110 protein-coding genes (2 of these 110 only partly in view) are annotated in these 110,795 nt (G+C 71.3%); 53 read left to right on the top strand and 57 right to left on the bottom strand.

The genetic code is table 11. From position 1 onward, the window contains the following. A protein-coding gene (locus ACFVFH_RS25585; protein WP_383772686.1) for a GNAT family N-acetyltransferase crosses the window boundary here: on the top strand, window positions 1–288 show its 3' portion. Its footprint begins 273 nt before the window's first position; the window shows 288 of its 561 coding nt (coding positions 274–561); the start codon falls outside the window, past its left edge; its stop codon occupies window positions 286–288. A gap of 197 nt (window positions 289–485) precedes the next feature. On the opposite strand, the gene ACFVFH_RS25580 is transcribed toward ACFVFH_RS25585, so the two are convergent. From ACFVFH_RS25580 to ACFVFH_RS25545, 8 genes are all read right to left on the bottom strand, one after another. Continuing rightward, entirely contained in the window at window positions 486–2,201 is a 1,716-nt protein-coding gene (locus tag ACFVFH_RS25580) for a type IV secretory system conjugative DNA transfer family protein (protein WP_383772684.1), read from the bottom strand. Between the two features lies 1 nt (window position 2,202). Next, window positions 2,203–3,621 carry an ATP-binding protein gene (locus ACFVFH_RS25575; protein ID WP_383772682.1) on the bottom strand — a complete coding sequence of 473 codons (1,419 nt, stop codon included), beginning with the start codon at window positions 3,619–3,621 and terminating at the stop codon, window positions 2,203–2,205. A 67-nt stretch (window positions 3,622–3,688) separates the two neighbouring features. After that, window positions 3,689–5,239: an SCO6880 family protein gene (locus ACFVFH_RS25570; protein WP_383772680.1), complete on the bottom strand. Its 1,551-nt coding sequence runs from the start codon at window positions 5,237–5,239 to the stop codon at window positions 3,689–3,691. Beyond that, a complete protein-coding gene (locus tag ACFVFH_RS25565; RefSeq protein ID WP_383772678.1) occupies window positions 5,236–6,588 on the bottom strand; it encodes a hypothetical protein in 1,353 nt (450 codons plus the stop codon). Before ACFVFH_RS25565 ends, ACFVFH_RS25570 begins: the two co-directional genes overlap by 4 nt. After that, entirely contained in the window at window positions 6,578–7,456 is an 879-nt protein-coding gene (locus tag ACFVFH_RS25560; RefSeq protein ID WP_383772676.1) for a hypothetical protein, read from the bottom strand. The genes ACFVFH_RS25565 and ACFVFH_RS25560 overlap by 11 nt, the downstream gene beginning before the upstream one ends. A gap of 183 nt (window positions 7,457–7,639) precedes the next feature. Continuing rightward, complete coding sequence (locus ACFVFH_RS25555) at window positions 7,640–7,948, bottom strand: hypothetical protein (RefSeq protein WP_018101695.1); 309 nt, start codon at window positions 7,946–7,948, stop codon at window positions 7,640–7,642. Between the two features lie 303 nt (window positions 7,949–8,251). Next, a complete protein-coding gene (locus ACFVFH_RS25550; RefSeq protein WP_383772674.1) occupies window positions 8,252–8,878 on the bottom strand; it encodes a DUF402 domain-containing protein in 627 nt (208 codons plus the stop codon). A 92-nt stretch (window positions 8,879–8,970) separates the two neighbouring features. Next, on the bottom strand, window positions 8,971–9,405 hold the full coding sequence (locus tag ACFVFH_RS25545; protein ID WP_383772672.1) for a DUF6892 domain-containing protein: 435 nt from the start codon (window positions 9,403–9,405) through the stop codon (window positions 8,971–8,973). A gap of 174 nt (window positions 9,406–9,579) precedes the next feature. Between ACFVFH_RS25545 and ACFVFH_RS25540 the strand changes: the two genes are divergently transcribed. Continuing rightward, the gene (locus ACFVFH_RS25540; RefSeq protein WP_383772670.1) at window positions 9,580–13,866 is read left to right on the top strand and encodes a hypothetical protein; all 4,287 of its coding nucleotides are present in this window, start codon (window positions 9,580–9,582) and stop codon (window positions 13,864–13,866) included. Window positions 13,867–14,205: 339 nt separating this feature from the next. On the opposite strand, the gene ACFVFH_RS25535 is transcribed toward ACFVFH_RS25540, so the two are convergent. Genes ACFVFH_RS25535 through ACFVFH_RS25525 form a run of 3 tightly spaced genes read right to left on the bottom strand, consistent with a single transcriptional unit; the run spans window position 14,206 to window position 15,570 of the window. After that, on the bottom strand, window positions 14,206–14,493 hold the full coding sequence (locus ACFVFH_RS25535) for a DUF397 domain-containing protein (RefSeq protein WP_383772668.1): 288 nt from the start codon (window positions 14,491–14,493) through the stop codon (window positions 14,206–14,208). After that, on the bottom strand, window positions 14,486–14,677 hold the full coding sequence (locus ACFVFH_RS25530; RefSeq protein ID WP_383772666.1) for a DUF397 domain-containing protein: 192 nt from the start codon (window positions 14,675–14,677) through the stop codon (window positions 14,486–14,488). Before ACFVFH_RS25530 ends, ACFVFH_RS25535 begins: the two co-directional genes overlap by 8 nt. A gap of 11 nt (window positions 14,678–14,688) precedes the next feature. Further along, complete coding sequence (locus ACFVFH_RS25525) at window positions 14,689–15,570, bottom strand: helix-turn-helix domain-containing protein (RefSeq protein WP_383772664.1); 882 nt, start codon at window positions 15,568–15,570, stop codon at window positions 14,689–14,691. Window positions 15,571–15,738: 168 nt separating this feature from the next. On the opposite strand from ACFVFH_RS25525, the gene ACFVFH_RS25520 reads away from it, so the two are divergent. Together ACFVFH_RS25520 and ACFVFH_RS25515 are read left to right on the top strand one after the other, a co-directional pair. Then, window positions 15,739–16,173: an ATP-binding protein gene (locus ACFVFH_RS25520; protein ID WP_383772662.1), complete on the top strand. Its 435-nt coding sequence runs from the start codon at window positions 15,739–15,741 to the stop codon at window positions 16,171–16,173. Between the two features lie 75 nt (window positions 16,174–16,248). Further along, on the top strand, window positions 16,249–17,700 hold the full coding sequence (locus tag ACFVFH_RS25515; RefSeq protein WP_383772660.1) for an endonuclease/exonuclease/phosphatase family protein: 1,452 nt from the start codon (window positions 16,249–16,251) through the stop codon (window positions 17,698–17,700). Between the two features lie 70 nt (window positions 17,701–17,770). On the opposite strand, the gene ACFVFH_RS25510 is transcribed toward ACFVFH_RS25515, so the two are convergent. After that, window positions 17,771–18,217 carry a hypothetical protein gene (locus ACFVFH_RS25510; RefSeq protein ID WP_383772658.1) on the bottom strand — a complete coding sequence of 149 codons (447 nt, stop codon included), beginning with the start codon at window positions 18,215–18,217 and terminating at the stop codon, window positions 17,771–17,773. Window positions 18,218–18,366: 149 nt separating this feature from the next. Beyond that, window positions 18,367–20,529: a polymorphic toxin-type HINT domain-containing protein gene (locus ACFVFH_RS25505; protein ID WP_383772656.1), complete on the bottom strand. Its 2,163-nt coding sequence runs from the start codon at window positions 20,527–20,529 to the stop codon at window positions 18,367–18,369. Between the two features lie 193 nt (window positions 20,530–20,722). Here ACFVFH_RS25505 and ACFVFH_RS25500 point away from each other — a divergent pair, with 193 nt between their 5' ends. Next, window positions 20,723–21,313 carry a TetR/AcrR family transcriptional regulator gene (locus ACFVFH_RS25500; RefSeq protein ID WP_383772654.1) on the top strand — a complete coding sequence of 197 codons (591 nt, stop codon included), beginning with the start codon at window positions 20,723–20,725 and terminating at the stop codon, window positions 21,311–21,313. Between the two features lie 44 nt (window positions 21,314–21,357). On the opposite strand, the gene ACFVFH_RS25495 is transcribed toward ACFVFH_RS25500, so the two are convergent. The 8 genes from ACFVFH_RS25495 to ACFVFH_RS25460 form a co-directional block, all read right to left on the bottom strand. After that, window positions 21,358–22,581 carry a DUF4185 domain-containing protein gene (locus ACFVFH_RS25495; protein ID WP_383772652.1) on the bottom strand — a complete coding sequence of 408 codons (1,224 nt, stop codon included), beginning with the start codon at window positions 22,579–22,581 and terminating at the stop codon, window positions 21,358–21,360. Between the two features lie 63 nt (window positions 22,582–22,644). Then, complete coding sequence (locus ACFVFH_RS25490) at window positions 22,645–23,637, bottom strand: alpha/beta hydrolase (RefSeq protein ID WP_383772735.1); 993 nt, start codon at window positions 23,635–23,637, stop codon at window positions 22,645–22,647. Window positions 23,638–23,696: 59 nt separating this feature from the next. Further along, window positions 23,697–24,683, bottom strand: coding sequence for a hypothetical protein (locus ACFVFH_RS25485; protein ID WP_383772733.1), 987 nt, complete (start codon window positions 24,681–24,683; stop codon window positions 23,697–23,699). Between the two features lie 58 nt (window positions 24,684–24,741). Continuing rightward, a complete protein-coding gene (locus tag ACFVFH_RS25480) occupies window positions 24,742–25,821 on the bottom strand; it encodes an LGFP repeat-containing protein (protein WP_383772650.1) in 1,080 nt (359 codons plus the stop codon). A 1-nt stretch (window position 25,822) separates the two neighbouring features. After that, a complete protein-coding gene (locus ACFVFH_RS25475) occupies window positions 25,823–26,296 on the bottom strand; it encodes an RICIN domain-containing protein (protein ID WP_383772648.1) in 474 nt (157 codons plus the stop codon). A gap of 113 nt (window positions 26,297–26,409) precedes the next feature. Next, window positions 26,410–27,939, bottom strand: a complete 1,530-nt coding sequence (locus ACFVFH_RS25470; RefSeq protein WP_383772646.1) for a protein kinase — start codon at window positions 27,937–27,939, stop codon at window positions 26,410–26,412. Window positions 27,940–27,984: 45 nt separating this feature from the next. Then, on the bottom strand, window positions 27,985–28,818 hold the full coding sequence (locus ACFVFH_RS25465; RefSeq protein ID WP_383772731.1) for a serine/threonine protein kinase: 834 nt from the start codon (window positions 28,816–28,818) through the stop codon (window positions 27,985–27,987). A 423-nt stretch (window positions 28,819–29,241) separates the two neighbouring features. Further along, window positions 29,242–30,015 carry a DUF4232 domain-containing protein gene (locus tag ACFVFH_RS25460; protein ID WP_383772644.1) on the bottom strand — a complete coding sequence of 258 codons (774 nt, stop codon included), beginning with the start codon at window positions 30,013–30,015 and terminating at the stop codon, window positions 29,242–29,244. A 488-nt stretch (window positions 30,016–30,503) separates the two neighbouring features. Between ACFVFH_RS25460 and ACFVFH_RS25455 the strand changes: the two genes are divergently transcribed. From ACFVFH_RS25455 to ACFVFH_RS25440, 4 genes are all read left to right on the top strand, one after another. Further along, window positions 30,504–32,828 carry an alpha/beta hydrolase gene (locus ACFVFH_RS25455; RefSeq protein ID WP_383772642.1) on the top strand — a complete coding sequence of 775 codons (2,325 nt, stop codon included), beginning with the start codon at window positions 30,504–30,506 and terminating at the stop codon, window positions 32,826–32,828. Next, window positions 32,825–33,430, top strand: a complete 606-nt coding sequence (locus tag ACFVFH_RS25450; RefSeq protein ID WP_383772640.1) for a hypothetical protein — start codon at window positions 32,825–32,827, stop codon at window positions 33,428–33,430. Before ACFVFH_RS25455 ends, ACFVFH_RS25450 begins: the two co-directional genes overlap by 4 nt. A 244-nt stretch (window positions 33,431–33,674) precedes the next feature. Beyond that, entirely contained in the window at window positions 33,675–34,637 is a 963-nt protein-coding gene (locus ACFVFH_RS25445) for an NlpC/P60 family protein (RefSeq protein ID WP_383772729.1), read from the top strand. A gap of 335 nt (window positions 34,638–34,972) precedes the next feature. Continuing rightward, entirely contained in the window at window positions 34,973–35,704 is a 732-nt protein-coding gene (locus ACFVFH_RS25440) for a phosphatase PAP2 family protein (protein WP_383772638.1), read from the top strand. A 32-nt stretch (window positions 35,705–35,736) separates the two neighbouring features. Here the strand turns inward: ACFVFH_RS25440 and ACFVFH_RS25435 are convergent, their stop codons facing one another. Both ACFVFH_RS25435 and ACFVFH_RS25430 read right to left on the bottom strand, forming a co-directional pair. Next, window positions 35,737–37,356 (bottom strand): FAD-binding oxidoreductase, encoded by a 1,620-nt coding sequence (locus ACFVFH_RS25435; protein WP_383772636.1) that lies wholly within the window; start codon window positions 37,354–37,356, stop codon window positions 35,737–35,739. Window positions 37,357–37,440: 84 nt separating this feature from the next. Further along, window positions 37,441–37,632: a hypothetical protein gene (locus ACFVFH_RS25430; RefSeq protein ID WP_383772634.1), complete on the bottom strand. Its 192-nt coding sequence runs from the start codon at window positions 37,630–37,632 to the stop codon at window positions 37,441–37,443. A 132-nt stretch (window positions 37,633–37,764) separates the two neighbouring features. Here ACFVFH_RS25430 and ACFVFH_RS25425 point away from each other — a divergent pair, with 132 nt between their 5' ends. Together ACFVFH_RS25425 and ACFVFH_RS25420 are read left to right on the top strand one after the other, a co-directional pair. Further along, window positions 37,765–38,670: a hypothetical protein gene (locus ACFVFH_RS25425; protein ID WP_383772632.1), complete on the top strand. Its 906-nt coding sequence runs from the start codon at window positions 37,765–37,767 to the stop codon at window positions 38,668–38,670. Between the two features lie 137 nt (window positions 38,671–38,807). After that, entirely contained in the window at window positions 38,808–39,002 is a 195-nt protein-coding gene (locus tag ACFVFH_RS25420; RefSeq protein ID WP_383772630.1) for a hypothetical protein, read from the top strand. A gap of 30 nt (window positions 39,003–39,032) precedes the next feature. Here the strand turns inward: ACFVFH_RS25420 and ACFVFH_RS25415 are convergent, their stop codons facing one another. Then, window positions 39,033–39,383, bottom strand: a complete 351-nt coding sequence (locus ACFVFH_RS25415; RefSeq protein WP_329814405.1) for a metal-sensitive transcriptional regulator — start codon at window positions 39,381–39,383, stop codon at window positions 39,033–39,035. Window positions 39,384–39,583: 200 nt separating this feature from the next. On the opposite strand from ACFVFH_RS25415, the gene ACFVFH_RS25410 reads away from it, so the two are divergent. Together ACFVFH_RS25410 and ACFVFH_RS25405 are read left to right on the top strand one after the other, a co-directional pair. Continuing rightward, a complete protein-coding gene (locus tag ACFVFH_RS25410) occupies window positions 39,584–40,204 on the top strand; it encodes a DUF47 domain-containing protein (RefSeq protein ID WP_072488031.1) in 621 nt (206 codons plus the stop codon). A 5-nt stretch (window positions 40,205–40,209) separates the two neighbouring features. Beyond that, window positions 40,210–41,208 carry an anion permease gene (locus tag ACFVFH_RS25405; protein ID WP_383772628.1) on the top strand — a complete coding sequence of 333 codons (999 nt, stop codon included), beginning with the start codon at window positions 40,210–40,212 and terminating at the stop codon, window positions 41,206–41,208. Window positions 41,209–41,383: 175 nt separating this feature from the next. Here ACFVFH_RS25405 and pstB read toward each other — a convergent pair whose 3' ends face one another. From pstB to ACFVFH_RS25345, 12 genes are all read right to left on the bottom strand, one after another. Next, window positions 41,384–42,160, bottom strand: coding sequence for a phosphate ABC transporter ATP-binding protein PstB (pstB, locus tag ACFVFH_RS25400; protein WP_344507432.1), 777 nt, complete (start codon window positions 42,158–42,160; stop codon window positions 41,384–41,386). Window positions 42,161–42,188: 28 nt separating this feature from the next. Beyond that, window positions 42,189–43,274, bottom strand: coding sequence for a phosphate ABC transporter permease PstA (gene pstA / locus ACFVFH_RS25395; RefSeq protein ID WP_383772626.1), 1,086 nt, complete (start codon window positions 43,272–43,274; stop codon window positions 42,189–42,191). Continuing rightward, entirely contained in the window at window positions 43,271–44,266 is a 996-nt protein-coding gene (pstC, locus tag ACFVFH_RS25390) for a phosphate ABC transporter permease subunit PstC (RefSeq protein ID WP_383772624.1), read from the bottom strand. Before pstC ends, pstA begins: the two co-directional genes overlap by 4 nt. Before the next feature lie 156 nt (window positions 44,267–44,422). Then, complete coding sequence (pstS, locus tag ACFVFH_RS25385) at window positions 44,423–45,559, bottom strand: phosphate ABC transporter substrate-binding protein PstS (protein ID WP_383772622.1); 1,137 nt, start codon at window positions 45,557–45,559, stop codon at window positions 44,423–44,425. Between the two features lie 376 nt (window positions 45,560–45,935). Continuing rightward, window positions 45,936–46,403 carry an NUDIX hydrolase gene (locus tag ACFVFH_RS25380; protein ID WP_383772620.1) on the bottom strand — a complete coding sequence of 156 codons (468 nt, stop codon included), beginning with the start codon at window positions 46,401–46,403 and terminating at the stop codon, window positions 45,936–45,938. Continuing rightward, entirely contained in the window at window positions 46,400–47,401 is a 1,002-nt protein-coding gene (locus ACFVFH_RS25375; protein WP_383772618.1) for a CHAD domain-containing protein, read from the bottom strand. The genes ACFVFH_RS25380 and ACFVFH_RS25375 overlap by 4 nt, the downstream gene beginning before the upstream one ends. Continuing rightward, window positions 47,388–49,637: an RNA degradosome polyphosphate kinase gene (locus ACFVFH_RS25370; protein ID WP_383772616.1), complete on the bottom strand. Its 2,250-nt coding sequence runs from the start codon at window positions 49,635–49,637 to the stop codon at window positions 47,388–47,390. Before ACFVFH_RS25370 ends, ACFVFH_RS25375 begins: the two co-directional genes overlap by 14 nt. A gap of 268 nt (window positions 49,638–49,905) precedes the next feature. Continuing rightward, on the bottom strand, window positions 49,906–50,871 hold the full coding sequence (locus tag ACFVFH_RS25365; RefSeq protein WP_383772614.1) for an ABC transporter permease: 966 nt from the start codon (window positions 50,869–50,871) through the stop codon (window positions 49,906–49,908). Beyond that, entirely contained in the window at window positions 50,868–51,773 is a 906-nt protein-coding gene (locus tag ACFVFH_RS25360) for an ABC transporter ATP-binding protein (protein ID WP_383772613.1), read from the bottom strand. The genes ACFVFH_RS25365 and ACFVFH_RS25360 overlap by 4 nt, the downstream gene beginning before the upstream one ends. Continuing rightward, the gene (locus ACFVFH_RS25355) at window positions 51,770–52,180 is read right to left on the bottom strand and encodes a GntR family transcriptional regulator (RefSeq protein ID WP_383772611.1); all 411 of its coding nucleotides are present in this window, start codon (window positions 52,178–52,180) and stop codon (window positions 51,770–51,772) included. Before ACFVFH_RS25355 ends, ACFVFH_RS25360 begins: the two co-directional genes overlap by 4 nt. A 105-nt stretch (window positions 52,181–52,285) precedes the next feature. Further along, complete coding sequence (mshD, locus tag ACFVFH_RS25350) at window positions 52,286–53,209, bottom strand: mycothiol synthase (protein ID WP_329923055.1); 924 nt, start codon at window positions 53,207–53,209, stop codon at window positions 52,286–52,288. A gap of 2 nt (window positions 53,210–53,211) precedes the next feature. Continuing rightward, on the bottom strand, window positions 53,212–54,366 hold the full coding sequence (locus tag ACFVFH_RS25345) for a YhcG family protein (RefSeq protein ID WP_383772608.1): 1,155 nt from the start codon (window positions 54,364–54,366) through the stop codon (window positions 53,212–53,214). Window positions 54,367–54,586: 220 nt separating this feature from the next. On the opposite strand from ACFVFH_RS25345, the gene ACFVFH_RS25340 reads away from it, so the two are divergent. After that, window positions 54,587–56,440 (top strand): bifunctional metallophosphatase/5'-nucleotidase, encoded by a 1,854-nt coding sequence (locus ACFVFH_RS25340; protein WP_383772606.1) that lies wholly within the window; start codon window positions 54,587–54,589, stop codon window positions 56,438–56,440. 106 nt (window positions 56,441–56,546) lie between these two features. Here ACFVFH_RS25340 and ACFVFH_RS25335 read toward each other — a convergent pair whose 3' ends face one another. Next, entirely contained in the window at window positions 56,547–57,008 is a 462-nt protein-coding gene (locus tag ACFVFH_RS25335; RefSeq protein WP_383772604.1) for an ATP-binding protein, read from the bottom strand. Between the two features lie 249 nt (window positions 57,009–57,257). On the opposite strand from ACFVFH_RS25335, the gene ACFVFH_RS25330 reads away from it, so the two are divergent. The 8 genes from ACFVFH_RS25330 to ACFVFH_RS25295 all read left to right on the top strand — a co-directional run bounded on the left by ACFVFH_RS25330 (window position 57,258) and on the right by ACFVFH_RS25295 (window position 65,376). Next, window positions 57,258–58,109: a helix-turn-helix domain-containing protein gene (locus ACFVFH_RS25330; protein WP_383772602.1), complete on the top strand. Its 852-nt coding sequence runs from the start codon at window positions 57,258–57,260 to the stop codon at window positions 58,107–58,109. A gap of 13 nt (window positions 58,110–58,122) precedes the next feature. Continuing rightward, complete coding sequence (locus ACFVFH_RS25325; protein ID WP_189545603.1) at window positions 58,123–58,317, top strand: DUF397 domain-containing protein; 195 nt, start codon at window positions 58,123–58,125, stop codon at window positions 58,315–58,317. Between the two features lie 309 nt (window positions 58,318–58,626). Beyond that, on the top strand, window positions 58,627–58,965 hold the full coding sequence (locus tag ACFVFH_RS25320) for a hypothetical protein (RefSeq protein WP_383772599.1): 339 nt from the start codon (window positions 58,627–58,629) through the stop codon (window positions 58,963–58,965). Between the two features lie 424 nt (window positions 58,966–59,389). After that, window positions 59,390–62,176 carry a hypothetical protein gene (locus ACFVFH_RS25315; RefSeq protein WP_383772597.1) on the top strand — a complete coding sequence of 929 codons (2,787 nt, stop codon included), beginning with the start codon at window positions 59,390–59,392 and terminating at the stop codon, window positions 62,174–62,176. A gap of 11 nt (window positions 62,177–62,187) precedes the next feature. Then, window positions 62,188–63,039 carry an immunity 49 family protein gene (locus ACFVFH_RS25310; RefSeq protein WP_383772596.1) on the top strand — a complete coding sequence of 284 codons (852 nt, stop codon included), beginning with the start codon at window positions 62,188–62,190 and terminating at the stop codon, window positions 63,037–63,039. A gap of 340 nt (window positions 63,040–63,379) precedes the next feature. After that, window positions 63,380–64,273, top strand: a complete 894-nt coding sequence (locus ACFVFH_RS25305; RefSeq protein ID WP_383772594.1) for a phosphatidylinositol-specific phospholipase C — start codon at window positions 63,380–63,382, stop codon at window positions 64,271–64,273. 80 nt (window positions 64,274–64,353) lie between these two features. After that, window positions 64,354–64,800 (top strand): helix-turn-helix domain-containing protein, encoded by a 447-nt coding sequence (locus ACFVFH_RS25300; RefSeq protein WP_383772592.1) that lies wholly within the window; start codon window positions 64,354–64,356, stop codon window positions 64,798–64,800. 33 nt (window positions 64,801–64,833) lie between these two features. Beyond that, window positions 64,834–65,376: a putative toxin-antitoxin system toxin component, PIN family gene (locus ACFVFH_RS25295; RefSeq protein ID WP_383772590.1), complete on the top strand. Its 543-nt coding sequence runs from the start codon at window positions 64,834–64,836 to the stop codon at window positions 65,374–65,376. 47 nt (window positions 65,377–65,423) lie between these two features. Here the strand turns inward: ACFVFH_RS25295 and ACFVFH_RS25290 are convergent, their stop codons facing one another. From ACFVFH_RS25290 to ACFVFH_RS25260, 7 genes are all read right to left on the bottom strand, one after another. Then, window positions 65,424–67,331: a serine/threonine-protein kinase gene (locus tag ACFVFH_RS25290; RefSeq protein ID WP_383772588.1), complete on the bottom strand. Its 1,908-nt coding sequence runs from the start codon at window positions 67,329–67,331 to the stop codon at window positions 65,424–65,426. A 244-nt stretch (window positions 67,332–67,575) separates the two neighbouring features. Then, window positions 67,576–69,015: a sensor histidine kinase gene (locus ACFVFH_RS25285; RefSeq protein WP_383772586.1), complete on the bottom strand. Its 1,440-nt coding sequence runs from the start codon at window positions 69,013–69,015 to the stop codon at window positions 67,576–67,578. Continuing rightward, complete coding sequence (locus tag ACFVFH_RS25280; protein ID WP_383772584.1) at window positions 69,012–69,743, bottom strand: response regulator transcription factor; 732 nt, start codon at window positions 69,741–69,743, stop codon at window positions 69,012–69,014. Before ACFVFH_RS25280 ends, ACFVFH_RS25285 begins: the two co-directional genes overlap by 4 nt. A 46-nt stretch (window positions 69,744–69,789) precedes the next feature. Continuing rightward, window positions 69,790–69,969, bottom strand: coding sequence for a hypothetical protein (locus tag ACFVFH_RS25275; protein ID WP_383772582.1), 180 nt, complete (start codon window positions 69,967–69,969; stop codon window positions 69,790–69,792). A gap of 10 nt (window positions 69,970–69,979) precedes the next feature. Further along, complete coding sequence (locus ACFVFH_RS25270) at window positions 69,980–71,137, bottom strand: S1C family serine protease (RefSeq protein WP_383772580.1); 1,158 nt, start codon at window positions 71,135–71,137, stop codon at window positions 69,980–69,982. Between the two features lie 184 nt (window positions 71,138–71,321). Beyond that, a complete protein-coding gene (locus ACFVFH_RS25265; protein ID WP_383772578.1) occupies window positions 71,322–72,368 on the bottom strand; it encodes a LacI family DNA-binding transcriptional regulator in 1,047 nt (348 codons plus the stop codon). Between the two features lie 24 nt (window positions 72,369–72,392). Next, the gene (locus ACFVFH_RS25260) at window positions 72,393–73,196 is read right to left on the bottom strand and encodes a winged-helix domain-containing protein (RefSeq protein ID WP_383772576.1); all 804 of its coding nucleotides are present in this window, start codon (window positions 73,194–73,196) and stop codon (window positions 72,393–72,395) included. A 276-nt stretch (window positions 73,197–73,472) separates the two neighbouring features. On the opposite strand from ACFVFH_RS25260, the gene ACFVFH_RS25255 reads away from it, so the two are divergent. The 8 genes from ACFVFH_RS25255 to ACFVFH_RS25220 all read left to right on the top strand — a co-directional run bounded on the left by ACFVFH_RS25255 (window position 73,473) and on the right by ACFVFH_RS25220 (window position 79,141). After that, window positions 73,473–74,399, top strand: coding sequence for an alpha/beta hydrolase family protein (locus ACFVFH_RS25255; RefSeq protein WP_383772574.1), 927 nt, complete (start codon window positions 73,473–73,475; stop codon window positions 74,397–74,399). A 41-nt stretch (window positions 74,400–74,440) separates the two neighbouring features. Beyond that, window positions 74,441–74,695 carry a MoaD/ThiS family protein gene (locus ACFVFH_RS25250; RefSeq protein ID WP_383772572.1) on the top strand — a complete coding sequence of 85 codons (255 nt, stop codon included), beginning with the start codon at window positions 74,441–74,443 and terminating at the stop codon, window positions 74,693–74,695. A gap of 10 nt (window positions 74,696–74,705) precedes the next feature. Beyond that, window positions 74,706–76,151 (top strand): hypothetical protein, encoded by a 1,446-nt coding sequence (locus ACFVFH_RS25245; protein ID WP_383772570.1) that lies wholly within the window; start codon window positions 74,706–74,708, stop codon window positions 76,149–76,151. A 132-nt stretch (window positions 76,152–76,283) separates the two neighbouring features. After that, window positions 76,284–76,973 (top strand): DUF2993 domain-containing protein, encoded by a 690-nt coding sequence (locus ACFVFH_RS25240; protein ID WP_383772568.1) that lies wholly within the window; start codon window positions 76,284–76,286, stop codon window positions 76,971–76,973. A gap of 215 nt (window positions 76,974–77,188) precedes the next feature. Continuing rightward, window positions 77,189–77,296, top strand: coding sequence for a putative leader peptide (locus ACFVFH_RS25235; RefSeq protein ID WP_353962123.1), 108 nt, complete (start codon window positions 77,189–77,191; stop codon window positions 77,294–77,296). Between the two features lie 160 nt (window positions 77,297–77,456). Further along, the gene (locus ACFVFH_RS25230; RefSeq protein WP_383772566.1) at window positions 77,457–78,302 is read left to right on the top strand and encodes a sulfurtransferase; all 846 of its coding nucleotides are present in this window, start codon (window positions 77,457–77,459) and stop codon (window positions 78,300–78,302) included. 50 nt (window positions 78,303–78,352) lie between these two features. Then, the gene (locus ACFVFH_RS25225) at window positions 78,353–78,640 is read left to right on the top strand and encodes a DUF1416 domain-containing protein (RefSeq protein ID WP_018490348.1); all 288 of its coding nucleotides are present in this window, start codon (window positions 78,353–78,355) and stop codon (window positions 78,638–78,640) included. Window positions 78,641–78,883: 243 nt separating this feature from the next. Next, entirely contained in the window at window positions 78,884–79,141 is a 258-nt protein-coding gene (locus tag ACFVFH_RS25220; RefSeq protein ID WP_383772564.1) for a DUF3099 domain-containing protein, read from the top strand. A 37-nt stretch (window positions 79,142–79,178) separates the two neighbouring features. Here the strand turns inward: ACFVFH_RS25220 and ACFVFH_RS25215 are convergent, their stop codons facing one another. Next, complete coding sequence (locus ACFVFH_RS25215) at window positions 79,179–79,541, bottom strand: DsrE family protein (protein ID WP_362206411.1); 363 nt, start codon at window positions 79,539–79,541, stop codon at window positions 79,179–79,181. Window positions 79,542–79,699: 158 nt separating this feature from the next. Between ACFVFH_RS25215 and ACFVFH_RS25210 the strand changes: the two genes are divergently transcribed. The 6 genes from ACFVFH_RS25210 (at window position 79,700) to ACFVFH_RS25185 (ending at window position 84,937) form a co-directional block, all read left to right on the top strand. Further along, window positions 79,700–80,659 (top strand): hypothetical protein, encoded by a 960-nt coding sequence (locus ACFVFH_RS25210; protein ID WP_383772561.1) that lies wholly within the window; start codon window positions 79,700–79,702, stop codon window positions 80,657–80,659. Further along, the gene (locus ACFVFH_RS25205; protein ID WP_383772559.1) at window positions 80,656–81,561 is read left to right on the top strand and encodes a hypothetical protein; all 906 of its coding nucleotides are present in this window, start codon (window positions 80,656–80,658) and stop codon (window positions 81,559–81,561) included. The genes ACFVFH_RS25210 and ACFVFH_RS25205 overlap by 4 nt, the downstream gene beginning before the upstream one ends. Next, window positions 81,558–82,406, top strand: coding sequence for a hypothetical protein (locus tag ACFVFH_RS25200; RefSeq protein ID WP_383772557.1), 849 nt, complete (start codon window positions 81,558–81,560; stop codon window positions 82,404–82,406). Before ACFVFH_RS25205 ends, ACFVFH_RS25200 begins: the two co-directional genes overlap by 4 nt. 274 nt (window positions 82,407–82,680) lie before the next feature. Then, window positions 82,681–83,253 (top strand): FABP family protein, encoded by a 573-nt coding sequence (locus ACFVFH_RS25195; RefSeq protein ID WP_383772555.1) that lies wholly within the window; start codon window positions 82,681–82,683, stop codon window positions 83,251–83,253. An 84-nt stretch (window positions 83,254–83,337) separates the two neighbouring features. Beyond that, window positions 83,338–83,850: a Fur family transcriptional regulator gene (locus tag ACFVFH_RS25190; protein WP_383772553.1), complete on the top strand. Its 513-nt coding sequence runs from the start codon at window positions 83,338–83,340 to the stop codon at window positions 83,848–83,850. Window positions 83,851–83,971: 121 nt separating this feature from the next. Then, entirely contained in the window at window positions 83,972–84,937 is a 966-nt protein-coding gene (locus tag ACFVFH_RS25185; RefSeq protein WP_383772551.1) for a YgfZ/GcvT domain-containing protein, read from the top strand. A gap of 31 nt (window positions 84,938–84,968) precedes the next feature. On the opposite strand, the gene dtd is transcribed toward ACFVFH_RS25185, so the two are convergent. Next, a complete protein-coding gene (gene dtd, locus ACFVFH_RS25180) occupies window positions 84,969–85,418 on the bottom strand; it encodes a D-aminoacyl-tRNA deacylase (RefSeq protein WP_383772549.1) in 450 nt (149 codons plus the stop codon). Between the two features lie 117 nt (window positions 85,419–85,535). Here dtd and ACFVFH_RS25175 point away from each other — a divergent pair, with 117 nt between their 5' ends. The 5 genes from ACFVFH_RS25175 (at window position 85,536) to ACFVFH_RS25155 (ending at window position 90,129) form a co-directional block, all read left to right on the top strand. Beyond that, a complete protein-coding gene (locus ACFVFH_RS25175; RefSeq protein WP_383772547.1) occupies window positions 85,536–86,147 on the top strand; it encodes an ABC transporter substrate-binding protein in 612 nt (203 codons plus the stop codon). 46 nt (window positions 86,148–86,193) lie between these two features. Then, a complete protein-coding gene (locus ACFVFH_RS25170; protein ID WP_383772545.1) occupies window positions 86,194–87,186 on the top strand; it encodes an asparaginase in 993 nt (330 codons plus the stop codon). 67 nt (window positions 87,187–87,253) lie between these two features. Then, entirely contained in the window at window positions 87,254–88,504 is a 1,251-nt protein-coding gene (locus tag ACFVFH_RS25165) for a GNAT family N-acetyltransferase (RefSeq protein ID WP_383772543.1), read from the top strand. A gap of 109 nt (window positions 88,505–88,613) precedes the next feature. Then, on the top strand, window positions 88,614–89,411 hold the full coding sequence (locus ACFVFH_RS25160; protein ID WP_383772541.1) for a TetR/AcrR family transcriptional regulator: 798 nt from the start codon (window positions 88,614–88,616) through the stop codon (window positions 89,409–89,411). A 76-nt stretch (window positions 89,412–89,487) separates the two neighbouring features. Then, the gene (locus ACFVFH_RS25155) at window positions 89,488–90,129 is read left to right on the top strand and encodes a TetR family transcriptional regulator (protein WP_383772539.1); all 642 of its coding nucleotides are present in this window, start codon (window positions 89,488–89,490) and stop codon (window positions 90,127–90,129) included. 296 nt (window positions 90,130–90,425) lie between these two features. On the opposite strand, the gene ACFVFH_RS25150 is transcribed toward ACFVFH_RS25155, so the two are convergent. The 4 genes from ACFVFH_RS25150 to ACFVFH_RS25135 form a co-directional block, all read right to left on the bottom strand. Then, window positions 90,426–91,064: a DUF6518 family protein gene (locus ACFVFH_RS25150; RefSeq protein ID WP_383772537.1), complete on the bottom strand. Its 639-nt coding sequence runs from the start codon at window positions 91,062–91,064 to the stop codon at window positions 90,426–90,428. 275 nt (window positions 91,065–91,339) lie between these two features. Continuing rightward, window positions 91,340–91,861: a DUF2199 domain-containing protein gene (locus ACFVFH_RS25145; RefSeq protein ID WP_383772535.1), complete on the bottom strand. Its 522-nt coding sequence runs from the start codon at window positions 91,859–91,861 to the stop codon at window positions 91,340–91,342. Window positions 91,862–92,121: 260 nt separating this feature from the next. Then, window positions 92,122–93,174 (bottom strand): NAD-dependent epimerase/dehydratase family protein, encoded by a 1,053-nt coding sequence (locus ACFVFH_RS25140; RefSeq protein ID WP_383772533.1) that lies wholly within the window; start codon window positions 93,172–93,174, stop codon window positions 92,122–92,124. Between the two features lie 229 nt (window positions 93,175–93,403). Beyond that, a complete protein-coding gene (locus tag ACFVFH_RS25135; protein WP_383772531.1) occupies window positions 93,404–94,027 on the bottom strand; it encodes a histidine phosphatase family protein in 624 nt (207 codons plus the stop codon). Between the two features lie 766 nt (window positions 94,028–94,793). Here ACFVFH_RS25135 and ACFVFH_RS25130 point away from each other — a divergent pair. Continuing rightward, window positions 94,794–95,246, top strand: coding sequence for a hypothetical protein (locus ACFVFH_RS25130; RefSeq protein WP_383772529.1), 453 nt, complete (start codon window positions 94,794–94,796; stop codon window positions 95,244–95,246). Window positions 95,247–95,337: 91 nt separating this feature from the next. On the opposite strand, the gene ACFVFH_RS25125 is transcribed toward ACFVFH_RS25130, so the two are convergent. Next, window positions 95,338–95,739: a DUF6461 domain-containing protein gene (locus tag ACFVFH_RS25125; protein ID WP_383772527.1), complete on the bottom strand. Its 402-nt coding sequence runs from the start codon at window positions 95,737–95,739 to the stop codon at window positions 95,338–95,340. Between ACFVFH_RS25125 and ACFVFH_RS25120 the strand changes: the two genes are divergently transcribed. The 3 genes from ACFVFH_RS25120 to ACFVFH_RS25110 all read left to right on the top strand — a co-directional run bounded on the left by ACFVFH_RS25120 (window position 95,733) and on the right by ACFVFH_RS25110 (window position 97,462). Then, window positions 95,733–96,311 carry a helix-turn-helix domain-containing protein gene (locus ACFVFH_RS25120; protein WP_383772525.1) on the top strand — a complete coding sequence of 193 codons (579 nt, stop codon included), beginning with the start codon at window positions 95,733–95,735 and terminating at the stop codon, window positions 96,309–96,311. The genes ACFVFH_RS25125 and ACFVFH_RS25120 overlap by 7 nt on opposite strands. Window positions 96,312–96,338: 27 nt before the next feature. Beyond that, a complete protein-coding gene (locus ACFVFH_RS25115; protein ID WP_383772523.1) occupies window positions 96,339–96,983 on the top strand; it encodes a hypothetical protein in 645 nt (214 codons plus the stop codon). Between the two features lie 146 nt (window positions 96,984–97,129). Further along, window positions 97,130–97,462 carry a DUF2516 family protein gene (locus ACFVFH_RS25110; RefSeq protein WP_383772521.1) on the top strand — a complete coding sequence of 111 codons (333 nt, stop codon included), beginning with the start codon at window positions 97,130–97,132 and terminating at the stop codon, window positions 97,460–97,462. Here ACFVFH_RS25110 and ACFVFH_RS25105 read toward each other — a convergent pair. The 3 genes from ACFVFH_RS25105 to ACFVFH_RS25095 form a co-directional block, all read right to left on the bottom strand. Beyond that, the gene (locus tag ACFVFH_RS25105) at window positions 97,444–98,868 is read right to left on the bottom strand and encodes a PP2C family protein-serine/threonine phosphatase (RefSeq protein ID WP_383772519.1); all 1,425 of its coding nucleotides are present in this window, start codon (window positions 98,866–98,868) and stop codon (window positions 97,444–97,446) included. The two genes, ACFVFH_RS25110 and ACFVFH_RS25105, sit on opposite strands and share 19 nt — an antisense overlap. A 793-nt stretch (window positions 98,869–99,661) precedes the next feature. Beyond that, a complete protein-coding gene (locus ACFVFH_RS25100) occupies window positions 99,662–100,735 on the bottom strand; it encodes a C40 family peptidase (RefSeq protein WP_383772517.1) in 1,074 nt (357 codons plus the stop codon). Between the two features lie 226 nt (window positions 100,736–100,961). Further along, entirely contained in the window at window positions 100,962–101,738 is a 777-nt protein-coding gene (locus tag ACFVFH_RS25095; protein ID WP_383772515.1) for a class I SAM-dependent methyltransferase, read from the bottom strand. 184 nt (window positions 101,739–101,922) lie between these two features. Between ACFVFH_RS25095 and mshA the strand changes: the two genes are divergently transcribed. The 5 genes from mshA to ACFVFH_RS25070 all read left to right on the top strand — a co-directional run bounded on the left by mshA (window position 101,923) and on the right by ACFVFH_RS25070 (window position 107,251). Then, window positions 101,923–103,275, top strand: coding sequence for a D-inositol-3-phosphate glycosyltransferase (mshA, locus tag ACFVFH_RS25090; protein ID WP_383772513.1), 1,353 nt, complete (start codon window positions 101,923–101,925; stop codon window positions 103,273–103,275). Then, window positions 103,268–103,801, top strand: a complete 534-nt coding sequence (locus ACFVFH_RS25085; protein WP_383772510.1) for a YbjN domain-containing protein — start codon at window positions 103,268–103,270, stop codon at window positions 103,799–103,801. The genes mshA and ACFVFH_RS25085 overlap by 8 nt, the downstream gene beginning before the upstream one ends. A 229-nt stretch (window positions 103,802–104,030) precedes the next feature. Beyond that, window positions 104,031–105,752, top strand: coding sequence for a glycosyl hydrolase family 28-related protein (locus tag ACFVFH_RS25080; RefSeq protein WP_383772727.1), 1,722 nt, complete (start codon window positions 104,031–104,033; stop codon window positions 105,750–105,752). A gap of 242 nt (window positions 105,753–105,994) precedes the next feature. Next, on the top strand, window positions 105,995–106,783 hold the full coding sequence (locus tag ACFVFH_RS25075) for a hypothetical protein (protein ID WP_383772508.1): 789 nt from the start codon (window positions 105,995–105,997) through the stop codon (window positions 106,781–106,783). Between the two features lie 117 nt (window positions 106,784–106,900). Next, window positions 106,901–107,251 (top strand): SCO0607 family lipoprotein, encoded by a 351-nt coding sequence (locus tag ACFVFH_RS25070; protein WP_383772506.1) that lies wholly within the window; start codon window positions 106,901–106,903, stop codon window positions 107,249–107,251. A 54-nt stretch (window positions 107,252–107,305) separates the two neighbouring features. On the opposite strand, the gene ACFVFH_RS25065 is transcribed toward ACFVFH_RS25070, so the two are convergent. Then, on the bottom strand, window positions 107,306–107,548 hold the full coding sequence (locus tag ACFVFH_RS25065) for a hypothetical protein (protein WP_093540259.1): 243 nt from the start codon (window positions 107,546–107,548) through the stop codon (window positions 107,306–107,308). Next, window positions 107,545–107,793, bottom strand: a complete 249-nt coding sequence (locus ACFVFH_RS25060; protein WP_383772504.1) for a hypothetical protein — start codon at window positions 107,791–107,793, stop codon at window positions 107,545–107,547. Before ACFVFH_RS25060 ends, ACFVFH_RS25065 begins: the two co-directional genes overlap by 4 nt. A gap of 135 nt (window positions 107,794–107,928) precedes the next feature. On the opposite strand from ACFVFH_RS25060, the gene ACFVFH_RS25055 reads away from it, so the two are divergent. Further along, the gene (locus ACFVFH_RS25055) at window positions 107,929–108,585 is read left to right on the top strand and encodes an AAA family ATPase (RefSeq protein WP_383772503.1); all 657 of its coding nucleotides are present in this window, start codon (window positions 107,929–107,931) and stop codon (window positions 108,583–108,585) included. Further along, window positions 108,582–108,983, top strand: a complete 402-nt coding sequence (locus ACFVFH_RS25050; protein ID WP_383772501.1) for a hypothetical protein — start codon at window positions 108,582–108,584, stop codon at window positions 108,981–108,983. Before ACFVFH_RS25055 ends, ACFVFH_RS25050 begins: the two co-directional genes overlap by 4 nt. Window positions 108,984–109,338: 355 nt before the next feature. On the opposite strand, the gene ACFVFH_RS25045 is transcribed toward ACFVFH_RS25050, so the two are convergent. Beyond that, entirely contained in the window at window positions 109,339–110,100 is a 762-nt protein-coding gene (locus ACFVFH_RS25045; RefSeq protein WP_383772499.1) for a phosphoglyceromutase, read from the bottom strand. 225 nt (window positions 110,101–110,325) lie between these two features. Here ACFVFH_RS25045 and ACFVFH_RS25040 point away from each other — a divergent pair, with 225 nt between their 5' ends. Further along, window positions 110,326–110,795 carry the 5' end (the start) of an MDR family MFS transporter gene (locus tag ACFVFH_RS25040; protein ID WP_383772497.1) on the top strand. It continues 994 nt past the right edge of the window, so 470 of the gene's 1,464 nt are visible here — the first part of the coding sequence; the start codon lies at window positions 110,326–110,328; the stop codon falls past the right edge of the window.

Genomic DNA, 110,795 nt, shown 5'->3' with positions numbered 1-110,795 from the left:
TTCGGGGAGGCGGTCGACGTCCACCAGGCGCATGTGGTCGGCGTGTTCGTCCGGCCCGGGGCGCGGGGCGCGGGCCTGGCCGAGGGGCTGTTCCGGGCCGGGACGGAGTGGGCGTGGTCGCTTACGGAGCCGCGGATCGAGCGGGTGCGGCTGTATGTGCACGAGGACAACGCGCGGGCGGCGGCGTTCTACCGGCGGATCGGGTTCACCGCGACCGGGCGATCGGTGCCGATGCCGGGCGATCCGTCCGCGCGGGAGATCGAGTACGCGGTGGAGCGGAAGGGGTAGGAGGGGGCGGTGGGGCTTCGGTGGTGGAGTTTCGTGGGTGGTGGGGCTTCGGAGGCGGTGGGGCTTCGGTGGTGCCTGGGGTGCGGTGTCTCGGGGGTGCTTCGGGGCGTCTCGCGGTGCCTCTGGTTCGGAGGGGGCTCGGGTCGCGGGTGCCTCGGGTTCGCGCGGTGTCCCGGGGCTTCCCGGGCCGTTCCCCGTCAGGGTGATGTGGTGAGCTCCTGGGCCCAGCGGGCGCGGGCCTGCTCCTGGGAGCGGAGGAGCACCAGGGCCGGGAGCCCCATCGCCTCGCCGGTCGCCAGGAGCTCCGGGAGCCGGGGGAGGGGGGCCACCGCGGCGACATCGTCGAGCACCAGGGTCATTGGTGGGTCGAGCCGACCGTCGGTTGACCGTGCGGCCAAGCGGCGGCCGTGCTCGACCACGTGTGAGGCGAGGGCCGTGAGCAGGGGCATTGCTCCCGGTCCCGAGCGGGGATCCTCGATCGGCTCACCCACCACATAGAGAGTGCCCCCCTCGGCCGCGAAAGATTCCAGCACGAGTGAATCGGCACGGTTCGGTGTGCACGCGTCACGGATATGGACCGACGAGAGCGCGCCGAAGGCCCGTACCGTCAGTTCCTGGGCCATTTCCCGGCGTTCGGGATGGGCGGTCAGCGCCGACTCCAGCAGGCCGGCGACCCCGGAGGCCGCCTTGGGGTGGGTACGGAGCAGGCGTACCGGTTCGTGGGCGCTGCCGCCGAGTGCCCAGCGGTGGACCTGGCGGAAGGGGCGGCCGTCGACGGCGGCGGCGTGCAGCCAGCACTGGAGGAGCGTTTCGGCGGTGTCGGCGGTCGCCGCGTCGATACGGGCCTGGGGCCGGACCGGGGCCAGCAGCGCGGCGGAGCGGGCGGCGGCCGTCTCTAGCTGCTCGCAGCCTGCGGTGGGGGACCAGTGCAGACGGGCGGGGGTGTCGCAGAGGTGGCCCGGGTCGTAGACGAGCACCGGGCCGAGCTTGGCGCGGGCGTCCTTCGTCTCGGCCCAGACGGTGGGGTCGGAGGTGACGACCAGCGCGGGGCCGTTGGCCTCCAGGATGGCCTGGACGACGGCGGGGCGACGCGTCGCGGCCGGTCCGTAGACGACGAGCGGCGCGCGGGGGGAGGGGAGCGGGGCGAGGACGGGGGGTGCCGTTCCGGGCCCTGCTCCGGTCCCGGCCTCTGTTTCTGCTCCGGTCCCGGTGCCGGCCTCTGTTCCTGCTCCGATTTCGGTACTGGTTCCGGTTCCGGTTCCGGTGAGAAGAGTGGTCTCGGCCGGGGTGTGCTCGATGGGGGCGGCGGGGGCCGGAGTGGGGATCGGTGCGAGGGTCGGTGAGGGCGACGGGGCGGGCGCGGGGGGTGGTGTCCGGTGGCGGTGAGGTTTCTGCCGTCGCCGGGGCGGTACGGAATCGCCCCTGGACCGGCTCTCGTCCCCGTATCCGCTCTCGTCCCCGTATCCGTCCTTGTCCCCGTATCCGTTCCTGTGCCGCTGTCCGTCCCCGTGCCCGTCCCCGTAGCGTCGCTCGTCCCGCTGGCGTGCCCGTACGGCCCGCCAGCGGGCCACCGAGCCCAGCACGAACACCACCAGCACCATCAGCACCATCAGTTCACCGATGAACAGGCCCCAGAAGAGCCCGTACCCGGAGAGCTCGCCCGGCGGGGTGTTCGGCCAGGCGGCCGGGAGGTCGTGCGGTGCGGTGACGAGTCGGCGCAACGACAGGGGCGTCTCGGCGAGCGTGACCCCTTCCGGCCAGGCGCCGTGCGCGAACAGCCCGGCCAGGCCGGTGGCCGTCCACGCCAGCAGCGCCAGCCCGAGCAGGAAGGCGAGCAGTCCGATCAGCAGGCCGTCCGGGATGCCTCCGCCGCTTCCGCTGCCGCCGGTACGTTCCTCAGGGCGCCCCGCCATGTCATGCCACCGTTGACTCGGACGACTCGTTCAGCCGTTGTTGGTTCTCGATCCGGGCGGCGCGCTGCTCCGCCTCCAGGTCCGCGGCGCGTACGTCCTCGGGAAGGAGCTCGGTGGCGGAGGACTCGGTCATCGCGCGGTCGGTGAAGACCAGGGGGCGCTCCGCCTCGGTGATCAGGTGCTTGACCACCTGGACATTGCCGTTGACGTCCCAGACGGCGATGCCGGGGGTGAGGGTCGGGATGATCTCGACCGCCCAGCGGGGCAGGCCGAGCACCCGCCCCGTCGCTCTCGCCTCGTCCGCCTTCTGGGCGTAGATCGTGCGGGTCGACGCCATCTTCAGGATCGCCGCCGCCTCGCGGGCCGCCGCTCCGTCGACGACGTCGCTGAGGTGGTGGACGACGGCCACGAACGACAGGCCGAGGCGGCGTCCGAACTTCAGCAGCCGCTGGAAGAGCTGGGCGACGAAGGGGGAGTTGATGATGTGCCAGGCCTCCTCGACCAGGAAGATGCGCTTCTTCCGGTCGGGCCTGATCCAGGTGTGCTCCAGCCAGACGCCGACGATCGCCATCAGGATCGGCATCGCGATCGAGTTGCGGTCGATGTGCGAGAGGTCGAAGACGATCAGCGGGGCGTCGAGGTCGATGCCCGCGCTGGTCGGTCCGTCGAACATGCCGCGCAGGTCGCCGTCGACCAGCCGGTCCAGGACGAGGGCGACGTCCAGGCCCCAGGCGCGTACGTCGTCTATGTCGACGTTCATCGCCTCGGCGGACTCGGGCTCCGGGTGGCGGAGCTGTTCGACGATGTCGGTCAGGACCGGCTGCCGGTCGGTGATCGTCTCGTTGACGTAGGCGTGGGCGACCTTCAGCGCGAAGCCGGACCGCTCGTCCAGGCCGTGCCCCATCGCGACCTCGATGATCGTACGGAGCAGGGCGAGCTGGCCGGTGGTGGTGATGGAGGGGTCGAGCGGGTTGAGCCGGATGCCGCCGTTGAGGGCGGCGGTCGGGTCGAGACGGATCGGGGTGAGGCCGAGTTCCTGGGCGATGAGGTTCCACTCGCCGACGCCGTCCTCGCCCTGAGCGTCCAGGACGACGACCTGGCGGTCGCGGAAGCGGAGCTGGCGGAGCACGTACGTCTTCTCCAGCGCGGACTTGCCGTTGCCGGACTCGCCGAGCACCAGCCAGTGCGGGGCCGGCAGCTGCTGGCCGTACAGCTGGAAGGGGTCGTAGATGTAGCCCTTGCCGGAGTAGACCTCACGGCCGATGATCACACCGGAGTCGCCGAGGCCGGGGGCCGCGGTGGGCAGATAGACGGCCTGGGCCTGTCCCGTCGATGTGCGGACGGGCAGCCTGGTCGTCTCCACCTTCCCGAAGAGGAAGGCGGTGAAGGCGTCCGACAGCGCGGACAGCGGATCTCGCATGGCGTGACCGACCTCCCTTTCGTTTCTCTCGGTTTCGTTTCTCTCGGTTCTCCGGGGCGCCGGGTCCTCAGCGGCGGATGCCGGTGGCGAACGGCAGGGTGTTCACGAAGGCGCGGTGGTGCTCGCGGTCGCACCACTCCAGCTTGAGGTACGACTTTCCGGCCGAGGCCCGGATCGTCCGCTTGTCACGGGCGAGGGCCTCCGGCGAGCGCGACGACACGGTGATGTACCCGACCAGGTTCACCCCGGCGGCGCCGCTCGCGAGGTCTTCGCCCCGCTGGTCGAGGCGGCCGTGTGCGGCGATGTCGCGCGGGTCGACGGTGCGGTTCATCTTGGCCTGACGGCTGGCTTCCGCCTCGTCGTTGGTCTTCTCGGTGAGCATCCGCTCGATGGCGATCTCGGTCGGTTCGAGGTCCATGCAGACCGCGACCGTACGGATCACGTCGGGGGTGTGGACGAGGAGCGGGGCCAGGAAGTTGACGCCGACGGGGGTCATCGGCCATTCCTTCACCCAGGCCGTGGAGTGGCACCAGGGCGCGCGGGTGACCGATTCGCGGGTCTTGGCCTTGAGGAACGTCGGCTCGACCGCGTCCAGTTCGGCCGGCCAGGCGTTGCGCTTGGTCATGGCCTGGATGTGATCGATGGGATGGTCGGGGTCGTACATCGAGTGCACCAGGGAGGCGAGCCGGCTCTGGCCCAGCGGCTGGCGGACCCGGATGTCGGCCTCGGCGAGGCGGGCGCAGATGTCGGTGAGCTCGCGGGCCATGACGACGGCGAGGCCCGCGTCCCGGTCGAGCCTGCGGCCGGCCTGGGGGCGGGCGGCGCGGGCCATGGCGTTGGCCTCGGCGGCCAGTTCGCGGGTGTAGTGCATGCAGGCCACGAGGTAGGCGCGGTGCTGCTCGCTGGAGGTGGAGACCATGGACTGGAGCTGGTCGTACGAGTCCTGAAGCCAGCCCGGGGCGGTCCGGTCGCCGCGCTGGGCGACGTCCTTGGCGTGTGCGTCGGGGTCGGCGGGCAGGGTGCGGGCGAGCATCTGGATGCGGGTCACGAAGCCGTCGCCGTTGGCGACGTGCTTCAGCAGCGTGCCGAACCGGTCGACGAGGGCTTCCTGGTCCTCGCTGTCGCGCAGGCCGACGCCGGGGCCCTCGATCTCGATCGCGGCGGTGACGGTACGGCGGTCGGCGTGCAGCAGCACGGCGATCTCGTCCGGTCCGAAGGGGGCCGCGAGCCAGTTGATCCGGCCGATGCCGGGGGGCGGTCCGATCTCGACCTCGCGCCCGTCGGCGCTGACGCCCGCCTCCATGGCGGCGGAGCGGTAGGTCGTGCCGCGGCGCAGGGTGCGCTTGTAGCTGCGGTTGATCTCGAACCATTTGTAGAAGGTGCGGTGCTTGTACGGGAGGTACACGATCGCCAGGGCGAGGATGGGGAAGCCCACGAGCAGCATGATCCGCGGGCCGAGGTAGGGGACGGCCAGTCCGCTCACCATGCCGAGGAACGCGCCGACGATGATCAGGGCGATCTCGCCGGTCTCGCGGTTCTTGCCGACGATCGCGTTCGGCCGGGCCCGGCCGATGAGATACGTACGGCGGGGCGCGATCGTGTGGGACGGGGTCGTCAACGCCCTCCACCTCCCGTGCTGTTGTTACCTGAACTGCCTGGTCCGCCACCTCGGTGGGAGCGGCTGCCGTGCGGGGTGCCGGAGGTCGGTCCGGATCCCCTGCGTGGGGGAGGGGCCGCGGAGGAGCCGGATCCGCTTCCGCCGGGGTTGCGGGAGCTGTGCGCGGCGACACCGCCGCTGACCGGGTTGGCGGGCCGTCCTCCGCCGCTGCCGCTGTCGCCGCTGTTCTGGCCGCCGCGGCTGCTGTGGGTCTTGATGCCCTGGGAGACCAGAGCGGCGGGGGAGCTGATCATCGCGGCGGCCTGGGAGCCGTCGGTGGCCTGCTTGCGGTTGGTGCGGGCGCCCTGGATCTCGTCGCCGAAGCCGGGGACGAAGCGGTAGATCATCGCGGAGGCGAAGATCGCCAGCAGGATGATGGAGAGACCGGAGACGACGGCGGAGAACGCGTTCGGCCCGTCGTTCTGGGAGAGCGCGCCGGCCAGCCCGAGCACGACGGCGATCACCGGCTTCACCATGATCACCGCGACCATGATGCCCGCCCAGCGCCGTACGTGGCCCCACATGTTCTTGTCGACGAGCCCCGCGTAGACGACGGTGCCGAGCAGGGCGCCCACGTAGAGCAGGGCGGCCCGGATCACGAGCTCCAGCCAGAGGACGCCGGCGGCGAGGATCGAGACGAGCGAGACGACGATCAGCATGATCGGCCCGCCGCCGATGTCGGAGCCCTTCTTGAGGGCTTCGGCGAACGACCCGAAGAAGACGTCGGTCTGCCCGCCCGAGGACGTGGCGACGACCTGGGTGACGCCGTCGGTCGCGGAGACGACGGTGTAGAGGATCAGCGGGGTGAACGCGGAGGCGAGGACCGTCAGCCAGAGGAACCCGACGGCCTCGGAGATCGCGGTGGTCAGCGGGACGCCGCGGATCGCCCGTTTGGCCACGGCGAGCAGCCAGAGGACGAGCGTGAGGACGGTGGAGGCGGCGAAGACGACCGCGTACTGCTGGAGGAACTTGGTGTTCGTGAAGTCGACGTTGGCGGTGCTCTTCACTGCCTCGCTGAGCTTGCCGACGATCCAGGCGGCGGCGTCGGCGCAGCCGCGGGCGAGGGAGGAGAGGGGGTCCTGGGAGCTGTCGAGGGTGGAGGGGCCGATCTTGGAGGTACCGGCTTCGCCTCGTTCGCAGTAGTCCTTGGCGGGGCCGCGGATCAGGTCGCATGCGTTGTTGCTGGCACCGGGAGACGGGCTCGGAGAGGGGGCGGCGAATGCCCGGCCCGCCAGCAGTACGAGAGTGACCTCTAGGCCGGCTGCCACTGCCGTGAACGAAAGAGCTCGACTGGATCGTTTACCGGGCATAGGTGAACCCTCCGAACTGTTCCACGGCGTTGGCCATTTCCTCGGCAGGAGAAGCAGCCTGGTCACGGCCGACGGGAGTGGGGCCGTCCTTCTGCGTGAAGTCGGTGATCTTCCAGTCCCCGCCGATCCAGGTCAGTTCGAAGGTGTTGGTGAACCAACTCTCGGAGACCGGGTTCTTGGAACCTTCGCCTGCCAGCCCGAACAGGGCTGAGTACCAGACGGCGACGCTTGCGGAGTCGCCATTGAACTTCACGATCTTGGTGCCGGCCGGGTTGGAGCGCGAGATGAACGTCAGCCCTGACGGCGCGGTGCCATCAGGATTGAGCCCGATGTTGGTGAGGAAATCCTGACCGGAGTACACCTTGTCGAGATCGCCCTGGCGAGCTGCGGCGACCTCGGGGGCGTAGACGGCGGTAACGACCGCGCGACGACGGCTCTTGTCGAACATGTCGGCTGAGCCGAGCGCCACCGCGTAATTCGCCGCCGCGCTCTGCGCCCCCTGCTCGTCATGGGCGAACCCCGACGGGATCGTGCCGTTCTTCCCCGTCACCGGCTTCGTCCCCGTGGCCGCCGTGGACGCCGACTCCGGCTTGTTCCCCCCGCCCCCGTGGCCGCCGTCCCCGTCGCCGTTCCCGCCGCCCCCGCCCATGTTCGCGAACGCGATAGCCGCGATCAGGACGACGACCACGCCGACCATCATGACCAGGGAACGGGACTTGCGGGCGGGTCGGCGGGGCGCGCCGTAGCCGTCGCCGCCCTCGCCGTCGGGGAGGCGGGTACGGGTCTGGCGGGTGCCGCCGATGGTGCTGTATCCATCGTCCGTACGGCCTGAGTCGTTGCCGTAGCCGTTGTCGTCGCCGAGACTCATGCCGCGTACGCCCCCTCAACCGTTGCCTGGACCGGGTAGTACGACGGTAGCCCTGCGGGTGTCCGCGCGGGCGCGGTGTGGTGACTCGACATCAGGGAGACGCAACCTCTGCCGGTGGGCGCGACGGGCGGATGGTGGGGGTGGGGCGGGACGGGCGGACGGATGGTGGGGGACGACTGTCGGTCAGACAGCCATTCCATAGACGATGGTGAACAGGGTTCCGAGGGATCCGATGATGAACACACCGGTCAGACCGGCAACGATCAGCCCCTTGCCCTGCTCCGCGCTGAATGTGTCGCGCAGTGCCGTCGCGCCGATGCGCTGCTTCGCCGCGCCCCAGACCGCGATGCCGAGGCAGAGCAGGATGGCGATGGCCATCACGACCTCGATCATTACGCGGGCCTCGTTGCCCAAGGTCCCGAACGGCCCCCAGTTCGGGGCGATTCCGCCGATGATGGTGGTGATGTCGCCCTTCTCAGCTGCCAGGATCATGTAAGTCACCGCCCCTGTTGGGTAGTTCGTTGCCCCTGCCGGACGACACGGGTCGCTCTCTATCTTCGCTGATGAAACTGCTCTCGTACGACGGCTTGACAGCTCTCTTTACCCGGATCTCGCACATATGGCCGGTGCGGCCGCCCTGGCCTGTTGGATCGAAATAGTGTGTGACTGAATATGTATGGTTACTCTGTGTATCACGGGGTGTGACCCCGGGCAATGATTGTCGTCTCGCCACCCTGGCCGGGAATGTGCGCATGCCCTGGTCAGCGGGCCGCACCCGGCCGGAGCAGGGGGCGGTCAGAGCAGGGGATGGCGGGGAACGGGCGGTCGGGGCGGGGTCGTCCAGGTGGACGGCGGCTGGAAATCGCACCAGGTGCCGTCGAAGGGAAACGTTCCGGCCTCGGCGAGCCGGACGACCGAGGCCCCCTCGTTCCGGATCGCGGACGCTTCGTCGGCCGACCAGTAGACGGGGTGACCGGTCTTCTCGGCGAAGGACTCCTCGTCCTTCCACTTCCAGGTCCGGTCCGGCGCCACGTTGATGTCGAGTTCGTGGTCGGTGATGTCGATGTCGTCACCGCGATGGGTCCGGCGCTCCAGATTCACGTACCAGCCACGGAATTTCCGTCCACGGCCGAAGAGCCAGAGCACCGAGTGTGCGGCGCCGGTCGGCTGGTAGAAGAGCGCGTTGCCCATCGGCCAGCGGTCGGCGACGACCGGATAGCCGCCGGACGGCCGGTCGTCGGGGGCGATGTCCCGCAGATGCCTCCCACGCGGAAGCTTCGTACGCCACATGGGCGTGCCGGTCTCCATCCAGACCAGCTGACCCGCGTCGGTGCGCTCGACGAGGCGTACGGGCACCGACGCACTCAGGTGGCCGCCGATGAAGAAGTTCCAGCGGAGGATCCTGCCCGGCTCGTCGTTCATGCCGTTGATCATGCCCGCGGCGCGGCGGCCGGACACGTTGTCCGATCACTTGACCGGGAGTCACCGGACGAGGAGGAGAACGCGCTTGCGACTCAGTCGGCGCTGATGCCCCGGGCCTCAAGGATCTCGGCCTTGAACGGGATGCCCAGCCCGCAATCGTGGATGCCCGTGATCTGCCGCAGATTCGGCAGCAGGTCGAGGTCGTCGAGCGAGCCCACGTCGAACAGCTCGTCCTCGCCGTCCCAGCCCGGAGCGCACTCCTGGTACACCCGGTGCCCGCCATCGACGAGGAGGCTGTCCACCGTCGCGAGCAGTTCCTCACTGATCTCCAGCGCTTCGAAGTGGGCACGGGCCTCGTCGAGCACCGTGTGGGCGAGGCCGTTGCCGAACGCGTAGGACTCCGCGTCGTTGACGCCCCTGGCCCGCAGGCATGCGCGGATGCTGAAGGCCGGGGTCAGCGTCTTGTCCTCGTACATGAGCTTTTCGATGACCAGCAGCTTGAAGTTGAAGTCGCGGAAGGCAGGCATGGCGGGGACCCTACACAGGGCCTCACACAGGGCCTCCGGCAACTGGCCGGTCGGCAGGGCCCGGTCGACACCTCGTCGATACCCGGTCGGAGAAGGTACGGCCACGACGAGCCGGTCCACAACCAGTCGGTCCACTACCAGTCGGTCCACTACGAGCCGGTCGACGACCGGTCGGTGGGCAAGGGATGCATCAACGACGGATACAGCAACAACGAATGCACCAGCGACGGATGCACCAGCGACGGATGCATCAACGACGGGCACATCAACGACGGACACGTCGGCGACGGATCGGTCGGCGACTGGTCGCTGGGCGACGAGCGCTCGTTGTCAGTGCCGGATGCCAGACTCGTACGCATGACCAGCAACACCGCAACTCCCGTTCCGCTCCCGGCCAATCACCGCACCTCCGAGACCTACGCCGACTGGGCGCGCGCCCGGGTGCCCGGTGCGGAGGCCGGGGCGCGTGAGGTGCTGGAGCGAGTGGGCAGTGACCGGTACAGAGCCTGGGAGAAGCCCGGACGGTTCGTGGACGGGGCGGAGCGTCTGGCCCGGGGCCTGCCGACCGACCATCTGCCCTGGTTCTGGGACACCATCGGGCACTGGATGCTGGAGACGCACCGCCGTTCCGCCGCCCGCGCGTACGCGAACGCGCGCGCCGCGGAGCGTGTCCACGGGCTGCCCGTCGACCCCCGCTGGCGGTGGGCGAACCTCCTGTTGTTCGCCCGGTTCGGCGCGCTTCCCGCCGCCGAGCTCGGCGGCGCCCCCGCCTGGCTGGCCGAGGTGTACGAACCGGGCGACGCGCACCGCGAGTTCGTGCGGCTGCTGGCCGTCTGGGCCGCGTCGCCGGGTGAGCTCCCGGCCGATCTGGCCCGCCGGGTGCGGGACTCCGCGCGCACGGCCGGTCTCGGCAGCGACGAGGAGGCGCGGGTGCTGGGCGAGGTGCTCGCGTCGGCCCGCGGAAAGGCCGTGCCCGACCGGCTGCTCGACGCGGCTCTCGGCCCGCTCGCCGCTCACCCCCCGGCCGACGACCGCGCCGCCGCTCTGCTCGACCTGTTCCCCGAGTCGAAGAGCGACGCGGCCGCCTGGCTGCGGCTACTGATCGGCTGCGGGGCCGCCGACGCCGCGGCGGCCGGCCGGATCACCCCGGAGGGCGGCCTCGGCGAGTGGCTGCGGCGGTACGCCACCCGGTACTCCCACCGCAGGTCGGGCGGCGGGGTGTGCCGCCAGGCCATGCCCGCCGAACTGTTCGACCTGGTGGCCCGGTTCGCGCCGCTGCTGAAGGAGGACGGCACCCCGGTCCGGCTCCACGAGGACCGCTACCAGTGGCCGCACCTGGACGCCGACCTGCTCGACGCCTGCCTCGCCGAGGGGATCCCCGTCCACGACCCGGGCCCCACCATCTCCCTGGAGTTCTGGGAGAAGGACGCGCGGCGCGACCTCAGGGCCCTTGCCGCCGACCCCGTGTTCGGCTCCCGGCTCGAAGGCACGGTGCACGCCGGTCTTCGGTCCCGGGGCGGCTCCGCCATCAGCCGCCTCCCGCACAACCCGGGCATCGCGGCCGAGGTGCACGGACGGATCGAGAAGCTGCTCGACAGCCTGCGCGGCGGCGGGCTCGCCGCCGCCGACGAGGCCGTCGAGGAGCTGCACGGCCTCCTCGACCGGCCCACCGCCGTCGCCCTGGACGGCATCGAGGAGGCCCTAGACGCGCTGGACCTCACCGGCCCGCTGGCCCGCGCCCTGCGGGCGGGCCTGCCCGAGGAGCTGGGCTGGCCCGCCCTGGAGGAGGCCCTCGCCCAGTTCCGGCCGGACGAGACGGTGTACACCACCTGCACCTGGCCGGTGCTCACGGTGTACGGGGAGAGCCGCGCGTTCGCCGTCGACCACGCGGGTCGGCGCGGCGAACACACCCTGGAGCTGCCGGAAGGCGCGGGCCACGTCACGGTGCACTGGGTCGGCGGCCAGTTCCTCGTCGCCTGGACGGGCTCGGGCGACGAGAACGGCACCAGTACGGCGTACTGGTCCGCCGCCCCCGCCGACACCTTCGAACCGGAGCAGTCCTACGGGCTGCGCCCCTACGGCGGCAGCATCCAGGGCGGCCTCGGCTACCAGTTCCAGACCCCGGACGGCGGCGGCCGGTTCGACGGCGAGAACATCCTGCGCCCCGGCGACACCACGGGCATCGGCCACCGCGACTACCAGATGTACGACGGCCGGGACTTCTGGAGCACCGCGGTGTTCAGCGAGGACCACGGCGGGGGCTGGTCGCGCCTGGACCCCGCCACCGGCACGCCCACCGCCGACCGCACCCTGCCGGACTTCCACGCGCCCGACACCTTCCCGGAAGGCATCAGGCCCTTCCCCGACCACCGCATCCTCGCCGAACTGCCGCCCGGCGCACCGCCGTCCCCGCTCGGCCAGGACGGCAGGCTCACCGGCTGCCGGGTCGGCCACCGCACCCCGTACGCCGGTCCCTCGCCCCGCGCGTTCGTGCTGGAGTCCGCCGACGGGCGCACCGCGTCGTACGAGACCACCGTCTGGGGCCGTCGCCCGTGGGGCGTCCTCGCCCTGCCGTCCGGCGGAGAGGACGCCGTCGTGGTCGGCAGCACCACCGTCCGCTGCCATGCCGCCGAGGACAACTCGCTGCTCTGGCAGGTCCGGGGCTTCGCCGGCGGCCACCGCCGCGGACCGGTCCGGGCCACCCTCGGCGAGCGGGCGGGGACCGTGCCGCCGCCCGCCTTCTGGCACTTCCTCACCCCGCGCGACGCCGACTCCTCCCGCGCGCTGCGCACGGTGACCGACGAGGCCGTACGCGAGCTGCTGCGGTCCGGTGCCGAGGAAGCGCCGCCCGGGGTGCGCGACCCCCGGATCAGGGAGGGCGTCGCCCACGCCGTGCGACTCGCCGCCGATGTGCTGCGCCGCCGCCGGGAGCTGTCGCACCGGGTGGCCGTCATGCGTTCCGGACCGGTCGTCGAGCTGCCCGACCCGGTGCCCGACACCCGGCTCGTCCCCGCCCTGCACGGCCTGCTGGCCCGGCTGCGGGCATACGAGGAACGGTCGCCGCAGCCGCAACCGGCCCTGCTCACCGCGGTCGCCGCCGACGGACGGTATCTGCGCGGCGAGATCGACGACGAGGTACGGGCACTGGCCCCGCCCGCCCCACCTGCCGAGTGGGCGGTGCTGACCGGCCGCATCGACGCCGTGGCCTGGCGGGCCGTCGTCGCCGCCACCCCGGACGGGCAGCGGCAGGCGCTGGCCGCGCTGCTCGACGTGTGGAGCCGCCAGCCGTTCGCGGAAGCGGGCACCGCCTGGCGCACCGGCCGTGCCCCCGAGCCCCGGGTGGCGGAGCTCCGCGCATCCGGGGTGCCGGTGGCCTCCGGCCCGGTCCGCGGCGATCTCGTCCCCTTCCTCCAGCGGGCCGCCGACCCGGAGCCCGCCGGGGCCGAGGAGAGCGGGACCCGTGTCGTCGCGGGCGACGACACCACGCGACTGCCCCGCCTGCTCGCCCTGCTCGCCGCACACGGCCCGCTGCCGGTGCCCGACGAGGCCGTCGACCTGTTCCGGTGGCGGACGGGGGTGCCGCGCGCGATCGCCGCCCTGGTCCTCGACGGTTTCGCCGGCAGCGACGACTACGCCGCGCATCTGAAGCTGTGCCGGGCCAAGCCCTACAAGGCCGACCGGTCCACGGTGTACGCGTACGACGAGATGAGGACGCGCCTCGGTCTCGACGGCCGACACGCCGTGCTCGCCGCCGCCGTGCCCGCCGATCCGGCGGAGCTCCGGGCCCCCGGGGGCATGACCGCCGCCGCGGCCCGGATGGCCGCCGCCTGGTCCGAACGGCTCCCGGTCACCCCGTACGCCGACGACGGCAGCCATGCCGCCGCGCTGGCCAAGGACCACGGACTGCCCGCGAGCTGGGCCACCGCCCTGCTCACCGGCGACCTGCCGGAACCACCCCTGGACGCCGAGGGGACCCGGGCCGCCGTCACCGCCCTCACCTGGGCCTTCACCGAGCGCCCGGTGGGCGACCCGGCCATGGAGGGGGCCCGTCTGCTGCTCGGCCGGCTCACGGACATACCCTCCGGCCACCTCACCGCCCTGCGCGCCCTCGCGGACCGCTCGGCGACCACCCCGGTCCCGCCGGGCCAGTACGAGTCCCACCCGCTCTTCAGCGCCCCGGCCCTGGTGGACGAGGTGGCGGCTTCCCTGGGCGTCGGCCGTGACGCGGCGGCTCTCCACCTCCAGCTGCACACCTTCGACCGCCCGGCCGACCGCACCGTCCGCCGCTGGAACACCTGGACCCTCGACCACCACCGTGCCGTCCGCAAGGAGCTCACCGCCGCGAAGGCCCCACGCCCGGTGCCACCGGCCCCGACAGCCGTGGCCGCCGCCGTCCCACCGCCCGCGCACGAACGATTCGCCCGCGCCTGGGCGGAGGCCGGCTCACGGCCCCGTTCATGAGGGGGGCCGGCGGCAGCCTGGCCAGACCGTTTCGGGCAGTCGCTCCGGAAAGGCCGCTCCGGAGCGGTCGCTCTGGGCAGGTCGCTTCGGGGAGGTCGCTCTGGCCGGATCGCTGTGGGCAGGTTGCTTCGGGAAGGCCGCTCCGGAGCGGTCGCTCTGGGCAGGTCGCCTCGGGAAGGCCGCTCCGGGCAGGTCGCCGGCAGGGCTCGACTGGAATGTGACCGTCGGACCGGTCCTGTTCCTCTTCGCGCCCTTCGCGCCCTTCGCGCTCTTCTTCCCCTTCGTCCTCTTCGCTCGCTTGCGGGGCGAAGAGGACGTATCCGCCGACAGACCGGGCGACTACAGCCGCGTCCGTGCTCCTGCGGGGCGGCAGACCTGGTCGGCGACCGCCGCCTCGCCGTCGAGTTCGGCGAAGTGGTCGAACTCGCCCGCCATGACGCCCTTGACGAAGGCATCCCATTTCGTCCGGGTGGTCGTGACGATGTTGAGGGGGTCGCCGGTCTCGCGGAGGTAGACGAAGTCGTCCGGCCCGAAGGCCACCTCGATCCAGGGGCCGGGGTCATCCGGGTCTTCGGAGGCCGCGCGGATCCAGGTCAGGTCGGCGGGGATGCCGGGGGTGTCAGTCACGGGTGCCATGCTCCTTGAGGGTGCGGACGAGGGCGGCCCAGGCGGTGGGGGTGGTCCGGAGCGTCGCTCCGGTGGGGTCGCCGGATTCGGTGAGGCCGACTGCGCCGGGGGCGAGAACGGCCACGTGTATGCAGGAGTTGCCCTGGGCACAGTAGGACGACTTCTGCCAGACGGGAGGGGGCATCTCGGATCCCTTCACAGGTCACGGACGACGGTGTGGATGAAGTCCCTGGAGCGGTCGTGGTCCAGCGCGGTCGCCTCCATGCGGTCGAGCAGCGCGCGGTACTTCTCCAACTGGGCCTCGGCGTCGAGGAAGACGGGGCCGTGGGACTGGTCCAGATTCACGGTGTCGAGCTGCGGCACCGGCCCCTGGAAGTAGTAGATCGACTGGCCGGACCCGGCGAGGGCCCCTGCGGAGAAGGGGATCACCTGAAGCGTGATGTGATCCCGTTCGCCCATGTCGAGGAGGTGCTGGAGCTGCTTGCGCGTCACCTCCGGGCCGCCGAACCGCATGCGCAGCGCGGCCTCGTGGATGACGGCCCGATGCGGTGTGGGTGACTCCCGGAAGAGGACGGCCTGTCGCTTGACGCGGAAGGAGACGCGGTGCTCGATGTCGGGAGGTGACAGCGCCGGCGCGTCCTGGCGGAAGACCTCGCGCGCGTACTCCGCGGTCTGGAGGAGACCGGGGACGTGGACGGTCACGGCCGTCCGCAGCCGGCGGGCGTGGTGCTCGATCTCCGCCAGGTCGAGGAGGGGAGAGGGAAGGATCTCCCGGTACTCCTGCCACCATCCGCGGGTGCGGTCATTGGTCATGTGCCCGAGTGCGGCGACGATGTCCTTGTCGGCGCACTCGTAGTGGCAGGCCAGGGCGCGCACGCGTTCCGGGCTCACACCGATGCGCCCCGCCTCCATGTTGCTGATCTGGTTCTGCTTGATGCCCAGGAGTTGACCGGCCTGGGTGGCGGTGAGGCCCGCGCGCTCGCGGAGTTTGCGCAGCTCGGTGCCAAAGCGGAGCTGGCGACCCGTCGGGTTGGTTCTCACGGGCTTGCTCGCCTCCTTGAGCGGCTCGTCACCCATAAGGGTGTCAATTTATGGATTCGCCGGGATTCGGTTAACGCGTTAACCACGAATCGCTACCTTGGATCTCAGGCCACCCGCCCGGAAGTACCCCGCTCGACGGAGCGGCCTCGTCACCGGGCACCTGGAAATCCGCGACCCAACTTCCTCCCGTGAACGGAGACTTCCATGGTCGGTTCCACGGTATCCCCGCCCTGGACATACACCCTCCAACTCCCGCAGGATCCCCGCGCCCCCGGCGTCGCCCGCGCCACCCTCCGCAACGCCCTGCGTGTGCACGGCATGCCCGAACTCGTCGAGATCGCGGAGCTGTTGGCCAGCGAGCTGGTCACCAATGCCTACCTGCACTCCTCGGGGCCGTACTCCCTGCGCCTGCGCGACGCCGGGCGCAGCCGTGTCCGGCTGAGCGTCCGGGACACCGATCCGCGCATCCCCGCGCCGTTCCGATGGGGCGCCCCGACCCCGGAGGAACTGGCCGAGCGGGGACGGGGGCTGTATCTCGTCACGCTGTACGCGGAGTGCTGGGGCGGGTACCCGGTGCGGGGCGGGCTGCCGGAGCAGGGCGGGAAGGTGCTGTGGGCGGAGTGCGCGGCGAAGGCGTGAGGGCGGGCGGCCGGCGGGGTGGCGTGGCATGATCCCGGATCGTTCGTAAGTGAATGACCTGGGAGGCGGGGAGAGTTGTTCCGCAGAGTAATGAGCTGGGTCGCCGCGTTCGCGGCGATATGGGGTGTGGCGCTGATATTCGCGCCCGTGGCGTCCGCCGCGGACACCGGGGCGATCGCCAAGTCCGCCGGCCAGAAGTGGGCCCTGAGGTCGGAGGCCACCGGCAAGTACGTCTCCACCGAGATCAAGGACGGCGACAACCAGTGGGCCAAGCTGCGCGCGCGGAGCGACGCGGTCGGTGCCTGGGAGCGGTTCACGCTGCACACCGATGACGAGGGCAGGACCGTCAGCCTGAGGTTCGAGGCCAGCGGGTACTTCGCCAGCGCCGAGATCGAGGACGGCGGGGCCCATGACGGAATGCTGCGGGCTCGCGGCGCGAAGATCGGTGGCTGGGAGCGGTTCGTCCTCGCGTCGCTGGGGGACGGGAAGTACGCGCTGAAGGGGCAGAGCGAGGGCCTTTACGTCTCCGCGGAGAAGAACGCCACCGGCAACGACTACGGCCTTCTGCGGGCCCGTGCCGGTTCCGTGGGTTCGTGGGAGCGGTTCACCCTGGTCAAGGCCGGTGCGGCCGGGATCCCGGAGGGCACCACCGACGCGGGGAGCGCGGTGCCGCCTCTCGCGGGCCCGGCCGCCGCGACCACGGCGCGGATCATGTCCTGGAACGTCTGCGGCAACATCAACACGGTGAGTCCGTGCAACGGCGGCAAGCCGATCGGCAAGGACGCCCTCGCCGCGGGCCTCAAGGAGCGCCTGGCCAAGGCCGCGTCCTACCCGGACGTGATCTTCCTCCAGGAGATCTGCGAGAAGCACGCCAAGCCGGTGGAACTGGCGCTGGAAGAGGGCCCCTACCAGTGGGACGTACGCTTCGCACCGATCAACTACGACGTCGACGGGACCGGACTGAAGGCGCAGAAGGAATGCATGGACGCCGACGGGTACGACCGGGGAGCGTACGGCGTCGCCATCGCGGTTCCCGATGAGAACGCCTGGTACCAGGCGTACGAGCTGCCGTCGCCGGCCACCTATGTGAACAAGGACGGGGTGACCCGCAAGGCCGAGCAGCGTACGGCGGTCTGCGCCACCGTTCCGTCCCAGGCGGCCATGTACTGCGCCGCGCACTTCAGCACCGGGGGCAAGGGCTGGGACGACCCCGAGCGCACCTGGCAGAAGAAGCAGGCGGCGACGCTCATGGAGAAGGCCGACCAGCGCGGCTACCGGCCGGTCTTCGGTGGCGACCTGAACGTGAGCCCGCCCGCCCGGAACCTCGACGTACTGACGACGATGTACGACCGGTACCAGGAGTGCGCGGAGAAGAACGGGGTCTACGACGGGCCCAACACCAAGGACGGCGAGAAGATCGATTACATCTTCAGTCCCTACTCGTTCAGCGCGTGCTCGGTGACGGCTTACGTCGGGCTGTCCGACCACTACTCCATCCACGGGTCGGTGCCGCTGCCTGCCAAGTGACCGGACCGGGTCTCGATCGGACGGGTTCGGGCCTCCCGGGCCCGTCCGGAAGATCCTCGGAGTGGCGGAGCTACATCGAACCGGCGGAGAACGTCACGATGGGGCCGTCTTCGGATTCGATGACTCGAACGTCGAAAGTCCGGTCAGGGAATTCGGCATGCAATGCGGCTCTCCAGGTTTTTGCGATGCAGGTGGCAGTGAACTCCAGTGCCTTCGAATCTCCACTTGTTTCATCTGATTCGACCAGCTGCCAGACGCGCAACTGATTGAGTGTTGCCTCAATTCTTCGGGTGTCGCCCGACAGCTCTTCGCGCCAGAGTTCGAAGTTCGCTTCGTCGTATGCTCGATCCCAGAGTACGCAGCCATCCGCCTCGACAAATCTGGGCCAGAAGATTCTGGAGAGTGCTACCAGTGCTGCCAGGTCGCTGTTGTATGCGATGTAATCCAGGTAATCGACATCTCCTCCCCACTCGTCGGCCCAGGATTTAATTGTGGAATATTCCATCGGGTCATCCACGGGTAACCCCCTTCTGTCGCTTCCGAAAAGGCTTCTGGGTCCGTGCTGCTTGTGGATTGGGGGGCGAGAGTCCGCGAGGACCGCGAAATCTCTCCGCCCGCCGTGGTGCCGGCCGGAGGTCTCGTATTCGCTCCGCCGATGATCTCCGTCTATCGGCAGCCGCACAGTTCCTCTTCCGGGCGCAAGGGGCGCGGTAGTTTTGCCCAGCTGTAGAAGACCTGCCCCGTCTTCGGGTTGACGTGCTTGACCATGTCAAGGATGTGTGGGGCCGGAATTCCGGCGTGCGGGGCAGAGCTCGGGTCGAGGTCCGCGCGTTGGGTGAGCACCCCATTCTTGTCGTACCTTGCGTACGCGGTAACTGTCCCGTCCGCCTTCTGGCGGAACAGTATTTCACCGGGGTCGGCGTTCTTGGGGAAACGGCCGCTCACCTGCCGCGCACCGGAGAGGCTGACTCCGCCGGTACTGCAATTGTGCACGAGTACCGGAACGGTCCCCGCCAGCACGTAGTACGTGTGCAGGCCGCCGACCGTCAGGTCGTGCGTGCGCTGTCGGCCCCGTTGGTCGTCGACTTCCGTCACCCGGAGCGGGGCTCCCGTGGGGCTGCGGACCTCGTCGCCGACGTGGATGTCCGCGGCGTCGGTCCAGCGCTTGGTGTTGGTGAGCCAGAAGGGGTGGTTGTCGGTCGCCGTGAGGGTGGCCGGGCCCCCGGCGGTGGCGACGGTGAGGCGGGTGAAGTCCTTGTCGTCGTCGGTGGTGATGGTGCCGGTGACCGGGCGGGCGGCGGTGAGGCTGCGGGCGGGGTCGGTGGCGGTCACCCGGTCGCCGGTGCGGATGTCCTCGATGGGGCGGTGCGTGCCGTCGGCGAGGAGGACCTGCGTACCGGCGGGGAAGCTGTGGGGCTTGGCGCAGTCCGCGATGCGTCGTTGTCCGTTCACCCGGTCGACCAGTGCCTTGACCTCCACCGCCGCCAGGGCGCTGGCCTCGACGAGGGTGCTGGCGCGCAGGGGGATGCTGTAGTGGACGACCCGGCCGCCCGCGGCGCGTGACTGGGCCTCGGCCCTGCTCTTGTAGCGGGCGGCCACCGAGCGGTAGACGGAGCCGGCGCCGGGGTTGGAGCACCTCAGGGTGCCGGCGGCGTTGGTGCCGGTGAGGCGGAAGGTGCTGCGGGGGCTGGTGCATTTGCCGGCGGACTCTCCGCCGATGGAGAAGGTGGCGGTCAGGACGGCGGAGACCTGCCCCTTGCTGACGCGTTCGTCCCGGGCCTTGGAGGTGACCTCGCCGGTGAACTTCTGGGTGACGGAGCAGCCCGACGCGCTGCAGTTCATGTCGCCCGAGCCGTCGATGGTGAAGTTGATGCCCCGGTCGCCCGCGTTCTTGAGCTGCTTGGTGTAGTCGAGCAGGGTGTCGAACATCGCGTCGACGGCGTCGCCCAGGGCCGGTGCGATGTCCATGCCCTCGGGGCTGCCGACGGTGAGCGGTCCGCGCGTCACCTCGGGGATGGTCTCCGGTGCCTCCCCGTCCTTGAGGCGCTCGGTGAACTCGTGGAAGTCGTAGGGCTCCAGGCGGAGCACCCGGTGGGGCTTCTGCCGGGTGACCAGCAGCCGTCCGGCCGAGGTGTCGAGGGCGAGGGCGGGCTTCCCGTGCACGGTGCGGGGCTTCTCGTCCGTGCGCTCCGCCGTGGGCGGGGCCTTCTCCAGGGCGTCGAGGGCCTGGGTGAGGACCTCTGCCAGCTGGGGCGGGGGCAGGGTCCGGCGTAGTGCCTCCTGTACGAGAGAGTCCTTGTCCTGGTGGTCGGCCATCCACTTGCCGGGCTTGCCCGGCTCGGCGCCCGACGGCGGTGCGGGGTCCTGGGACCACCGCATGAAGGTCTTGCCGTCGACGTTCAACAGGCCCTGCTCCAGCCGTTTCCCGCCGGAAGAGGTGGTGCCGTACTTGCTGCCGCCCGCGGTGGTCGTGATCTGGTTCTCGGTGACGCCGAAGGCGGACGTGTCCTGGTACGTCAGTCCCTGGGCCGCGCCGAGCTCCTCGACCGCCTGCCGGAACGGCTGGAGGTTCCGCTTCGCCACCGCCTTGCCGTCGTCGGACCCGAGCGTGCCGGACACCGTCAGCAGCGTTCCGGCCACCAGCGCCAGGACCAGGACCCCGACCCCGCCGAAGAGCAACAGGCGCCCGCGGTCCGAGAGGCGCTGCCACCACGGCGCCACGGCGCCGGGCGGCGGCACCGGCATCGGTGGCGGCGGATACGCGGGTGGCGGGGGCGGTGCGGGCGGCCCGGCCGGCGGACGGCCCTGGAAGTCACTCGGTTCGGTCATGCCGTCTCCCTCGACGACTCGGTGCGCACGGCCACGGCGCCGGTGCCTGACACGGGATCAGTCTGGGCGCCGCGGACCAGAAGTAGAGCGGATTTCTAGAAAAAATTCCAGAAGACAGGGCCTGCGCCTACACTGGCGACGGAGAGGGCCCCGACGTCCTCCGTGTTCAGACCACACCGAGGACGTCCGCTCGATGAGCCCGAAGCAACAGCGCGGGGAAGCCACCGCCGAGCAGGTCCTGGATTCCGCACTGGGTATCTACGCCGCCTCCGGCGAGGCGGGCCTCACCGTCGGCGCGATCACCAGGGCGAGCGGCGTCAGCGCCGGAAGCGTCTACCACCACTTCGGCAGCCTCCAGGGTGTGCACAACGCCCTCGCCCTGCGCTGCCTGGGCAGACTCCTGGACGAACTCGTCGCGGAGCTGCGCCGTACCGCGGACGCCCGTTCCGGGGTCGACGCCGTCGTCCGGACGTATCTGGCCTTCGTACGGGCCCGCCCGGACGAGGCCCGGCTCCTGCACTCGGCCACCGCCGACCACGAGTCCATGGCCCAGGCCGGACCGATCCGCGACTCCCAGGAGGCGCGGCTGACCCCCCTCGCGCTCTGGGTGCGGGGGTACCGCGAGGCCGGCGAGATCGCCCCGCTCCCCGAGCCCGTGATCGAGGCGCTGGTCCTCGGCCCCGTCACCGCCGTGGCCCGGCGGTGGCTGGCCGCCGGGGACGTGGACATGGAGGAGGCCGCCCGGACCCTGTCCGACCGCATCTGGCGCGCGATCAGCCCCTGACCGGACGGCCGGGGCCATGACCGCGACGGGGCCGGCGGCGGACATCAGGGCTGGATGCCGTCGTACTGGAGGACGCGGTACGGCGTCCTGCCCTGGTTGACCGACTGCCACTGCGAGGCGATCAGGGTCAGGGAGGTGGCGCTCGCGCTGCCGGGGTGGATGTATCCGCCGTACAGGAACGGGAGCTGGGGCCTGCCCCAGTGGTGCGGCGGCAGCCCGTCGCCGACGATCTGGGGCTTGGGAGCGGTCCAGACGGCATCCGGGCGGGACGCGGTGCGGGTGCAGATCGCGTAGTCGTCCACGTCGAAGTAGCTCATGCAGTACGTGCTGCCGATCCGCTTGACGGAGAACTCCCCGATCCTGTTCCCGGAGAGCATGACCGACGGCGCCGCCGCCCGCGTCCACTGCCAACGGCCGTCCAGATAGGCCCAGTTCTCCTGCGCCCCGAAGTTCCCGGCGCGGAACTCGTCCGGCTGGATGCGGAACAGCTGGATCGCGCCGCCGTCGGCGGTGTTGGAGTGGGTGCCGTTCCAGCGCTTGGAGAAGATGTACAGCCAGCCGTCGGGATCGATGCCCGCGAACGACCACATCCCGTACATGGACTGGTTCGTGCCCTGGGTGTCGCCCGCCCAGTGGTACGGGTAGTCCTGCCAGGTCACCCCGTAGTCGTCCGAGTACGCGACCCCCGACATCAGTGAACCGTCGTACCCGGCCGGGATGTTCTCCCACAGGGCCACCGAGGTGTACTGGATGTACGTGCGGCCGCCGAACTCGATGCAGTCGTTGGGGATGCGGGAGATCTCGAAGCCGTGCCCGTTGTCCGCCCGGTGCGCGTAGTCGAAGCACTGGCGGGCCGCGCCCCCGGTGGGCAGCGCCCAGGTGAACGAGATCGGGGTGGCGCCGGAGGCGTCGAAGCCCGCCTGGTTCAGGATCACCGGCGACCCCAGATAGGGATCGGCCTGGGCGATGCCGCCGAACGCGTCGCCGAACACATAGCCCCAGGTGTTGTCGTGTTCCCGGTGGTACGGGATCGCGAGGTCACCGGAGCCGAGCCCCTGCGCGCTCGCCGAGTCGCCGGGCTGCTCGCACAGCGGGGCGCCGCTCTGGAGCAGCCGGGCGGCCGGGCGCCCCGGGGCGGACCGGTCGCGGGCGGTGGCCACGCCGGGGGCGGCGCCCAGCAGCCCGGCGCCCAGGGCGAAGCCCATGCCCGCCTTGAGCGCCGACCGGCGGGTGGCGGCCGGGCGCTCCGGCCGTGAAGGGGTGGACATGGGCGGTTCCTCCGTGGGTCGGGGAGAGCGGGCGGGGCGGCGAGGGACGGGAGCGGCCCCGGGTCACGCCTTGCGGAGCCGGGCGATGATTCCGTCGAGGTCGCGCTGGAAGAGGTCGGGGCGCACGAAGTGCCCGCCGGGCACCTCGTGCCACTCGTGCGGGATGCCCGCCTTGCCGAGCAGGTCCCGGAACTCGCGCTGGCCCGCGAGCACCTGTGTCTCGTTGACGGTGTCGAACCAGTTGACCGGGTCGGGGCTCGTGCCGGCGACCAGGTAGACCCGCTTGTTCCGGTAGCTCTCGATGCGTTCGACGGGGTTGTCGGCGCTGACCCGGGCCTCGTCCCACAGCGGCGCCCCGTAGACCGTGCCGCCGCCCAGGTCCAGGGCCGCGGAGGAGGCGTTGGCCCAGTGCGCGACCAGTCCGAAGTCGCGGCGCAGGCTGGCCGGGCCGGAGTGGGCGCTCACCGAGGCGAAGTGCCCGTAGTACTTCGCCGCGTACTTCAGCGCGCCGAAGCCCCCCATCGAGAACCCGGCGACCGCGCGGCCGTCGTACTCGGCGAAGGTGCGGAAGTTCGCGTCGATCCACGGCACCAGCTGGGCGATGTGGAAGGTCTCCCAGTTCCGGGCGCCGGTGTTGGAGCTGACCGGGTTGGAGTACCAGCCCGCGTGACCGCCGTCGGGCATCACGACGATCACCGGCTTGCCCGCGGTCCAGGCGCGGATGCCCAGGCGGTCGAAGGTGATGAAGTCCTGGTCCGTGCCCCCGCCGTGGAAGACGTAGAGGACCGGGTAGGTGCGGCCGCTGGTGTGGTAGCCGTCGGGGAGCAGCACGTTGACACCGGGGTTCCAGCCGATCGCGTCGGTCTGGAACCGGTAGTACCACATGCGGGGGTCGCTCTCGTTGCGGTCCACGATGCGCAGCCCGAAGCCGTCACCGGCCGCGCTCGCCGCCGTGGCCGAGGCGAGAACGCCCCCGGCGCCGAGCGCCAGGGCGGCGGAGAGGCCGCCCGCGGTCTTCAGGACGTTCCTGCGGGTGGGGTGGTGGTGCTCGCTCAACGCGTTCTCCTGGTGGTCGTTGGTGAGGAAGGGGGCGGACGGGAGTTTCGACGGAGGCACTAGTCGTCGGTGATCCAGGTGCCGCGGTCGGGGTTCCAGTGGATGGTGGCGTTCTGGAATTTCTGGGCTTTGCCGCCGTCGGTTTCGTCGGTTTCGTCGGTGAGGGGGTAGCCGAGTGCGGTTTCGTGTCCGGCGGTGTGGAAGGCGTCGTAGATGGCGCCGTGGATGGTGTGGGTTCCGGTTCGGGGGGACCAGAGGAAGAGGCCGTGTTCGAAGTACTGGTAGCGGCCTCGGGTTCCGTCGGGTGCGGTCGCGGCGTCGGCTTCCTCGGTGGTGGGGAAGCCCCAGTGGCGTTCGGCGTCGGTGTCCCAGAACTTGGTGAGGATGTCGCCGTAGATCGCGTGGGCCTCGTCCGGGTGCCAGAGGATGATCCCGTTCTGGAACTGCTGGAAGCGCCCGCCGAGCGAGGAGTCGCGTTCACCCGTGATCGGCCGGCCCAGCGGTCCGCCCGGTCCGCCCGTGCTGTCGTACTTCGCGGCGATGGTGCCGTACGGGATCAGGTCGTCCAGGTTGTTGTACCGGCGGGGCGCGAAGCCCCTGAGCCCGTCGCCCCACACCCGCTCCTCGGCGACGTGCCCGAAGTCGTACTCCTCGCGCACCACCGGCCGGGTGTGGGCCGGATCCGCCCAGCGGAGGAAGAGCGCCACGTGGTCCGTGCCGCCCGAGTCGCGCAGCAGGGCGTCGCCGGGCTGGAGGTCGCCCGCGGGGATGTCGAAGGTGACGTCCCACAGGCCCCAGGTCGTCAGGGACGTACCGAGGTTCCAGGCCATCGACACATAGCCCGAGCAGTCCGGCCGGTAGCAGCCGAACCGGTTCTCGTGGCAGCCGCTCTGGCTGTACGGCACCCGCTCGGCGATCCACGACCACGCGCGGTCCATCGCCTCGCCGCGCCCGATCGGGCCGCCCGGCTCCGAGGCGCTCGCCGCCGGTGCCGTGGTGAATGTGATGGCCAGGGCCGTCAGGGCCAGGGCCAGCGCTCCGATCATGTGCCGGAGGCGCAGAAGGATCAGCGGTCTCATGGCTGTCTCCCGGTCGGTCGTCCGGTCAGTTGTCGGTGATCCAGGTGCCGCGGTCGGGGTTCCAGTGGATGGTGGCGTTCTGGAATTTCTGGGCTTTGCCGCCGCCGGTTTCGTCGGTTTCGTCGGTGAGGGGGTAGCCGAGTGCGGTTTCGTGTCCGGCGGTGTGGAAGGCGTCGTAGATGGCGCCGTGGATGGTGTGGGTTCCGGTTCGGGGGGACCAGAGGAAGAGGCCGTGTTCGAAGTACTGGTAGCGGCCTCGGGTTCCGTCGGGTGCGGTCGCGGCGTCGGCTTCCTCGGTGGTGGGGAAGCCCCAGTGGCGTTCGGCGTCGGTGTCCCAGAACTTGGTGAGGATGTCGCCGTAGATCGCGTGGGCCTCGTCCGGGTGCCAGAGGATGATCCCGTTCCGGAAGAGCTGGAAGCGCCCGCCGAGCGAGGAGTTCTCCTCGGCGCGGAGCGGCGGGCCGAGCGGGCCGCCGGGGCCGCCCAGGGCGGCGTACTTCGTGCCGATCGTGCCGTACGGCTGGAACGCCTCGGCCATCAGCTCCCGGGCGTAGCCCTCCGCCTGGGGGTAGCGCTCCGGGTACGCGGAGCGCTGGACGGCCTGGGCCAGCTCGCCCGCGGTGTCCCAGTCGGGCTCCATCTGCTGGGCCACCTCGAAGAACTTGTTCGCCGCGAAGTCGACATCGAGGCACTGGGCGGGTTCGCACCAGCCCATCGAGGGCCGCTGCTGGAAGACACCGAGCGAATCCCGGTCCCCGCACGCCAGGTTGTTCATACGGGACTCGACCCAGCCCGTCTCGAAGCCGGCGAGCATCACCTTGTCGGACACGCCCCGGCGCTGCCCGACCTCGTAGACCTTGCGGGTCACGGCGATGTCCCGGTCCGCCGGAATGTCGCAGAGCAGGGTGGCCGGGGCGGAGTTGCCGAGCGGGCCCGGCACATCGCCCGGGTCCCGGGCGAAGGCCGGGTCGCCGGAGCCGGTCACGGCCACGACGGCCAGCAAGGCCGCCGCTCCCCACATCGCGCGTCGCCGTCCGGCCGGGCCGCGTGCCAGGCCGCTCCTCGGGGGAGCCGGGGCGACGGCGGCGTTCGTGGTGGCGGCCATGTCAGAACCAGCTCTGGTACGGGGTGTCGTTGCAGGGCCAGGTGCGGAAGCCCAGGGAGCTGTCGTCGATGCACCGCAGGGTCGCCTGGTTCTGGAAGCGGACCGTGCCGTCGTCCCAGACCTTGACCCACCAGCTCTGCTCCGGGCCGGAGCCGCACGTACCGACGGTACGGAACCCGTTGTCGCTGTCCTCGACGCAGCGGTTCGTGTTGACGTTGCGCAACTGGCGCGTTCCGTCGCCCCAGACCTTCACGTCCCACAGCTGCGGACTGCTTCCGTTGCAGCTCCAGGTGCGGAAGCCGGCGTCGGTGTCGTCCATGCAACGGCCCGTGGCCTGGTTGCGGAAGCTCTGGGTGGCATCGGCGGCCCGCGCTGCGGACGCGGCGCCGTTCTCGGCGGCCAGGGCGCCGGGCGGCGCGGCCAGGGAGGCGAGGACGAAGACCCCGCCGAGCAGGAGCGAGCGCGTGCCGCGCATGGGCTGTTCCCTCTTCCTTGCGGTGGCTGAGGGTCCGCAAGCTAGCCGCCGGGCCGCCCGGCCGGACATCCGGAACGATCCGGAGTGACAGCCCGCGGCGCGAACGCCCACACTCATCGGACGGGTTCGGGGCGCGGGCAGTCGGGAACCCGGGGGTGGTCCGCCGTACGCACGGCGGGCAGCCAGGCCGAGGCGCGGGAGGAGCCGGCCGGCAGCCGCACCCGGTACCACTGGGTGGAGCTGGCGTCCGACTCGTCGATGATGGGCACGCCCTTGGGGAGACGGCAGTAGACGGCGAGGACGTCGCCGTGCCACACCCGCGTCGGTACGACGTTGTCGATGGTGTACGGCAGGAGGGGGTCGATCGCCAGGCCGAGACTGCACTGCGGGGTGCGGTCCGTACGGTCCCGGCAGTCGTCGTCGGCGTTGAACACCCGGAGCCTGCCCGGTGGTTCGTCCTTCGCCCCGGACGCCCCGCCGATGTGCGACCAGACCGTGGCGGCCACCGCGCACACCACGACGGCCGGCAGGAGGACCCGGGCCACCCACCGTCGGCGCACCGGGCGGGGCGGCGGCTGCCGCGCGGTGATGCGCGCCAGCAGGCTCTCGGCGCTGTGCGCGGCACGGTCGGCGTGGCTCGGGGCCAGGCAGTCGGCGGCCAGGGCACGCCAGAACGGCGGCACCGCGCTGTCCAGCCGCAGCGGCGCGCGCCCCTCGGCGTACTCCTGTACCGCCGCGCCGCGCGACACCGGGGTCGCACCGGGGAACGGCGAGGCGCCGGACGCGAACGCCTCGTGGATCACGATGCCCAGGGCCCAGACGTCGGCGCTGGGCCGGACCTCCACGCCGCGCTCGCCGAGTGGGGCCTGCCAGCGCTCGGGCGGGAGGTAGTCCAGGGTGCCCATCGGCGGCGCGTACCCGTGGGTGCCGTCGGCGCCGGTCAGTTCGGTGGCGAGCCCGAAGTCCGAGAGCTTCGGCGCACCGTCGGCCATCAGCAGGATGTTCTCCGGCTTGAGGTCGCCGTGCACCCAGCCGCTGCCGTGCAGATGGGCCAGGCCCTCGCAGATCCCGGCGAACAGCCGGGGCATGTCCGCAGGCGCGGCTCCGGCGTCGAACAGGTCCCGCAGGCTGCGCGCCGCCCGCTCCATCACCAGCACGATCGCGCCGTCCAGGAACGCCCGGTCCGGATCGCTGACCACGACGGAGTCCAGCAGACGGATCAGCCGCGGATGTCCGGCCCGGCGGGCCAGTTCGACCTCGCGCCGGGCGGTCTCGGCGACCTTGCGGGCCTGACGCGGTGCGAGCCCGGCGGTCGGCAGGAACTTGAGCGCGACCTCCGCCGGGCCTTCGGCCGGGCTGGTGTGCGGATGGTCCGCCGCCGGGTCCTTGGCCGGGCTGTTGCGTGGATGGTCCGCCGCCGGGTCCTTGGCCGGGCTGTTGCGTGGACGGTCCGTCGTCGGGCCTTCGGCCGGGCTGGTGCGCGAATGGTTCTCCGCCGTCGGGTCCTCGGCCGGGCGGCCCGCGTAGACCGTTGCCCAGCCACCGGACGCGATCGGCTCGATGACCTCCCAGCCGCCGACCCGGTAGCCGCGCGGGAGCAGTTCCGTACGGTCACTTCCTGAGGTGTCGCTCCTGCCACGCACCGTCTCCCCCTCCGGTGGGCCCGCCGCGCTCCGGGGGCCCGGGTCTCAACTGCTCGTCTCCCGTTCCCGGATGCGCACCGTCGTCCGGGGCGGCAGCAGAGCCAGGTGTTCCTCCCGTACGAGGCCGAAGCGCAGCGCGATCCCGACGAGGGCCTCCCGCTTCCCGTTGCGGCGCGCCCCACCGGATCCGTGCTCGGCCGGAGTGCTGATCCGCATCTTCTCCTCGGCGAGGTAGTCGATGTGCGAGCTGACCGCCCGCGCCGTCAGCCCGCCGCAGGCCGGGTGCCACTTGAGCCGTTCGACGATCTGCGGGGTGGTCGGTACGGCGACCGGCGACTCGTCGCGCAGCCGTGGTTCGCAGAGCGCGACCAGGACCAGGAAGTAGAGGGCCGTCTCGTCCAGCGAGTACGCCGTGACGGTGCGGCTGCCCCACTGGCCCGCCATGCCGTCGGGGTCCAGATAGACGTGGTCGGGGGCGAAGACCTGGAAGGAGACGGTGGTGTCGCGGCGGGTGGGCAGCACGACCCGGGAGAACTCGAACGGGATGGGGGCGCCGGCCCGCCGGGGCGGGACCCGCAGATACTCTCCCGCGCCCTCGGGGTTCTCCACCAGATAGCTCTGGGTCGCGCTGTGGTTGCTGAGCTGCCAGTGGTCGTCGGTCACCCGGATCTCGCCGGCCAGCCGGGAGATGGCCTCGTCGTCGAGGCGCAGTTCGACCGGGGTCGTCGCCGAGCCGCGTCCGAAACGCGCCACTTCTCCCGGGCCGAGCCGCAATGTGACCGAACTGTCGTACGGCACCCCGTCGCCGTCACCGATTCTTCGCGTACCCCGCGGCGGACAGACCGCGTCCCGCGGCAGATAGACCACGATCCCGCTCAGTGCCCCCACCTCGCCCCCGTGCCGGTGACATCGACATCGGTCGAACGGTACCCATCCCGGACAGCGGTCCCGGTCCGGATTCTGGTCGTTTTCGGGCTGTCCTCAGGCCGTCCGCCAGGGCGCGGTGCCGTCCGGAAGAGGGGGTGGGACGACAGGGCCGGTGCCGGGGGCGCGTTTTCGGGCACTCCGGTGAACTGGCTCGATCTCGCGCATCCGGGGAAGGGGCGCTCCGGCTCTTTCACGCCACGCGTACGCCCTGCGGGCGCCGCATGCGTACGCCCCGCGCGGCGCTCAGACGGCCGGGGCACGTGCGCCGAGGGCCCGGATCACATGGATCCGGGCCCTCGGCGTGGGGTGCGGGGCGTACGGCGGAGGGGAGGGGCGGCGCCCCTCGGAGTTCGCCGTACGACCGGTTTCAGCGGGTCAGGACTTGCCCGCCGACTTCATGGAGTTCACCGCGTCGGCGATCGAGGCCTCGTACAGGCCGAGCTTCGGGTCGCGCACCTTGACGTCCGGGCCGAGCGCGAAGTTCTGGGTGTCCGCGTTGGGCATGTGGTCGCCGTCGGCGAGCACGTTCATCTCGTCGATCCAGGTCAGACCGTTGCCACCGCTCGGGTTGAGGTCGATCACCGCGATGGCGGCGGTCTTCGGCTTGACCGGGTAGGCCGGGGCGCCGCCCAGGCCGCCCGGAACCGCCGGAGTGATGTCGCCGCTGTGGTCCGACGCCTTCGCGGCGCCCAGGCTGACCCGCGGGAAGTAGCTGAGGCCGCAGGAGTTCGCGCCGGTGTTGTTGACCTCGATCACCTGCTGGGTGGCCGACCCCTCGCGGGGGTACACGCGCACCGAGAGGTCGCTGCTCTTGCAGGGGTGCTTGTAGGCGTAGCTGTCGCTGGTGTTGCCGCTCGCGGTGCTGCCGCCCTTGGACGAGCTCCCGTTCGAGGTGCCCGTCTTCGTGGCGCCGGCGTTCTGCGCGGTGCTGCCGGACTTCGAGGTGCCGGTGTCCGTGCCCGTGTCCGTGTTCTTCTTGGAGTCGGAGGACTGGGTGGCGTCCGACGAGGCGGCCGACGCGGTGTTGTCCACGCTGCCGGCGGACTTCGTGCCGGTGTCGTTGTCACCGCAGGCGGTGAGGGCCAGAGCGAGGATCGCGGTGACGGCGCCGAGGGCGGCGGTGTGCTTGCGGGTGCGGATCGTACGCATGAGAACTCCCAGGACGAGGGTGAGAACAAGGCCCGGATCCTGCGGCGAACCGCTCTCTCTGACCTCTTGACAACATCAGCATCCTGTGGATCGCTCACGTTCCGCTGACGCCTCACTGATGTCCCGCTGACGTTCACGGGACCGGCCCCGGAGCAGGTCCCGCCCCCGGTGCGCGGGTCCGCCGCGGCGCGTCCGCCGGGCTCGGCGCGGTGTCTCCCGGGGCCGGGAGGGGCGTGCGGGCGACTGGCCCGAACTGGCCTGTGACGCGCGGACATTGAGTCCGGCATTGGGCCCTGGGGCCCATGCCGGGCCCCGCGTGGTTGTGGTCGCATACGGATACCGGGGGGAACTGTCGCTGCAACCCACTCACAAAGCTGGGGAGACTCGCCGTGTCGGGCATACGAGAACTAGCGGTACCGGGTGGTGCCGCTCTGAGCACCGCCGCGGTCCCTCCGGGCAGACAACCCTTGTCACGGTCCTTGCAGGCGGTGCTGATTCTCGTCCGGCTGCTCTTCGTCCTCACGGTCGTCGGCACCTTCGACGTGCTGGTCGTGGCCTCGTCCGTCGACGCGCTGGACGGCCGGCTGATGGGCATGGTGCTGTACGCGGCGCTCCCCGGGATCGCCGGGTTCGTGCTGTCGCTCTACCTGCGGACCGGCGGCGTCTGGATCCGGCGCGGGCTCCTGGCGGTACACGCCTGGCTCACCCTCGGCGCGCTGGCGACGCTGAACGACGCGGAGAACGGGCGGGGCGTGACGCAGCTGGTGCTGCCCGTCCTCGTCCTCGTCCTGCTGTGCCGGCCCAGTGCGCGGGCCTGGTTCCGGCTCGCTCCCGAGCAGCGCGTCGAGCACCGGCCGTTCAGCGTCGTCCGGCGGATGGTCAAGTGGCGCCGGGACAACGGTCAGACCGCGATGGAGTACCTGGGCATGATCCTCGTGGTCGTCGCCCTCATCGGGGGCCTCGTGGCCACGGGGATCGGCGGGCAGGTGTCCGGCCAGCTCCGGAACGCCATCTGCCAGCTGACCGGAAGCGCCTGCCCGCCGCCCGGTGCCATCGCGGGCGGCAGCAACGGCCACGGCAAGGGGAACGGGACCGGGAACGGCCAGGAGAGCGGCGGTGCCAGCTCCGGCGCCGGTTCGGAAGGTGCCACCGTGACCGGTGGGACGGGAGCCGACGGATCGGACGCGACCGGCGGCGCCGGTGGTGCCGGTGGTTCCGGCGGTACTGGTGGCGCTGGCGGTGCTGGCGGTGCTGGCGGTGCTGGCGGTGTCGGAGGGTCTGAAGCCTCGGGTGGTGCCGGTGGCGGCGGTGGCGCAGGTGGTTCCGACGGCGCCGGTGGTTCGGATGGCACCGGCGGTTCTTCTACTGGAGTCGACGCGGGTAGACAATCCCCGACCACGGGTTCCGCCCCGCGCCCGGACGGCAACTTCTTCACCGGCATCGTGGGTGACGACGGTCTGCTCGGCGACGTCACCGGCGCCATCGACACGATCGCGCACCCGGTCGACACCGCCAGGGGCGTCGCCGACCAGTACGCCCAGGCCGCCAACAAGGCGGGCGACAAGTGGAACAAGGGCAAGTACGTGGCCGCCGCCTGGGACGTGACCAAGGGGTCCGGCGGAGGCGGCAGCGCGCTCACCGGGCTGCCCGGCTCCGGCGGCCGCGTCGAGTCGGCGGTACGCGACGGTGAACGGCAGTACCTCAACGACCGCATCCCGCGCGGCTCCAGCCCGGCCGGGCGCAAGGCGTGGTGGGACGGGCTGACCCAGGAGCAGCGGGACCGGTACCTGGAGCTCTCCCCGGACCAGATCGGCAGCCTGGACGGCATTCCGGTGGCGGACCGGGACAAGGCCAACCGCCGGAACCTGCCGGATCTGATCTCGAAGCTGGAGGGCCAGAACGACAAGGACTCGCGGGAGAAGCTGGCCGGGCTGCGCGAGATCGACCGGCAGCTGAAGGAGGGCAGCCAGCCCCCCATGTACCTCATCGGCATCAGCGACGAGGGCAACGGGCGGGCGATCGTCTCCTACGGCAACCCGGACACCTCGAAGAACGTGTCGGCCTACGTGCCGGGGCTGAACACCTCGCTCGACGAGGAATTCGCCAAGAACGACCTCAAGCGCGCCCGTGACACGGCCATCGGGGCCCAGGGCTACGACCCCTCCAGCGCGTCGATCGTCTGGCTCGGGTACGACGCGCCGCAGACGCCGGACGGGCTGTCGAGCCTGGCGGTCGCGGGCACCGGCCGGGCGGAGAAGGGCGGCGCCGCCTACTACGACTTCATGGGCGGCATCTCGGCCACCAACCAGAACAAGGACCCGCACATCACGGCCATCGGCCACTCCTACGGCTCGCGCACCGTCGGCGCCGCGGCCAAGCGCCTCGGCGGAATCCCGGGCGTGGACGACATCATCCTGGTCGGCAGCCCCGGAGTGGGCGTGGACCGCGCCGTGGACCTCGGCGTCGGTGCCGGGCACGTCTTCGTCGGCGCCGCCGCCAACGACCCGGTGACCAAGCTCCCGTCCAAGACGCAGGTCGTCGTGGGGGGCATCGGGATGATCCTGGGCGGTCCGGCCGGCGCGTACATCGCGGGCGACCTGGCCGACCCGGGCGACGACGACCTCTGGTTCGGCAAGGACCCGGCGAGCAAGGCCTTCGGGGCCAGGCGGTTCCCGGTGGACCCGGGCAAGCCGATGAGCTTCGATTCGCACTCGAACTACTTCAACCCGGTGCGGGACGCCGTGTCCGCCGACAGCATCGCCCTTATCGTGTCGGGACACTCCGACCGGCTCAAGATGGAGGAACAGCGATGAGGCGCAGATTCCAGATCGTCGCGGTCGCTCTGGCTGTCGGCTTCACGTTGTCCGCCTGCGGCAGCGAGAAGGCCCAGCCGGGTGCGGACACCAGCACCCCGGCAGCCGGGAGCGGGACGGGCGGCACGGACACCAAGGGGAGCAACATGGACATGCAGGAGGCCGCCGACCGGGCCGACGGCATGCTCGACGCGGTACTGAAGGAGATCAACCCCGAGGTCCAGTGGGCCCACGGCCCCACGACCAAGGGCAGCTGCGACGTGACGCGCAGACGCGCCGTCATGACCATCGTGTCGGCGGACCGCCGGCAGGGCTTCCTGGACCAGGTCGAGAAGTTCTGGCGCGCGAGCGACTACCGCATCAAGGCGAAGAACAACGACACGGAGTTCCCGGCGGTCTACGCGGTGACGAAGGACGGCTTCGGCATCAGCGTGAGCGTCCGGGCCAAGGGGCAGGCCTTCTTCGAGGCGGACACCCCCTGTGCGAAGGAGTCGAAGGTCGCCGACTCCGTGTCCAGGCCCAACGGTCCGGCGTACAAGGGCGTCTATCCGCTCCCCAGCCCCAACGTCCGCTCCGAGTACTGGTCCGCAGGGGCCCCCTGACGGCCATTCGGCGGCACCGCGGCGCACCGGCCGGTCGGTCCGGCCGGTGCGCCGGGTGCGCCGGGCGGCGCGTCCGGTGCGCCGGTCCGGTGGTTCCGTGCGCCGCGGTGGACGGCCGATGACCCCCGGTGACCCTGATTACTCGTACACACCCTCGAAACCGCCCATGAACACGTCCCCGATGGGGGATGGTTGAGGGGTGCGGAAATTCTGGGTGATCGGTGGCATCGGTGTCGGCATGGCCATGTGCTTCGTGGCGCTGCTCGTCGTCGGTACGTACTCCGCCGCCGCCGGGCTGGCCGGCTCCGGCCGTGGTGCCGTGGCGCTGGCCAAGGGGGCCGTGCCCGCGAAGTACCAGTCGCTGGTGCAGAAGTGGGGCAACCTCTGCCCCGCCATCAACCCCGCCCTGCTGGCCGCCCAGCTGTACCAGGAGAGCGGGTGGAACCCCCGGGCCCAGAGCCCCGCCGCCGCGCAGGGCATCGCCCAGTTCATCCCGGGCACCTGGGCCACCCATGGGATCGACGGGGACAACGACGGCGACCGGGACGTATGGGACCCGGCCGACGCGATCCCCTCCGCCGCCTCGTACGACTGCGAACTGGCCGGGTACGTGAAGAAGGTGCCCGGGGACCAGACGGACAACATGCTGGCCGCGTACAACGCCGGCGCGTACCGGGTGATCCGGTCCGGTGGGGTGCCGGCCATCTCGGAGACGCGGAACTACGTCACCATCATCCGTTCCCTGGAGAAGAGCTTCGCCAGGCCCGTCGGCCGCGTCGCGCCCTCGGAGCAGGCCGCCGGGGCGATCTACTTCGCCCAGAAGAAGCTCGGCACGCCCTACCTCTGGGGCGGGAACGGCACCCCCGAGCAGAACGGGCGGTTCGACTGCTCGGGCCTGACCCAGGCCGCGTACCGGACCGTGGACATCGAGCTGCCCCGGGTGGCGAACGACCAGTACAACGCCGGACCGCACCCCTCCCGGGACGAGCTGCTCCCGGGCGACCTGGTGTTCTTCTCGAACGACCTGGGCAACTCACGCGCCATCCACCACGTGGGGATCTACGTCGGCGGCGGGTACATGATCAACGCTCCGTACACCGGGGCCGTGATCCGGTTCGACAAGATCGACGCGCCCGACTACTTCGGCGCCACGCGCGTGACCAAGGACGGGGCCGCCGCCCTTCCGACGGCCCCGCCGGCGGCATGACGCGATGGCGGCGGTGGCCGGAACTCTCCGTGAAGCCTGGGCCCTGAGCTGCGACGACGAGTCTCTCTTCGATAACGTCATGGTGATCATTCGGTGGAGAGTGGAACGCGGGCACGGGAGACGTCGTTCCCTGAGTGGACCGGAACCACGGCACATCGAGCATGCGGCGGCTGTCCGAAAGGCCCTCGCGGGCAGGACAGCCGCACGGCACCGATCCACGCGGTACGGATCGGCGCGGTACGGATCGGCGCAGTGATCGAACCGACACGGGGGTTCGTCAAAGCGGTGCACATGGGCGTGCCCGCGGCAGCAGACAAGGCAAGGGGCCGCAGCAGATGGCTGGACTCGCACTGGATGGGTCGAACCCCGACGTCAGCCTGCTCTACGACATCAACGGACTCGCGAAGTCCGCTCCCACCTGGTTCGACCGGGTCATGGAGTTCGTCGGCGAGTACGGAATCATGCTCGGCATGGTCCTGGTGGTCCTGTGGTGCTGGTGGAGCGTACGCCGCCGCGGCACGGCCGACGACTCGGTGACGGCGGTCGCCGGAATCGTCTGGGCCCCGCTCGCCGCCGGGATCGCGCTCCTGATCAACATCCCGATCCGCGGATTCGTGCACCGGCCCCGCCCGTTCCGGGACCACCAGGGCCTGGACGTCCTGGTGACGGGGAAGAACGACTTCTCCTTCGTGAGCGACCACGCCACGATGGCGATGGCACTGGCCGTGGGGATCTTCGTGGCCAACCGGAAGTTCGGCGTCGCCGCGATCGCGCTCGCCCTCCTGGAGGGCTTCTGCCGGATCTACATGGGCGTCCACTACCCGACCGACGTCATCGGCGGATTCGCGCTCGGCACGGCGGTCGCCCTGCTGCTCGCCCCGCTGGCGATGATGCTGCTGACGCCGCTGGCGGCGGCCGTCTCGCGTTCGGAGCGGTTCGGGCGGCTCGTACGCTCGCGCAGGCCGGAGCCGGTGCCCGCGGCCGGTGGCCGGGCCGGGGCGTTCGGCATTCCCGAGCCGCGGCCGGGCACGGGCGGCGGGGACGGCGAGAAGGACCTCGCCGCGTAGCCGCCCGGCCGCCCACCGGACGCGACGGCCCGTCAGAGCCCCTGCGGAAAGGCGAAGAGGCGGCCGGGGTCGTACTGCTTCTTCAGCGTGGTGAGGCGCTCGGCCGCCGAGCCGTAGTAGGCCCGGCGCCAGTCCGTCAGCGCCGGGTCGGTGTAGTTCTGGTAGGCCGCGCCGGACGCGTGCCGACGCATCGCCGCGTGAGTGTTTTTCAGCCAGTCCCGCGAGGCGTCGCCCGCCGTGCCGGGGCTCCAGGAAGCGATGTACTGCGCCAGCATCCGCGAGCCCCGGTGGACGAAGGCCGTCGCCTGCGGGGAGACCCGGTTGATCGCCCCGCCGAGCGCGGTGAGCGCCACGGAGCCGGAGCCGCCGCCCCGCGCCACCGGGATCCGGGTGAACGCCTCGGTCCGGTCGAGCAGGGCCTGGACACCGGCCGGGGACAGGGAGCGGTCGTAGAAGTCCGAAGCGGCGGCGTACGTCTCGCGCCGGAGCGTGCCCCGGGTGGTGCGGCCGGGCGTCGTCCCCGGCAGATGGCACTGCGCGTCGGTGATGCCCGAACAGCCCGCGTACACGAGCATCGACTCCTGGTAGCTGCGGCGGCGCAGCGAGACGGAGGAGGCCGGGGCGCCGATCCGGTCGGCGAGGCGGTCGACGGCGTTCTGCAGGTCGCCGTAGGTGCCCAGGCTGAACGCGGCCACCGAGACGGTCGGGTCGACGCCCCCGGGACCGGCGTCGAGGTGCGCGGAGGACCAGATCTCGTCGGGCTGGGACGGGCCCCACTCCTGCCAGGCCGAGACGACGGACCGGGCGCGCGACCACGGCCAGGACATGTACGCGGTGACCGTCTGCGGGGCCTGGCGGGTGCGGAACGTCAGCTCGGTGACCACGCCGAAATTGCCGTTGCCCGCGCCGCGCAGCGCCCAGAAGAGGTCCGGATGGTGCCCGGCGTCCACGGAGAGGGTCGTGCCGTCGGCCGTGACGATGGTCGCCGCGGTCAGGCTGTCGCAGGTCAGGCCGTATGCGCGGGAGGCGACGCCATGGCCGCCGCCGAGGGTGAGGCCGGAGATGCCGACGGTGGGGCAGGAGCCGCCGGGGATCGTCAGACCGCTGCGGGCGAGGCCCTGGTAGACGTCGACGAGTCTGGCGCCCGCGCCGATCGTGCCGTCCCGGCCGACCCGGGACAGCGAGGAGACGTCGAGGACGAGGCGTCCGTTCCCGCTGGACCAGCCCGCGTAGGAGTGGCCGCCGCTGCGGATGGAGACCGGGGTGCCCGTGCGACGGGCGAAGGAGAGGCACTCGCGGATGTCCGCCTCGTGCCGTACGTAGGCGACGGCCGCGGGCTTCAGGTCGTCGAAGCGGGTGTTGTAGAGCTGACGGGCGGTCGGGTAGGTGGCGTCCTGGGGACGTATGAGGTTGCCGTCGAGGCTTCCGGCGAGTGCGGACCAGTCCGCCGCCCCGGCGGAGGAGGGCTTCGGCGGGGCCGATGAGGCGGGCGAGGCGGGCGCGCTGCCCGTGTTGTCCGCGCCGCCCGATGCGCCGGAGGCGCCGTCGGAGGCGGGCGTGCCGGTGCAGGCGGAGGTGGTGGCGCCGGTGAGTGCCACCGCGGCGCCCGCGGTGAGCAGGGTGCGCCGGGCCGGCGGGCGTGGCTGGTTCATCGGATCTCCGAGTCTTGGCGCTGACGGGCCGGACGGTGGGGGGCGGAGGCCGGGGGAAGCCGGGCCGGATGGACCGGGGAGGCGTCAGGGGGCTGCCGCGCGGTGCTCCGCGGCGTCCGTGCGGGCCCGGTCCCTGGAGCGTCGGGCCGGTCCGGACCAGCCGCAGCCGCAGCGTGCGGTGCAGAAGGAGCCGCGTTCCACGGTCGTGGGTTCGTGCCCGGGGGACGTGGGGTCGGGGGCGGTCGGCGGGACCTCGTCGGTGGGTCGGTCATGCACCCGACCACGGTACTGGGCACGGCCACCCGGCGGTGTGGCGGACGGGGGCGGCGTGACGGGGGACACGGGGCGTCGTTATGCGGAACGGATGGGCCTCTCGGCAGGCGTTACGGCGTTGGGGGTTGGCAGGCGATGGTGGTGCGGCAGCACAGGTCCGGAGGCGGGGCGCGCGCCGTCTGCGCCCTCGCCGTGGTCGGCGTGATGGCGACGGCCTCCGGGTGCTCCGGCGGCGGTGGCGGCAGCGCCGTGGCCGACGGGCAGGACGCGGCCGACGCCCTCGACACGGTCCACCGCGCGGCCGCGGTGCTCGCGGGGACGACGAGCGGGACCGGGACGACGGCCGTGGCCGGGGTCGGCCCCGCGTCCGGGGCCACCGCCGGGACCGCCGAGGTGCGCACGGCGATGGAGACCGCGGCGGGCGGTACGCGGGTGACCATCAGGGGCCGGGGCTCGTACGACTTCCGCAGCGGCAGGGGCCGGCTCACGGTCGTGCTGCCCCAGGACGCCGCCGGTGAGGACGAGCACCGCCCCATCACCGAGCTGCTGGCCCCCGGTGCGCTCTACATGAGGAACCGGGGCGCCGGGGTGCCCGCGGACAAATGGGTCAGGGTCGACACGACGGCCCTCGCGGACGGCAATCTCGTCACCGGCGGGGTGACCGATCCGATGGCCGCCGCGGAACTGCTGCGCGGGGCGCGCCGGGTGACGTACGTGGGCAGGACCGTGCTCGCCGGGGTCCCGGTGCGGCACTACCGGGGGACGGCGGAGATCGGGGCCGCCGCGCGCACGGCCGGTCCCGGCTCGCGCGGGGCGCTGGCCGCGGCGGCGAAAGGGTTCCGCACGGACACGGTGCCGTTCGAGGCGTACCTCGACGACCAGGGGCGGCTGCGCAAGGTGCGCCACCGGTTCAGCTTCGCCAACGAGGGGCCGCCGGTGGAGGTGGTGTCGACCACCTTGCTGTTCGGGTTCGGGGTGCCGGTGTCCGTACGGCTGCCGGAGGGGCGGGACATCTACACGGGGCGGATCCGGCAGCGGTAGCCAGGGGTGGACGGGTGCGGATGCGGGCGGTGGGATAGGCATGCCGGCCGTGACGAAATGGTCCGTCCGTGCCATGCGCGGCGCGTGGTCCGCTCCCTACGCTAGGAAGCCGGCGACGGCAGTGAGAGGTGAGTGACGTGGTGACGCTCAGCGTGCGGACCGTATCCGACCATGTGGCCCTCGCCGAGATCGAGCTCTGCGGTGAGCTGATGATCGCCGCGTCGGCCGCGATCGGGGAACGGCTCAGCGCGGACCGCATCGACGAGGTGCTCGACGTCCGCGTGATCACCGAGCGGACCACCGTCCCCCGGCAGGGCGACCACCGGGGGTGAGCGCGGCCCCGCGCCCGACGACCCCCGCCATCAGGTGCGGAGCAGCCGGGCGATCGCCTTCGTCGCTTCCTCGACCTTGGCGTCGATCTCCTCGCCGCCCTTGACCGCCGCGTCCGCGACGCAGTGCCGCAGGTGCTCCTCCAGGAGCTGGAGGGCGAAGGACTGGAGCGCCTTCGTGGATGCCGAGACCTGGGTCAGTATGTCGATGCAGTAGACGTCCTCGTCGACCATGCGCTGGAGGCCGCGGATCTGGCCCTCGATCCGGCGCAGCCGCTTGAGGTGCTCGGCCTTCTGGTGGTGATAACCGTGTATGCCGCGGTCGTGATCGGTGACGGTGGATTCCGTCTCCGCGGTGGTCCCGGCGGTCTCGGTGGTGGTCATTCCTGCCTCCCGTTTTCCCTTTACCCTGCCGTTTATATACCCCTGGTGGGTATATCCTAACGAATTCAGCTGAAACGTGACCGGGGGCCCGTGCTGATCACAGTGCCTCATGCGCGACACTGAAGAACGCCGGTTAGCCGTGGCCGGATGATGCGCCTAGCATCAGCCTGACCGAATCCAAAGCACCCCGAGGACCCCACGTGCGCTTTCGTCTGACCCCCAGGGAGACGAGCTTCTACGACATGTTCTCCGCGTCCGCGGACAACATCGTCACGGGCTCGAAACTCCTGATGGAACTGCTCGGGGCGGACTCTGCCTCCCGAGTCGAGATCGCGGAGCGCATGCGGGCAGCGGAGCACGCGGGGGACGATGCCACCCACGCGATCTTCCACCAGCTGAACTCCTCTTTCATTACGCCGTTCGACCGCGAGGACATTTACAACCTCGCGTCGTCGCTCGACGACATCATGGACTTCATGGAGGAGGCCGTCGACCTGGTCGTGCTGTATCAGGTCGAGGAACTCCCCAACGGCATTGCCCAGCAGATCGAGGTGCTGGCCCGGGCGGCCGAACTGACCGCCGAGGCGATGCCCGGTCTGCGGACGATGGACAATCTCACCGAGTACTGGATCGAGGTCAACCGCCTGGAGAACCAGGCCGACCAGATCCACCGCAAACTGCTCGCTCACCTCTTCAACGGCAAGTACGACGCCATAGAGGTGCTGAAGCTCAAGCAGATCGTGGACGTGCTGGAAGAGGCGGCCGACGCGTTCGAGCACGTCGCCAACACGGTGGAGACCATCGCGGTCAAGGAGTCCTGAACCACGTGGACACCTTTGCGCTGATCGTGACCATCGGGGTCGCGCTCGGCTTCACGTATACGAACGGTTTCCACGACTCGGCGAACGCCATCGCCACGTCCGTCTCCACCCGCGCGCTCACCCCGCGCGCGGCGCTGGCGATGGCCGCGGTGATGAACCTCGCCGGGGCGTTCCTGGGCAGCGGTGTCGCCAAGACCGTCAGCGAGGGCCTGATCGCGACGCCCGAGGGGCACAAGGGGATGGGAATCCTCTTCGCCGCGCTCGTCGGCGCGATCATCTGGAACCTCGTCACCTGGTACTTCGGGCTGCCGTCCTCCTCCTCGCACGCCCTGTTCGGCGGCATGGTCGGAGCGGCGCTCGCGGGCGGGACGATGGTGCACTGGGACGGGGTGCTCGACAAGGTCGTCATCCCGATGTTCGTCTCGCCGGTCATCGGCCTGGTCGTCGGCTATCTGGTGATGGTCGCGATCATGTGGATGTTCCGGAAGGCCAACCCGCACAAGGCCAAGCGCGGCTTCCGGATCGCCCAGACGGTGTCCGCCGCGGGCATGGCGCTCGGCCATGGTCTTCAGGACGCGCAGAAGACCATGGGCATCGTGGTGATGGCGCTGGTCATCGCCGATGTCGAGAGCCCGAGCGACCCGATCCCGGTCTGGGTGAAGCTGGTCTGCGCGCTGATGCTCTCGCTGGGTACGTACGCGGGCGGCTGGCGCATCATGCGGACGCTCGGCCGGAAGATCATCGAGCTGGACCCGCCGCAGGGGTTCGCCGCGGAGACGACCGGTGCCTCGATCATGTTCGGCTCGGCGTTCCTGTTCCACGCGCCGATCTCCACGACGCATGTGATCACCTCCGCCATCATGGGTGTGGGCGCCACGAAGCGGGTGAACGCCGTCCGCTGGGGCGTCGCCAAGAACATCATCCTGGGCTGGTTCATCACGATGCCGGCCGCGGCGCTGGTCGCCGCCGCGAGCTACGGGGTCGTGGTCCTGCTCTTCGGCTGACCGCCCGCCGTGCGCGCGGCGGTACGGAAACGGGGCCGCCCCCACTCCCTTCACGGGGAGCGGGGGCGGCCCCTTCGCCTTGCGGTGGCACCGCCATGCAGCACCTCAAGGCCGTCGTGGGACGGGGCGGGCGCGCCGGGTGGCGTGTCTCAGCCCCGCTGCCGGGCGGTCCGGATCATCCGAAGCGGCCCGAGATGTAGTCCTCGGTGGCCTGGACCGACGGGTTGGAGAAGATGCGTTCCGTCTCGTCGATCTCGATGAGCTTGCCGGGCTTGCCGACCGCCGCGAGGTTGAAGAACGCCGTGCGGTCGGAGACCCGGGCCGCCTGCTGCATGTTGTGCGTCACGATGACGATCGTGAAGCGCTCCTTCAGCTCGCCGATCAGGTCCTCGATGGCGAGGGTGGAGATCGGGTCCAGGGCGGAGCACGGCTCGTCCATCAGCAGGACGTCCGGCTCGACCGCGATCGCACGGGCGATGCACAGCCGCTGCTGCTGACCGCCGGAGAGACCGGAGCCGGGCTTGTTCAGCCGGTCCTTGACCTCGTTCCAGAGGTTGGCGCCGCGCAGCGACTTCTCGACGATCTCGGGCAGCCGGCTCTTCTTGTACGAGCCGTTCAGCTTGAGGCCCGCGGCGACGTTGTCGAAGATCGACATGGTCGGGAACGGGTTCGGGCGCTGGAAGACCATGCCGACCGTGCGGCGCACGGTGACCGGGTCGACGTTGGCCCCGTACAGGTTCTCGTCGTCCAGCAGCACCTTGCCCTCGACGCGGCCACCGGGGGTGACCTCGTGCATGCGGTTCAGGGTGCGCAGGAAGGTGGACTTGCCGCAGCCGGACGGGCCGATGAAGGCGGTCACGGAGCGGGGCTCCACGGTCATCGAGATGTCCTCGATGGCGAGGTGGGAGCCGTAGTAGGCGGACAGGCCGCTGACGTCGATGCGCTTGGCCATCTGAATCACTGCTTCTTTCGTGCCGCGGTCAGCGGCCGGTCTTCGGGGCCTTCCAGCGGGCGATGCCGCGGGCCACCAGGTTGAGGATCATGACGAAGGCGATCAGGACCAGAGCGGCGGCCCAGGCACGGTCGTACGACTGGTCGGTGCCGACCTTGTACTGCTCCCAGATGTAGAAGGGGAGCGAGGACTGTGCGCCCTCGAAGGGGTTGGTGTTGATCAGCTGGCTGCCGAAGACCAGCAGCATGATCGGCGCGGTCTCACCGGCGATACGGGCGATCGCGAGCATCACACCGGTGGTGATGCCGCCGATCGCGGTCGGCAGGACCACCTTCAGGATGGTGCGCCACTTCGGGACGCCGAGGGCGAGCGATGCCTCGCGGAGCTCGTTCGGGACGAGCTTGAGCATCTCCTCGGTGGAGCGGACCACGACCGGGATCATCAGGATCGTGAGCGCCAGCGAGCCCATCAGACCGGACGGCTGGGTCTTGGTCATCAGCATGATCGACAGGATGAAGAGACCGGCGACGATGGACGGGATGCCCGTCATGACGTCGACGAAGAAGGTCACGGCCCTGGCCAGGGCGCCCTTGCCGTACTCCACCAGGTAGACGGCGGTCAGCATGCCGATCGGGGCGGAGATCAGGGTGGCGATGCCGACCTGCTCCAGCGTGCCGATCAGTGCGTGGTAGACCCCGCCGGTCGGCTCGGAGCCGAGCACACCGGCCATCGAGTGGGTCAGGAAGTACCCGTCCAGGCGCTCCGCGCCATGGCTGACCGTCGTCCACAGCAGGGAGGCGAGCGGCACCACGGCCAGCAGGAAGCAGACCCAGACGACGCTGGTGGCGAGCCGGTCCTTGGCCTGGCGCCGGTTCTCGACGACCGAGGTCGTGACGTACGAGATGACGAGGAAGAGGAGGGCGGAGAACAGCCCCCACTGGGTGCGGCTCTGCCAGCCCGCGGCCATGCCGGTGCCCACGCCCAGGGCGAGCGCGAGGACCGCGAAGGCGACGGGGGCCCAGCGGGGCAGTGCCCGGCTGCTCAGGCTGCTCGAAGGCGCGGCCGCCGTCGCGACGGGGCGCTCCTGTATGCCGGTGTTGGCTGCCTGGCTCATGCGTTGGCCCCCGAGTATTCCTTGCGGCGGGCGATGATCAGCCGGGCCGCGCCGTTGACCAGCAGGGTGAGGACGAAGAGCACGAGGCCCGAGGCGATCAGGGCGTCCCGCCCGTACTCGTTGGCCTCGTCGAACTTCGCGGCGATGTTCTGGGCGAAGGTGCCGCCGCCCGCGTTGAGCAGGTGGCCGGAGATGATGAAGCTCGGCGACAGGACCGTGGCGACGGCCATCGTCTCGCCGAGCGCGCGTCCCAGGCCCAGCATCGAGGCGGAGATCACGCCGGAGCGGCCGAAGGGGAGCACCGAGAGGCGGATGACTTCCCAGCGGGTGGCGCCCAGGGCGAGGGCGGCTTCCTCGTTCATCCTCGGGACCTGGAGGAAGACCTCGCGGCTGACGCTGGTCACGATCGGCAGGATCATGATCGCGAGCAGGATGCCGACGGTGAAGAGCGAGCGGGCGACGCCGACCTCGGTCTTCTCGAAGATGTACGTCCAGCCGAAGAACTGGTCGAGCCAGAGGTTCGGGCCTTCGAGGTACGGGACGAGGACGAGGGCGCCCCAGATGCCGTACACGATGCTCGGCACTGCGGCGAGCAGGTCGACGACGTAGGCGAGGGGTGCGGCCAGCTTGCGCGGCGCGTAGTGCGAGATGAAGAGCGCGATGCCGACAGCGACCGGGACGGCGATGGCCATCGCGATGATCGAGCTGACGACGGTGCCGAAGAGGAGGACCGCGATGCCGAAGACCGGCGGGTCGCCCGCCGGGTTCCAGTCGAAGGTGGTGAAGAAGTTGCCCTCGTCCTTGGAGACGGCGAGGGAGGCGCGGTACGTCAGGAACACGGCGATCGAGGCCATGATCACGAGCAGCAGAATGCCCGAGCCCCTGGAGAGGCCCAGGAAGACCTTGTCGCCCATGCGGCCGGAGGAGGTCCCGGCGCGTCGGCGCGCCACCGGCGCGGCCGGCGGCGTTTCTATCGGTGTGGTGGAAGCCATGGTCTTTCCGGTCTGTGTGGGGGAGCGGTCTGGCTCCCCTGGCGGCGGTGCACCGGATGGGGGGTGGCGGACCGGTCCGGAGGGGTGCACCGGACCGGTCTGCCAGATGTTGCTGATGTTGCTGGGGGTGTTACTGGTGGCGCTTGCGCGGCCTGGTTACGAGAGGGACGCGATGGTCTCGCGGACCTTGGCGTTGATCTCGGCCGGGATCGGCGCGTAGCCGGCCTCGGTGAGGAGCTTCTGGCCCTCGTCACCGGCGGTGTAGTTCAGGAAGGACTTGACCGTGGGAAGGGTCTCGGCCTTGTTGCCCTTGTCGCAGACGACCTCGTAGGTCACCAGGACGATCGGGTAGGCACCCTCGGCCTTGGTGGTGTAGTCCAGCTCCAGCGCCAGGTCCTTGCCGGTGCCCTTGATCTTGGCGGCGGCGATGGCCTTGGAGGCGTTCTCGGAGGTGGCCTTGACCGGGGCGGCGCCGCCGGTGTTGATGTCGACGGTGGAGATCGACTGGGAGGTGGCGTAGCTGAGCTCGAAGTAGCCGATCGAGCCGTCGACCTGCTTCACCTGGGCGGCGACGCCGGAGGAGCCGGACGCGGCCTGGCCGTTGGGGGCCGGCCACTTCTTCTCGGCCTCGTACTTCCAGTCGCTCGGGGCGGCCGCGCCGAGGTACTTGCCGAGGTTCTGCGTGGTGCCGGAGTCCTCGGAGCGGTGGAAGGGCTGGATCGCCTTGTCCGGGAGCTTCGCGCCCGTGTTGAGCTTGGCGATCGCCGGGTCGTTCCACTTCTTGATCTTGGTGTCGAAGATCTTGGCGAGCGTGGGGGCGTCCAGCGTGAGGCTGTCGACACCCTCCAGGTGGAAGCCGATCGCGATCGGGCCGCCGACCATCGGGAGGTTGATGCCCTGGCCGCCCGTGCAGATCTTCTTCGAGTCGGCGACCTCTTCGGGCTTCAGCGCCGAGTCGGAACCGGCGAAGCCGACCGTGCCCTGGTTGAAGGCGACGATGCCCTCACCGGAGGAGGACGACTTGTAGTTGATCTCGACGCCCTTGCAGCCGGCCATGTAGTTCTTGGCCCAGAGGTCCATGGCGTTCTTCTGCGCGCTGGAGCCGGAGGCGGGCAGCTGACCCTTGGCGTCGTCGCACTTGATGTTCGACGCGGCGGTCGTCTTCCCGCCGTTGCCGCCGGTGGAGCCGCCGCTGTTGTCGTCCGAACCGCACGCCGTGAGGACCAGGGCGCCGGAGACGGCGAGGGCACCGAGCGCGGTGGCACGAAGCCGGTTCTTGCGCTGAAGCTTCACTTTTCGGGTGTTCCTTCCAGGAGCCGCCGAGGTCTTTTTCGTTCTACGACGGCGTGCGATGTGATGGGTGCTCCGGCGTTTCGCCGTGCACCGTGTACTGCCGAAGTTAGGCAGAACAGGTGAAGCGGCCTACGGGAGAGAGTGAACGGAAGGTGAACCGTGCAGGACGGTGCGGTTCTCGCCCCGGCCGGGCGTTCCGCCCTGTTCCGTTCCCGGCCGGGCGTTCCATCCTGTTCGTTCCGTTCCCGGCCGCGTGTCCCGTCCCGTCCCCGGTCGGGTGTCCCACCCCGTCCCCGTCCGGCCGGGTGCCCCACCCCGTCCCCGTCCGGCCGGGCGGTCCGTCCCGTCCCCGGTCGGCTGCCCCGTACCGGTCGGGTCAGGCATCCCGCTGTGTGGCCGGTCGCGGCGGGGCGTCCGGCAGGATCGCGAGTACGGCGTCCAGGAGGTCCCGGTCGCGGTCCTGGGTGAGACGGGCACGGGCCGCCGCCGGGGCGAGCCAGCTCACCCGGTCGACCTCGGCGTTGGGCACGAAGGAGCCGCCGGTCGCCTCGGCCGCCCAGTAGGAGACCTCCTTGGGGCGGCCGTTCGCGCGATAGCGGACCACGGGGAGCGGGGCGCCCGGGGCGCAGTGCCGGCCGGTCTCCTCCAGGACCTCGCGCAGGGCGGCGTCCAGCGCCTGCTCGCCGCGCTTGAGCTTGCCCTTGGGGTGCGACCAGTCGTCGTACCGGGGCCGGTGGACCAGGCAGAACTCCAGCCCCCCGGACGGCGACCGGCGCCACAGCACGCACCCCGCGGCGAGCACCGGCCCGGTCCCGGCGCGCCCGTCGTCCACGGACCCGCTCATGGCGCGGTCACGGCCGCGCTGGTGTACGGCCAGCAGGCCCGGAACACGCCGCGCGCCGCCTCCACCTCATGGCGCTGGTCGGCGTGGAGCACCCCCAGGGCGTACGCGGTCGCGGGTGCGATGCGGGGCGTACGGGCCGCCGACGCGGCCGCCGCGGCCGCCTCCGAGGCGTCCCGGTGCAGATCGAGCGCCCGGCCCGGCGCGCTCAGGACCGGATCGGGGCCGCCGCGCACCACCTCGTGGGCGTACCGGTGCAGCCGCAGCAGCAGCCGGGTGCGGTGCCAGGGCGCGTCCTGCGCCTCGTTGTACGGCTCGGCCGCCCGGCCGGACGGGAGCGCCGCCACCGCGCCGAGCAGTTGCTGTTCGGCCCGGTCGGCGGGCCCGTGCAGCATCTCCTCGGCCGGGGCCGCGGCCGAGGCGGCGAGCGGTACTTCCGAGGCGAGCAGCGCGACGGCGTCGGCCACCGCGTGGAAGCGGGAGGAGCCGAGCGCCTGGAGCGCCGCGGAGTGGGCGCGGGTCCGGGCGAGGGTGAGCTGCCGTTCGAGGAGGGCCCCGGCGCGGGCGGCGCCGACGCCGAGGGCGGCGCGTTCCTTGTCGGCGGAGGCGGCGCCGGAGCCGGACCCGTCGCGGGCGGCGGGCAGCGAGGTGCCGGACAGGGTGTGCAGCGCTTCGAGGAGCCGGTTCAGCCGGGTCGCGTAGGCGTGTTCCCGGGCCAGGGTGCCCGAGAGCCAGGCCAGTTCGGTACGGAGCTGCTCGGCCCAGGCGGCGTCCAGCGCCGCCCGGAAGGTGTGCAGCGTGCCGCCGATCCGGCGCGAGGAGCGGCGCAGCGCGGCGGCCGCCTCCTCCGCCCCGTGGCTCCCGGCGTCCGTGGGGGCGCTGTTCTCGCGGTGCAGGCGAAGGCTGCGGAGGAATTCGGCGGCCTGTTCCTGGAGGTAGGGCGCGAGGACCGCGCCCGCCGTAAGGTCCGCCTGCGTCGTCTGCTGGTCATGGCGTCGCACGCCGGCGCCTCCGGGCGTCAATGAGCATTTCCTGTACGTGCCGCAGCGGCTGGCCGTCCGCGTCCGTGGCGTGCCGGGTCCAGTTCCCGTCGGGACCCAGGTGCCAGGAGGAGGTGGTGTCGGCCATGCCGGTCTCCAGGAGACGGCTGAGCGCGGCGCGGTGGGCGGGGTCGGTGACCCGGACCAGTGCTTCGATCCGGCGGTCGAGGTTGCGGTGCATCATGTCGGCGCTGCCGAACCACACCTCGGGTTCGCCGCCGTTGCCGAAGGCGAAGACCCGGGAGTGTTCGAGGAAGCGGCCCAGTATCGAGCGGACCCGGATGTTCTCGGAGAGCCCGGGGACCCCGGGGCGGATCGCGCAGATGCCGCGGACCCAGATGTCCACCGGCACCCCGGCGGTCGCGGCCCGGTAGCAGGCGTCGATGATCGCCTCGTCGACCATCGAGTTGACCTTGATGCGGACGTACGCGGTCCGGCCGGCCCGGTGGTGGGTGATCTCCTTGCTGATCCGGGCGATCAGCCCGTCCCGCAGGGACTTCGGGGCGACCAGGAGCCGGCGGTAGGTCTCGCGGCGGGAGTAGCCGGAGAGCCGGTTGAAGAGGTCCGAGAGGTCCGCGCCGACCTGCGGGTCCGCGGTCAGCAGGCCGAGGTCCTCGTAGAGCCGGGCCGTCTTGGGGTGGTAGTTGCCGGTGCCGACGTGGGAGTAGCGGCGCAGGGTGTCGCCCTCCTGCCGGACGACCAGCGACAGCTTGCAGTGGGTCTTGAGGCCGACGAGGCCGTAGACGACGTGGCAGCCCGCCTCCTCCAGCTTCCGTGCCCATTTGATGTTGGCCTGCTCGTCGAAGCGGGCCTTGATCTCCACGAGCACCAGGACCTGCTTGCCGGACTCGGCGGCGTCGATGAGGGCGTCCACGATCGGCGAGTCGCCCGAGGTCCGGTACAGGGTCTGCTTGATGGCGAGGACGTCCGGGTCGCTCGCGGCCTGCTCCAGGAAGGCCTGTACGGAGGTGGAGAACGAGTCGTACGGGTGGTGCAGGAGCACGTCGCGTTCGCGCAGCGCGGCGAAGACGTCGGGCGCGGAGGCGGATTCGACCTCGGCGAGGTCGCGGTGGGTGCCGGCGATGAACTTGGGGAACTTCAGCTCGGGCCGGTCCAGCGAGGCTATGCCGAAGAGCCCGGTGAGATCGAGCGGTCCGGGCAGCGGGTAGACCTCCGCGTCGGACACCTTCAGCTCGCGCACCAGCAGGTCGAGCACGTACGGGTCGATGGACTCCTCGACCTCCAGGCGGACCGGCGGGCCGAAGCGGCGCCGCATCAGCTCCTTCTCCAGGGCCTTGAGGAGGTTCTCGGCGTCGTCCTCCTCGACCTCCAGGTCCTCGTTCCTGGTGACCCGGAACATGTGGTGGGCGAGGACCTCCATGCCCGGGAAGAGCTCTTCGAGATGGGCGGCGATGACGTCCTCTATGGGCACGTACCGCTGCGGTGACGCCTCCAGGAAGCGGGTCAGCAGCGGCGGCACCTTGACCCGGGCGAAGTGGCGGTGGCCGCTGACCGGGTTGCGCACGACGACGGCGAGGTTGAGCGAGAGCCCCGAGATGTACGGAAAGGGGTGCGCGGGGTCGACGGCGAGGGGGGTCAGCACGGGGAAGACGCGCTGCCGGAAGAAGGTGAACAGCCGGGCCTGTTCCTTCTCGGTCAGCTCGGGCCAGCGGATCAGCTGGATGCCCTCGTCGGACAGGGCCGGGGCGACGTCCTGCTGGTAGCAGGCGGCGTGCCGGGCCATGAGTTCGCGCGAGCGGGTCCAGATCAGGTCCAGGACCTCGCGGGGCTGGAGACCGGAGGCGGACCGGGTGGCGACCCCGGTGGCGATGCGGCGCTTGAGCCCGGCCACCCGGACCATGAAGAACTCGTCCAGGTTCGAGGCGAAGATCGCGAGGAAATTAGCCCGTTCGAGGAGCGGTGTGGCCGGGTCCTCGGCCAGTTCCAGCACTCTTTCGTTGAACGCGAGCCAACTGCGTTCACGGTCCAGGAAGCGTCCCTGGGGCAGTTCGTCGCCGTCGGTGCCGGGCTCGTACGCGTCCACGTCGGCGTCGATGTCGGGATCCAGGTCGGCCGCGGTCGACAGCGCGGCGCCGTTGGAGGCGGCGACGGCGTGCGGCCGGTGGGCGGCGAGCGAGCCGACCGATGGCTGCGCGGCGGACTGGACCGGGACCTCGGAGCTGGGCTGCTGGCTCATGGCCCTATTCTTCCGCGCGGACGGCTCCGGGGGCGCGTCGGAGGGTGCGGAGATCGCGGGGAACGCGCGGTTGACGTCGTTCGTGCGCTCTCCGCCGGGATTTCTCCCGTTGCGGGGGGTCGGCACAGCTGGCTGCATTGTCAGAGGGTCGCAAGCGCTTCTGAATGGCTGGTAACGGCGACATGACGTGCAGGAAGCGGTGTGCCGTGCGCGGATTGGTCATACGAACCGATTCCGGGCCCCCGGGAGGGCCCGGAACGCGGCGGCGTCAGCCGTGCAGACGGCGCAGCACCCGGAAGGCGAGCGCGACGGCGAGGGCGGCCAGGGCGAGCAGGATGCCGGTCTCTACGAGCTGGAGGGGCCAGAAATGGGAGGCGGGGTGGTAGTCGGCGAAAGCGGTGACGCCGCCCCGGTCGCGCATGCAGGCAGCGGTGTCCGCCGCGCCCCCGGAGCAGTCCTCCAGGTGGATCGCCTTGCCGGAGGCAGTGAGCATGCCCGAGTCGACCAGCCACGCATGGCCCCCGGGCCGGTCGCCGGCGGTGGCGCGGAGGGTCGGCCAGAGGCCCTCGCGCACCCGGTTCAGGACCATCACCAACGGGACGTACGCGAGGACCGTCACGACCATCGCCGCGACCGTGCGCCGCAGCAGCAGTCCTGCGAGCGCTCCGAAGGCCAGCATGCACAGGGCGTAGCCCACGGGGGCCGTGCCCATCGCGCCGTAGACCTCGCGCTCGTACCAGGCGCCCCTCGGGTAGTACGTGCCGTTCGCCCGCGACCAGGCCCAGGCGGAGAAGGCGGACAGCACGGAGACCCCGGCCAGGGTGAGCACGGCGGGTACGGCGAGCCTGGCGGCGAGCCAGCGTGCGGGCGAGACCGACTGGGACCAGGCGGTCCTGTACGTACCGCTCTCCAGCTCCCGGCCGATCAGCGGCCCGGCGACGAACACGCCGACGCAGGCGGGCAGGATCATCATCGCCAGGCCGGCGTAATCGACGGCCCGGCTGAACCGCAGCTCGGTGTCGAGGAAGGCGCGGACGGTGTCGCCGCATCCCCGGACCGTGTTCTCGACCGAGCAGCCGCTGCCCGCGAACGTGTCGGAGGCGGACGACGCCCACAGCCACGCGGCGACGACGACGGCGACACCTACGAGCGCGAGGGCTCCGGCGCTCCACAGGGCGCGGCGGTGCTGGCGTATGACGACCCGCTCCGGCCCGCGCAGGGCGATCGCGCTCATACCGCCGCCACCTCCTTGCCCTCCTCGGCGGCCGTCGCGCTCGGCGTCAGCAGCGCCGGGGCCTGCGGCGACCGCAGATGCGCGAGCAGCAGTTCCTCCAGCGACGGCTCGGCGGAATCCCAGATGCCCCTGTCCACTGGGCCCTCTGTCCGTACCAGGGTGGTCTGCATCCGTCCCGTGGTGCGGGACTCGACGGCGGTGTGCGGTGCGGTGTCCCGTACCGGGCCGGTGAGCAGGGCGTGTGCGGCGAGCAGGTCGTCCGTCTCGCCGCCGAGCCGGACGCGGCCGCCGTCGACGAGCAGCAGGTAGTCGCAGACGCCCTCCAGCTCGGTGAGGAGGTGCGAGGACATCACGAGGGTGGTGGCGTGCTCGGCCGTCTCCGCCATCAGGGCGCCCATCAGCTCCTGGCGGGCGAGGGGGTCGAGGTCGGCCATCGGCTCGTCCAGCAGGAGCAGTTCGGGCCGCTTGCCCAGCGCGAGGGCCAGGGCGAGCCGGGTGCGCTGGCCGCCGGAGAGGTCACGGACCCGGGCGCCGCGCGGGAGATCCCCCGCGATGCGTTCGGCGGTGTCCTGGTCCCAGGTGGCGGGATTCAGCTCGGCGCCCGCCCAGAGCGTCGCGTCGACCGTCAACTGCGGGTACAGCGGCTTGTCCTGGGCCACGAAGGCCAGCCGGGCACGTGCTTCGGCGGGCGTCCCGCCCAGCACGCGCACCGATCCCGCCGAAGGCCGCAGCAGCCCGGCCGCGAGGGCCAGCAGGGTGGACTTGCCCGCGCCGTTGGGACCGACGAGGGCGCAGACCCGCCCGGCGGGCAGCCGGAAGGAGCAGTCGCGCAGCGCCCAGCCACCTTCCCTGTTCCGGTACTTCACACCGAGGCCGGTGGCCTCGATCGCAACGCCTGTCATCCGGCTCGATCCCCCTCGAAGGTGCTGTCCAGTACGGCGGTGAAGAGCGCGCTCACGTCGTCCTTCTCCAGCCCGGCCGCGCGGGCCCGGCGGGTCCAGTCGGCGAGCTCGGCGCGCAGCGGCGCGTCATCGGCGGCCGCCGCGCCGCCGAGTGCCCGGGTGACGAAGGTGCCGAGCCCGCGCCGGCCCTCGACGAGACCCTCCCGTTCCAGCTCCCGGTACGCCTTGAGCACGGTGTTCGGGTTGATGGCGGTGGCCTCGACGACCTCCCGCGCGGTGGGCAGCCGGTCACCGGGCACCAGCAGGCCGAGGCGGAGCGCCTGCTTGGTCTGCTGGACGATCTGGAGGTACGTGGCGACGCCGCTGCGCCGGTCGATGCGGTACTCGACCGCTGCGGACTCTGCCATTTTCACCCTTTCACTAGTTGAGTAGTGAAAGGGTCCCGTAAGGAAGGGGCGGCGTCAAGCGACGCCGCCCCCGGGGGAGTTGATCCGGTGCCGGTCCGTCCGAGCTCAGGACTCCGTGCGGTACATCAGGTCCACCTCGTGCGTCACGAAGCCCATCCGCTCGTACACCGCCAGGGCCGCCTTGTTGTCCGCGTCCACGTAGAGCATCGCGGTCGGCAGCGCCTCGGCGGCCAGATGGCGCAGCCCGATCGCGGTCAGCGCCTTGCCGAGCCCGCCGCCCTGCGCGTCGGGCCGGATGCCGACCACGTACACCTCACCGAGCTGCTCCTCGGCGTGCACCTTCGTCCAGTGGAAGCCGATCAGCTCGCCGTCGCGCTCGGCCAGGAAGAACCCCTTCGGGTCGAACCACGGCTCCGCCTTGCGGTCGTCCAGGTCGCGCTGGGTCAGCGAACCCTGCTCCGGGTGGTGGGCGAAGGCGGCGCGGTTGACCGCGAGCCAGGCGGCGTCGTCCTCGCCGGGCACGAAGGTACGGACGGTGACGCCGGGCGGAAGCACCGGCTCCGCGATGTCCGGCGGGGTCAACGGGCGGCGCAGCTGGCGCAGTTCCCGGAAGAGCGAGAGCCCGAGGACCTGCGCGAGATGGCGCGCCGCGGACTTCCCGCCGTGCGCCCACACCCGCAGCCGCTTCCCGGTCGTGGCGAGCAGCGCCGCGCCGAGCGCCCGCCCGTGCCCCTGCCCGCGGTAGGCGGGGTGGACGACCAGTTCGGCGGCCGGGGCCTCGACGGGGTCGGTGTCCTCCAGCTGGGCGTACCCGACCAGGACCGGCCCGCTGCTCAGCAGCAGATGCCGCACCCCCTCGCGCCGGCCGCCCCGCAGCTGAAGCCGTCCCTGCTCGGACACGGCCTGCCGCCCGTCCGACCGGGCGGCCTCGGCGAGCAGTTCGGATACGGCTTCCGCCTGCTCGGGGGAGAGCACGTCGAGCGTCCGGATCTCGCGTCCGGGTGCGGGGAGGGGTGCGTCAGTCGTCATGCCTACGAGCGTACGGGGGCGGGGTGGGCGCCGGGGGGTGCCGCAGGGCTTGGGTTCTCGGCCCGCGGTGTGCCGGGCGTCGGTTCTCGGTCCGTGGTCTGCGGTGTGTGCAGCACACCATCGGCGATCCGGGAGAGATCCTCGGCGCTGGGCAGCAGCTCGCGCACCCGGTCGGGCAGACCGGCGTAGGTGCTGACGGCCAGCGGCTGGTTGTAGCCGCGCAACGCGTACTCGACCATCGACCGGTCGCGGCTCTCGGCGATGAGAATGCCGATGGTGGGCCCGTCGCACTCCTTGTCCCGCACCAGATCGTCGACCACCGACACATAGAACCCGAGCTGCCCGAAGTGCTCGGGGTGGGCCTTGCGGGTCTTCAGTTCCAGTACGACGTAGCAGTGCAGCTTGCAGTGGTAGAAGAGCAGGTCCATGCGGTATTCGCTGTCGCCCACGACCACGGGGTACTGCCGCCCCACGAAGGCGAAGCCCACACCCAGCTCGGTGAGGAACCCGATGAGGTGGGCCACGAGGGCGTCCTCCAGGTCCCGCTCCGTGTGCCGGCCGCCCAGCTCGGTGAAGTCGAGCCGGTACGGGTCCTTGATGATCTCCTTCGCGGCCTCGGACCGCTCGGGGATGACGGCGTCGAAGTTGTTGATCGCGGCGGCGTGGGAGAGGTGCAGGGCGTGGTGGACCGCCGAGGTCAGATCGTCCCGGGACCAGCCGTTGCGGACTGCGTGCTGAATGTAGAAGTCCAGCACGGGCTGGGTCTTGCACTTGTCCATGAGGACCTGGAGGTGGGCCCAGGGCAATTGTCCAGCAGCCTGCTGGACAATTGGCTCCGGCCAGATCCGGGCCATCTTCACCATGTAATGCAGACTGCTGCGCGAGAATCCCCGCTGGCCCGGGAACTCGGTGCGCAGCTCCGTCGCGATGCGCCCCACGACCTTGGCGCCCCACTTCTCCTCCCGCTGTCGCGCCAGGATCGTCCGCCCGATCTCCCAGTACATCTGGAGCATCTCGGTGTTGACCTTCAGCTGGGCCCGCACATGCGCGCCGCGCACGATCGGCTTCAGGTCGTCGATCATCTCGTGGAAGCCCGGCGGCAGTTCGGATGTTCGCTGGCCTGGTACGACGGCCTTGCTAATCGGTTCGTTGTCCATGGCGTACAGGCTTGCGTCGTACGTGCGTGCTGGGACGTTTCTGCCCGCATATGTGAGCCATACGAGTGACATCCGACTGTTTGCGGTCATACCCCCCGCATGGCAACCAGTTCGTAACCCGGGAAACCTGTCGCGCTACGCGCGTTGACCCTAGGCTGCGCACGAAGTCTCCAGACTCGTCATCACTTACGAACCTCCCGCTGAACTCACAAGGGGACCGATGTCAGCGACACCGCAGAAGAACCGTGTGCCCCGGCGGGTGCTCGCCGCCGCGGCCGGGCTCGCCACCGTGGGCGCGCTCGTCGCCGCCATGCCGGCCGGCGCCCAGGAGCGTGGCCATGGGCACGGACACGGGCATGGCCACGGGCACCACAAGCCCGCCCGTACCGTCGACGTACAGCTGCTGTCCTTCAACGACCTGCACGGGAACCTGGAGCCGCCGGCCGGCTCGGCGGGCACGGTCAACGAGACGCAGGCCGACGGCACGGTCAAGGCCATCCCGGCCGGTGGCGTCGAGTACCTCGCCTCCTCGCTGCGCACCGCGCGCAAGGGGCACCCGTACTCGATCACCGCGGCCGGCGGCGACATGGTGGGCGCCAGCCCGCTGCTGTCGGGTCTCTTCCACGACGAGCCGACCATCGAGGCGCTCAACAAGATCGACCTCGATGTGACGAGCGTCGGCAACCACGAGTTCGACGAGGGCGCCACCGAGCTGGCCCGCCTCCAGAACGGCGGCTGCCACCCGGTCGAGGGGTGCTACGAGAAGAACAAGAAGTTCAAGGGTGCCGACTTCCCCTACCTCGCCGCCAACGTGACGAACGAGAAGACCGGCAAGCCGATCCTCAAGCCGTACACGGTGTGGAAGAAGAACGGCGTCAAGATCGGCTTCATCGGGGTGACCCTGGAGGGCACGCCGAACATCGTCACGGCCAACGGCGTCAAGGGCCTGAAGTTCCACGACGAGATCGAGACGATCAACAAGTACGCCAAGGAGCTGGACCGGCAGGGCGTCAAGTCCATCGTCGCGCTGATCCACGAGGGCGGGCAGCCCGCCTCCACCTCGTACAACTACGACTGCGACAGCTCCGGCACCGGTGACGGCATCTCCGGGCCGATCACCGACATCGCCAAGGGCATCACGCCCAAGGTCGACGCGCTGGTCACGGGCCACACCCACCAGGCGTACGTGTGCACGATCCCGGACCCGGCGGGCAACCCGCGCATGGTCACCTCGGCGTCCTCCTTCGGCAAGCTCTACACCGACACGACGCTCACGTACGACCGCCGCACCAAGGACATCGTCCGTACGTCGGTGAAGTCGGCCGGGGCCAAGAACCCGAAGTCGGCGAACCACATCGTCAGCCGGGACCAGCCCAAGGCCAACGACATGACGGCCCTGATCGCCCGCTGGAACGCCCTCGCGGCCCCCATCTCGAACCGGCCGCAGGGCTACATCACCGCCGACATCAACGGCCGCGGCTCCACGGCCCCCGAGAAGCCGCTGGGCGACCTGATCGCCGACGCCCAGCTGGAGGGCCTGGCCCCGGCGGACAAGGGCGGGGCGGTCGTCGCCTTCATGAACCCGGGCGGCATCCGCGCGGACCTGGTCCACAAGGCGTCCGGCAGCGAGGGCGACGGGGTGGTGACGTACGGCGAGTCCTTCACCGTGCAGCCCTTCACCAACATGATGAACGTCGTCGACCTGACCGGCGCCCAGTTGGTGGCGGCACTCCAGCAGCAGGTGAGCGGCTCCAACGAGGCCAGCCCCAAGATCCTCCAGATCTCCAAGGGCCTCACCTACACCCTGGACATGACGAAGACGGGCGCGGCCCGCGTGGTCACCGACACGATCAAGCTCAACGGCGAGGCGATCGACCCGGCCAAGTCCTACCGCGTGGCGATGAACGAGTTCCTCGCGGGCGGCGGCGACGGCTTCGCGGCCCTCGGCGAGGGCACGAACAAGCTGGTCGGCCCGTCCGACCTGGACGTCTTCAACGCCTACCTGGCGGCCCACTCCTCGGCCGCCGCACCGCTGGCCCCGCCGGCGGCCGACCGGATCACGGTCATCCAGTAGCAACTCCGTACGTGCGGTGACTCCGTACGTGCGGTGACTCCCGTACGCGGGTGAGCGGGGCGGTGGGCCGGCGGGCCCACCGCCCTTCTGCGTGTCCGCGTCCGGTTCAGGGCGCCGACCCGGTCCGGGCGAGCGTGAACCAGACCGCCTTCCGGTACGGCAAGTGGCCGCCCAGCACGGTCATCCCCCAGGCGAACGCCAGCCGCTCCACGAGCAACAGCCCACGCCCGCCCTCCTGTTCGCCGCGCAGGCCGCGGAAGGCCGGTGGCTCGGGCAGGGCCCAGTGGTCGTCGTCCGCGACGGAGACGGTGACCAGCTTGCGCCGGACGGTCACGCGGACTCGGATCAGGGATGTCCGTGTGTGCCGGTGGGCGTTGGTGACCAGCTCGGTGACGCACAGCCGCGCGTCGTCGACCAGCCCGCAGTGTCTGCTGACGGTCAGCAGCGACGCGATGAAGTCACGCGAGAGCTTCGCGGCGCCGGCCGTGTTCGGCAGGGCGAGCCGGTAGATCTCGCCGCCCTGCGGGCCCGGTGGCGCGGAGTTTGCAGTGGCGTGGACGTGGGTCATGTCGTTCTCCCAACGCGGTGCGGTGCGGTGCGAACGGGTGCGGCGCGCGTCGCCCGTGGCGATGGCCGTACGCGGGCGTTGGCCAACATGCCTGTGTACGGCTGCACTTCGGTCTGTCTACGTGCGGCGCAGTGTGTGAGAACGGTAGCGTGGGCGTATCAAGTGTTGTGGAGAAACCCATAATTCTTGCGAGAAGTGGACCCCTTCGAGGGATGCGGCCAGACTGGGTTTCGACAAGAGGAGAGGTTGATGCCACCGAGGAAGCCCCCTACCGCGCGTCAATGCCGACTGGGTGCGGAGCTGCGCAAGATGCGCGAGCACGCCGGCCTGACGCCGACCGAGGCCGCAGCCCTGCTGGGTACGGACCGCACCACGATCAGCAACACCGAATCGGGACGGTTCGGAGTGAGTGGCGCGCGGGTGCGCACATGGGCCGGGCACTACGAGTGCTCCGATGCGGCCTATGTCGACGCACTCGCAGACATGGCCGAGGAGCGGATAAAGGGGTGGTGGGAGGACTACCGCGGCGAGCTCTCCGGGAGTGCGCTCGATCTGGCGGAACTGGAGCACCACGCGGCGGGCTTCCGGTCGGTTCAGATCATGCATATGCCTGGTCTGCTCCAGACCGAGGACTACGTGCGTGCCGTCTACTCGGAATCGCTGCCCGCGCCGACCCCGGCAAGTCTCCGGCGCAGGATGTCGCATCGCTTGAGGCGCAGGGATGTTCTCGACCGGTCGGATCCGCCTGCGTGCACATTCCTGGTTCACGAAGCAGCTCTGCGGATGCAGTTCGGCGGACGCAAAGTCGCCCGCGGGCAGCTTGAGCACCTTCTGAAGGAGTCGGAACGCGACAATGTCACCGTACGAGTGATTCCGTTCGCGGCAGGTGGCTTTCCGAACGCAGGTAGTTCGACCCACTATGTCTACGGTCCGGTTCCGCAGCTCGACACCGTGCAGACGGATGCCCTGCTGGGTTCCGGGTTCGTCGATGCCGAGGCGCGGCTCCGGGTCTTCCGGGCGGTGCTCGACCGGACGGAAGGGCGATCGCTCGATCCGCAGAGTTCGAGAGACTTCATCAAGGAAGTCGCAGAGCAAGTGTGAAGGCGTGAGAATCATGGAAATTCAGTGGCGAAAGTCGTCCAAGTCGGCCGATGCCGACGGTGACAACTGCCTGGAACTCGCCGAGTGCGGTGGCGAGATCCTGATGCGCGAGAGCGACAATCCGGACGTGATCATTCGTACGAGCCGAGCCAAGCTTCGTGCCTTCCTCGGCGGTGCGAAGGAAGGCGAGTTCGACGACCTGGCCTGAGCCGTCGCGCTCCGGCTTCGGGCGGCTCCCACCGGCGCAGGTGGGGGCCGCCCGCTGCTGTTGCACCTCATCTGTGGCGCATATTCATCTCACTCGTTAGATGGTAAACGCTTGATACGGGCTCGCATAAAACGCTAGCTTCGGGTTGCGCCTCCGGTCGGGCCGTCTTCGGTGGGCCGTGCCCGGATGCGCAACTCCGTTCAGACCTGCGCCGGTTGAACGGAGTTCCGAAGGACCGCCCCGCGCCAGCAGCTCGTCACGCCGGCCGCGGGTGCGGGGCGGTTCCGATGCGGCGCCAGGAGGAATTCCGTGCGCGAGCAACAACCCGAACCCTCCGTGACGCGCGTGTTCTGGTGCGAGCGGGTCACCTACCGCACGATGGAGGCGGACGAGATCGCCGAGGTGTCCCGGCACGTGGCTCTCGACCCCGCCGAGGCCATCCGCTTCATCCGGCTGAACGTGCGCGCGCTGGCCGCTGAGCTGCCACCCATGGAGCGGCACCGGGCGCTGAGCTGGGTCGACGGCGGCGGATGCGTCGGAGCCATCGGCGCGCTCCATCGCGGCGAACCCTGCGGTTTATCGCTGAGCCATCGCGATGCCTGGATCGAGTGGACCGTGCGTCCCGGGTTCAACTCGCCTGCGGGCTAGAGGACTTACGGACAGAGTAGCCGCAGCGTTCAACCGATGGGCGAGTGCATGGCGACTGCGAACTGCTCGCCAGGTCCGTGAGGCCGACCGTACTGCGTGTGCGGGCGAGAGTGAGGTAAGCCCCGGGAAGGCGCCTGATGTCGGACGTAGTTGGCCGGTTGTTGATTTGCTGATTGCATCAGCGATGTCCGAGTTGATAGGGAAGAGCGTGCGAACGGTTGTTCACACCGCTGGAGGTTCCGGCGTCGGGGCAACCAGCACGAGGGGGGCCTTTCATGGTGGCGTGGGAGATCGGACCGCAGGGTGTGCAAGGGCAGTTGAGGGCGACCGGTGCGCGTGCCGGTGATCTGGAGACGGCCAGGAATGCGCAGAACGCGGCGAAGGCCGTGCGTCTGGATGTCCTCAGGGGTATGCAGGGGCACCGGTGAGTGGTACCGAGCCGGTCGACCCGTCGGGGATTCCGGTGTTCACCGGTGATCTGGCGCTGCTCGATACGAAGGTGACGGCGCTGTCGGGTCATGGGGCGGCGATCGCGGCGGCTGCCGGTGATGTGCACAGCAGCTTCGGCGGGCTGAGCGCCTTCTACAAGGCGCCCGAGGCGGAGCGGTTGTTCGCGACGACCGCTCCGGTGGCGGCGACGGGGCTGTCGCTGAGTGCGGAGCTGTGTGTCATCGCCGGTGCGTTGAGTACGTACTCGGACGATGCGTTCCCGCTGGTGGAGAGGCTCAAGGAGCTGAAGCGGGACGCGGTCGCCTTCCGGATGCGGGCCGAGGGTGATGACAAGTGGCGTGAGGACGGTGATCTGGTCGAGGAGAACAACCGGCGCCGTGGCGAGATAGCCGAGGTCTGGGCCGCCTTCCAGGAGGTGGAACGGGCCTGTCACGCCAAGATCGTCGCCCTGGTCGGCGGCAAGGCGCTGAAGACCGATGACGGTTCCGGCAGGAAGGGCACCTACGGCTATGACGCCGAGGCCCTCAAGCAGGCGGAGAGCCTGCCGTGGGGGGAGGCGGTCGAGGAGTCGACGCCCTGGTGGCAGGTGTGGGAGCACGCCTACGACTTCGGCAAGGGGTTCCTCGTCGACGGGGTCTGGGGCACCCTCAAGGGGCTGGGCACCCTGGCCGGGTTCGAGGGCGGGGACGCCGCCGGAGAGGCATGGACCGGCCTGGCGAAACTGGCCACCGGGCTCTCGCCCGCCGCGATGCTCGCCCTGCATGCCCTGCCCGGCGACCACTCCGCCTGGATACGCGACTCGCAGACCGCGGTGAGGGAGACCGGCAAGGCACTGATCGCGTGGGACCAGTGGGGCAGCAACCCCTCCCGCGCCGCCGGAGCGGTCACCTTCAACGTCCTGACCACCGTCTTCACCGGCGGCTCCGGCAGCGCCGCGGCAGGCGCGGGCAAAGCGGGCCTGGCCGCCAAGGCCCTCTCCCTCACCAGCAGGACCGCCCGCGCGGTCGACCCCATGACCTACGTCTTCAAGGGCGCGGGCGCGGGACTGTCGAAGATCAGCGACGTCATGGCCGGACTGAAGGGCCTGGGCACGTTCGAGGCCCCCAGCATCGCCGTGGACGGCGCGATCGCTCTCCCTGAAAGTGCCGTCCACCTTCCCGACGGGACGATCCACGTTCCGTCGGGATCGGCGGTCCCGGACGGGGCGACCAGGCTCCCCGACGGCACCTTCAGGCTCCCCGAGGGCACCACTGCCCTTCCGTCGGGCACGGTGAAGCTGCCGGTGGACGGCCCGGCACAGTTCATGGACCCCGAGGGCAACATCTACGACGCGGCGGGCGATATCACCCAGCACGCGAAGGACGCCCCGCCGGGCAAGCCGGACGCCGACGCGGACGTCCCTCGCGCCGACGCCCCCAACGCGGACTCCCCGGCGACAGCCGGGGTCCCGGAGCGGGAGCTGATACGCGTCGGCGGCAGCGGCGACGACGCGATCCGCCTGGGCAGCGACCTCTCCGACCCGGTCCACGCGAGTGACCACGCACCGGGCGCCCGGCCGGACACCACCCCCGGCGGACACGCGGGGCACGGGCCCTCCAGCGAACTCGACGCTCCCCGGGACGGACACGGCACCGCCCCCTCCACGGGCAGTCACACGGACACCACGTCAACCGTCGGCCGCACGGACCCTCCATCGACCGTCGGCCACACGGACGGCCCGTCCAACGGTGGAGGCCGCCACGAGCCCCCACTCGCGGGTGGTCACGAGCCGGACGGGCCGGGTGGCACGGACACCGGCCGTCACGAGCCTGCAGCCTCGGCGGCTCCTGACGAGGCGACCCGCGCTGCCCACCGCGCGGAGTACGAGGCAGCTCGTGAGGTTCCGGTCAAGCACCGAACGCCTGACGAATGCAGGGCCATCACCCGCGAGCACGTCCGGTTGGCCAACGAGGACCCGGTCTGGAGAGCGGCGTACTACGACAAGTGGGGACCTGGATTCCGCAACAATGCCGACGAACTGGTCGACGGCCAACTCCTGCCGAAGCTGATCGAAAAGCCTCCCGGTACGTGGATCGCCACTTCCGACATCCCGCACGCGCATCCGGGCGAATTCCATCTCACTCCCTTGGAAAGAGGCAGGGAAACTGTCGCCCCCGGTGACCTCGCGTACCTCGACGAGGTCGCGGCCAAACGCATCGCAGGCATGGACCTGGCCGCGGCCGAGAAGGTCTTCGAGAAGAATCCGGGCCCTGAGACCGCATACGACCTGGCCCACGCACATGAGCACTACAGCCGGACGGTCGGCGAGGGTGTCGCCAACAACTCCAAGCTCGGTGAGGACCTCGGGGAGGAGGCCGCCCGGCGCCACATGCTCCTGCAGAAGGAGTTCGAAGGTGCCCATGAGCTCACCGACCTCCCCGAGACGGCCAACGGTTCGAAGAGGTTCGACCAGCTCTGGCGCGACAAGAACGGCGACCTCGTCATCGTTGAGGCGAAGAGCCCCCACGGGACGCTGGAGTGGCGCCAGGGCAATGGTGAAATCGATCAGGACTTCAGGGTGCGGCAGGGATCCATAGCGTACGTCCGCACGATCATTTCCGATATGAAGCAGCGCATCATGACTTCACCGGGGGAAGCCAAATATGTCATCGAACTCGAAAAGGGCGTTGACGACAAGACCTTGCGCTATGTCCTGGTCCAGGCCGCCGAGAATGTCGGTCAGTACGCTGGGGCCGTGCTCAAGCACTTCAAAATATTCTAAGGAGAACCACGTTGGTCTCGATCATCCCCCGCCATCCCTTCCCCACGGAGCACGCGGAAAGTGGCATCGCCGTTCTCCAGGAGAGCGCTGACAGGTGGGTCGACGGGCTGGAGGCGGACTCCACTGGTCTCGGCGAGGCCTTCGGTACCTGCATCACGCTGGCCAAAGCGCACTGCCTGCTGGACCCGCGGGGATCACTCTTCCCCACCTGGAACGCCTGGGTGAACGCCATGCAACTCGGAGCCGCCGCGTTCGCCGCCGCTACGACGAGCGACAGCCACGTCCAGTGCCGCATCGCGCACAAGGACCGCACCCTCCAGGCCACCGGCCCGCAGCCGTACGTGGCCCCGAGCACCTGGCTCACCGCTTTCTACTTCGCCGTGGTGTGTCGGGAACGGGACAGGATCACTGCCCTGTGCCGAGTGCCCCTGTCCCTGCTGCGGGAGAACGGCGCGCGCTACAAGGAGTTCGACTACGCCTGGATCGACGCCCTTCAGACCTACTGGCTCGGCAGCGGCGACCTCGGCCCCAAGCTGGTGGCAGCCATCGGCGGCACGGACTCGGACACCAGTGCCGACCAGGAGATGGTGAGCAAGATCCTCTATCCGCCGATGGAGATGTTCCACCGGATCGTCCGCGACGACCACGCCGGTTTCAACCGGGCTCTCGGAGCTGCCCTCCAGTGGCACAAGGAGTACTGGTCGCACGAGGACCGGGCCGGTCTGGTCCCGGGCCTCGTCGCGCTCGCACCGCTCGCCATGGCCTGCTTCGCCCACGACGCGGGCATCTCCATCGAAGTCGAGTCCGACTACCTGCCCGCCACCCTCCTGGGACGCAACTGGTGCGGCGAATTCCCCACGTAGAGGGAGGAAACGCCACCAACGGAACGCGGTTCTTCCTCGATGCGGGGCCTGGTTCGACGCCCCGCCGTGTGACTGCGGCGGTGTGCTGGACGAGTACGCCTGCGCCCGGGTGGAGATGGAGCACTGGACGGCCGACGAGGACCGCACCCAGAACGTCGAAAGGGTCGTGGCCATCGCTCCGTCGGCGATTGCCCCGCCTGACGAAGGCAAACGGGCCCCGGCGCATACGGCGCCGGACGGCCCGGTGGGGAAACGCACCGCTTTGCTCTGTTCCCGTCGTGACGCGTACCCGCCATAATCCGAGGGCTGACCCCCCACGGCAGACGGAGGCAACCCCCGCATGAGCCCGTACACCGCCAGTCGCCGGAACTTCCTGGCCGGCGCCCTCGCCGCCACCGCCACCGTGCTCATCGGTACGGGCTCCGCGCGCGCGGCCGATCGCCAACTCCGCTCCACCCAGGACTGGATGGGCGCGATACCCGACGCCACCGCGCTGCAACGCCTCACGATCCCCGGCTCGCACGACTCCGGGGCCCGCTACGGCGGGCCGTGGACCGAGTGTCAGAACACCACGATCGCCCAGCAGTTGGACAGCGGAATCCGCTTCCTCGACGTGCGGTGCCGGATCACCGGCGGCTCCTTCGCGATCCACCACGGGGCCTCGTACCAGAACCTGATGTTCGGCGATGTGCTGGGTGCCTGCTGGGACTTCCTGGCGGCGCACCCCTCCGAGACCGTGCTGATGCGGGTCAAGCAGGAGTACTCGGAGGAGAGCGACGCGGCGTTCCGGGCGGTCTTCGACGACTACCTCGACAACCGGGGCTGGCGGCCGCTGTTCCGCATCGACTCCTCGCTGCCCTCGCTGGGCGGGGCGCGCGGCAAGGTCGTGCTGCTGGCCGACAACGGCGGGCTGCCCGGGGTCCGGTACGCCGACTCGGCGCTCTTCGACATCCAGGACGACTACATGGCGGAGCCGTTCGGGAAGTACCCGAAGATCGAGGCACAGTTCCGCAAGGCCGCCCAGCAGCCCGGCAAGCTGTTCATGAACTACGTCAGCACGGCCGCCCTGATGCCGCCGCGCTGGAACGCGGACCGGCTCAACCCGCAGGTCCAGTCGTTCCTGGACGGCTCGGAGGCGGCGGGCTGGACCGGACTCGGAATCGTCCCGCTGGACTTCCCCGCCACCCGGTCCGGCCTGGTGGAGTCGCTGATCCGGCACAATCCGGGGGCCTGAGCCCGGGCCTCACCCGTCGCCGCGCTTGCGTTTCTTTCGAATTGTGCGAAGCTGGATCCACTCTCGAAGGAGGCAGGGCTATGCACGGCACTACCGAGGACCGCACTCTCCTGCCCGAGCACCGCGCGGAGATCGCCGAGCTCTGTGCCTTTCTGGACCGGACCCCGCAAGCGGCCGAGCCGGCCCTACTGCGTGGCCCGGACGGCGCCACGCGCACCTTGCCCCCGGAGGTCTACGAGGCGCTCATGGTGGTGGTGCGGGCCCTGTCGGAGGGCAAGGCGGTGACCGTCGCCCCGGTGAACACCACACTGACCACGCAAGAGGCTGCCGACCTCCTGGGAGTCAGCCGACCGACGTTCGTCAAGATCCTCGACGAGGGCGGGATCCCCTTCTCGCGGCCGGGAAGACACCGCAGAGTGCTGCTGGCCGACGTTCTGGAGTACAAGGAGAAGAGGCGCTCACAGCGGCGTCGAGGGCTGGACGAACTGGTCAGGCTGACCGAGGACGCCGATCTCTACGACAACTGATCAGCTGGATCCGCCCGAGCCGAGTGGAGCGATGTGCAGCGCGTCGTCCTGGACACCTGTGTCCTTTTCCCGAACTACCTCAGGGACACACTGCTTCGTCTCGCCGAGGCCGAGATCTACGAACCGCTCTGGTCCGCCGACATCCTGGACGAGCTGACCAGGAACGTCGGCGAGCGGATCGGAGTCTCGAAGGCCAAACGAATCGTCGAAGCGATGGCAGACACGTTCCCCGACAGCCTCGTGTCGGGATACGAGTCGCTCGTACCAGCCATGGCGAACGACGCCAAGGACCGGCATGTGCTGGCGGCGGCGGTCCGGGGGCAGGCGCATGCCCTCGTCACGCTGAACGTGAGGGACTTCCCGTCCCAAGCGTCGGATCCGTATGAGATCGAGGTGTTGCGCCCGGATGACTTTCTGCTGGACGTGCTCGATCTCGTACCAGTGGAGATGAACTCCGTCCTGCGCGCGCAGGCGGGCTCCTATCGGCAGGAGCCCCGTGACCTGCACGGGCTCCTGGACAGGCTGGACGCGGGAGGCGCGCCGCAGTTCGCCGCCGAATTCCGGCGCCGTCTCTGACCCCTCCGCTCCGCCAGGCGCGGGTGCGGTCCTCGCCGCCCCCGGCCTCAGGCCCGCTTGTAGTAGTAGCCGCTGCCGGCGGCGGCTCCGACGTTGTGCTGGATCCCGCTGCCGTTGAGGACGTAGTACGACGGGTCGTTGATCGTGTAGCAGTAGCCGGGGTTGGGGCCGACGAGCTTGGAGGCCCCGACGTTGATACGGGTGTTTCCGTTCGAGGCGGAGGTCACCTTGGCCTCGTACGGGCAGTCGTTGTAGGGGAAGTCGGACATGCGCACCACACCCGACCGGGAGATGGTGATGGTGCCCGGCTGGCCGGTGTTGTACGTCTCGCCGAATTTCCAGGTGCCCACGAACGACGAGGGGACCGACCCCCCGCCGCCGCCGGAGCCGCCCCCACTGGTCCCACTGCCCGAGCCGTTCGAGGAGCCCGACGAGCCGGACGAGCCGGACGAGCCGGACGAGCCCGAGGAGTTGTTCGGAGCTCCGCCGCCCGTCGCGTCGGATCCTCCCCCTGAGGACGACGACCCGCCCGCGCCGGACGATCCCGAGCCCGTGCCCGGGTACTCGGCGTTCCGGCCGTCCTTTCCGTCCCGGCCGTCCCCGCCGGCGTCGCCCTTCTTGTCCTTCTTCTTGTTCTCTTTCCTGGTCTTGTCGCCGGAGGCGTCGGGGCTCTTCCCCGGGGAGGGGGTGCCCTCCGGGGAGGACGGCGAGGGCGGGGCGGCCGGGGCCGTCGCGGTGGCGGAGGGCGGGGACGCCCGGTTGTCGCTGTCGCCGCTGAACGGTTGCAGGACGGCCATCGTGCCGCCGCCCCCGGCCAGGACCAGGACCACGGGTACGGACACGATCCACTTCCGGCGCCGCCCCTCCCGACCGCGCTTCGGCTCGGCCGTCCCCCCGACGAGGACGGCCCCGGGGACGGCCTCGGAGGCGGGGCCCGCCGGGCGGCGGAGGCCGACCGTCCCGCGGTCCACGGGCTCCTGCCGTACCGGCGCCGCCTCCGCGTCGAGAAGCCGTGCCGACTGCCGCGCCAGGTGGCCCACCACGTTCGCCGGGAGCCACGACGCCGCCGCCGGGTCGAGGCGGTGGCGGGCGGTCTCGGCCAACAGGTCGTCCACGGAGGGGCGTTCTTCGGCCGACTTCGTCAGGAGGCGGGTGATCAAGGTGCGCAGGCCCGCGTCGCGCACCCGGTCGAGCGCGGGCGGGCTCTCGACTATGTGGTACATCACCGCGTGCTGGTTGCTCACCCCGTGGCCGAACGGGAGCGTGCCGGTCGCCGCGTAGGTCAGTACGCACCCGAGCGTGAACACATCGCTCTTCGGGCCCGCGCTCTCGCCCCGTATCTGTTCCGGCGCCATGAAGCCCGGTGACCCGATCACCATCCCCGTGCTGGTGAGCAGGGAGTCGACCGAGGTCTCGACGGCGCGGGCGATGCCGAAGTCGATGACCTTGGGCCCCTCGACCGTGAGCATCACGTTCGACGGCTTGAGGTCGCGGTGGACGATACCGGCCGCGTGGATGTCCTTGAGCGCGAGCAGGAGCCCGTCGGCGAGGGCGAGCACGGACTTGGTGGGGAGCGCGCCGTGGCCGCGTACGACCTGTTCCAGGGAGAGGCCGGGTACGTAGCCGGTGGCGACCCAGGGGTACTCCTCGTCGGGGGCCGCGTCCAGCACGGGCGCGGTGTAGCGCTCGCCCACCCGCCGCGCGGCGCCGACCTCGCGGCGGAAGCGGGCCCTGAACTGGGGGTCGGCGACGTGCTCCGCGTGCACCACCTTGACCGCGACCGTGCGGCCGCCCTCGGAACGGGCGAGATAGACCCGGCCCATACCGCCCGCGCCGAGCCTGCCCAGCAGCAGATAGGGCCCGATCCGGGCCGGGTCGTTCGAGGTCAGCGGCTTGATGCCGCCGTCGGCGTAGTCCTCGCCGCTCTCGTGATCGTCCTCGTGCGCGCTGGTCATGTTCGAGCGTTCCCCCGGATGTCCCGTGCCGCAGCCCGTGGGACCGGCTCGGTCGTCCGAAATCCGCTTGCTGTGCTGCGACGTGACGCAAGCGGTGATCAGTCTGGGGCATCACACTCAGCTATTGGAACTACTTCCGGAAAAAATTCTAGAAACTTCTCCACGCCGTCCGCAGGACCGCTCCCGGCTCACCGCTCCCGGCTCACCGCTCCCGGCTCACCGCTCCCGGATCACAGTTCCCCGCTCACAGCTCCGGCGGAGGCGTCGGCGCCCCTGGCAGCCGGATCGAGGCGACCGTGCCCGGCCCGTCCTCCGCCGGGCGCAGGGCGATCTCGCCGCCCGACTGCTGGACCGTGCGGGCCACGATCGACAGGCCGAGGCCCGAGCCGGGGAGCTGGCGGGCGGACGGGGAGCGCCAGAACCGTTCGAAGACGTGCGGGAGTTCGTCGGCGGGGATGCCGGGGCCCTGGTCCCGTACCGTCAGTTCGCCGTCGCGCAGGGCGATCTCGATCGTGCCGTGTGCCGGGCTGAACTTGACCGCGTTGTCCAGGACGTTGACCACTGCCCGTTCCAGCGCGGCGGGCTCGGCCCGTACGTACCAGGGTGTCAGGTCCGCCCTGATGGTCAGCTCGGGGCCGCGCAGCCGGGCGCGTTCCAGGGCCGTGTCCGCGATGTCGTGCAGCGCGACGACCTGGAGCGGGCCGGGGCCCGGGGCGTCGGGGCGGGCCAGTTCCTGGAGGTCGCCGATGAGCGAGGCCAGCTCGGTCATCTGGGCCTTGACCGAGGTCATCAGGGCCCTGCGGTCGTCGGGCGGGATGGCGCGGCCGGTGTCGTCGCTGCGGGCGAGGAGCTCGATGTTGGTGCGCAGGGATGTCAGCGGGGTCCGCAGCTCATGGCCCGCGTCGGCGATCAGCTGGGCCTGCCGGTCGCGGGAGCTGGCCAGGGACGCGGTCATCGAGTTGAAGGAGCGGGACAGCCGGGCGATCTCGTCCTCGCCCTCGGCCGGGATCCGGACGGTGAGGTCCTCGGTACGGGCGACGTGCTCGACGGCCTCGGTGAGCTCGTCGACGGGGCGCAGCCCGGTGCGGGCCACCCAGAGCCCGGCCGCGCCCGCGCCGACGGCGCCGATCCCGGCTACGGCCAGGAGCACCCAGGCGAGGGTGGAGAGCGGGTCGTCGATCTCGCTCATCGGGCGGGCGATGGAGACGGCGATCCCGCCCGTCGTCCCTCCGAGCTGCTGGGCGCTCTGGTCCAGCGGGTAGGTGAAGACGCGTACCTTCGTCCCGTTCTCGGACGTGGCCGAGTGCAGCGCGTTGGGCAGGCGCCGTTCGGCGACCGCGATGTCCGCCTCGCTCACCGGAAGCGGCGACTGCTTGCCCGAGAGCTTGGGGGCGATGCACACCGTGCCCTGGGAGTCGTTGAGCTGGACGGTGTAGTTGCCCGAGAACGGCCGGGGCGGCAGCGGAGTGGTGCCCCGGCAGTAGGCGTACAGGCGCTCCAGATAGTTCTCGTCGACCTTGGAGCTGCGCAACGAGGAGTCCAGCTGGTTCTCCAGCTGGACCCGCGTCACGAACCAGCAGGCCACCGCGACCGCCGCGACCGCGACCGCCACCGCCGTCGCCACCAGCAGCGCGAGCCGGGAGCGCAGGGGCAGCGCGCGGAGCCGGCGCAGGGCCCCCGTCATCCTTCACCGCCGCCGGAGCGGAGCGCGTAGCCGACCCCCCGCACCGTGTGCACCAGGCGCGGTTCACCGCCCGCCTCCGTCTTGCGGCGCAGATACATCACGTACACGTCCAGGGAGTTGGAGCTCGGCTCGAAGTCGAAGCCCCATACGGCCTTGAGGATCTGCTCGCGGGTCAGCACCTGCCGGGGGTGGGCCAGGAACATCTCCAGGAGGGTGAACTCGGTGCGGGTCAGTTCGACCCGGCGGCCGCCCCGGGTGACCTCCCGGGTGGCGAGGTTCATCCGCAGGTCGGCGAAGGCCAGCTCGTTGTCGTCGGGGACGCCGCCGCCCGCCGGGGCCGCGTAGGAGCTGCGGCGCAGCAGGGCCCGGATGCGGGCGAAGAGCTCGTCCAGTTCGAAGGGCTTGACCAGGTAGTCGTCGGCGCCCGCGTCGAGGCCGGTGACCCGGTCTCCGACGGTGTCGCGGGCGGTGAGCATCAGGATCGGGGTGGTGGTCCCCGCGGAGCGGAGCCGCCGGGCGGCGGTCAGGCCGTCCATCCGGGGCATCTGGATGTCGAGGACGATGAGGTCGGGGGCGTACGAATCGGCCCTGGCGAGGGCGTCGAGACCGTCGACGGCCACCTCGGTGCCGTAGCCCTCGAACGCGAGGCTGCGCTGAAGGGCCTCGCGTACGGCGGGCTCGTCGTCGACGATCAGGATGCGCTGCGGATCGTCCTCGGCGGGGCTCATCGGTGCTCGTCCTCTTCTCGTTCCCTGCGGCTGTGCCTTCCGGCTCTCAGCCTCGCACGGCCGCGGCACGCCGTCGTCCGGCCCGGCGCCTGCGGCCGGTGGTGGCGGCCGCGGCCGTACCGAGCTCCGGGGCCCGGTCCGCCCCGTGTGCGGCCCGTTCGGTCACGAGGGCGAGGGCGAGAGCCAGGTCGGCCGGGCCGGTGGGGGTGTGGGCGGGGTGGTGCATGGCTGTCTCCTCAGGAGCTGTTGCCGGCCCGCAGGGTGTCGAGGTCGGCCTTGAGGGTGTTCACCGGGATGGCGAAGCCGAGACCCACGCTGCCCGCGCTCGAACTGTCGGAGCCGTTGGACGAACTCGACGAGTACATCGCCGAGTTGATGCCGATGATCTCGCCGTTCATATTGATCAGCGCGCCGCCGGAGTTGCCGGGGTTGAGCGAGGCGTCGGTCTGGATGGCCTTGTAGGTGGTGGTGGAGTCGCCGGTGTCGCCGTTGAACTGGCGGCCGCCGAACTCGAACGGCCACTGCTGCCCGCCGCCCTGCCCGCCGCCGTACTGTCCGCCCTGACCCTGACCCTGACCCTGGCTCTGTCCGCTGCCGTCCTCCTTGGCGACGGTGACATCGCGGTCGAGGGCGGAGACGATGCCGCTGGTGACGGTGCCGGTGAGGCCCTCGGGCGAGCCGATCGCGACGACCTGGTCGCCGACCGCGACGGCCGAGGAGTCGCCCAGCGTGGCCGTCTTCAGCCCGCTCGCCCCCTGGAGCTTGATCAGCGCGAGGTCCTTGTCGGGGTCGGTGCCGACGACCTGCGCGGTGTACGTCCTGCCCGTGCTGAGCGACACCTTGATCGACGTGGCGCCGGAGATGACGTGGTTGTTGGTGACGATCTCGCCGTCGGAAGTGATGATCACGCCGGAGCCGGTGGACTCGCCCGCCGTCGAGGTCGCGTTGATCTCGACGATCATCGGCGAGACGGCCTTGGCGACACCGGCGACGGTGCCCTTGCTGCTCTGCGAGACGGTGGTGCCGGGGATGACGCTGCTCGCGCTGTTCGTGCTGGTGTCGGTGAGCCGTTCGACGACGGTGGCGGTGCCGCCGCCGACGATCGCCGCCGCGATCGCCACGGCCGCCAGCAGGGCGACCGGCCGCCTGGCCCGGTGCCGGGGCGCGGCCGGTTCCTGGGGCGCGGGCGGCGGGAAGCCGGGGCCGTCGCCACCGTGGCCGCCGTCGCCGCCGTGTCCGTGGGCGCCGTTCCCGCCCGGCCACACGGTGGTCCCGGGGCCCGTCGTGACCGGCTGGGCGGGCTGGTACGGGGGCGGCGGCGGGTAGGACGCGTCACCGTTGCCGTACGAGGGGTACATCGGGTACTCGCCGCTCGGGCGCTGGCTCTCTGTCATGCCTAAGAGCGTGTCCGGCGAAGATGAGAGAAGCCTGAGCACGTTCTGAGAAGCCCGGCAGAAGCTCGTATGCCCGATATAAGGGCCGCCCGATCCCGATAAGGGCCGCCCGCCGACCACCGCGAGGACCGGCCCCACGGTCGTCCCGCCGCGGCCGCGGAGGGGTACGGAACCGGCGTGCGGGCTACCGCGCCCCGGCAGCCGTCGGCTCCCCGCAGCCGCAGGAGCGCCGTACCACCAGCGCGGACGGGAACTGCTTCAGCCGCTCCCGCCGCGACCCCGTCACCCGCAGCGAGTCGTCCAGCACCAGGTCGACCGCGGCCCGTGCCATCGCCGGGCGGTCCGAGGAGACCGTCGTCAGCGGCGGATCGGTCAGGCCCGCTTCCTTCACGTCGTCGAAGCCCGCCACCGCGAGCTCCCCGGGCACGTCGATCCGCAGCTCGCGTGCGGCCCGCAGCACCCCGATGGCCTGGTCGTCCGTGGAGCAGAAGATCGCCGGCGGCCGGTCCGGACCGGCGAGCAGCTTCAGCGCCACCTGATACGCGTCGTAGCGGTTGTACGGGGCCTGGAAGAGCCGGCCCTCCGTCGAGCGGCCCGACTCCTGCATCGCCCGGCGCCAGCCCTCGACATGGTCGGCGACCGGGTCGCCGACCGCCGGGGTGGACTCCACGCCGCCGAGGCACGCCACGTACGCGTTGCCGTGTTCCAGCAGATGCCGGGTGGCGAGCTGGGCACCGCCGACGTCGTCGGTGACGACCGCGACGTCGTCGATCGCCTCCGGCCGCTCGTGCAGCAGCACGACCCGCGCGTCCCACGCCTCTATCTCGGCCGCCGCCCGCTCGCTGGGGCCCTGGCTGACCAGGATCAGTCCGGAGACCCGCATGCCGAGGAAGGCCCGCAGATAGTGGACCTCGCGTTCGTCGCGGTAGTCGGAGTTGCCGACGAGCACCATCTTTCCGCGTTCGGCGGCGGCCTGTTCGACCGCATGCGCCATCTCCGCGAAGAACGGCTGCCGGGCGTCCGGCACGATCATCCCTATGAGGTCGGTCCGCCGCGAGGCCATCGCCTGGGCGACCCGGTCGGGCCGGTAGCCCAGCTCCTTGATCGCGGCGAGCACCCGCTCGCGCGTGGCCGGGGCGACCGGCCTCGGTCCGTTGTTGATGACGTAGCTGACGACCGCGGTCGACGTCCCCGCCAGTCTCGCCACATCGTCCCGCGTCACCTTGGCCACGCGCGGCAGTCTACGCGGATATACCTACCTTCCGGCAGGCCGGACCGGGGCTTCTTCCGGCAGCCGGGAGGGGCGCGACTGCTCCGAACGGGTTACGGGTTCGGCGGCCGCCCTCGCCGCGGCCCGGTCCTTGGCCTCCTCGGCCGCGCGCTCCACCTTCTCGGGCGTCACGAACCGGTAGCCGACGTTGCGGACCGTGCCGATCAGCGACTCGTGCTCGGGGCCGAGCTTGGCGCGCAGCCGCCGCACATGGACGTCGACCGTGCGCGTGCCGCCGAAGTAGTCGTAGCCCCAGACCTCCTGGAGCAGCTGGGCGCGGGTGAAGACCCGGCCCGGGTGCTGCGCCAGGTACTTGAGCAGTTCGAATTCCTTGAAGGTGAGGTCCAGGACCCGGCCCTTCAGCTTCGCGCTGTACGTGGCCTCGTCGACCGAGAGGTCGCCGTTGCGGATCTCCATCGGGGAGTCGTCGGAGGTGATCTGCTGCCGGCCGGTGGCCAACCGCAGCCGGGCCTCGACCTCGGCCGGTCCCGCCGTGTCCAGCAGCACGTCGTCGATGCCCCAGTCGGCGGTGACGGCCGCGAGACCGCCCTCCGTCACGACGAGGACCAGCGGGCAGCCCGGTCCGGTGGACCGCAGCAGCTGACAGAGCGACCGCACCTGGGGCAGATCGCGGCGGCCGTCGATCAGGATGACGTCGGCACCGGGGGTGTCCACGAGAGCGGGGCCCTCGGCGGGCGCCACCCGCACGCTGTGGAGCAGGAGGCCGAGGGCGGGAAGCACCTCCGTCGACGGTTGGAGGGCATTCGTCAGGAGCAGCAGTGAACTCATCGCCGCCCACCTGCCTGGGTCGTCGGTCGGTGACCGTTCACGGTTCGCTCGCCCATTACGTCGGTCCTCCTCGTTCCCTGCGAGAGGGGCACTCCCGGGCCGGGCCCGGGGGAGTATGCGGCACTGCTTCGTACGTTTCGTGCGGGTCCTGCCGGTGCGGCCCCGCGCCCCGGGAGCCGCTGAGCTTGTGGAAACGTCGCCGTAACAACGTCTGGAAAGCACAAAAGGACCCGGGGGCTTCTCTGCCCGGATCCTCTTCCCAGCACAATAGCCCACATGACTTCTGTGTCCGAGGGACGAATTCGGGGTTCCGCTGTTCCCTCGATCACGCCCGGCCCCCTGCGCACCGCCCTGCGCGCCGAGGACGGGGTGCGCATCGAAGCGGTGTACGAGCCGTGTACCGCGGGTGGCGGGACCGTTGCGGGGTCATCCTTCGACGGTACTGCGATCGTGCTCGCGCACGGGTTCACCGGCGCGGTGGACCGGCCCGCGGTGCGGCGGGCCGCCGGGGTGTTCGCCGGGCGCGCGGCCGTGGTCACCTTCTCCTTCCGCGGGCACGGCGGATCCGGCGGCCGGTCGACGGTGGGCGACCGCGAGGTGCTGGATCTGGCGGCGGCGGTGGCGTGGGCGCGCTCGCTCGGACACCGCCGGGTGGTGACCGTGGGGTTCTCGATGGGCGGGTCCGTGGTGCTGCGGCACGCGGCGCTGTACCGGCCGGGGCCGCGGGGCGAGGCGGCTGCCGGTGGCGTCGCGGAGGGCGAGGCGGGCGCCGGTGGTGTTGCGGAGCGCGAAAGGCGCACTGGAGCGCGTACGGAGGCACACGCCGATGCGGTGGTGTCCGTGAGCGCCCCCGCCCGCTGGTACTACCGCGGCACCGCACCGATGCGCCGTCTGCACTGGGTGGTCACCCGGCCCCTGGGACGGATGGTCGGCCGCTACGGGCTGCGCACCCGGATCGACCGCGACGAATGGAACCCGGTGCCGCTCCCGCCGGTCGGGGCCGTCGCGCTGATCGCCCCGACGCCGCTGCTGATCGTGCACGGCGACCGGGACCCGTACTTCCCGCTGGACCACCCGCGGTCGCTGGCCGACGCGGCGGGCGACGGCGCCGAGCTGTGGCTGGAACGCGGCATGGGCCATGCCGAGAACGCCGCGGACGAGACCTTGCTCACCCGCATCGCCGACTGGGCGGTGCCGGCGTGACCCATGATGGACAGCTGACGCGAGACGAGAGGAGTGGCGCCATGCCTGCGGTAACCATCCGCTACTGGGCCGCCGCCAAGGCCGCGGCCGGAACCGCGGAGGAGCCGTACACCGCCGCTACCCTCGCCGAGGCGCTCGACGCGGTGCGCTCCCGGCACCCCGGTGAGCTCACCCGAGTGCTGCAAAGGTGCTCGTTCCTCATCGACGGTGACCCCGTGGGCACCCGTGGCCATGAGACCGTACGCCTTGCCGAGGGCGGCACGGTCGAGGTGCTCCCGCCGTTCGCAGGAGGGTGAACCGCAGAACATGAGCAGCAACGATCAGCAGTATCCGTACGGACAGGACCCGCGCCACGGGTACGGCCCCGGCCACGACCCGTCGAACGGCGGACGGCCGCAGCCGTACGGCGACCAGCCGCAGCCGTACGACGACCGGCCGTACTCCGCCCAGCCCTACGCCCCGCAGGCGTACGGCGGCGAGCCCCACGGCGCGCGGCCGTACGGGCAGCAGCAGCCGTACGGACACCCGCAGCAGCCGCAGGGCCCGTACGACCGGAACCAGCCGGGCCCCGGGCAGGTCTGGCCGGGCGGGTACGGGCAGCAGCCCGCCGCGCCCTCGGCCCACGACGCGCAGGACCCCGCCGTCGCGCAGACCTGGGAGGGCCAGACCTGGGACACCCAGTACCAGCCGGTGATCCAGTCCACCCAGCAGGCCCAGCAGGCCCAGCCCGTGCCGCAGGCCCCGCACACGCCGCAGGCCCCGCAGGGCGGGGCCGGGCAGCCGCCCGCCCCCGCCGCCGAGACCGCGTACCTGCCGCCCGTGTCGTCGGCCTCGCCCCCGCCCCCGCAGGGCGCCTCGGGCGCGTACCCGCTGCCGCCCGAGGCGCCGGTCACGCCGCTCGTACCCGCCGGGGAGCCCCCGGCCGGGGACGCCACGCACGCCTCCGCGCACGGCGCGGACGGTTACGGCGCCCCCACCACCCTGGGCAACAGCCGGATCACCGACGCCCAGCGGGCCCGCGCCGAGGGCCGCTCGCCGATCATCGCGCCGGGCATGCAGCCCGCGGCGATCACCGCCGGGCTCGGGGTGCTGCTCGCCCTGGGCGCGGCCATCGGGCAGTACGCCCTGGTCGTGCCGCTGGTGCTGCTCCAGGCCGTGACCGCGGCCGGCTGGTTCCGGCTCAACGGCATGTGGCCGGCCCGGCAGGGCATCGCGCTCGCGTTCGCGGGCGGCCTCGTCGCCGATGTCGCGCTGCTCGCCGCGGGCCGGGAGAACGGACCGGCCGCCATCCTCGGCACCCTCGGTGTCTGGGTGCTGCTCACTCTGGTCCTCCAGCTCCGCAGCCACGCGAGCGCCGACGAGCGGATGCAGGGGCTGATGGCCACCGTCGCCTCCGCCGCCCTGTCGGTGCTGGCCGCCGGACACCTCGCGGCGGTCCCGGACGCGGTGACGGTGGGCGCGGTGGCCGTCGCGGCGGCCGTGCTCGTCCGCGCGCTGCCGCTGCCCGGAGCGGCCTCGGTCGTGGTGGCCCTGCTCGCCGCCGCGGGCGCCGGCGCCGTGACCGGGACACTGACCGACCTGGGGACGAAGGGCGCGCTGCTCGGCCTCGGCGCGGGGGTCTGCGCGCTGGTCGGGCTGCGGGTGGCGAGCTACGACTACCCGTCGCGCTTCGTCCACATGACCGCAGGTGTGGCACTGCCGCTCACCGCCGCCGCGCCCGCCGTGTACCTGATCGGCCGCGCGCTCTCGTAACGCCGGACCGGACCGCCCCGGGAACCGAAGAGGGGTGCCCGCTCGTCGATCACTCGGGGCGCCGTCCACCTTCGCTGGAAGGGCGGGGGCGCCGGGGGTCCGGCCGGAATGCAGGGTGGGGAAAGAGCGAGCATGCGTGCACTGCGGATACTGCTGGTCATCGTGGTGGTCCTGGGCGGGATCTTCGTCGCCGTCGACCGGGCGGCGGTGTACTTCGCCGAGTCGGAGGCCGCCGGGCGGATCAAGATCACCGGTGCCACGATCGGCTCCACGGACGTCTCCATCAAGGGATTCCCGTTCCTGACCCAGATCGCCGGGGGCGGGGTCGACGAGGTCGACATCGAGATCACCGGCATCGAGACCGCCGCCGACGGCCGCAGGCTCCGGATCAGCCGGATGAACGCCGCGCTGCACGACGTGAAGCTGACCGACGGCTTCTCCGGCGCCACCGCCTCCCGCGCCTCGGGCACCGCCGTCATCTCGTACGCGGACCTCACCAAGGCCGCCAGCGACGGCGTCGCCATCGAGTACGGCGGCAACAACAAGGTGAAGGTCACCGGCACGGTCGACGTCCTCGGCAACCCGGTCTCGCGCAGCGTGCTCTCCACCGTCACCCTGGTCGACGGCCGCACGCTCCGGGTGCACGCGGACAAGGTGCCGGGCGAGGGCATCCCCGGGCTGGAGGGGCTGGTGCGCGGGAAGACCGACTTCGACCGGGAGGTCGGCGGTCTGCCGAGCGGCCTGAAGCTCCAGAAGATCCAGCCGACCGCCGACGGCCTGGAGATATCGGTGACCGGCACGGACGTCCGGCTCGCCGGCTGAGACCGCACGCGAGGCCCCGCCCGCCCCTGGACACCCTCACCCTCCACATACTGAGACGAGCCCGTCCGGTCCGTAGATGTGTGACGGCCGCCGATGGCACGGGGGCGGTGCGGGAGACGCCCCGATTCTCTTCGGGTCTCATCTGTCGGACGATCGCGTCTCAGGATGCGACACGGCGGTGACATGTCCGCCCGTACCTCCCTACGATCGGTCCCATGCAGTGCTCCATCAGCGGTCTCCCACAGCGGGGACGGGCGGATCTCACGAAGCGGCGGGCAGTGGACCTGTGCCGCGTCGCCGCCATGCTCTGTCGCACTGTCTGAGCGGGAGCCCTCGGCGCCCCGCGTTCCCCCCGGCCCTTCGACCGACGTCAGGGCCCATCCCGATCGCCGTTGTACGTGCGCCGCACGCCGCGCCGCCGTACGCCCGCATCACGCACCGTCTCGCATCATCTCGCCGCAGACTGCCCCGGAGGAGAACAGCATGAGCCGCAGTGACGTCCTGGTAGACGCCGACTGGGTCGAGGCCCACATCGACGACCCGAAGGTCGCTCTCGTCGAGGTCGACGAGGACACCTCGGCGTACGAGAAGAACCACATCAAGAACGCGATCCGGATCGACTGGACCAAGGACCTCCAGGACCCGGTCCGCCGCGACTTCATCGACCAGGCCGGGTTCGAGAAGCTGCTGTCCGAGAAGGGCATCGGCAACGACACCACGGTCGTCCTGTACGGCGGCAACAACAACTGGTTCGCGTCCTACGCGTTCTGGTACTTCAAGCTCTACGGCCACCAGGACGTCCGCCTGCTCGACGGCGGCCGCAAGAAGTGGGAGCTGGACTCCCGCGACCTGGTCGACGGCGACCAGATCCCGTCCCGCCCGGCCACCGCGTACAAGGCCCAGCCGCAGGACGAGTCGATCCGTGCCTACCGCGACGACGTCGTGAAGGCGATCGGCAGCCAGAACCTGGTCGACGTGCGCTCGCCCGACGAGTTCAGCGGCAAGCTGCTCGCCCCGGCGCACCTCCCGCAGGAGCAGTCCCAGCGCCCCGGCCACGTCCCGAGCGCCCGCAACATCCCGTGGTCGAAGAACGCCAACGACGACGGCACCTTCAAGTCGGACGACGAGCTCAAGGCCCTGTACGAGGCCGAGCAGGTCGACCTGGCGAAGGACACCATCGCGTACTGCCGCATCGGCGAGCGCTCCGCGCTCACCTGGTTCGTGCTGCACGAGCTGCTTGGCCAGGAGAACGTCAAGAACTACGACGGTTCGTGGACCGAGTACGGCTCCCTCGTGGGCGTGCCGATCGAGCTCGGCGCCAACAAGTAACTCCGCACGACCCGGACCGGCACGACCCCCGACCCAGAAGGACGAAACACATGTGTGGAGCAAAGGCCGGCGGCCCCGACGCTTCGACCATCAAGCCCGGTGAGACCACCATCCAGGGCAGCGTGACCCGCGACGGCGAGCCCGTCACCGGCTACGTGCGCCTGCTGGACTCGACCGGCGAGTTCACCGCCGAGGTCCCGACCTCGGCCACCGGACAGTTCCGCTTCTACGCGGCCGAGGGCACCTGGACGCTGCGCGCCCTCGTCCCGGGCGGCAGCGCCGACCGCACCGTCGTCGCGCAGACCGGCGGCCTCTCCGAGGTCGCGATCGCGGTCTAGGCCCTGTCTTCAGACTGCCGTCTGCCGTCTGCCGTGCGGCGTCCGGCACGCACGCTCGCAGTGTGAAGACAGAGCCTGGACGCGTCGCGCGCACCGCGACACGACCGGCCGAAGGGCCGTACCCCAGGGGGTTTGGACGCCTACTTGAGCGGGGTACGGCCCTTCGTGCCGTCCGGGCGGCCCCGCCGGTACCGGCGGGCCCGGGGCCTGCGCCACCGGCCGGGGCGGGCCTACGCTGGAGGTATGTACGCCCGACGCCGTCGCGGCTATTTCCTGATGATGGGCGTGTGCATCGTCCTCTTCGTATCGGCCTGGGCCTTCGTCAGGCTGTGGTCGATGCCCGCCGCGATAGCGATGTGCGTCGTCGCGATGGTGATCCCGCCCGTCGCGGCCATGGTCGCCAACCGGCGGGGGCCGGACGACCGCTGGTGGGACGATCCGTCCGGCGACCCGAAGTCCGACGAGTGGTGGGACGAGCTCGACGGCAAGAAGCGGCGCTGACGCGCCCCGCGCCGGGCATGCCGACGGGGGACGGACGTCAGTAGACGAGGGCCTGGACGCCCTCGGCCATGATCTCGCTGACGAAGACCTGGGCCCCGGCGATGCGCACGCCCTCCAGGACGTCCTGCTCGGTGATGTCACGACGGGCCGCGCATTGCGTGCAGAGGGTGATCCGCCCGCCCGCCTGGATCGACTCGATCAGGTCCGGCAGCGGCGCGGCATGCGGCAGTTCGAACTCGGCGGCGCGCCCCGGCAGCGCGAACCAGGAGGACTCCCCGGTCAGCCAGAGCGAGACCTCCACCCCACTGGCGACGGCGACCGCGGCCACCGTGAACGCCTGTGAGCAGCGCTCGGCGGAGTCGGCACCTGCGGTCACCTTGATCACGAGCTTCTTCGGCATATGCCGAACTGTAATCGCCGGGTGGGCAACCACCTCCCCTCGGCGGCAGTCAGGTGTGTGCGCGATCAAACGGAATCAGCGCATCTGGTCTCGTGGGGGGACCCCAATTGGAACCGAAAGACACGATTTCTGACGGGCCGGCGCCCGAGGACGGGCCCGTGACCCGGCCCGTACCCGAGAAACCGGCGGCCGAGCCGCCCGTACCGGCTGCGTCCGCACCGGAGTCGCCCGTACCGGAGACGCTCGCACCCGAGCCGCCCGTACCGGCTGCGTCCGCACCGGAGCCGTCCGTCGCCGCGACGCCGGCCACCGGACCCGAGGCCGTACCGGCCACCGGCCCCGAGGCGGCGCCGGTCACCGGGTCCGCCGCCGTCCCCGGCGCGAAGCGTCGGCGTGGGCGTACGGCGCTGCTGGTCCTCGCGGCCGCGGTGCTCGGCATCGCGGGCGGCACCGCCGTGGGCTACGACGTACAGGCCCGGCGTGCCCCGACCCCGCTGCCCGCGCTGTCGCAGCCCGATCTGGCGTACCCGGCGAAGGCGCTGCCCCCGGGCAAGGCCCCCGATCCGCTGCCCGCGTCCCAGGACCGCCGGGTCAGGACGGACGGCGACCTGCGCAAGCTGATCGTCGGCCGGCCCGCGGGCTGGAGCGACGACGACAACGCGCTGCTCGACCTGGAGGACGGCTGGGTGCCCCTGGACGTCTACGCCCGCTCCTACGAGAAGGAGGACTCCATGTACGAGTACTTCCTGGAGTACGGCGTACGCCGGGTCGCGGGCGCCGCCTGGAAGCGGGGGCAGTACCGCACCGCCGAGGTCTACCTCGTGCAGTTCGGCTCCGGAACCGTCCAGGGGGCCCAGGACTTCGCCGGGGGCCAGCTCGCGTACATGCCCGGGTCCGAGATCGGCGCAGGCAACCCCGGCGATGCGATCAAGGGCAGCGGCAACGGCCGCTACTACCTCTTCGACGTCGAGCGGAAGCCGGGATACATGCCCTCGTACCACGCCAGGGCCACCGTGTACCGGGGCGACATCGCGGCCGACATCCACATCTTCGACACCGTGCCGATCAGCAAGAAGGACATCCGGACGTTGGCCGAGAGACAGCTGGAGCGCCTGTGAACGACGTGACCACGGAGGCGGCCGTGCCCGACGCGAACCCGGACGCGAACGCGAACCCCGACGTGAACCCCGACGCGAACGCGGGCGGGAACATCGACGGAGGCGCCGCCGGCACCGGGCTGCCCGTCGCCCCCGGCCGTTCGCGCCGGGTGGTCCTCATGGTCCTGCCCGTCGTGCTGGTGGCCGGCGCGGTCGGGGGCGCGGCCGTGTACACCAGGAGCGTGGTGGACGGCGCCGACCGCTCCGCCGGGACCTCCCTCTGGAAGGAGCCCGCGCACAAGCCGGGCAAGGACCCGGCCGGTGACGTGACCCGGGGCCGGGCGTCGACCGGGCTCAGCAAGCTGCTGCTGCCGGTCCCGTCCGGCTACCGGCTCGGCCCCGACTACCGGGAGCTGGGCAACGACGGCGAGCAGAGCGGCCGGAAGGCGACCGCCGCCATGAAGCAGAGCGCCCGCGGTCTCGCGGGCAAGCAGCGCCGGGCCTACGAGGAACGGGTCGACAAGCTCCGTATCGAGGGCACCGCCGTCCGTTCCTACACCGCGGACGACAACACCCTGTCGATCAGCACCCAGATCATGCGGATGAAGGACAGGGAGGCCGTCCGCAACCTCCACGCCTTCCGGACCGGCCTCTTCGACTCCCTCGGCATCTTCCGCGCGGAGCCGGGGATCGAGGGGCACAAGCGGAACGCCAGGTGCTACGTCCTGCGCGAGGACAGCAAGGGCGGCAAGGGCGGCAAGGGCGGCAAGGACGGCATCGAGTCGATGAACTGCCTGGCGTACGACGGCGAGGTGAGCATCAGCCTCACGGCGTCCGGTACCAGACCCTTCGACCGGAAGGCCGTCGCGGCGCTCCTGAAGGACCAGCTCGACCACATCAAGTCCCCGGGGGAGTACGTATGACCGAGCAGACGACGGAGACGCCCGCCCAGTCCGTGCCCGCAGCACCCGCCGAGGCCGTCCCCGCGCCACCCGCGCCTGCCGCGCCGAAGCCGCCGCGGCGGGTGCTGCGGGCCGTCGCGCGGTGGACCGTCGCCGCCGTGGTCCTCGGCGGGCTCGGTGCCGGTACGGCCTTCGGCATCACCTCGATGGAGCGCACCGACGTGCCCGGCCTGGCCACCGAGAGCGACGGCCGCTGGGAGTACCCCGCGCTCAGCCTGCCCGCGCTCCCGGCCGGCTCGCCCCGCCCGTACAGCGACGGGAACACCGCCGAGATCCACCACGCCGACCTGCGGCGCCTGCTGCTGCCCGCCCCGGTCGGAGCAACCGTCGACAAGGAACTCGACGGCGGCTGGGTGAGCGCCGAGCGGTACCTCTCCGAGTACGTGAAGGACGGCCGCTCCGACGTCGCGCAGACGCTGAAGGACTCGGCTCCGCGCCACATCGCCGCCCGTGGCTGGACCATGCCCGACGGCACGTCGACCCGGATCTATCTGGTTCAGTTCAACTCGACGGCCTTCGCCCAGGACTTCATGGACTCGACGTCCGGCGGCGGCTCCGAGGTGCCCCTAGTCGGGGCGCCCGTGGCGGTGCTCGACGAGGGCTGGAACGGCGGCGGCAAGGTGCCGGGCACCTCGTCCTACGTGTACGACGAGGCGAAGCCGTACGGCGAGGCGCGGGTCCGCCAGGGCCGTGTGGTCGCCGGTGACACGCTCGCCCTGATCGTCCAGTCCCGCAAGGGCGAGGGGAGCACCCCGCGCGTCCCGTTCCACCAGACGGTGATCCTTCAGAACCAGCTGCTGGGCTGATCCGCCCCGGCGGCCCCGGGCAAACCCCGGACGGCGGGCCGGACCCCAACCCATTAGGCTGGGGCCCGGCCCCGTACTGCTGCCATAACGCTCGTTGCAAGGAGTTCCCGTGCTTGAGGCATTCTTCTCCGCCCTGCTGGTCCTGGTCTGCGTCGGCGTGCTCGCCTTCGCCGGCGTGACCGTGAAGAAGCTGTACCAGGGCCAGCGCTGACCTTCCCCGTCCGGCCCCGCTCCGTCCGCACTCGCCCCACCTCACAGATCGTCTGAGCCGCTCATGATCGAGATCCCGTCCGACCTCCACCCGGACCTCGTCCCGCTGGCCTTCCTCCTCGGCAACTGGGCGGGCGCGGGCGTCTCCGACTTCCCCGGCGCCGAGCAGTGCAACTTCGGCCAGGAAGTCTCCTTCAGCCACGACGGCCGTGACTTCCTGGAGTACGTCTCGCACACCTGGGTGCTCGACGCCGAGGGCGAGAAGGTCAGGCCGCTGGAGTCCGAGTCCGGCTACTGGCGCATCGACAAGGACCGCAAGGTCGAGGTCGTCATGTCCCGCGACCAGGGCGTCATCGAGATCTGGTACGGCGAGCTGGCCGACAAGAAGCCGCAGATCGACCTGGTCACCGACGCGGTGGCGCGCACCGCGGCCTCCGGCCCGTACAACGGCGGCAAGCGGCTGTACGGCTATGTGAAGAGCGACCTGATGTGGGTCGGCGAGAAGGCCACCCCCGAGGTGGAGCTGCGCCCGTACATGTCGGCGCACCTGAAGAAGGTCGTCACCCCGGAAGAGGTCGAGGCGATGGCGAAGGGCCTCGGCGACCTGCCGGACGACGGCATCGCCTTCTTCAAGTAGCCCACCGGCTCCACGGGTACCGGCCCACGGGTTCTTCCCGCCGACAGCGGCGGACGGGGGCCCGCCCGGTCCTACACTGGGCGTGTGGTGAGCACCGACTGGAAGACCGATCTCCGACAGCGCGGCTACCGGCTGACGCCGCAGCGGCAGCTTGTCCTGGAAGCCGTCGACACGCTGGAACACGCGACACCCGACGACATCCTCTCCGAGGTGCGCAGGACCGCGTCCGGCGTGAACATCTCCACCGTCTACCGGACCCTTGAGCTCCTGGAGGAGCTGGGGCTGGTCAGCCACGCCCATCTGGGGCACGGGGCGCCCACGTACCATCTGGCCGACCGCCACCACCACATCCATCTGGTCTGCCGCGACTGCACGGACGTCATCGAGGCCGATGTCGAGGTCGTCGCGGAGTTCACCGCGAAGCTCCACGCCGACTTCGGGTTCGAGACGGACATGAAGCACTTCGCGATCTTCGGCCGCTGCGCCGGCTGCGGCGCGAAGGCCGCGTCCGGCGCGAAGGCCGCGTCCGGCGCGAAGGCCGCGTCCGGGGAGACCGGCCGCGCGCCGTCCGCCGGGGACTCCGGCCCCGCGACCTAGGGTCCGTCGTCCGGATCGTGCGGGGCCCGTGTGCCCCGGTGTCCGGTCCGGCCCGGTCCGGACGGAAGGACCGCGGGGGCTTCCCCGAGGCCCCGTCCGGACCGCGTCGTACGCTGGTCGCATGAAGAGCCCCCTGCTGTCCCTGCCCGGCGCCGTCCCCGCCGAAGGCCGCGACGAAGGCGTCGCCGCGCACTACGGCGACCTGTTCCGCGAGCAGCGCGCCCTCGCCGACGGTTCCGGCCTCGTCGACCTCTCGCACCGCGCCGTCGTCACCGTCACCGGCAGCGACCGGCTGCCCTGGCTGCACCTCCTGCTGACCCAGCACGTCAGCGAACTCGCCCCGGGCCAGGCCACCGAGGCCCTGATCCTCACCGCCAACGGGCACATCGAGCACGCCCTCTACCTCGTCGACGACGGCGAGACGGTGTGGATGCACGCCGAGCCGGGCACCCAGGGCGACCTCATCGCCTACCTGGAGTCCATGAAGTTCTTCTACCGGGTCGAAGTCGCCGACCGCACCGAGGACTTCGCCGTGGTGCACCTGCCGGCCGGCTCCATCGCGGAGGCCCCGGACGGCGTGACGGTACGGGAGACGGCGTACGGCCGGGACCTGTTCCTGCCCCGCGCCGAGCTGGAGGCGTACGCGGCGGAGCACGGCCCGGTGGCCGGCATCCTGGCGTACGAGGCGCTGCGCGTGGAGGCGCACCGCCCCCGCCTCGGCTTCGAGACCGACCACCGCACCATCCCGCACGAGCTGGGCTGGATCGGCACCGCCGTACACCTCCAGAAGGGCTGCTACCGGGGCCAGGAGACCGTGGCCCGGGTGCAGAACCTGGGCAAGCCCCCGCGTCGGCTGGTCTTCCTGCACCTCGACGGCAGCGAGGTCCTGCTGCCCGGCCACGGCACACCGGTACGGCTCGCCGCGGACGGTGCCGAAGGACGCCAGCTGGGCTTCATCACCACGTCCGCCCGCCACCACGAGCTGGGGCCGATCGCGCTGGCCCTGGTCAAGCGGAACGTCGCGGTGGACGCCGAGCTGCTGGCCGGGAACACGGCCGCGGCCCAGGAGACGGTCGTCGAGCCGTAGCGCCGCGGGCCCGTCGTGCGGGCCGGGCCGGTCAGACCTCGACGAGGACGGTGAACGGGCCCTGGTTCGTGAGCGAGACGCGCATTTCCGCTCCGAACCGGCCCGTCTCCACCCGCGCGCCCAGCGCCCGCAGCTGCTTCACCACCTCGTCGACCAGCGGCTCGGCGACCCCGCCGGGCGCGGCGGCGTTCCAGGTGGGCCGGCGGCCCTTGCGGGCGTCCCCGTAGAGAGTGAACTGCGAAATCACCAGAAGCGGTGCATTCACATCGGAGCAGGACTTCTCGCCCTCCAGGATGCGCAGCGACCACAGCTTGCGGGCGAGCTGCGCCGCCTTCTCCGGGGTGTCCTCGTGGGTGACTCCCACCAGCACACACAGTCCCTCGCCGACGATTTCACCGACCACCGCGGGCCCGTCCGACCCGTCCGTGCCGTCGGCCACCGTGACGCTCGCGCCGTCCACCCGCTGTATCACTGCACGCATACAGACCAACCTATCTTGGGCTGAACGGGTACAGAGCATCCACACGGGACCCACCGGAGTGGCACCATGCTCGGAAGGCGGTGTGCCGACGCACCGGTCGAGGGGATGGACACAAGCATGAGTACCTATGGAACCGGGCAGTCCCCCGGCGCCGTACCGGTCACGCGAACCGGCTCCAGCACCACCAGCACCATGCGCCCACCCGTGCAGCGGACCGGTCACGGTCTGGAGGACGGCCCGGCCGCCGGGCCGCAGCCCGAGCTGGGCGCCCTGAGCCTGCCGGAGCTGCGCACGCTGCGCCGTGACGCACAGCGCGACGAGGCCGACCTCAGTTATGTGCGCCGGCTCGTCCAGGGCCGGATCGACATCCTGCGCGCCGAGCTGGCCCGGCGGCTGGACCCGGAGACACCGGTGGTGGACCGGCTCTCGGAGATCCTCGCCGACACCCCGTCCCAGCACCGCTCCTCCGCCCGGCACGTCACCCTCACCACGCCGCGCAGCGACGAGTACCGGAAGCTGGCCGCCGAGACCCTGGCCGAGGTCGAACTCTCCGACCTCGACGCCCGGACGGACGAGGAGCTGCACACCGCGATGGGGCGCCTGGTCCGCTATGAACAGCAGGTCTCCCGCCGCCGTCACCAGCTGCAACGCACCACGGACGATTGCAGTGCGGAGATCGCCCGCAGGTACCGTGACGGGGAAGCACAAGTAGACGACCTGCTCGCCTGAAGCGATCCTTCCGGGGGCGGGTTCCCCCCGTCCCCGGAAGGCCACCATGACCTCCAGCGCCGCCCCCGCCGCCCCCTCCGCCATATCCCCCGCCGCTCCCGCTCTTCCCGTCCTGGCCGAGGTCGTACGGTCCGGTTTCGTGGAGGGCCACCACCGGGGCTCGCTGGTCGTGCTGGCCGCCGACGGCAGCGTGGAACGGTCCCTGGGCGACCCGGCGGCGCCGGTCTTCCCGCGCTCCTCCAACAAGCCGATGCAGGCCGCGGCCGTGCTGCGGGCCGGGCTGGACCTGTCCGGGGAGCGGCTGGCGCTGGCCGCCGCGAGCCACTCCGGCGAGGAGTTCCACCTCGCACTCGTCCGCACGATGCTCGCCGAGCACGGACTGACGCCCGGCGACCTCCGGACCCCGCCCGATCTGCCGCTGGACCCGGCGGAGGCGGAGGCGTACCTCGCCGCGGGCCACGTCCGGGAGCGGATCACCATGAACTGCTCCGGCAAGCACGCGGCGATGCTCGCGGCGTGCGCGGCGAACGGCTGGGACCGGGAGTCCTACCTCGACCCGGCGCACCCGCTCCAGCAGCTGGTCCACCAGGTCGTCGAGGAGGCCGCCGGGGAGCGGGTCGCGGCGGTCGGCACGGACGGGTGCGGGGCGCCGCTGATGGCGATCAGCCTGGTGGGCCTGGCGCGGGCCTTCCGCACCTTCGTGCTGGCGGAGCCGGGTACGGCGGAGCGCCGGGTCGGGGACGCGATGCGGGCCCACCCGGAGTACGTCGCCGGTACCCGCCGCCCCGACACCTGGCTGATGCGGGAGGTGCCGGGCACGCTCTCCAAGATGGGCGCCGAGGCGGTGCAGGCGGTGGCGCTGGCGGACGGCCGGGCGCTGGCCTTCAAGATCGACGACGGCGCGGGGCGGGCGCTCGGCCCGGTGCTGGCGCGGGCCCTGCGGCTGCTCGGCATCGACGCCCCGGTGGTCGGCCGGATCGGTCACGCACCGCTGCTGGGCGGGGACGCGGAGGTCGGCGAGGTCCGGGCGGCCTTCTGAGCGGCCCGTTCCGGGTCGGCGGAAAACTGGGCGACAGCCCGTGTTTCGTATGCCTAGCGTGACCCGTATGGCTCCTGACGTCCGCACGATCACCGCCGCCGAATTCCCCGACTGGCTGCGCGCCAAGCACACCGGATTCCTGCACGCGCCGACGGATACGGAACAGGAGGCGGAACAGCGCCTTCCGTACACCGATCTCGCCCGTGCGCAGGGCGCGTTCGAGGACGGGCGGTGCGTGGCGACGTTCCGCTCCTTCGCCCAGGAACTCACGGTCGTCGGCGGCGCCACGGTGCCGGCCGACGCGATCTCCAACGTCACGGTGTCGCCCACGCACCGCCGTCGCGGGCTGCTCAGCCGGATGACGGCCACGGACCTCGCGGCGGCGAAGGAGCGCGGTGAGGCGGTCGCCACGCTGATCGCCGCCGAGTACCCGATCTACGGGCGGTACGGCTTCGGCCCGGCGGCCTGGACCACCGAGTGGGAGATCGACGTGCCGAGGGCGGGCCTCGACCCGCGCTGGGCGGGCCCGCCCGCGTCGGACGGCGGCCGGATCGACCTGGTGAGCGCCGCGGACGTACGCAAGCTGGGCCCGGCCCTGCACGAACGGCTGCGCGCCCGGCAGCACGGCGTGATCAACCGGGACGCGCGCTGGTGGGACGTGAACACCGGCGCGGTCCAGCCGGGCCCGGAGCCGTGGAAGGAGCCCTTCTTCGCGGTCTACAGCAACGCCTCCGGCGAGGTCGACGGCCTGGTCGTCTACCGCTCCGACACCCACTGGGGCGACGCCAAGCAGCCGCTCCAGACGCTCACGGTGGCCGGACAGATCGCCGTCACCCCGGCCGCCGAGCGCGCGCTGTGGCACTTCGTCTGCTCGATCGACTGGGTCACCACGGTCCGCTCCGGCTACCGCGCCCCCGACGACCTGCTGCCGCTCCTCCTCCCGGATCCGCGCGCGGCGCGCATCGTGACCCAGGCGGACTGGCTGTGGGTGCGCGTCCTGGACGTCGTACGCGCCCTGGAGGCCCGCACCTACGCGGTGCCCGGCACGCTCACCCTCGACGTCCGTGACGCCGCGGGCCTGTCCGGCGGCCGCTACCGCCTCGAAGGCTCCCCCTCCGGCGCGAGCTGCGCCCGCACCACGGCCGCCGCCGATCTCGCGCTGGACGTGCGGGAACTGGGCACCCTCTACCTCGGCGACGAGTCCCCGGCCCGGCTCGCGGCCCTGGGCCGCGTCGAGGAACTCACCCCGGGCGCGGTGGCGGTGGCGGAGGGAATGTTCCGGGCGGCGCGCCGCGCCTGGTGCCCGGACATGTTCTGACACCCGCCGCCGACGCTTCCCGGCCATCGTCCTGCTGTGTGCCGCGTACGCAGATCTGTGTACGCGGGGCGCGTCCCTAGGATGGATTCGAGGGAAGGTGGGGGTTCGGGTGACGCAAGCGCGGGGCTCGTCGGGGGATACGGGCCTGCCGGCCAGTATCGAGGCCGCCTGGGGCCTGCGGGCGCGGCCGGTCAAGGGTCCGAAGCCGGGGCTGAGCCTGGCGCGGATCGTGGACGCCGCGGTGGCGGTGGCGGCGACCGAGGGGCTCGCCGGGGTGTCGATGGGGCGGGTCGCCAAGGACCTGGGGGCCTCGACGATGTCGCTCTACCGGTACGTCTCCGCCAAGGACGAGCTGTACGTCCTGATGCAGGAGGCGGCGATGGGCCCGCCGCCCCCGCTGCCCGCGCCGGAGCGCGGCACCGGCTGGCGGGAGGCGCTCGCGCGGTGGGCGTGCGCCCAGCGCCGGGTGTTCCACCGCAATCTGTGGATGCTCCGCATCCCCGTCTCGGGTCCGCCCGTCAGCCCCAACTCGGTCGCCTGGTGGGAGCAGGGCCTCCAGGCGCTCGAAGGCACCGGCCTGGAGGCGGGCGAGAAGGTCTCCGTGATCCTCCTCGTCAACGGGTTCGTCCGGAACGAGGCGCTGCTGATGGGCGATCTCGCCGCCGCCGTGGCGGCACGCGGCGTTCCCGCGCAGGAGGTGACGGACGGTCACGCCCGCATCCTGGGCAGGCTCGTCGACCCCGTACGCCACCCCGCGCTCTCCCGGCTGCTGGAGTCCGGAGCGCTGGGCGTGCCGAGCGAGCCCGACGACGAGTTCGGGTTCGGGCTGGAGCGGGTTCTGGACGGGATCGAGGCGCTGGTGCGGGAACGGGCGCGTCCCGGCTCCCGTTCCCGTACCCGCGCCTGAGGCCCCGGCGCAGGTCACGCGGCCGATGACGGCGCGGCGCGGGCACCGGGTCCGGCCGGGGCCGGGCGTACGCTTCATGGCCATGGACGGAGAGAACCCCGGGCAGGAGCGGATGAGCCTGCGGGAGCGGAAGAAGCAGCTGACCTACGAGGCGGTCTCCGAAGCCGCGATCGCGATGTTCCTGGAACGGGGCTTCGACAAGGTCTCGGTGGCGGAGGTGGCGGCCGCGGCCGACATCTCGAAGCCGACCCTGTTCCGGTACTTCCCGGCCAAGGAGGACCTGGTCCTGCACCGGTTCGCCGACCACGAGGACGAGTCGGCCCGGGTGGTCGCCGCCCGCGCGGACGGCGAGTCCCCCCTGGACGCGCTGCGCCGCAACTTCCTGGACGGCCTGGAGCGGGGCGACCCGGTGACCGGACTCTGCGATGTGCCCGCGGTCCTGGCGTACCAGCGGCTGCTGTACGGCACGCCGTCCCTGGTGGCCCGTCTGTACGCCTACCAGGGCCGCTCGGAGGCGGCCCTCGCGCGGGCGCTGGGCGACCGGGTGCGGGACAGGCTGGCCGCGGGCCAGATCATCGCCGTACTGCGCGTCCTGGCCCTGGAGAACTGGCGGCGGATCGACGCGGGCGAGAGCGCGGAACAGGTGTACCCGAGCGCCGTCGAGTCCGCCGAACTGGCCTTCGTACAGCTGCGCACGGGGCTCGGCGACCAGGACTAGGGCGCGTACCGGAAGCGGATCTCCCACGCGAGACGATCTCGCCTGGTGGCACATGGAGATCTGACGGGCGCGCAATGCGGAACTCGGCTCGCGCGGCGGCCGGCCAACCGAGTCCGGCCCGCGGGACCCCGAGGCGCGGCAGGCGGTCGAGTGCGGCGTCGACCGTCCCGGAAGGCACCGGTCCGTGGCCACGAGGTGCGACGGGCCCTCGGTCCGCTACGGGGCGACCGTCCTCGTAGCGGCCGTCGACGCGTGGCTGTGACCGGCGCGTTCGACGGGTGAGGGGCCGGACGAAGTCATCCCGAACCGATCAGGTTGTTGAGGATGCCCTTCTCGGCGAGGTAGAAGGCGAGACCGCCCACGGGGGCGAGCATGGCGCACAGCCAGTAGCGGCGCGCCCCGGTGCGCGCCAGGTAGACGGTCAGGAGGGCGGCGAGCAGCACGCCGGCGGTCAGGAAGACGACCGCTGTTTCCCAGTAGCGGAGCGCCAGCCCCAGCCAGAGCCCCTCGCCCAGCACCACCATGGCGACAACGGCCCCGGCGACCGCTCGCAGGTCGCCCCGCGCGTGTCGTACGGTCCACCCCGCCCATCCCAGCAGGGGACCTCCGGTCAGTCCGGCCACCGACCACACCGCGGCGGTTCCGAGCCCTCCGCTCCCGAAGGTGCCTCCAAGGGCGGACGCCGTGTAGTAGCCGCAGCAGGTGGCGAGCATCATCAGCGCCCCGCTCCAGACGGCGAGCCACCGGACACGGATCAGCGCACCGGCCGCGGCAGTCCAGATGATCCAGGTGGACGACGAGTTGGTCGCCCGGTCCAACAGGGGCGTTATTCCGTGCAGGCCGTACGTTGCCCAGCCGAGCAGCAGTCCGAAGACGGCGGTCGCGGTCAGCACGGTGCCGGGGGTGTCGCGGCGCAATGCGGTCAGAAGTGCCATGTGCCGGAACTATACATGCAAGGTATACGCTCAATGCATAGTCGCTGAGGGGGCCGGGCAGGCATCGGCCGCCCCGTCCCCGCGTGACACCCACCCGCGCCACCGTCCGCTCGGGGTGCCCCGGAGACGCAACCGGCCAGGGGCGCGAACATGTACGGGGAAAGGCGCGTCCTGGACGCTTGCCGCCTCGTCGGACCGGGACGGCCCGCCGGGCGGGACCGCGGGGTACCGACCGCCGGGCATCGACCGCCGGGCGCCGCCCGGACGCGGGGGGTTCAGCCCCGGACGTCGTCGGCGTGCAGCACCGCTTCGGCGATCTCGCGCACCCGGTCCCGGGTGATGCCGGTGCGCTGTTCCACGGCGAGCGGGTGGTCGGTGGGCTCCAGCTCGATGCGGGGGCGCAGGCCGATGGGGCGGGTGTGGGCGTTCGTCTTGAGGTTGGTCGTGCGGGGCGAGTACAGCCCCAGCTCGGTGCTCAGCCAGCCGAAGTACGGCTGCTCGGACTCGCGGCCGGGGGTCGCCCACACATCGAGGGCGCGGGCGAAGTTCTCCCGGCTCAGCGAGACCCAGACCCCCCAGGAGAACGGCTCCTCGCTGCCGAACACGGGTATCTCGATCAGGCCCTTGATGAAGTAGTGCTCGTGTCTGACGATGCACTGGTCGGAGGAGAGCATGCTGTCGGGGTCGCTCTCCAGGCTCGCGTCCCAGACGTCGGGCGCCATGGTCGAGTACCCCATCGGGAGTTCCGCGTGGTGTTCGCCGCAGCGGGAGCAGGTGTAGCCGGGGTCGATAGCCATGGCCGGATCCTAAGGCCCTTCGGCACGCCTCCCGGGGCCCGTGGCCGAACTGCCACCGGCCTTCGCCGACCCGCTCGCGCCCGCTTCCACGGGTGCGCGCGCGTGGCCCGCGACTGCTCCCGCGCTCGTCCGTCGGGCTACGCGGGGCGGTGTTACGCGGGCTACGCGATCGCGGGGGCTACGCGGGGCGGTGTTACGCGGGCTACGCGACTGCGGGGGCTACGCGGGCCGGTGCTGCGCGGGCTACGCGATCGCGGGGGCTACGCGGGGCCGTCGAGCATGTCCTCGCGTACGGCCGCCCAGGCCAGGGAGTGGCGGATGCCCTCCGCCAGCGAGTACCGCGGCCGCCAGCCGAGCAGTCGCTCCGCCCGGTCGCTCCGGGTGTACGCCCCCGCGACATCGCCGGGCCGCGCCGGGGCGTCGACGGCCGGGACGGGGGTGCCGGTCACCTCGTTGAAGGCGTCGAGGAGTTCGCGGACGGTGGTGCCCGTACCGGTGCCGAGGTTGATGGTGGCGGCGCCGGTCGCCGCCCCGGGCGCCGAGCCCGGTGCCGGTTCGGCTCCTCCTTCCGCTCCCCGTTCCGGCAGGAGGGTGTCGAAGGCGCGGAGCGCGGCCACATGCGCGGTGGCCAGGTCCCAGACGTGGACGTAGTCCCGGATGCCGGAGCCGTCGCGGGTGGGGTAGTCGGTCCCGGTGACCTGGAACGGGACGCCCTCCTCCTGTGCCTGGAGCATCTTGCCCAGGGCGTGGCTGGGACGCCGCAGCTGAAGGCCCGTACGCAGCTTCGGGTCCGCTCCGATCGGGTTGAAGTAGCGCAGGGAGAGCACCCGGAGTGGATGGGCGGCGGCGATGTCGGCGAACATCGCCTCGCAGACCGTCTTGGTGCGCGCGTACGGGCTCTGCGGGTCCAGGGGCGAGTTCTCGTCGACCGTCAGATCCGCGCCGGCGGCGTAGATGGAGGCGGACGAGCTGAAGATCATGCGGGTGCAGCCGTTGCGCAGCAGATGGCCGACGAACTCCAGGCTCTTCGCCACGTTCGCCCGGTAGTAGCCGACCGGGTCGGCGACCGATTCCGGGACCACGATCAGCGCCGCGCAGTGGACGACGGCGTCGATGTCCGGGTGCTCGGCGAAGATCCGGTCGATCAGCGGGCCGTCCGCGATGTCTCCCTTGCGGAAGACCCGTCCGTGGGTGAATTCCTGTCTGCCCGTGACGAGGCTGTCCAGGACGACGGGGGTGATCCCGGCGTCCGAGCAGGCGGATGCGATCGTGCTGCCGATGTATCCCGCGCCTCCGGCGATCAGGACCTTCATGCCGTGCCTGCCTCTCTGAGATCGTGCAGCGATCGTAGAGGGGGAGGACCGCGCCGAAGGAACGACGTGCTTCCGCCGAAGTCCGCGTACGCCCCGGCCCGTTCGGCCGGTACCTCTCCGAGCCCCGGCCCCTCTTCCGTCCGGTGGCCGTCCGACGGCCCCGCACCAGGGCCGTCCCATCGCCCGCCCGGTGGCCGGGGCAGCGGCCCGATGGGACGGCCCTCGGGCGTCAGACGCGGAGTTCGGGCGGGAAGCCGGTCCAGCGCAGTTCGTCGGGCAGGTGCCGCATATCGTTGTAGAACAGCACGGAGGACGGCCTGCCGGGCGCGTAACGGATGACCGACAGGGCCGCGTTGCTGTGGTTGATGCCCATCCAGCGCCACTCCGGCGCGTCGAGGGCGGCCCGTATCAGCCAGCCGATGAGGAAGTTGTGCGTGACGACCAGCTCATGGCGGGGCCGGTCCCCCTCGACCGGCCCCGTGAACGCCGCGAGTGCCTCCCGGGCCAGCGCCGGCCCCTGAACGCGCTCCTCCTCCGGGGCCTGGGCGACGAAGCCGAGCAGCGCGTCGGCCGCATCCGGCGGCAGCTCCTCCCGCGCGGGCAGATGGGGAACGTAGTCCCCGGCCGTCTCCGACTGGTGCAGCGGTACGCCGTCGAGCTGCGCGCCGATCAGCTCGGCGGTCTGCCGAGCCCGGGGGAGCGGCCCGTGGTGGATCGCCGTGAGCGGGGCGCTGCGGAGCCGCTCCCCGAGCAGGACGGCCTGGCGGCGGCCGTTCTCCGTCAGGGTCGTCTCGTCTTCCGAAGCTTCACCGTGCCGGGCGAGGTAGAGGTAGCGGGCGGCTGTCTCGGTCATGGTCCTGGTCTCCGTCATCCTGCGTGATCCTGTGAATCCCTGATCTTGTAAGTCAGGGAGGGGCGCCGGGCCCCGCGCGGTTCCGTCGTGGCCGCCCCGCACGACGGTGACTCGGCACGCTGGACGTCGTCCTGCACGGCCCCGACCCGGACAGCGCCGACGCGACGGCCGGGGCGGCACCACCTCGGCCTCGCGCTCCCCTCCGTAACGGCTGGTTCGCGACGCCGTCGTACCTGGGAGCCGGCTGGGAAGACAGCTCCGCAGGGTGAGGCTCACCAGTGGGTTCGCTCCGCAACGTGGTGCATCCTCTGCCGGGTCGGACTCTGTTGTCGCCTGCTGCCCCGGAGCCGCCCCGGACCGGGTCGGACCCGGTGTCGGGCCCCGCGTCGGTTTCCCCGGCAAGGGCACCCTGCCCCAAGCGGCCTGAGGGAGGGTCGGCCCCACCACCTTCCCGCCCACTGCCGAGGGCCGTGCCGCAGACGTCTCCTTCACGCCGGACCAACTGAGCCGACCGCTTCGCCGACTGCTGTGCAGGAAACAGCCGTTGCCCGACGGCCCGACCAAGGACAATCCCGAGATCGTTTTTTCCCCCACTCGACCGCGCGGGACGCCCAGGGCGATTCAGGCATCTCCTCCCGCCCCTGACCGCGACTCCCTTCATACGGCGGCTGGGTGGCCGCATTCATCGAATACCAGGACATGCGTTCCGGCCTCGCCGCGAAGAATGCAGGTGTCGGCTTCCGGGCCGCGCTGGCAGGATTTCGGTATGTCTACCGATGTCATTGGAATGATCGAATGCCGTCCGGGAGCTCGGCTGTGGGGTCCCGACGACGAGGATTCCGTGTGGCAAGCCGCCATCGACCTGTTCCTGCTCAACAGGGGCAATTCCTACGATGGTTTGGCCTGTCTCTTTGGAGTGCGAAATTCCTTCGGCTTTCGCCCCCTGGCTGAGGGGCGTGGCTTCCCGCATGACGCCTCGGATGGGTTGCATGGCGATTTCGCCGCGTACGGCGGTCCTGACGATGTACACGGGACCACGTGGCTGACCTGGGCCGAGCTGGCCGAAGTCGACTGGCAGGAGACAGATGCCTCTGGCACACGAAGCCGCGCCTCGGCCGCTGGGGCCGGCAGCGACTGGGGCCGGGTGTGGAGCGTCATGCGCGTACTCAGCGAAGTCCATGGCGCGGAGAACGTGCGTCTCGTCGTCTGGTTCCACTGACCTGATGCCGTGGCTGAGCACCCGCTCGGCCGGACGGGCCGAGCGGCCCGCTGAGTCACGGTGTGTCCGGCTCACCACTCGGCCCAGTACGTCAGCGGATCTCGGCGGTGCCGCAGATGAAAGTGGTGTCCCGGGTGGAGGCCGGGGGCACGCGGATGCCGGTGAGGTGCTCGGCGAGTGCGAAGGCGGCCGGCACGGCCAGGTAGTCGCCCGACGCGACCGGCTCTTCGGGGCAGGCGAAGCCGAGATGGCGGATCACTTCGCGGAGGTCTGCGGCGCGGGTGCCGGAACGGGAGCCGGCATCGCGGAGTCCGAAGTGGAGTTGCGACTCGGCGTCCTCGGCCCAGAAAAAGCACCGTCGTTGTTGGCGTTCGTGTCTGCGAAGTGCCGACTGCCGCGCGTGGTCACACCGCCAGGGGAGTGGTGTGGCGCACTTTTGCAAGCGGCTGCTTGCAAAAGTTAGCAAGGGTGGCGCACCATCGGGGCATGGCATCACTCAACGTCGGCAATCTCGGTGAGTACCTGCGCGAGCAGCGGCGCAACGCGCAGCTGTCGCTGCGGCAGCTCGCCGATGCCGCCGGGGTGTCCAATCCCTACCTCAGCCAGATCGAGCGCGGGCTTCGCAAGCCGAGCGCCGAGGTTCTGCAGCAGGTCGCCAAGGCGCTGCGGATCTCCGCCGAGACCCTTTACGTACGGGCCGGGATCCTGGACGAGCGGGAGCGGGAGGAGCTGGAGACACGGGCGGTGATTCTGGCCGATCCGTCGATCAACGAGCGGCAGAAGAGTGTTCTGCTGCAGATCTACGACTCCTTCCGCAGGGAGAACGGGTTCGAGCCCGGACCGGAATCCGGCGTCGCGGCCGGATCCGAGACCGGCGGCGAACCAGGGCCGGGCGCCGGTACGGACGCGCCTTCCGAGCCCTCGGAGTCTTCGGAGCCGTCAGGGCCCGCAAGGCCGGAAAAGTCCGCGGGGCCGACGGGGGCCGCAGGGCCCGCGACGCCCTCGGAGCCTTCTACGCCCCCGGCGTCTTCTACGCCTTCAACGCCAGAGAAACCCTCACACTGAGTCTGATGATCCGGGAGGACCACAGTCATGGCCATCACCGATGACCTGCGCAAGACCCTCACCGACCCGACCCCCCTCTACTTCGCCGCCGGTACGGCCGATCTCGCCGTCGAGCAGGCGCGCAAGGTCCCGGCGCTGATCGACCAGCTGCGCGCCGAGGCGCCGGAGCGCATCGAGGCCGTGCGCAATGCCGACCCCAAGGCCGTGCAGGAGAAGATGGCCTCGCAGGCCAAGGAGGCGCAGGCCTCCGTGCAGGCCAAGGTCACCGAGGTGATCGGGTCCTTCGACAGCGACCTGCGCAAGCTGGGCGAGAACGCGCAGGACCTGGCGCTGCGGAGCCTGGGCATGGCCGCGGAGTACGCGGTGCGGGCCCGGGAGACGTACGAGAAGGTCGCCGAGCGTGGCGAGCAGACCGTGAAGAACTGGCGTGGCGAGACGGCCGACGAGATCGTCGAGATCGCGGTCGTCGTCGAGCCGCGCAAGGAGACCAAGCCCGCGGGCAGCACCCGGACCGCCCCGGCGGCCAAGCCCGCCCCGGCGAAGTCCGCTCCCGCGCCGAAGCCCGCGCCGAAGGCCGCCAGGACGGAGAGCAAGGCCCCGGCCGCGCCCGCCCGCAAGGCACCCGTGCGCAAGCCCGCGGCGAAGAAGACCACCCCGCCCGGCACGAAGTAGCACTCCGGCGCCGCGTTCCCCTCGACGGGGCCGCGGCGCCGCTGTGTGCGGTGGGCGCGGGCCGGGCACCTTCAGGAGTGCCCGGCCCGTTGTCCCGGTACCTTGGCCGCGAGGCACTCATCCACTCATTAGGCGGTGCACACACCATGTTGCTCACAGGATTCAGCACGCTCGTCTGGCTGCTCTACATGGTCATGCTCGTGCTGGCCGTGGTCGCGCTGATCATGGCCGCGATGGCCCGTGAGGACGCCTACCTGGCCGCGAACAAGCAGAAGAAGTCCTTCTGGCTGCTCATCCTCGGCATCACCGTCGTCGTGAACCTCTTCGTGCCGATGCTGTTCCTCCAGCTCGCCGGCGCGGTCGCCTCCATCGTCTTCCTGGTGGACGTGCGGCCCGCGCTCCAGGCGGTCTCGGGCGGCGGCCGGCGCGGCGGCTCCAGCAGCGACGGACCGTACGGGCCCTACAACGGCGGGCGCTGAGCGTGCGCGGTGCTCACGGGGGCCGTGGGTGATGCCGATCCGGGGCGGGGGCGCGGGATGCTCCGGCCCCGGTCGCCGTCGGGGGCCCGGTCGAGCGGCTGCTCCCCGGTCCGGTGGCGGGCGTGTTCCTCGTCGCGGTCGAGCAGGAGGACCGCGACGTCGTCGGTGAGTTCGCCGCCGTTCAGCTCCCGCACCTCGGTGACCGCGGCCGTCAGGAGATCCTCGCCGGTGAGCCCCTCCGCCAGCTGCCGGTTGATCATCTCGACCATGCCGTCCTGCCCCAGCCGCTGGGTGCCGGCCGGGCCCACCCGCCCCTCGATCAGCCCGTCCGTGTACAGCATCAGGCTCCAGTCGCCGCCCAGCTCCACCCGGCGGCGGGGCCAGGGGGTGCCCCCGGTCCGCGGGGCTCCGCAGAGGGCGCTGTGCGGCAGCAGGCCCAGCGCAGGCCCGCCGTCCTCGTGCGGGAGGAGCTGCGCGGTCCGTCCGTGCCGGGCGATCAGCGGGGCGGGGTGGCCCGCCAGGCAGAGCCCGGCGCTCCGGCCGTCGGGGGCGATGTCGACGGTGCAGAGCGTCGCGAAGATCTCCTCGCTCTCCCGCTCGTGCTCCAGGACCTGCTGGAGGGTGGAGAGCAGTTCGTCCCCGCAGAGCCCGGCCAGGGTCAGCGCCCGCCACGCGATGCGCAGCTCCACGCCGAGCGCCGCCTCGTCGGGGCCGTGCCCGCAGACGTCGCCGATCATCACATGGACGGTGCCGTCGGGCGTACGGACCGTGTCGTAGAAGTCCCCGCCGAGCAGCGCGCGGCTGCGGCCCGGCCGGTAGTGGGCCGCGAAGCGCAGATCGGAGCCTTCGAGCAGCGGTGTGGGGAGCAGACCGCGTTCGAGGCGGGCGTTCTCCTGGGCGCGCAGCGTGGACTCGGTGAGGCGTCGCTGGGCGATGTCGGCGCGCTTGCGCTCGACGGCGTACCGGATGGCGCGGCTGAACAGCCGGCCGTCGAGTTCGTCACGGAAGAGGTAGTCCTGGGCGCCCACCCGTACCGCCGCGGCGGCCAGCTCGGCGTCGTCCTCCGCGGTGAGGGCGAGGACGGCGTGGCGCGGGGCGATCCGCAGGACGTGCTGGAGGGTGGCGAGTCCGTCCGCCACCGCCGCGTCCCCGGCGGCGCGGGTCTCGCCGCCGGTGGGCAGGGCGAGGTCCAGCAGGATGCAGTCGACGTCGTCCGTGAGGAGCCGGCCCGCCTCGGTCAGATTGCGGGCGGTGCGGATCCGTACCCTCGTCCCGGCCGTGGCCGGGAGCTCGGGGACGGTGAAGGTGCCCGCCGGGTCGTCCTCGATCACCAGGAGGGTGAGGTCGGCGCCGTGGGAGGCCTCCGCAGCGGAGTCGGTACGTTGCTGCGGTACGGGTACGGGCATCGGTTCGGGTTTCCTTCCCTCCCCCCGAGGGCGCGGCGGAACGACGATCGACGATCCGCCAGACGGGGACGATAGCGGTCCGCGGCGGGGGAACGGAATGGCGTTCCGGGATCGGCCTGCGGCATATGCACAGCCATAAGCCGCGTCAGGTCACGGATCCGGCGAGATGGGCCGGGGCGGGGGCGAGTATCCGGGCATGACAAAGGTCACGCGGGGCGGCGGGCAAGGGTGCCGCGGGTCACGCGGGGTGCGGCGCTTCGGTGCGGGGTGCCGCGGGTCACGCGGGGTGCGGCGCTTCGGTGCGGGGTGCCGTGGGTCACGCTCCTGGTGTCGTACGGGGCCGTCCCGCTGGGTGCCTACGGGCTCTGCTCCCGGGTCGTACGGGTTCCGCCTTGTGTCGTATTTCGTATGCCGTACGGGGCCGATCTGCCCCCTTGGGTGCCGTACAAGGTCCGTCGCCTGCCCTGGGTGTCGTACGCGCCCCGGGACGGGTGCGGCGCTTCGGTGCGGGGTGCCCGAGGGCGTCGCGGGAGGGCCGAGAGGCGAGGCCCGGGGACGGAGCGGATCGGGCGGCTAGGTTCCCGAGGCGCGTCGCGGGACGCTCGGCGAGATTCCCGGTGGCGACCCGGAACGCCTCGCCCTCGGCCACCGGAGCGCCCGGTCTCACCGGCGGCCCCGAGCGCTCCTCGGGCGGTCCCGGACCCGTCCCGGGCGGCCCCGTACTCCTCGGGCAGCCCCGGATCCTTCCCCCGGCGGCCCCTGCCGCTCCCCGGCCGGCCCCCGCCCTCCCCGGCTACTTGTCCGGGCGTACGACGCCGAGGATCTGCATCGAGCCCGCGCCCGCCAGTGTGACGTTGCGGCCGGGGCGGGGGGCGTGCACGATCGCGCCGTCGCCGATGTACATCCCCACGTGACTGGCGTCACCGTGGTAGATGATCAGGTCGCCGGGGCGCATGTCCTTGATGGCGATGTGCGGCAGCAGCCGCCACTGCTCCTGCGAGGTGCGGGGTATCGGCCGCCCCGCCGCCAGCCAGGCCTGTGACGTCAGCCCCGAGCAGTCGTACGAATCGGGGCCCTCGTCGCCCCAGCCGTACGGCTTGCCTATCTGCTTGGTGGCGAAGGCCACCGCCTTCTTGCCGAGGGCGCTCGCCTCGCGGTTGATGTCCTTCAGGGCGCCGGAGCTGAGCCAGGCCGTCTGCTGCTGGTACTCGGCCTCCTGCTCCAGCTTGAGCAGGCGGGCCCGCTCCTCCTTCTTGAGGCGCGACTCCAGCTTCTTCGCCGCGGCGATCTGGGTGTTGATCTTCTTCTTGGCCTCGGCCTGCTTGACCCGGTTGGCTTCGAGCTTCTTCCAGTTGGTGCTCGCGTCCTTGCTGTACGTCTCCAGGTCCTGCTGGGTCCTGGTCAGTTCGCCGAGCACGCCCTGGGCGGCCTGCTGGCCCTCCCTGACCCGGTTCACCCCGTCCAGGAACAGCTGCGGGTCGTCGCTGAGCATGAACTGGGCGCCGGGCGGCAGCCCGCCGGTGCGGTACTGCTCGCGGGCCTGGGCGCCCGCCTGGCTCTTCAGCTCGGCGATCTTCGACTGGCCGACGACTATCTCGCGGGCCAGCTTCACGATCTCGCCGGACTGCTTCTCGGCCTTCTCCTTGGCGAGGTTGTACGCGTCGGTGGCCGCCCCGGCCTTGCGGTACAGGGCGTCGATCTCCTTGCGCACCTCTTCGAGGCTCTTCTTCGGCGCTCCGTCCCCGGAGGGCTTTCCGTCGGAGGGGGACGGGGGCGCGGGCTTGGCGAAGGCCTGGACCGGCGTGATGAGTACGGACAGCGCGCAGACCAGAGTGATCGCGGCTGAGGCACAGTGACGTCGGTTCACGAGATTCCCCTCCGAATGAATCTGATTTACCGTCAGTAACTTTTCGCCGATGCCGAGATCGTGCCATGCCGTACCGAAAAGCAACAGGGGCGCACGGTCGCTGTCCTGACGGTCGCTCCCCCTCGGCCTCCCCCTGCTCCCCTCTGTCTGGACGAACGGTGTCCCCTTCCCGTTCCCGACCGCCCCCAGGAGGCCGCGCCGCCGGTCCCGTCCGGCGTGCGCCGGGCTACGGGTTGGGGCGCAGGGCGGCCCAGCGCACGGTGACTTCGCCCTGGCGCCACCGCCGTACCCCGTCGGCCAGCGGCCAGTCGCCGGAGAGCGAGCGCACCGCCGCGATCCAGCGCTGCCGGGCGCCCAGCGAGGCGTACGGGGCCGCCGCGGCCCACGCCCGGTCGAAGTCGCGCAGGAACGCGTGGACCGGCTCGCCCGGCACATTGCGGTGGATCAGCGCCTTGGGCAGGCGTTCCGCGAGGTCGGAGGGGCGGTCCAGGGAGCCGAGCCGGGTCGCGAAGGTGACCGTGCGCGGCCCCTCGGGGCCGAGTGCCACCCATACGTGCCGGCGCCCGATCTCGTCGCAGGTGCCCTCCACCAGGAGCCCGCCCGGCGCGAGGCGGGCGCACAGCCGCTGCCAGACCGCGGCGACCTCGCCCTCGTCGTACTGGCGCAGGACGTTCGCCGCCCGGATGAGGTCGGGGCGCTCGGGGAGCGGGATCTCGAACCCGCCGTGCAGGAAGGTCAGGCCCTCGCACTCGTACGGCTTCGCCGCCGCGACGCGCTCCGGATCGATCTCGATCCCGGCCACCGCCGTGCGCGGCTCGGCGGTGCGCAGCCGGTGCAGCAGTTCGACGGCGGTCCAGGGCGCGGCGCCGTACCCGAGGTCGACGGCGACGGGGTGGTCGGCGCGGCGCAGGGCCGGGCCGTGGGTGGCGGCGATCCAGCGGTCCATGCGGCGGAGCCGGTTCGGGTTGGTGGTCCCGCGGGTCGCGGTGCCGATGGGGCGCATGACAGCGAGCGTAACGAGCGCGCGGCGCACGCCGGGCGGCGCGGGGGCCTGCCGCCCGGCGTGCGGAACCCGCACTGTAATGATTTGGTAAAACGGAAATGAAAGGAGAAATTCCGCTGTTGCAGCCGATCGCAGGGGCTCGGGCCCTTCGGTGTCATGCCCTGGATGAGGAGGACCGGACGACGTGAGTCAGTACGTCTCCCGGCTCGGCAGCAGCCGTGTCGCACCGCGCCTCAGGTTCCCCGCCGCGTTCCCCGGCGGCCATCGCAGACCCCGCCGTATCGCGATGCTCTCCGTGCACACCTCGCCGCTGCACCAGCCGGGCACGGGCGACGCGGGCGGGATGAACGTCTACATCGTGGAGCTGGCCAGACGCCTCGCCGCGATCAACATCGAGGTCGAGATCTTCACCCGCTCGACCGAGGGCGGACTGCCCCCCGTGGTCGAACTGGCGCCCGGCGTCCTGGTCCGGCACGTCGACGCGGGGCCGTACGAGGGGCTGGCCAAGGAGGAGCTGCCCGCCCAGCTCTGCGCCTTCACGCACGGCGTGATGCAGGCGTGGGCCGGTCAGCGCCCCGGCTACTACGACCTCGTCCACTCCCACTACTGGCTCTCCGGCCACGTCGGCTGGCTCGCCGCCCAGCGCTGGGGCGTCCCGCTCGTCCACGCCATGCACACCATGGCGAAGGTCAAGAACGCGGCCCTCGCGGCGGACGACACCCCCGAGCCTGCCGCCCGTGTCATCGGCGAGACCCAGATCGTCGACGCGGCGGACCGGCTGATCGCCAACACCGCCGAGGAGGCGGACGAGCTCATCCGCTTCTACGAGGCCGACCGGGGCTCCGTCGCGGTCGTCCACCCCGGGGTCAACCTGGAACGCTTCAGCCCCGCCGACGGGCGGGCCGCGGCGCGGGCGCGCCTCGGGCTGCCGGCGGACGCCCTGATCCCGCTCTTCGCGGGCCGCATCCAGCCGCTGAAGGCGCCCGACGTGCTGCTGCGGGCGGTCGCCGTCCTGCTGGACCGCGACCCCTCGCTGCGCTCCCGGATGGTGGTCCCCGTCGTCGGCGGCCCGAGCGGCAGCGGGCTCGCCAAGCCGGAGGGGCTGCAGAAGCTGGCGGCACGGCTGGGGATCGCCGATGTCGTACGGTTCCAGCCGCCGGTCGGACAGGAGCGGCTCGCCGACTGGTTCCGGGCCGCCTCCGTGCTGGTCATGCCCTCGCACAGCGAGTCCTTCGGCCTGGTCGCCATCGAGGCGCAGGCGGCGGGCACACCCGTCGTCGCGGCGGCCGTGGGCGGCCTGCCGGTGGCGGTGCGGGACGGCGTCAGCGGCTTCCTGATACCCGGGCACGACCCGGCCGCGTACGCGCAGGCGCTGGCCCGGTTCGCCGATGCGCCGGACCTGGTCGCCCGGATGGGCGCGGCGGCCGCCGCGCACGCCCGCGGCTTCGGCTGGGACACCGCCGCGTCCGCCACCGCCGACGTCTACACGGCCGCGATGCAGGAACACCGCCGTCGCGTACGCTCGCACCATGGCTGACGTACCGGGCGGAGCGGCACCGAGCGAAGCGGCGACGACGCGGGCCGCGCAGGTCATCGAGGCGACCCTGGAGGACGCCGGGCTCGCGTGGGAGAGCCCCGGGCCGGGCGACTACGTGGTCACGCTGCCCGGCACGCGCAAGCTGTCCACCACCTGCTCGCTGCGTGTCGGCAAGCACTCGCTCTCCCTCAACGCCTTCGTCATCCGCCACCCGGACGAGAACGACGCCGCGGTCCACCGCTGGCTGCTGGAGCGCAACCTCCGCCTCTTCGGCGTGAGTTACGCGATCGACCCGCTCGGCGACATCTATCTGGTCGGCAGGCTGCCGCTCTCCGTGGTCACCCCGCAGGAGCTGGACCGGCTGCTCGGCACGGTCCTCGAAGCGGCCGACGGATCCTTCAACACCCTCCTGGAGCTGGGCTTCGCGAGCGCGATCCGCAAGGAGTACGCGTGGCGGGTGGCGCGCGGCGAGTCCACCCGGAACCTCGATGCGTTCACACATCTGACCCAGCGTCCGGTGGGGTGACTCCGGGCCGGTGCCCGGCCCGATCGGCCGGCGCGACCGACCGGCCCCTCGCCCGCCCGGCTGACCACTCCGTCGGCTGACTACCCTCCCGGCCTCCCGGCCGAACTTTCCCCGCTGCACGCCCCTTTCCCCGCTGCACGCCCCTTTCGGCGCGCCGGGCAGCCGTGGCATGCTCGCCGCCGACCCGAATATGAACGTCGTTCACATGGATGAAAGGCGGCTCGGTTTCATGGCACTCAAGGCGATCAAGGTGCTCCAGGCGGTCGAGGGGAACATCAGCAGGCGTCGGCTGCTGGTCGGTGCCGTGGCCGTCGCCGCGGCGGCCGGTACCACCGGCGGTACGGCGGCCGCTGCGGGCCGGGGGACCGCGGCCGGGAGGCCACCGGCGGCCACCCCGCTCTGGCGTGAGTTCGCCGCCGCCCCGTTCACCCACCCGCAGGTCCCGTTCGTCGGACGGGCGGGCTGCCGCGGCGGCTCCCGCGCGCCCCGCCGCACCGGCCGCGGCTTCGTCGTCGACGTCCGGCGCCACGGCGCGAAGCCCGACGGCTCCGCCGACGCCGCCCCCGCGATCAACCGGGCCATCGCCGAGGCCGGGGAGCGCGGCGGCGGTACGGTGCTCGTCCCCGAGGGCACGTACCGCATCGACGACGTCGTCCGGATCGGCCACAGCGACGTCGTCGTGCGCGGCGCGGGCAGCGGGCGCACCAGGCTGTACGCGACCAGGAACCTCACCGAGCTGATCGGCGCGTACGGCAGCCGGTACGGCGGGGACAAGTCCAGCTGGTCCTGGGCGGGCGGCCTCGTCTGGCTCTGCCCGAAGGACCGCTGGGCCTCGCTCACCGACGCGATCCGGGCGAGGTCCTGGCCCTTCGAGGGCTGGACCGGCAACCGGCGCGACGAGTGGCGGACGCTCACCACCGTCGCCCCGGCCCGCCGCGGCGACCGCTCGATCACCGTCCGGGACGCCACGGGGCTGCGGCGCGGCGCGCTCGTCCTGCTCCGCCTCGCCGACGACGCCGGACACACGCTCCTGGAACACATGGCGGGCGGCGGCCCCGGCCCCGAGGCGTACTCCTGGGACGACAAGACCAAGCTGACCTCGTACGTCCCCTACGAATGGCCGGTCCGTGTCACCTCGGTGCGCGGGCGCCGGGTCACGCTGGAGCGCCCGCTCCCGCTCGACGTCCGCCCCGAGTGGGACCCTCGGCTGACCACCCTCGTCACCCCGCTCACCAATTCCGGCGTCGAAGGGCTCACGCTGGAAGCGGTCGAGACCCCGCAGGCGCCGCATCTGCTCGACCGGGGGTACAACGGGGTCGCGTTCCAGTGCGCCTACGACTGCTGGGCCGACGACATCACCGTCCGCCACGTCGACAACGGCTTCGGCCTGATCGCCGCCTCCGCCTGCACCCTGCGCCGTACGAAGGTCGCGGGCCGGGGCTCCCACCATCCGTACTACTGCCGCGAGGGCTCGCACGACAATCTGATCGAGGACTTCACCGTCGAGCGGCGCACCGTGCCCGCGCCCGCCGGGACCCAGCTGCACGGCATCAACGTCGAGGGGCTGTCCAGCGGCAACGTCTGGTCGCGCGGGGTCATGGAGATGGGGACGTTCGACTCGCACCGGGGGATGCCGTTCGCCAACGTCCGTACCGACATCACGGTCGAGAACAACGGGCGGCACGGCGGAGACGCGAGCGCGGGGCCGCTCTTCGGGGCCCGCTTCACGCACTGGAACATCCGGGTCACCAACGGCCGGGCCGGGCTGGTGCGGATCGACGGACTCGCCCCGTACAGCGCGACGGTCGGTATCAGCGAGGTGACGGAGTTCGACCAGGTCGACGTCCCCGACTTCACCGGCGACCTGCACACCCGGCTGGAGGCGTACGGCACGCCCGAAGCCGTGTGGCCGCCCAATCTGTACGAGGCCCAGCGGGCCCTGGACGGCTGAGGGGCGCCGTGCCCCGCCTCCCGGGCCGGGCCGGCGGGGCACGTGACGGCGTGGAGCAAGGACGAGGCGGCGGCGAATGCACGGACGGCGGCTGCCGGGCCGGGCGGCGAAGGCCGCCTTCACAGGATGATCACAGCGCCGTCACGATCGCATCCCGTGCCCGACTTGATTGATCATCAAACAAATTTCCGCTCATAGAGTGGGCAAAACCGAACACCCAGCTCATAGAGACGGACCGGACCATGCGCTCCACCGCCATACGCCGTACCGCAGTTGCCGCCACCGCGGTGTCCCTGGCCCTCTTCGCCACCGCGTGCGGCGGTTCGGACTCGGGCTCCGGCGACAAGGGGAAGGACGCCAAGGGCAAGGAGTCCGCGGCCGCCGCCCCCGCGGCCAAGGCGCTGACCGCCGCCGAGCTGGAGAAGGCCGCGCTGGCCCAGGGCGACGTCAAGGGGCACAAGATCTCCAAGGCCGCGGCCAAGGACACGATCAGTGTCGACGACATCAAGGTCGAGAAGAAGGTCTGCGCCCCGCTGGCCGACGCCCTGATGGGCGCGCAGGTCGGTGAGCCGGGCGCGTTCACCAAGCGCACGGTCGTCAGTGAGCCGAAGAAGGGCGACCTGGCGAAGCAGGACGGCGGGGACGCCGAGGAGGCGTTCAAGGCGGCGTTCGACATCACGACGACGCAGCTGGCCCTCGGTTCGTACGACGGCAAGGGTGCCCAGGAGTCGGTGGCCGCGCTGCGCACCGCGGCCACCGAGTGCGCCGCCGGCTTCGCGTTCACGGCGGCCGGTGAGAAGCAGAAGGTCGCCAAGATCACCGAGGAGCAGGTCAAGGGCGGCGAGGAGGCGGCCGCCTGGACCGTTCAGGTGGAACAGAGCGGGGAGAAGGTCGAGTTCAAGCTCGTGGCCCTGCGCCAGGGCGCCTCGTTCGCCTCGTTCTCCTCGATGAACCTGGCCGCGATGGGCGGCGGCGGGGACTTCGAGCTGCCGACCGCGGTGGTCGAGGCTCAGGCCGCGAAGCTGGCCTGAGCCCTTCGGGCCGGGGCGGACGAGTACCTGACGCCCCGTAGGTAAGTACTCGTACTCATGATCGACGTTTCACGCTCCGGGCAGGCTGGTAACACCAGTCAGCAGCGAGGAGTGAACATGTACGGGATCAGCGGGATCAGTCGATTCGGCCGGGTGGCGTCCACGAGGGGCGGGCGCCGCCTGAGCCGCTCCGCCGCCGGGCTCGCCCTGGCCGGCGCGAGCGTCGCCGCGCTGACCACCGGTTGCTCGATGCAGGACGCGACCTGCGGTGGCGGCGAGTACCCGGTCATGACCATCGGGAGCACCGGATCGGCCTGCGTCCCCGACGACGAGGATCCCCCGAAGGGGTACGTCCGGTACCCGAAGGGCAAGGTCCCCGAGCACGTGGACGACAAGTGGGACGTGTACTGGCGGACCCACAGCGTGGACAAGGACGGCCGGATCATCGAGGTCCCGGCCGGTTCCTAGGACAGGGCCTGGAAGCCGGACCGGCAGGCTCGTGGCTCAGGGCTCGTTCAGGGCTCAGGGCAGCGGTACGAGCCTCACCACGGTGACGATCAGGACGGACCCGGAGACGTAATAGAGCACGATCGCCCCGGCGACCGTCGCCTCGCGGCGGTCGCGCTCGCTCTTGACGGCCGACGAGCCGTGTCCGTACGGGTCGAGGCCCAGGGTGCGTGCCATCTCGGCGCGGAAGGTCTCGCCGTCGCGCATCTTGGCCAGGGAGTCGTCGGCGGGCGGTGCGTAGGAGATGCGGAAGCTCAAGCGACGCTCCGCCTCTCGGCCTCGTCCCGCGCCAGCCGGTCCAGGATCCGTTCGGCCTCGGGGTCGGGCACGGCCTCCAGCATCCAGTGCCGCATCACGGCCTGGATCTCGTGCACGCCCGCCTCGTTGATGGCGCGGTCGAACTCCGCGCGTCTCTCCTCGGGCAGTGTGGCCCGGATGGCCGGAATGCTGTTGGGCACATCGACCTCGGCGCCGCCGACAAAGGTTTTCAGGGGCTCGCCCATGGTTGCTCTCCCCGCTCTCCTTGCTCTCCCCGCACGGCCCGTCCGGTCGGCTCCGCCCTCGCGAGGGCCGGTACTCGGGTCACCGTAGCGCCAGTGCGGAGGAGGGACACGGAACCCACGCGATACGTTCGTCCCATGACGGCGACATCATGGGACATATTGCTGATCGGCGGGGCATCGGGCATCGGCAAGAGCCGGGCCGCGGCCCAACTGGCCGGTGGGGCGGCCGGATCGAGGGCGTTCGTGGTCGAGTTCGACGACGTGGTCGGCGCGCTGGAGGCCATGACGACGGCCGAACACCACCCCGCGCTCCACCACTTCGAGGCCGTCCCGGACCAGGAGCGGCTCACCGTCGAACAGGTGCTGGACCTTCAGATCGCCACCGCCGAAGCCCTGGAACCCGCGGTGCTGGGCGTGGTCCGCAACCGGCTGACCGTCGACGTGCCCGCCGTGATCGAGGGCGACTACCTCACCCCCGCCGCAGCTGCGGAGGCGATCCGCGAGGGCCGGGCGTCGGGCCGCCGGGTACGGGCGGTCTTCCTGCACGAACCGGACCCGGAACAGATCGTCGCCAACTACGCGGACCGGGAACCCGACAGCGGCGAACAGCGCCACCGCGCCCGGGTCGGCGCTGCGTACTCGCACTGGCTCGCCGATGAGGCGGCCCGGCACGGCCTGCCGGTGGTCGAGTGCCGCCCCTGGGCCGGCCTCCCGGCGCGGCTGGCACGGGCGTTGGGGGAGCGGGACGGGGACGGGGCGTTGTCGGACCCCCGCCCTACGCTCGGCCCATGAGCGTTTCCGTCTACTACGGCGCCCGCCGCGCGCGGCCGCTGACCGCCGCCGAGTCGGCCGCCGTCGAGCGCGTGGTCACCACGCGCGCCCGTTCGTTCCCGTACGACGACGAGGAGAGTCTGTACCTGTACGACGCTGACGGTGACGACGACGGCGGCGACGGCGGCGACGGCGGCCAGATCCTCGCCGGCTCCACGAAACTGCCCGTCGACCCCGGCCGGTGGCTGCCGGTCCTCGCCCATGTGCTGGACTCCGTCACCGAGTTGCGCCGCGCCGTCGCGGAAGCGGAATGGCACGTTCACTTGGACGACGTCGACGTCCCGTGGGACGAGGCGGAGGGGTACACCCTGCCGGGCCTGCACGACGCGGACCTCGGCGCCGAGCCGGGCGGCCTCTGAGAGACCCCGGACGAACGGGGCGGGAGCCGCCCCGCCCGCTGTCTCCGACTCCGCGCGGCGCGCCGGTCCAGGACGACCACGGCGTACGCCATGGCGGTCACGGTCACGACGGCGGGGACGACGGCGGGGACGACGGCCGGGGCCCCGGCCATCTCGCGATCGGGGCCCGGCCGCCCCGCCGCACGCTCGGCCCGCTCGACCGCCTTCGCGCAGTCGCCGTCGCCGTCGCCGTCGCCGTCGCGGTCCCGGCCCCAGCTGCTCCCGGCACCCCTCCCGTACCGGGCCGCCCCGGGCACGGAAGAGCCCCCGCCGACGGACGAACCGTCGGCGGGGGCCCGTTCCGGACGTGCCCTGCCTACTTCTTCTTGCCCTGGTTCTTCACGGCCTCGATGGCGGCCTTCGCCGCGTCCGGGTCGAGGTACGTGCCGCCCGGCTTCACGGGGCGGAAGTCGGCGTCCAGCTCGTAGACGAGCGGGATGCCGGTCGGGATGTTCAGGCCCGAGATGTCGGCGTCGGAGATGCCGTCCAGGTGCTTGACCAGGGCCCGGAGGCTGTTGCCGTGGGCGGCGACCAGGACCGTCCGGCCGTCGATGAGGTCCGGGACGATGCTGTCGTACCAGTACGGCAGCATGCGGACGACGACGTCCTTGAGGCACTCGGTGCGCGGGCGCAGCTCCGGCGGGATCGTCGCGTAGCGCGGGTCGTCGCTCTGCGAGAACTCGGTGCCGTCCTCCAGGGCGGGCGGCGGGGTGTCGTAGGAGCGGCGCCAGAGCATGAACTGTTCCTCGCCGAACTCGGCGAGCGTCTGCGCCTTGTCCTTGCCCTGGAGGGCGCCGTAGTGGCGCTCGTTCAGCCGCCAGGAGCGGTGGACCGGGATCCAGTGGCGGTCCGCGGACTCCAGCGCGAGCTGCGCGGTGCGGATGGCGCGCTTCTGGAGGGAGGTGTGCAGGACATCGGGGAGCAGACCGGCGTCCTTGAGCAGCTCACCGCCGCGGACTGCCTCCTTCTCGCCCTTCTCCGTGAGATTGACGTCCACCCAGCCGGTGAACAGGTTCTTCGCGTTCCATTCGCTCTCGCCGTGGCGGAGGAGGATCAGCTTGTACGGTGCGTCGGCCATGGGTCCGAGCGTAATCGAACCCGCATGAGCCCCGCGCGGGCGGCCACAGGGCGGACAGCGGTGGGCCGGGCGGCGGACCGGCGGTCGCGCGGGCGGCCGGAGCGGGACGATTGACGGCAGACGTCAATTGAGTGGCGGACCGGAATGCGGGATTCGTAATGTTCCCAGAGCCGTCGGGACTCTTACCGGTGGTCTCCGTTCCACGCTTCCCCGGGGGGATTCCGTATGTCTGTCGCCGGTCTCAGACGGGCCGCACGGGAATCCGTGTCCGGTCTCCCCAGAGAGTTCTGGTGGCTGTGGACCAGCACGCTGGTCAACCGCCTCGGCGGATTCGTCGCCACGTTCATGGCGCTCTATCTGACGCTGGACCGGGGCTACTCGGCCTCGTACGCCGGTCTGGTCGCCGCGCTGCACGGCCTCGGCGGGGTCGTCTCCTCGCTCGGCGCGGGGGTGATGACCGACCGGCTCGGCCGCCGGCCCACCATGCTCATCGCACAGACCTCGACGGCCGCGTCCGTGGCCGTGCTCGGCTTCATGGTCCACCCGGTGGCGATCGCGGCGGTCGCCTTCGTCGTCGGCATGGCCAGCAACGCCTCGCGGCCGGCCGTCCAGGCGATGATGGCCGACATCGTCCGGCCCGAGGACCGGGTGCGGGCCTTCTCGCTCAACTACTGGGCCATCAACCTCGGCTTCGC

Origin of the sequence: Streptomyces sp. NPDC057697, assembly GCF_042799335.1 — a bacterium.
GTDB lineage: Bacteria > Actinomycetota > Actinomycetes > Streptomycetales > Streptomycetaceae > Streptomyces.
The sequence above is the reverse complement of the archived record's forward strand: the minus strand, read 5'-3'. Positions and strand labels throughout refer to the sequence as shown.

Coding starts and splice junctions, on each gene's coding strand:
- ACFVFH_RS25575 (WP_383772682.1), bottom strand. CDS start 3,621: ATGCGAGATCCGCTGTCCGCGCTGTCGGACGCCTTCACCGCCTTCCTC.
- ACFVFH_RS25425 (WP_383772632.1), top strand. CDS start 37,765: ATGGTGGTGCGGCAGCACAGGTCCGGAGGCGGGGCGCGCGCCGTCTGC.
- ACFVFH_RS25220 (WP_383772564.1), top strand. CDS start 78,884: ATGTACGCCCGACGCCGTCGCGGCTATTTCCTGATGATGGGCGTGTGC.
- ACFVFH_RS25545 (WP_383772672.1), bottom strand. CDS start 9,405: ATGCCTGCCTTCCGCGACTTCAACTTCAAGCTGCTGGTCATCGAAAAG.
- ACFVFH_RS25270 (WP_383772580.1), bottom strand. CDS start 71,137: ATGACAGAGAGCCAGCGCCCGAGCGGCGAGTACCCGATGTACCCCTCG.
- ACFVFH_RS25245 (WP_383772570.1), top strand. CDS start 74,706: ATGAGCAGCAACGATCAGCAGTATCCGTACGGACAGGACCCGCGCCAC.
- ACFVFH_RS25125 (WP_383772527.1), bottom strand. CDS start 95,739: ATGCCATGCCCCGATGGTGCGCCACCCTTGCTAACTTTTGCAAGCAGC.
- ACFVFH_RS25565 (WP_383772678.1), bottom strand. CDS start 6,588: ATGCCCGGTAAACGATCCAGTCGAGCTCTTTCGTTCACGGCAGTGGCA.
- ACFVFH_RS25475 (WP_383772648.1), bottom strand. CDS start 26,296: ATGCGCGGCACGCGCTCGCTCCTGCTCGGCGGGGTCTTCGTCCTCGCC.
- ACFVFH_RS25170 (WP_383772545.1), top strand. CDS start 86,194: ATGACCTCCAGCGCCGCCCCCGCCGCCCCCTCCGCCATATCCCCCGCC.
- ACFVFH_RS25495 (WP_383772652.1), bottom strand. CDS start 22,581: ATGTCCACCCCTTCACGGCCGGAGCGCCCGGCCGCCACCCGCCGGTCG.
- ACFVFH_RS25060 (WP_383772504.1), bottom strand. CDS start 107,793: ATGGGCGAGCCCCTGAAAACCTTTGTCGGCGGCGCCGAGGTCGATGTG.
- ACFVFH_RS25480 (WP_383772650.1), bottom strand. CDS start 25,821: ATGGCCGCCACCACGAACGCCGCCGTCGCCCCGGCTCCCCCGAGGAGC.
- ACFVFH_RS25340 (WP_383772606.1), top strand. CDS start 54,587: ATGTCAGCGACACCGCAGAAGAACCGTGTGCCCCGGCGGGTGCTCGCC.
- ACFVFH_RS25365 (WP_383772614.1), bottom strand. CDS start 50,871: ATGAGCGCGATCGCCCTGCGCGGGCCGGAGCGGGTCGTCATACGCCAG.
- ACFVFH_RS25305 (WP_383772594.1), top strand. CDS start 63,380: ATGAGCCCGTACACCGCCAGTCGCCGGAACTTCCTGGCCGGCGCCCTC.
- ACFVFH_RS25195 (WP_383772555.1), top strand. CDS start 82,681: ATGATCGAGATCCCGTCCGACCTCCACCCGGACCTCGTCCCGCTGGCC.
- ACFVFH_RS25560 (WP_383772676.1), bottom strand. CDS start 7,456: ATGAGTCTCGGCGACGACAACGGCTACGGCAACGACTCAGGCCGTACG.
- ACFVFH_RS25080 (WP_383772727.1), top strand. CDS start 104,031: ATGGCACTCAAGGCGATCAAGGTGCTCCAGGCGGTCGAGGGGAACATC.
- ACFVFH_RS25140 (WP_383772533.1), bottom strand. CDS start 93,174: ATGAAGGTCCTGATCGCCGGAGGCGCGGGATACATCGGCAGCACGATC.
- ACFVFH_RS25380 (WP_383772620.1), bottom strand. CDS start 46,403: ATGAGCGGGTCCGTGGACGACGGGCGCGCCGGGACCGGGCCGGTGCTC.
- ACFVFH_RS25460 (WP_383772644.1), bottom strand. CDS start 30,015: ATGCGTACGATCCGCACCCGCAAGCACACCGCCGCCCTCGGCGCCGTC.
- mshD (WP_329923055.1), bottom strand. CDS start 53,209: ATGACGACTGACGCACCCCTCCCCGCACCCGGACGCGAGATCCGGACG.
- ACFVFH_RS25325 (WP_189545603.1), top strand. CDS start 58,123: ATGGAAATTCAGTGGCGAAAGTCGTCCAAGTCGGCCGATGCCGACGGT.
- ACFVFH_RS25095 (WP_383772515.1), bottom strand. CDS start 101,738: ATGCGCCCCATCGGCACCGCGACCCGCGGGACCACCAACCCGAACCGG.
- ACFVFH_RS25215 (WP_362206411.1), bottom strand. CDS start 79,541: ATGCCGAAGAAGCTCGTGATCAAGGTGACCGCAGGTGCCGACTCCGCC.
- ACFVFH_RS25415 (WP_329814405.1), bottom strand. CDS start 39,383: ATGACCACCACCGAGACCGCCGGGACCACCGCGGAGACGGAATCCACC.
- ACFVFH_RS25155 (WP_383772539.1), top strand. CDS start 89,488: ATGGCCATGGACGGAGAGAACCCCGGGCAGGAGCGGATGAGCCTGCGG.
- ACFVFH_RS25525 (WP_383772664.1), bottom strand. CDS start 15,570: ATGGGTGACGAGCCGCTCAAGGAGGCGAGCAAGCCCGTGAGAACCAAC.
- ACFVFH_RS25355 (WP_383772611.1), bottom strand. CDS start 52,180: ATGGCAGAGTCCGCAGCGGTCGAGTACCGCATCGACCGGCGCAGCGGC.
- ACFVFH_RS25280 (WP_383772584.1), bottom strand. CDS start 69,743: ATGAGCCCCGCCGAGGACGATCCGCAGCGCATCCTGATCGTCGACGAC.
- ACFVFH_RS25445 (WP_383772729.1), top strand. CDS start 33,675: ATGTGCTTCGTGGCGCTGCTCGTCGTCGGTACGTACTCCGCCGCCGCC.
- ACFVFH_RS25500 (WP_383772654.1), top strand. CDS start 20,723: ATGAGCCCGAAGCAACAGCGCGGGGAAGCCACCGCCGAGCAGGTCCTG.
- ACFVFH_RS25520 (WP_383772662.1), top strand. CDS start 15,739: ATGGTCGGTTCCACGGTATCCCCGCCCTGGACATACACCCTCCAACTC.
- ACFVFH_RS25105 (WP_383772519.1), bottom strand. CDS start 98,868: ATGCCCGTACCCGTACCGCAGCAACGTACCGACTCCGCTGCGGAGGCC.
- ACFVFH_RS25050 (WP_383772501.1), top strand. CDS start 108,582: ATGAGCGTTTCCGTCTACTACGGCGCCCGCCGCGCGCGGCCGCTGACC.
- ACFVFH_RS25230 (WP_383772566.1), top strand. CDS start 77,457: ATGAGCCGCAGTGACGTCCTGGTAGACGCCGACTGGGTCGAGGCCCAC.
- ACFVFH_RS25335 (WP_383772604.1), bottom strand. CDS start 57,008: ATGACCCACGTCCACGCCACTGCAAACTCCGCGCCACCGGGCCCGCAG.
- ACFVFH_RS25250 (WP_383772572.1), top strand. CDS start 74,441: ATGCCTGCGGTAACCATCCGCTACTGGGCCGCCGCCAAGGCCGCGGCC.
- ACFVFH_RS25550 (WP_383772674.1), bottom strand. CDS start 8,878: ATGAACGACGAGCCGGGCAGGATCCTCCGCTGGAACTTCTTCATCGGC.
- ACFVFH_RS25165 (WP_383772543.1), top strand. CDS start 87,254: ATGGCTCCTGACGTCCGCACGATCACCGCCGCCGAATTCCCCGACTGG.
- ACFVFH_RS25235 (WP_353962123.1), top strand. CDS start 77,189: ATGCAGTGCTCCATCAGCGGTCTCCCACAGCGGGGACGGGCGGATCTC.
- ACFVFH_RS25300 (WP_383772592.1), top strand. CDS start 64,354: ATGCACGGCACTACCGAGGACCGCACTCTCCTGCCCGAGCACCGCGCG.
- ACFVFH_RS25345 (WP_383772608.1), bottom strand. CDS start 54,366: ATGGACAACGAACCGATTAGCAAGGCCGTCGTACCAGGCCAGCGAACA.
- ACFVFH_RS25055 (WP_383772503.1), top strand. CDS start 107,929: ATGACGGCGACATCATGGGACATATTGCTGATCGGCGGGGCATCGGGC.
- ACFVFH_RS25275 (WP_383772582.1), bottom strand. CDS start 69,969: ATGCACCACCCCGCCCACACCCCCACCGGCCCGGCCGACCTGGCTCTC.
- ACFVFH_RS25045 (WP_383772499.1), bottom strand. CDS start 110,100: ATGGCCGACGCACCGTACAAGCTGATCCTCCTCCGCCACGGCGAGAGC.
- ACFVFH_RS25435 (WP_383772636.1), bottom strand. CDS start 37,356: ATGAACCAGCCACGCCCGCCGGCCCGGCGCACCCTGCTCACCGCGGGC.
- pstC (WP_383772624.1), bottom strand. CDS start 44,266: ATGGCTTCCACCACACCGATAGAAACGCCGCCGGCCGCGCCGGTGGCG.
- ACFVFH_RS25360 (WP_383772613.1), bottom strand. CDS start 51,773: ATGACAGGCGTTGCGATCGAGGCCACCGGCCTCGGTGTGAAGTACCGG.
- ACFVFH_RS25225 (WP_018490348.1), top strand. CDS start 78,353: ATGTGTGGAGCAAAGGCCGGCGGCCCCGACGCTTCGACCATCAAGCCC.
- ACFVFH_RS25110 (WP_383772521.1), top strand. CDS start 97,130: ATGTTGCTCACAGGATTCAGCACGCTCGTCTGGCTGCTCTACATGGTC.
- ACFVFH_RS25135 (WP_383772531.1), bottom strand. CDS start 94,027: ATGACCGAGACAGCCGCCCGCTACCTCTACCTCGCCCGGCACGGTGAA.
- ACFVFH_RS25150 (WP_383772537.1), bottom strand. CDS start 91,064: ATGGCACTTCTGACCGCATTGCGCCGCGACACCCCCGGCACCGTGCTG.
- ACFVFH_RS25145 (WP_383772535.1), bottom strand. CDS start 91,861: ATGGCTATCGACCCCGGCTACACCTGCTCCCGCTGCGGCGAACACCAC.
- ACFVFH_RS25255 (WP_383772574.1), top strand. CDS start 73,473: ATGACTTCTGTGTCCGAGGGACGAATTCGGGGTTCCGCTGTTCCCTCG.
- ACFVFH_RS25260 (WP_383772576.1), bottom strand. CDS start 73,196: ATGAGTTCACTGCTGCTCCTGACGAATGCCCTCCAACCGTCGACGGAG.
- ACFVFH_RS25555 (WP_018101695.1), bottom strand. CDS start 7,948: ATGATCCTGGCAGCTGAGAAGGGCGACATCACCACCATCATCGGCGGA.
- ACFVFH_RS25185 (WP_383772551.1), top strand. CDS start 83,972: ATGAAGAGCCCCCTGCTGTCCCTGCCCGGCGCCGTCCCCGCCGAAGGC.
- ACFVFH_RS25505 (WP_383772656.1), bottom strand. CDS start 20,529: ATGACCGAACCGAGTGACTTCCAGGGCCGTCCGCCGGCCGGGCCGCCC.
- ACFVFH_RS25330 (WP_383772602.1), top strand. CDS start 57,258: ATGCCACCGAGGAAGCCCCCTACCGCGCGTCAATGCCGACTGGGTGCG.
- ACFVFH_RS25450 (WP_383772640.1), top strand. CDS start 32,825: ATGAGGCGCAGATTCCAGATCGTCGCGGTCGCTCTGGCTGTCGGCTTC.
- ACFVFH_RS25440 (WP_383772638.1), top strand. CDS start 34,973: ATGGCTGGACTCGCACTGGATGGGTCGAACCCCGACGTCAGCCTGCTC.
- ACFVFH_RS25485 (WP_383772733.1), bottom strand. CDS start 24,683: ATGATCGGAGCGCTGGCCCTGGCCCTGACGGCCCTGGCCATCACATTC.
- pstA (WP_383772626.1), bottom strand. CDS start 43,274: ATGAGCCAGGCAGCCAACACCGGCATACAGGAGCGCCCCGTCGCGACG.
- pstB (WP_344507432.1), bottom strand. CDS start 42,160: ATGGCCAAGCGCATCGACGTCAGCGGCCTGTCCGCCTACTACGGCTCC.
- ACFVFH_RS25285 (WP_383772586.1), bottom strand. CDS start 69,015: ATGACGGGGGCCCTGCGCCGGCTCCGCGCGCTGCCCCTGCGCTCCCGG.
- ACFVFH_RS25240 (WP_383772568.1), top strand. CDS start 76,284: ATGCGTGCACTGCGGATACTGCTGGTCATCGTGGTGGTCCTGGGCGGG.
- ACFVFH_RS25120 (WP_383772525.1), top strand. CDS start 95,733: ATGGCATCACTCAACGTCGGCAATCTCGGTGAGTACCTGCGCGAGCAG.
- ACFVFH_RS25085 (WP_383772510.1), top strand. CDS start 103,268: ATGGCTGACGTACCGGGCGGAGCGGCACCGAGCGAAGCGGCGACGACG.
- ACFVFH_RS25200 (WP_383772557.1), top strand. CDS start 81,558: ATGACCGAGCAGACGACGGAGACGCCCGCCCAGTCCGTGCCCGCAGCA.
- dtd (WP_383772549.1), bottom strand. CDS start 85,418: ATGCGTGCAGTGATACAGCGGGTGGACGGCGCGAGCGTCACGGTGGCC.
- ACFVFH_RS25290 (WP_383772588.1), bottom strand. CDS start 67,331: ATGACCAGCGCGCACGAGGACGATCACGAGAGCGGCGAGGACTACGCC.
- ACFVFH_RS25530 (WP_383772666.1), bottom strand. CDS start 14,677: ATGCCCCCTCCCGTCTGGCAGAAGTCGTCCTACTGTGCCCAGGGCAAC.
- ACFVFH_RS25070 (WP_383772506.1), top strand. CDS start 106,901: ATGTACGGGATCAGCGGGATCAGTCGATTCGGCCGGGTGGCGTCCACG.
- ACFVFH_RS25370 (WP_383772616.1), bottom strand. CDS start 49,637: ATGAGCCAGCAGCCCAGCTCCGAGGTCCCGGTCCAGTCCGCCGCGCAG.
- ACFVFH_RS25115 (WP_383772523.1), top strand. CDS start 96,339: ATGGCCATCACCGATGACCTGCGCAAGACCCTCACCGACCCGACCCCC.
- ACFVFH_RS25580 (WP_383772684.1), bottom strand. CDS start 2,201: ATGGCGGGGCGCCCTGAGGAACGTACCGGCGGCAGCGGAAGCGGCGGA.
- ACFVFH_RS25130 (WP_383772529.1), top strand. CDS start 94,794: ATGTCTACCGATGTCATTGGAATGATCGAATGCCGTCCGGGAGCTCGG.
- ACFVFH_RS25075 (WP_383772508.1), top strand. CDS start 105,995: ATGCGCTCCACCGCCATACGCCGTACCGCAGTTGCCGCCACCGCGGTG.
- ACFVFH_RS25175 (WP_383772547.1), top strand. CDS start 85,536: ATGAGTACCTATGGAACCGGGCAGTCCCCCGGCGCCGTACCGGTCACG.